Raw genomic sequence first — 115,343 nt, 5'->3', positions numbered from 1 at the left:
GAGGGCGGACGCCGCCATCTGCAGGGCGATGTGGGACAGCGTGTGGAGGAGCGCGGCCCCGTGCTTGCAGTTCGTCCCGACCGGGCACGTGCAGTGCGAGGAGGTCGGCCGGTAGTGGGTGATGCGACGATCGCGGTCGAGCACCTCGAGCCGGACGACGACTTCGTAGGGATGGTTCGCCGAGCCGTGCACGATGCCGACCACCGTGCCCTCCGACGGCCCCCAATCGCTGTCCTGCACCCGGTGCGCGAGCGCGTACTCCTTGCCGCGCCGGGAGGTGTCCTCGCCGAACAGACCCGCGATGAGCAGCGGGTGCACATGGGGCGGAACGGGCGACTGATTCACCGTGCCATCGTCGCACGAGGCGCGGACACGGCAGAGGCGGCGGAGTCAGCCCTGGTCAGGCCTGTGGACAGAGTGCTCATCCCGCGCGGGACCGACGGGGATCCCGGATTCGAACCGCGCGGTGATCTGGTCCCGGAGCTCGCGCGCTCGTCGCTGCTCCGCCTCCCGGGCGGCTTCGGCGGCTCCGGGGCGGCGGGGCGAATCCGCGGCGTCGACGCGGGCCGCGTGGAAGTCACGGAGGGCCTCGGTGGGGATCTCCGGGCCCGAGGCGAACGCCGGCCGCCCGCCGGCGGCCGCCTCGGCCCAGGGCGCCTCGGACTTCACGCGGGCCACGAGCGCGCTCGGTGTGAGCGCACCGTAGTGCGCGATGACCGCATCGATCTCCCGACGGCGGTCTCCGGCGTCCTCACCGCTGAGTACGAGCTTCCGCGGCAGGGTCGTGGAGAAGGCGGCGTGGGCGGCCGGCACCGCGGGTCCGTGCTCCCACGCCTCAATCGGCTCGGCGAACAGCGGCTCTCCGCGCCACGCGAGCGTCCAGGCCTGGGCGTAGTGGACGAGGAGGAGCGCCGTGGTCTTGTCGACCCCCTGCCGGACGTACTTGACGTGGCCGAGGACGGCCTGGGCGGTGATCATGGCTCCGGGACTCCCTGCTGGTCGTGGACGACGACGCGGACCGCCCCATCCTCTCAGAGGCGCGGACATCCCGGGGGAGCCGGCGTTCGCCCGGTGATCGTCCGAGATCCATGGAGATCCGCGCGCTCGCGGACATAGAGTGGTGGCAGACGATCCACCGCGACGACGTGAGGAGGCATCCGTGAACGGAGCCGAAAGCCTGCTGCAGACCCTCGAGCACAACGGGGTGGAGGTGTGCTTCGCCAATCCGGGGACCTCGGAGATGCACTTCGTCGCCGCGCTCGACCGCAATCCCGGGGTGCGGGGGATCCTCGGCCTGTTCGAAGGTGCTGTCACCGGGGCCGCCGACGGCTACGGCCGGATGCTCGACCGCCCCGCCGCCACCCTCCTCCACCTGGGTCCGGGTCTGGCCAACGGGCTGTCGAGCGTCCACAACGCGCGCCGCGCGCGCACCCCGATGGTCAACGTCATCGGCGACCACGCGACGTACCACCGGGAGCTCAACGCCCCGCTCACCTCGGACATCGAGGGCACTGCCCGTCCGTTCAGCGACTGGGTGCGCACCTCGCCGTCGCCGAACACCATCGCCCAGGACACCGCAGATGCGATCGGCGCGAGCCTGTCCGGTCGCATCGCGTCCCTCATCCTCCCCGCCGACACCGCGTGGAACGAGGCGGACGGCTACGAGACCCCGCCCACCGCCGTCCGCCTGCCCGAGGTCGAGCCGCAGCCCGGCGTCATCGATGCCGCCGCCCGGACGCTCAAGGAGAACGGGAAGCGCACCGCGTTCCTGTTCGGCGGCCGCGCCGCCCGGGCCGATCGCTTCGCCGTCGCCGCCCAGATCGCGGAGGCGACGGGCGCCACGCTGCTCGTCGACACCTTCTCCCCGCGCACCGAGCGCGGAGCCGGGCGTCATGCGGCGATCCGCATCCCCTACCCGGTCGAACCGGCCCAGCAGCTGCTGCGGGACTTCGACTCGATCATCCTCATCGACACGCAGCCGCCGGTCGCCTTCTTCGCCTACCCGGACAAGGCGAGTGTCCTCACCGCGCCGGGGACGACCTTCCACCAGGTCGCGAAGCCGGAATCCGATTCGCTCGCCGCGCTCGAGGCGCTCCGCTCGGCGGTCCTCGGCGACGCTCCGGCACCCGCCGCGGCCGTCGAGCTCGACCTGCCGGAGCTGCCCTCGGGCTCGATCACCCTCGACAAGCTCGCCGCGTGGCTGGGGCAGGCGATCCCGGAGAACGGCATCGTCCTCGACGAGTCGATCACCACCGGACGGGACTTCTACCGGCAGACCGCCGGATCCCGCCCGCACGACTACTTCTCGCCCACCGGCGGAGCGATCGGCTGGGCGCTGCCGGTGTCGATCGGCGCCGCGGTCGCCTGCCCGGACCGCAAGGTCATCGCGCTCGAGTCCGACGGGTCTGCGATGTACATGCCGCAGGCGCTGTGGACCCAGGCGCGCGAGGGCCTCGACATCGTCACCGTGGTGTTCGCGAACCGGAAGTACCAGATCCTCCGCGACGAGATGAACAACGTCGGCGTCCACGACTTCGGCGTCAAGGCGAGCTCGCTCCTCGACCTCCACGATCCCGTCATCGACTTCGTCTCGCTGGCGAAGAGCATGGGCGTGCCGGCCACCCGGGTGGAGACGATCGAGGATCTCGCCCGGACCTTCGACGGTGCGCTGGCCGCCGACGGACCGCATCTCATCGAGGTCGTCCTCTGAGCTGACCGCGGCGCATGACCGAGCCGCGCGGCACCTCCCGAGGTGCCGCGCGGGAGTGCCACCAGCCGTGCATCGTGGACTCGGATCAGCCGTGCGCCGTCCACGGCAGGGTGAGGCAGTCGACCTCCTCACCGGGGGCCACCTCCCGGGTGGGCAGGATGACGAGGCCGTCGGCCTGCGACAGCCCGCGGAGCATGTTCGACCCCGTCCGGTCGCACAGCTCCCACTCCTCACCCCCAGCGTGCGCGTTGCCGCTGCCCGTCCCGTCGGTGACCCGGCGGGCGGGGGTGAGCCGTTCGACCTTCGCCGCGGGTGCGCCTGCGGCCAGGCGCACCCGGGTCACGGGGGCCGGCGGCAGGCCGAGCGCAGCGCGGAGGAACGGCTCGACGACGACGCGCATCGCGACCATCGCGGCGAGCGGATTGCCCGGCAGTCCGACGTGCCAGGTCGCCGCGCCGGGCAGCCGGGTGCACATCGTCGGGTGGCCCGGACGCATGTCGAGCTCCCCGAACACCACCCCAGTCGCCATCGCCTCGACCTCGCGCCGCACATGATCCGCCGCGGAGTGACCGGTCCCGGCAGTGGTGAGCACGAGGTCGACGCCCGGCGCGGTCTCCCCGCCTTCGGCGGCGTCATCATCAATGCCGTCGCCGGATCCCGCGACGCGCCCGACCAGCACCGCCTCGAGGGCGCGCCGCGTCTCCACCGCGTCGTCGCCGATCCGCACCTGGGACACGAGCTCCGCGCCGAGCAGGTGGAGGTAGGCGGGCAGCTGGGGTCCGAAGGCATCGCGCACCTCGCCGACGTCCGGCCGCCCGGCGGTGCGCACCTCGTCCCCGGTCTGGATGAGCGCGACCCGAGGCCTGCGGCGCACCGGCAGGACATCGAGGCCGGCGACCGCCGCATAGGCGAGGTGGGCCGGCGAGAGCACGGTGCCGCCGGGCACGAGCACCTCCCCGGCCGCGGATTCCCGGCCCGCCCGGCGGATGTGCCGGCCGGGCTCGAGCTCGGAGACCGGGACGCCGGCCGCGAGGTCGAGGCGCGCACGTCCCGGCCCGGTCGCCGCCGCGTCGTCGCCGTTCACCTGGGCGTACTCTCGGCGGATTATGCCCGAGGCGCCCGCCGGCACCGGCGACCCGGTGAGCACGCGCCGTGCCCGGCCCGGCAGCAGCGCCGCACCGGTCGACCCAGCGGGTGAGGACGGTTCCTCGAGCTCCCACGGGGGAGGGCCCGCGACGGCGAAGCCGTCCATCGCCGAGGAGTCGAAGTGCGGGATCGGCATCGGGGCGTGGACGTCGCGGGCGAGCACGGCGCCTGCGCAGTCGGCGAGCGGCCGGTCGACGGCGGACATGAGGGGAGCGATCCCGGCGGCGAGGCACACCGCCTCTTCCCAGCGCGGAGCGGCGCTCATCGTCGATCCTCCCGGGCCGGTTCCCCGGCGGCGTCCTCGAGCTCTGCAGAGATTCGGTGCCCTGCGGGAGCACGGAGCCCGAGCCGCTGGGCATCGTCCCAGGTGTCGACGTCATCGGCGCTCCCGGCGGGCAGCTCGACGTGCACCACCTCGAGCCCGGAGAGCAGCCGGCGGACCGACATGCCGGCGGTGTCCCGGGCGCGCAGTGCCGCGCGGAGCGGTGGCAGCCGATGGAGGGCGAGGAGGTGCTGCACCTGGTCGCCGCCGTCGTCCGCGGCGCCGCGGCTGATCCCCACCCAGGCGTCGGGCGGGTGGGGGTGAGTCGCGGCGCCGCCCGTCGAAGAACGGACACCGGCTGTCGAGGACCGGGCGCCCACGTCCGAGGACCGGCCGCCGTCTCGTGCGGGCTGGTCGCCGTCCCGTGTGGACCGGCCGGGGCCTTGCAGCGGGGTTCCGTGACCGCCGACCGCACGAAGAGACCGGCCGACCGCACGGAGCGACCTTTCGCCCCCCGCGTCCGCCGCGTCCATGAGCGCGCGGATGCCCGCTCCCACGCCCGGCATGTCGCAGGCGAGGGTGAGCACGAGGCCGGCGGGCGCGGCATCCGCGGCGAGCGCCTCGACGCCTGCGGCGATCCCGGCGACCGGCCCCGCGAACGGCGGGTTCTCGCGGACGATCCGGATCCCCCGCGCCTCGTACCCGGAGCCGGCGAGCACGTCTGCGGGGCCCACGACGACGATCCGCCCGGCACCCACCCCGGCATCGAGCAGGGCCGCGAGGGTCGCGCCGAGCAGGGTCGTCCCTGCAGGCAGCGTCGTCCCTCCGGGCGGAGCAGCCTCCCCGTGCCCCGCCGTCCCCTCGGACTGATCGGCCTCTGCGCGCGATGTCATCGTCCGAGTGTCCCGGCGCGGGGCGCTCTCCCCGCCCCGCGCCGGGACACTCGGACCCTCCATGCGCAGCTGCGGCTTGGGCACCCCGCCCAGGCGGCTCGACCGACCCCCGGCGAGCACCACGGCACCGAGGCCATCGGGGGAGCGGAGCGCAGCTGCCGGCTCCTCGTGGGCCACCTCGGGTGCGGCGGCGTCCGCCCGCGCCCGGTCCGCACCTTCGTTCACGCCGGCCTCACCCGCCGGAGAACGGCGGGAGCACATCCACGGTGTCGCCGGCGCTCACGGTGTGGCCCGGGCGCATCGCGACCCCGCTGACGAGCAGGCTGCTCTGGGCGAGGACATCGCCGAGCGCCGGCTCACCGTCCGGCGGGGTGGGATGGCGCTCGGCGAGCACGCGGACGAACGCGTCCCGGTCGAGCGGCACGGCAGCGGGTAGCTCCTCGAGAGCGAGCTCCTCCTGCGTGCAGGCGGCGGCCGCGCGGGCCGCGGCGAAGTAGCGGACGGTGATCGTCTCAGCGGTCATCTCAGCCCCCGATCTCGCTCATCGAGCGCTCGGGCTGGACGTAGTCCTCGCTGTCGAGGCCGGCGTGGTCCATGCCGTGGGCGCGGGGCTTGAGCCACATCGCCTGCCGCCAGGCGCGGCCGATCTCCGCATCCGTCCGGCCCGCGCGCAGCAGCGAGCGCAGGTCGAACTCCTCGTGCGAGAACAGGCAGGAGCGGATGGTGCCCTCCGCGGTGATCCGGGTGCGGGTGCACGCCCCGCAGAACGGTTCCGTGACCGAGGCGATGATCCCCACCCGGCCCAGCCGCTCGCCGTCCGGTGCGCGCACGACGAACCGTTCGGCCGGAGCACCGCCGCGCGGCTCCTCGTCGGGTTCGAGTCGGTACCGGGCGGCCAGGGCGGCGCGCACCTCGGCGGCGGTGACCATCGCCTCCCGCGTCCACCCGTGGTCGCCGTCGAGCGGCATCTGCTCGATGAAGCGGAGCTCGAGGTCGTGGGCGAGCGCGAAGTCGAGGAGGTCGGCGGCCTGGTCGTCGTTGACGCCGCGCATGAGGACGGCGTTGATCTTCACCGGGGCCAGCCCCGCGGCCACGGCGGCGGAGATCCCGTCGAGCACCTGCTGCAGGCGGTCGCGGCGGGCGAGCCGCCGGTAGGTCTCCGCGTCGATCGTGTCGAGCGAGACGTTGATGCGCCTCAGGCCCGCGGCGGCAAGGCCGGCGGCCCGTTCGGCCAGACCGATGCCGTTCGTCGTGATCGACACCGGGAGCTCGGGATGGCGGGCGTGGACGAGCCCGATGATCTCCTCGAGGTCGCGGCGGATGAGCGGCTCCCCGCCGGTGAGACGCAGCTCGCGCACCCCGAGGTCGCGGACGCCGATCGTCACGAGGCGGAGGATCTCCTCGGGGGAGAGGAGCGCGGACTGCGGCATCCACTGCATGCCCTCGGCCGGCATGCAGTACGTGCAACGCAGATTGCACTTGTCGGTGAGCGAGATCCGCAGATCCTCGCCCGAACGCCCGAAGCTGTCGCGCAGCGGACCGGTCTCCGGGGCATCGCCGGCGCGCTGCGCGAGCTCCGCGCTGACCGCGCGCGCGGCCTGCTCGGGGAGGTTGGCCTGCTCACGCAGGCGCGGGGTTCCCAGTCGTACCGACATGCCAGCAAGTCTACAGAGCGGAGGACGGAAGTACAGGGGGCGAGATTTCCCGGCGCCGGGCGATCATGCTCCTGAGGCGTGCCCGCGGACTAGGATGAGGGCATGGGACAGACGCACCCGAGGGACGTGCCGGATCCGGCCGCCGTCCGCGAAACCCGGCCGGCCCGGCGGTCCGCCCGAGGCTCCCTGCAGCCACCGCTCCAGCCGTCGCGCCGATACGAGCCGCCCTCCTGGGACGCCCCGCGCAGCCTGGACACCCACCGCGCGGCGATCCACACGGCACTCGTCGTCCGCACCCCGCGCACCGAGACCGTGCCGCTCACCGTCGCACTGCACCGCTCCCTCGCGGAGGACGCCATCGCCGACATCGCGCTGCCGCCCTTCGACAACTCCCAGATGGACGGGTTCGCCGCCGCCTCCGCCCACACCCCGGGCCGCCTCCCGGTCGCCGCGACCATCGCCGCAGGCCACGTCCCCGCGCCGCTGGCCGCCGGCACTGCCGTGCCGATCATGACCGGCGCCCCGGTGCCATCCGGGGCGGACACCGTCGTACCCGTCGAGGACACCGACGACGCCCGCTTCGACGTCACGGAGGTCGGACTGCCCGCCTCGGCTCCCGGCCGGTTCGTCCGCCCGGCCGGCAGCGACGTCGCCGCCGGGGACACCGTGCTCACCGCCGGCACCCGGCTGGGCGCTGCCGCGCTCGGCGTGCTCGCCGCTCTGGGCCGCACCGAGGTCGCTGTCCGCGCCCGGCCGCGGGTCCTCGTGTGCACCGGCGGTGACGAGGTCGTCCCGCCCGGGCAGCCGCTGCCCGCCGGTCGGATCTACGACGCGAACACCGCACTCCTCCATGTCGCCCTCACCGGGCTCGGTGCCGAGGTGTGCGCCACCCGTCTCGTCGCCGACGCTCCGCACGCCTTCCTCAGCGGACTGCGCGCGGACCTCGCTGCCCACGACCCCGACCTCGTCGTCACCTCCGGCGGGATCAGTGCCGGCCGGTTCGAGGTCGTGCGCTCCGCGCTCGCCGCGGAGCCGGACGTGGGGTTCGGATCCGTCGCGATGCAGCCGGGCGGACCGCAGGGCCTGGGCGTCCTCCGCGGAGGCACCCCGATCGTGTGCCTGCCCGGCAACCCGGTGAGCACCTGGGTTAGCGCCGTGCTGCTCCTCGCACCCGCCCTCGCCGAGGTATGGGGCACCTCTGCACCGCACGCCCGGCAGGCCCAGCTGGAGGACGCGGTGACCCCGCTGGTCGACAGGACGCAGGTCCGCCGCGGCACCCGCGTGCCCGAGGCGCCGGGCCGCGTGGCCGTGCTGCCCGGCACGAGCTCCCACCTCCTCGCCGAGGCGGCCCGCGCCGAGGTGCTCGTTCTCGTCCCGGCCGGCCCCGAACCGCGGCCCGCCGGAACCGCGGTCGAGGTCGTGGATCTGTGATGACCCCTACGATGGGGAGCATGACCCCGGGGACAGGAGCACGCGTGCGCACTTCGACTGATCCGCAGTTCGGCGCCGGGCGGACCGCCGCCGTCGTCGTCGCCTCGACGTCCGCCGCGGCGGGCGAGGCGGAGGACCGGTCCGGTCCCCTCCTCGTGGACTGGCTCACCGGGCGCGGCTACGACTGCCCGGCACCGATCGTCGTCGCCGACGGCGAACCCGTGGCCCAAGCGCTCCGCGCCCTCCTCGAAGAGTGCCCGCCGACAGAGCGGCCGCGCATCGTCATCACCAGCGGCGGCACCGGACTCAACCCCGACGACCGGACACCGCAGCTCACCGAACCGTTCTTCGACTACCCCGTGCCGGGCATCATGCACGCCCTGTGGGGTGCGGGGCTCGCTCACACGCCCACAGCCGTCGTCAGTCGCGGAGTCGCAGGTGTACGGGATCGGACATTCATCGTCACCCTGCCCGGGTCCTCCGGCGGCGTGCGCGACGGGATCGCGGTGCTCGACCCGCTCCTGCCCCACATCCAGGCCCAGATCGAGGACATCCGCGATCACGGGAACCGGGCATGACCGAGCATCCGACCCAGCCATGTGCGCACCCTGCCGACCCGTCGGCGTCCGACCCGGCCCCGCCCGAGGCGACCGCGAGGCCCGGTGAGAACACCCCGGCACCGTACGTCGCCGCCCGCATCACCACCGATCCCCTCGACCTGCGTGCGGCGCAGGCCGCGGTGACGACCGCGGAGACGGGTGCCGCCGTCGTGTTCTCCGGTGTCATCCGCAACCACGACGAGGGCCGCACCGACGTCGTCGCCCTCGACTACACAGCCCATCCGGACGCCGCAGCGATCATCGCCGAGGTCGTCGCCCGGGTCGCTACGGAGCATCCCGGGGTGCGCGTCGACGCCGCACACCGGATCGGTCCGCTGCACGTCGGCGAGGACGCGCTCGTCGTCGCCGTGGCCTCGGCGCACCGGGCGGAGGCCTTCGCGTGCTGCGCCGCCCTCGTCGACGCGATCAAGGCCGAGGTGCCGATCTGGAAGCGCCAGGACTACGCCGGCGGCGACCACTCGTGGGTCGGCCTCGCATGACCGGCCCCGGGTCAGCGGCCGGTCCGCACGAGCACCCGGGCCCCGGCCCAGCAACCGGCCCCGGGCGCTACGACCGGCAGATCTCCGTCCCCGGCGTCGGGCCCGAGGGCCAGGAGCGCCTGAGGGTCGCCCGCGTCCTGTGCATCGGGGCGGGCGGCCTCGGTGCCCCGGCGGCCCTCTACCTCGCCGGCGCCGGGATCGGCACGCTCGGCATCGTCGACGACGACACCGTCGACCTGAGCAACCTCCACCGGCAGATCATCCACCGGACCGCCGACATCGGCCGGCCCAAGGTCGACTCCGCCGCCCGTGCGCTCACCGCTCTCAACCCCGAGATCACCGTCGCCACCCACCGTGAGCGCCTGAGCCGGGACACCGTGCTCGACGTGCTGGACGGCTACGACATCGTGCTCGACGGCTCCGACAACTTCGAGACCCGCTACCTCGTATCCGACGCCTGCACCGTCCTCGGGATCCCGCATGTGTGGGGCGCGGTGCTCGGCGCGGGCGGGCAGCTCAGCGTGTTCGACGCCCGACGCGGCCCCGTCTACCGGGACCTCTACCCCGACGTCCCCGCGCCGGGCAGCGTGCCGTCCTGCGCGGAGGGCGGCGTGCTCGGCGTGGTGCCCGGCGTCCTCGGCGTCGCGATGGCCGCCGAGGTGATCAAGCTCGTCCTCGGGTACGGCACACCGCTCATCGGCACCGTCCTCGTCCACGACATGCGCACCGGAACCTGGGAGCCCGTGCCGCTCGCCGCGAACCCCGACGTCCACCGGCCTGCCGCCGCGGCCGAGGTCGGCGCCGGGATCCGCTCCCTCGTGACCGTCGAGCAGCTCGCCGCAGCACTCGGGGAGCGGGATGCCGGGGCCCGCGACTTCGCGCTCCTCGACGTGCGCGAACCGGGCGAGCACGCGGCGGCCGCGATCCCCGGCGCGCGCCTCGTGCCGCTCGACCGGATCCTCGCCGGGGAGGACCTGCCGACGCCCAGCGGGGCCGAGGTGTTCGTCCACTGCCGCTCCGGTGCCCGGTCCGCGCGCGCGGCCGCCGCGCTCAGTGCCCGCGGGTACGTCGTTCACGACGTCGCCGGCGGCATCGAGGCCTGGGCGCGACGAATCGAACCCGGGATGCGCATCGACCTCTGAGGTCCGAGACCCCACCGGGCCGTTCCGGGGTGCGGTCGCCGAACGGGGCGGGTGACTTAGAACACAGAGATGTGAGGAATCCCGGTTCCGAGAGCGATCGGCACCGAAAGCGCCCACCCGTCCGCCGATCTCCCGAATGCCCACCATCCGCGAGTTCCCGGGTGAGAACGATGACCTGGACGGATGCGGAGGATACTGTTCACCTTCCGCACGCCCCTGCACCCTTGTGGCCGCCCCCCGGCTGTGGTTCAGTGCGGGGTATCTGGGAAGACCATGTGAATCCATGCACGGTTGCACCCACTCTCCGTGAGGACTAGGAGATCGGAATGTCGCAGACGGCCCCATCGATCGTCACCAGCGGACAGCGCACCACCGCGCTCATCCTCGCCACGCTGGGCTTCGCCGTGAACTTCTGGGCCTGGTCGCTCATCAGCCCCCTCGGCCCGATCTTCGTCGATCGCGGCCTGGCCGATGACGCGGCCCTCATCGTCGCGATCCCGGTGCTCGTCGGTTCGCTCGGCCGGATCCTCGTCGGTGCGCTGACCGACCGGTTCGGCGGCCGGCTGATGATGCCGCTCGTCTCGCTCATCACCATCGTCCCGGTGCTGTTCATCGGCTTTGTCGGCCAGTACACCTACGTCACGCTCATCGTCGGCGGATTCTTCCTCGGCGTCGCCGGCACCTCGTTCGCGATCGGCGTCCCCTACGTCAACTCGTGGTTCCCCAAGGAGAGCCGCGGCTCCGCAATCGGCATCTACGGCATGGGCATGGGCGGCACCGCGATCGCCGCGTTCACCACAGTGCCGCTCTACACCGTGGGGGAGAGGCTGCCGTTCATCATCGCCGCAGCGGTCCTGCTCGTCTACGCGATCGTCGCCTACCTCCTCATGCGCAACTCCCCCGACTGGTCGCCCTCGCGCAAGAACCTCGTCGCGCAGCTCGCGGACACCGCACGGATCAAGCTCACCTGGCAGGCCTGCTACCTCTACGCCCTATCGTTCGGCGGCTACGTCGCGTTCTCCGTCTACCTGCCCACGTACCTCATCAACGCCTACGGCCTCGAGGCGAGCGATGCCTCGCTGCGGATGGCCGGATTCGTCATCGCCGCGGTGGTCATGCGGCCGGTCGGCGGCATCCTGTCCGACCGGATCGGTGCGGTCACCACGCTCGTGATCGCTTACGGCCTCGTCATCCTGTGCGCGGTGATTCTCGTGTTCGACCCGCCGCTCATGCCCATCGGCACCGGCTGCTTCCTCGTCATGGCGATCGGCCTGGGACTCGGATCCGGCGCGACCTTCGCGCTCATCGCGCAGACGAGCGACCCCGCCAAGGTGGGGTCGATCACCGGCTTCGTCGGTGCCGCCGGCGGGCTCGGCGGCTTCGTCCCACCGCTCCTCCTCGGCTCCCTGTGGGCGGCTCAGGGGACCTACAGCTTCGGGCTCGTGCTTCTTGCGCTGTGCACCGTCATCGCTCTGCTCATCAGCCTGTGGGTAAGCCGCGACGCGCGACGCAGGACCGCCGCCGAAACGGTGGAACCATGACCGGGACACGATCCGCTCGACCGCAGACCGATCCGCAGGAGGTACAGGCATGACCATCGACGACCGCACATCCGCACCGCGCACCGGCGGGATCGACAACCCGCTCATGGACGCGCTCATCGGGACTCGGAAATTCTTCAGCCGTCGTGCCGACGTCTCCGAGGACAATCGCGAGATCCACCATGCCGGCGGGCGGCACGGCGACTCGTTCTATCGCAACCGCTGGGCGCACGACAAGGTCGTGCGCTCTACCCACGGCGTCAACTGCACCGGCTCCTGCTCCTGGCAGGTCTACGTCAAGGATGGGCTCATCACCTGGGAGTCCCAGGCCACGGACTACCCGAGCGCCGGGCCGGACATGCCCGAGTACGAGCCGCGCGGCTGCCCCCGCGGCGCATCCTTCTCCTGGTACACGTATTCGCCCACCCGGGTGCGCTACCCCTATGTGCGCGGCGCGCTCATGCGGATGTTCCGCGAGGCCAAGCGCGAGCACGGCGGGGACCCGGTGCTCGCCTGGAAGTCGATCGTCGAGGACCCGGAGAAGTCGCGCCGCTACAAGTCGGTGCGCGGCAAGGGCGGGCTCGTGCGCGCCACCTGGGACGAAGCCGTCGAGATCGCCGCCGCCGCCTACGTCTACACCGTCAAGTACGTCGGACCGGACCGGGCCACCGGCTTCTCCCCGATCCCAGCGATGAGCCCGGTGTCGTTCTCCTCCGGAGCCCGCTTCCACCAGCTCATCGGAGGCTCGATGCTCTCCTTCTACGACTGGTACGCCGACCTCCCGCCGGCCTCCCCGCAGGTGTTCGGGGACCAGACCGACGTCCCGGAGTCCGGTGACTGGTGGAACTCGAGTTACCTCATGATGTGGGGCTCGAACGTGCCGCTGACCCGCACCCCGGACGCCCACTGGATGGCCGAGGCCCGCTACCGCGGTCAGAAGGTCATCTCGATCGCCCCGGACTATGCGGAGAACGTCAAGTTCGCCGACGAATGGCTGGCACCGGCCACCGGCACCGACGGGGCGCTCGCGATGTCAATGGGCCACGTCATCCTCAAGGAGTTCTTCGTCGACTCGACGACGGAGTACTTCGACGACTACGTCCGCCGTTACACCGATCTGCCATTCGTCGTCGAGCTAGACGCGTGCGAGGACGGCACCTACCGGCCCGGCAAGTTCGTCGTCGCTTCCGACCTCGGCCCGGCTGCGACCCCGGAGGCGGACACCGAGCACGCCGACTTCAAGCCCGCCCTCTGGGACTCCGCCACCGATGGCCCCATGATCCCCAACGGCACCCTCGGCCACCGCTACGCCGAGGACGGGGTGGGCCGCTGGAACCTCGATCTCGGGGACATCCGGCCCGCACTCAGCCTCATCGATACCGCCGACGACACGGTGACGATCAGCCTGCCGCGCTTCGACACCTCCGCGCAGGGCGAGATCGATACCGTGCAGCGCGGGGTTCCCGTCCGGCGCGTCGGCGACCGGCTCGTCACCACAGTGTTCGACCTCCTTCTCGCCGAGTACGGGGTGGGTCGTCCCGGTCTGCCGGGGCACTGGCCCACCGGTTACGACGATGCCTCCAGCCCCAACACCCCGGCCTGGCAGGAGCGCATCACCGGTGTGCCCGGACAGGCCGCCGCTCGGATCGCCCGCGAGTTCGCACAGAACGCGCGGGACTCGAAGGGCCGTTCGATGATCATCATGGGCGCCGGCACCAATCACTGGTTCCACTCGGATCAGACCTATCGGACCTTCCTCACCCTCACCACTCTGTGCGGCACGCAGGGCGTCAACGGCGGCGGCTGGGCGCACTACGTCGGGCAGGAGAAGATCCGTCCCTTCACCGGCTGGCTCCACCTCGCCAACGCGCTCGACTGGGCGCGCCCGCCGCGCCAGATGACGCAGACGACCTACTGGTATATGCACTCCAACCAGTGGCGTTACGATCAGTTCGGCGCGGACAAGCTCAGTGCCCGTGCCGGCCAGGGCCGCTTCGCCGGGATGGCGACGGCCGACGCGGTGGCCCAGGCCACCCGCCTGGGCTGGCAGCCGTACTTCCCGACCTTCGACCGGAACCCTCTCGACATCACCGACGAGGCAGCGGCGACCGGGCAGGGCAGCGCGGACTACCTCGTGGACCGCCTCAAGGACGGGGCGATCAACTTCGCCGTCGAGGACCCGGACGCGTCGAACAACTACCCGCGAATATGGTCGATGTGGCGGGCGAACACGCTGGGCTCCTCGGCCAAGGGCGACCAGTACTTCCTCAAGCATCTCCTTGGGGTCGACAACACCGTGTCCGCCGAGGAGACCCCACCGGCGGCCCGGCCGCGCGATGTGAGATGGCGCGAGGAGGCGCCGATCGGCAAGATCGACCTGCTCCTCACCCTCGACTTCCGGATGACGACGACGACGCTCCACAGCGACGTCGTACTCCCGGCGGCCACGTGGTACGAGAAGCACGACCTGTCGACGACGGATATGCACCCCTTCGTCAACACCTTCAACCCCGCGATCGCAACACCGTGGCAGTCGCGCACCGACTGGGACACCTGGGCGGCGATCGCGAAGAAGTTCTCCGAGCTCTCCCGCACCCATCTCGGCACCCGGAAGGACATCGTCGCCGTCCCGCTCCAGCACGACTCGCCGGACGAGGTCAACACTCCGCACGGCCGGGTGCTCGACTGGAAGTTCGGGGAGTGCGAGCCGATCCCAGGGAAGACGATGCCCAAGCTCGTCGAGGTCGAGCGCGACTACACGACGATCCACGACAAGTACACCTCGATCGGCCCGCTGCTCGAGTCCCAGGGCATGAACGCCCGCGGGATCAAGTTCGACGTCGACCACCACGTCGAACGGCTGCGGCGGCTCAACGGGGTCGTCAGCCGCGGAGTCGCGAAGGGCCAGCCCAAGCTCGACACCGACCGGAAGGCCGCAGACTACATCCTCGGACTGTCGGGCACGACGAACGGGCTGATGGCCACCGAGGGATTCCACACGCTCGAGAAGCGCACTGGACAGAAACTCGCCGACCTGTCCTCGGAGCACGAGGGCAAGCAGGTGTCCTTCGCCGATGCCAAGGCCGCCCCGGTACCGGTGATCACCTCGCCGGAGTGGTCCGGCTCGGAGACCGGTGGACGGCGCTACTCGCCATTCACCATCAACGTCGAACGGCTCAAGCCGTGGCACACCCTGACCGGGCGTTACCACTTCTATATCGACCACGACTGGTTCCAGGAGATGGGCGACAGCCTGCCGGTGTTCCGGCCCCCGCTCGACATGAATGCGCTGTTCGGCGAGCCCATGATCGGCGACACTGACGGCACTTCGATCACGGTGCGATACCTCACCCCGCACAACAAGTGGGCGATCCACTCGATGTACCAGGAGAACTTCTTCATGATGTCCCTGGGCCGCGGCGGCCAGACCATCTGGATGAGCGTCGAGGACGCCGAGGCGGTGGGGATCGCCGACAACGACTGGATCGAGGCGGTCAACCGCAACGGGGCCGTGGCGGCGCGCGCGATCGTGTCGCATCGGATGCCCAAGGGCACGGCATTCATGCATCACGCACAGGAGCGCACGGTGAATGTGCCGCTGTCGGAGACCACCGGCCAGCGCGGCGGCATCCACAACTCGCTCACCCGGATCATGATCAAACCCACCCACCTCGTGGGCGGGTACGGCCAGCTGTCGTTCGCGTTCAACTACTACGGACCGACCGGCAACCAGCGCGACGAGGTCACTGTGATCCGCCGGCGCACCGACCAGAACGTCGAGTACTGACAGGAGGCATGGCAGTGAGAATCATGGCGCAGATGGCGATGGTGATGAACCTCGACAAGTGCATCGGTTGCCACACGTGTTCGGTCACCTGCAAGCAGGCGTGGACGAACCGCAAGGGCACCGAGTACATCTGGTTCAACAACGTCGAGACGCGGCCCGGTCAGGGCTACCCGCGCGGTTACGAGGACCAGGATAAGTGGAAGGGCGGCTGGGCGCTCAGCAGTTCGGGCAAGCTCAAGCTCAAGGGCGGCGGCAAGTTCAGCAAGCTCGCGAGCATCTTCTCCAATCCGAAGATGCCGGGCATCGAGGACTACTACGAGCCGTGGAGCTACGAGTACGACAACCTCCTCAACGCCCCCGAGCAACAGCACATCCCGACCGCCCCGCCCAAGTCCCTGCTCACCGGCAAACGGATGGACATCCAGTGGTCGGGCAACTGGGACGACGACCTCGGCGGCACCTATGCGAACAAGGACAAGGACCCGATGCTCAAGGGCATCGAGGAGAAGGTCAAGCTCGAGTTCGAGGACACCTTCATGTTCTACCTCCCGCGCATCTGCGAGCACTGCCTCAACCCGTCCTGCGTCGCCTCCTGCCCCTCCGGTGCGATCTACAAGCGCGAGGAGGACGGCATCGTGCTCGTCGACCAGGAGCGCTGCCGGGGCTGGCGGATGTGCGTGTCCGGCTGCCCGTACAAGAAGATCTACTTCAACCACAAGACCGGCAAAGCCGAGAAATGCACGTTCTGCTACCCGCGGATCGAGAACGGCGAACCGACCGTGTGCGCGGAGACCTGCGTGGGGCGCCTGCGCTACATCGGCCTCGTCCTTTATGACGCGGATCAGGTGACGGCCGCGGCCTCGGTGCCCGACGACAAGGACCTCTACGCCGCGCAGCGCGATCTCATCCTCGACCCGTTCGACCCCGAGGTGATGGAGGCTGCCGAGCACGCCGGGATCCCCTACGACTGGATCATGGGGGCCCAGCGCTCGCCGATCTACAAGCTCATCAAGGAGTACCAGGTCGCGCTCCCGCTGCACCCGGAGTACCGGACAATGCCGATGGTCTGGTACATCCCGCCGCTGTCGCCGGTGGTCGACGTGGTCAAGGGCACGGGCTACGACGCGGAGGACTCGATCAACCTGTTCGCCGCGATCGAGGAGCTGCGGATCCCGATCGAGTACCTCGCGAACCTCTTCACCGCCGGCGACGTCGACATCGTGTCGGATGTGCTCCGGCGGATGGCGGCGATGCGCTCGTACATGCGCGACATCAACCTCGGCTCCGAGGGGAACGAAGCGATCCCGCACTCCGTGGGGATGGACGGCGAGACGATGGAGGAGATGTACCGGCTCCTCGCGCTCGCCAAGTACGACGAGCGCTACGTCATCCCGGCGGGGCACTCCGAGCAGGCGCACAGCCTCGAGGGGATCGGCTCCGACTGCCCGCTCAACTTCGACGGTGGGCCCGGCATGGAGGACATCCCCGGACTGCAGGGCGACGGCATCAAGTACGACGACCCGGGCCGTTCGCGGCTCAAGGGCCGGATCAACCTCCTCAACTGGAACGGTTCGGGCAGGCCCGAGGGCCTGTTCCCGCGCCCGCAGGGAGCCTGACATGTGGGTGCCCCTGAAGTTCGGGAAGAAATGGCGGGAGAAATCGCAGCGTGCGGCCGCGGGTTCGCTCGAGACCCAGGTGCCGCTCACCGACGACGAGGTGCGTGCGGTCTGGATGTGCGCCTCATGGCTCATCGGGTACCCCGGTGCCGAGGTGCACGAGCGCCTCGACGTCATCGCGGAGGTCGCCGCCGGTCTGCCGGAGGGGGTCGCCACCGACCTTCTGGCAGTCGTCGAGCGGTTGCGGTCGGGCGATCCGGTGGAGATCTGCGCCGAGTACGTCGAGACCTTCGACACGCGCCGCCGCGGCTGCCTCTACCTCACGTACTTCGCCAACGGCGACACCCGCAAGCGGGGAATGGCGCTGCTCGACATCAAGAACGCCTACCGGGAAGCCGCGCTCGAGGTGTCCGAGGACGAGCTCCCCGACCACCTCGCCTACGTCCTCGAGTTCGGGGCGGCGCACGACGTGCACCGCGGCGCATCGATCCTCCTGGCCAACCGGGCCGGCATCGAGCTCCTGCGGCTCCACCTCATCGACATCGATTCCCCATGGGCCGGGGTGCTGCGCGCAGTCTGCGCCACCCTGCCGGCCCTCGACGGCGATGACATCCACGCCGTTCAGCGGCTCGCGGCCGAAGGACCCGAGGAGGAACTCGTCGGGCTCGCCGGCTACGGGGACGGCTCGGCCGATATGCCCCCGGCGGACATGACCCCGTACGCCACGGCGGCGGCCTCGTCCGGGGCGCCGGAGCCCTACAGCTCGGCCCCCGAGGCTCCGGGGCAGGGGTCGTGCGGCCCGGTGGCGGGGGGCTTCTCCGCTGCCCCGGGATCCGGTGCCCAACCCGCATTCATCCCGCTCAGTGACGTGAAAGGCCTGCAGCCATGAGTTCGCCATCCGCTCTCGACACCCTGCTGTGGATCATCATCCCGTACCTGGCCCTCGCGGTCTTCATCCTCGGTCACATCTGGCGCTACCGCTACGACCGGTTCGGCTGGACCACGCGCTCGAGCCAGATCTACGAGTCGAAGCTCCTGCGGATCGCCTCCCCGATGTTCCACTACGGGATCATCGCGGTGTTCTTCGGGCACGCGGTGGGCCTGGGGATCCCCAAGTCTTGGACCGAAGCGGTAGGCATCACCGACGCCCGCTACCACTTCATGGCGATCACCATCGGCCTGGGCGCCGCGATCGCGACGGTGGGCGGACTCGCGATTCTGATCTTCCGCCGGCGCACGAATAAGCGGGTGTTCGGGGCGACGACCAAGCTCGACAAGCTCATGTACTTCATGCTCGCCCTCGTCATCCTCGCCGGCACGTACTCGACGATCGTCGAGTCCGCGCTCGGCCACTACGACTACCGCGAGGGGATCTCAGTGTGGTTCCGGCAGTTCTGGGCCTTCCAGCCCGACGCCGGCCTCATGGCGGCAGCCCCTCCCGGATTCCAGGTGCACGTCATGGCGGCGATCCTGCTGTTCGCGCTGTGGCCCTTCACCCGGCTGGTCCACGTGTTCACCGTGCCGCTGGGTTACGTCACCCGACCGTACATCGTGTACCGGTCGAAGGACGAGATCCGGCAGCCGCAGCGCCGGGGCTGGGAGAAGATCGATTTCTGAGCACGGCGGCCGACTGCCCGATACGACTCAGGACGGCACGGACCCGCGTGCTGTCACGGATGCGTTGCGCCGGGGTGGGGTGCGCGTCGCACGTGCAGCGAACGGCATGTCCGTGCTGCTCCGGCACACCGATGTGGTGGCGGCAGCATGCGATCCACAGGTCTTCTCTTCAGCAGTATCAGCCCACCTGCAGCTCCCGAACGGTCTCGACGGCAGCGCGCATACCGCGGTCCGTCGGCTCGTCGACCGGTATCTCACCCCGGAGCGGGTGGCGGACCTCGAGCCCCACGTCCGCGCCACAGCACGCGAACTGTGCGCGGGGCTGGCAGCCGGCGTACAGAAACGCCCGGCCGTCCTCCGGTGCGATGCGGTCGGGGACATCGGCGCGGTGTTCGCCGTCCGTGCCCAGATCCGCTGGCTCGGGTGGTCGGAGACGCAGGAGGAGCGCCTGCTCGCCTGGATGGAGGAGAACCGACGCGCGACCCAGTCGGGCAGTCCCGAGGAGACCGCAGCGGTGGCGGCCGACTTCGATTCGATCATCCTCACGGAGATCCGCCCGCGGCGGGCCGCGGGCGCGGGCGCACCGGCCGACGTCACCACGGAGCTCATCCATGACACGGAACTCGGCCGTCCGCTGCGCGACGAGGAGATCGTGTCCGTGCTGCGCAACTGGACCGGCGGCGACCTCGGCTCTCTTGCCCTGAGCACCGGTGTCGTCGTCGAATTCCTCGCCGCGCACCCGGAGATCCAGACACAGCTGCGCGGCGGGGTGCCGGAGGCGGAGTTCGACGCCATCCTCGACGAGATCCTCCGCATCGATGACCCCTTCGTGTCCAACCGGCGGGTGACCACGTGCCCGGTGAAGCTCGGCGATGCTGACCTGCCGGTCGGGGCGCGGGTCGTGCTCGACTGGACATCAGCGAACCGGGACGAGGAGCTGTTCGCTGACCCAGACGCCTTCGATCCGGCCGGGAACTCCTCGGCCAACCTCGTCTACGGGACCGGGCCGCACGTGTGCCCGGGCCGCGCGCTCGCGACGATGGAACTGCGGGTGATTGTCTCCGAGCTTCTAGCACATTTCTCGGAGATCGCTCTCGATCACGAGGCCGCCCCGGTCCGGTCGCAGGCACCGACCGGCGGGTACTCCGCGGTGCCGGTCGTCCTCACTCCGACCGCACCGGGGACCGGTCTCCCGTAGGCTGAGGATCAGCGATCCCCGCACCCCACCCGATCCCCCGAAAGGGAAGTCATGGCCGACCTCACCGCACTCACCGCCGCCCATCTCGACACCGCGCGCACCGATGAACGCGGTCGGAGTGCCGAACTTATCGCCCACGACGGGGAGCTGCGTCAGACGATCCTCGCGCTGACCGCAGGAACTCGGCTGCCCGCCCACAACTCACCGCCGGCAGCGAGTATCCAGGTGCTCACGGGTCGGATCCGCGTCGAGCTCGAGGCCGATGTCCAGGGCGAGTTCGGCTCGGGTGAGCTGTGGATCCTCACCCACGAGCGCCATTCGGTGCTCGCGCTGGAGGACTCCGTATTCCTCCTCACCACCGTCACCGGGGTGCAGAAGCCTTCCTACAGCTGAGCCCGATACCGTGTCCGGCCTCCACCCCACGGGCCCCGGCGCCTGGATCCGGCGCCGCCCACCGGGCATAGACTCGATCATGCAGCATCACACCCGACACCGCACCGCCCGGCGGTCAGCCGCCTCCGCGGTGCACGGAAGGATCGCGTCATGGCCACCGTGTCCGAGAACATCGTCGAAACCCTGTCCGAGAGCGGCGTGGAACGCGTCTACGGCCTCCCCGGGGACTCCCTCAACGCCTTCACCGATGCCCTAAGCCCCCCCCCCCGCCTCGGCTGGGTCCACGTCAGGCACGAGGAGGCGGCCGCCTTCGCCGCCTCGGCCGAGGCGGCGATGACCGGCGGGCTCGCGGTATGCGCGGGCAGCTGCGGGCCGGGCAACCTCCACCTCATCAACGGCCTGTTCGACGCCCAGCGCTCGCGCGTGCCGGTCCTCGCGATCGCCGCGCACATCCCGAGCTCCGAGATCGGCACCGGGTACTTCCAGGAGACCCACCCGCAGGACCTGTTCCGCGAGTGCAGCGTCTACGTCGAGCACGTCACCCGGGCCGACCAGATGCCCCGGCTGCTCCGCATCGCCATGCGCGAGGCGCTCGAGAAGCGCGGTGTCGCCGTGCTCGTGGTCTCCGGGGACGTCCTGCAGGCGCAGCTCGACGCCGAACCCGAGGTGATCACCGCCCACCCCTCCCGCGTCATCCCTGCCGAGTCGCAGCTCGACTTCGCCGCCGAGGCGCTCAACACGTGCTCGCGCGTGACGATCCTCGCCGGAGCCGGCACCGCCGGTGCCCATGCGGAGCTGCTGGCGATCGCGGAGACCCTGCAGGCGCCGATCGTCCACGCCCTGCGCGGCAAGGAGCACGTCGAGTACGACAACCACTTCGACGTCGGGATGACCGGGCTGCTCGGCTTCGCCTCGGGCTACCGCGCGATGATGGAGGCGGAGACGCTGCTGGTCCTCGGCTCCGACCTGCCCTACCCGCAGTTCTATCCGGGCGACGCCACGGTCGTGCAGGTCGACATCCGCGGGGAGCAGATCGGGCGGCGCACCCCGGTCGACATCCCGCTCGTCGGCGGGGTCTCCGAGACCATCGAGGCCCTGCTGCCCCGGCTCACGGCCAAGACGAGCAGCAAGCACCTCGACACGATGACCAAGCACTACGCGAAGACCCGGAAGAAGCTCGACGAGCTCGCCGGGCCGACCAAGCGCACCATCCACCCGCAGTACCTCACCCGGCTCATCGACGAGGCGGCCGCGGACGATGCGGTGTTCCTCCCCGACGTCGGCTCCCCGGTGATGTGGGCGGCCCGCTATCTCACGATGAACGGGCGCCGCCGGCTCATCGGGTCGTTCACCCACGGGTCGATGGCGAACGCGGTGTCGCAGGCCGTCGGCGTCCAGGCCACCGACCGGGACCGGCAGGTCATCGCGCTCGCCGGCGACGGGGGACTCGCGATGCTCCTCGGCGAGCTTATCACCCTGACCCAGAACGAGCTGCCGGTGAAGACCGTGGTGTACAACAACTCCTCGCTCAACTTCGTCGAGCTCGAGATGAAGGCCGCCGGCTACGTCAACTTCGGCACGGACCTGAAGAACCCGGACTTCGCCCGCGTCGCCGAGGCGGTCGGGATCCGCGGGATCCGCGTCGAATCGGCGCAGGACCTGCCGGCAGCCGTGGAAGAGTTCCTCGCCCACGACGGACCCGCCCTGCTCGACGTCGTCACCGAGCAGCAGGAGCTGTCGATGCCGCCGAGAGTGACGGCGGAGCAGGCCAAGGGCTTCGCGCTCTACGCGATCCGCACCGTGATGAGCGGCCGCGGCGACGAGCTCATCGACCTCGCCAAGGCGAACCTCCGCCAGCTGTTCTGAGGGCGCGTGCCCGGCTCTCTGCCGCTGGGGTACGGGAAGCCGGCGCTCCCGGTGCACCCCAGCGCGGTCTGCTGGTTCCCGGGGCGATCCTGTGCGGTCTGCCGGTTCCCGGTGCACCTCAGTGCGGATACTCGTCCGTAACCGCACTGGGGTGACTGCGGAACGGTGCTGTCGCACGGAATCGTCCTCGGAAGCACCGGCGCCCGAACCGGCCCCGGACCGGCCCCCGGAAGGACCGGCTGCGTTGCCGCGTGCGTCCTCAGCCGTGGATGCGGCGCCAGGCGCGGCCGAGGCGGGCGGCGCCCTCCTCGAGCGTCGGGATTTCGAGCTCGGCGAAGGTCAGGCGCACGGCCCCGCGGGTGCGCGCCGGATCCCCGCCGATGCCGTGATCCGCCGCGCCAGCCACACCGCCCGCGCCAGCGACACCGTCCGCGTCAGCCGCACCGCCCGCGCCCGCATCGGCACCGCGCGCCCCGGCCGTCGGGGTCACCCCGAACCATTCACCGCGCTGGTAGACGAGTCCCTCGTCCTGCGCGGCGTCGAACAGGGCCGCGAAGTCGGCCTCCTGGTCGCGGAACCGGCCCCACAGGAAGAAGCCGCCCTGCGGCTCGATGATGTCGAGCGCACCCGGCAGCTCGCGGTGCAGCGCGTCGAGCAGCGCCCGGGCCTTCTGCGCGTACACCGCGCCCGCGGCGGCGTTGGCCTGTGCGTACTCCGGCCGGCCGACGATCCGCTCGACGATGTCCTGGAGCACCCCGCTCGCCTGCCCGTCGAGCCGGTTGCGGAGCTTGACGTACTGCTCCGCGAGCGCCGACGGGACGACGGTGTACCCCAGCCGCAGCGCCGGCCCCAGGGTCTTGGAGAAGGTGTTCACCCCGATCACGTGTTCGCTGTCGCGGATCCACGAGGCGGCGGGCACCTCGGCCCCAGGGAAGGCGAGCTCCCGGTAGGGGTCGTCGGCGAACACCATGAACCCCCAGCGCTCGGCGAGCGCGGCGAGGCGCTGCGCCTTCTGGGCGGACAGCACCGCGCCGTTGGGGTTGTGGAAGGTCGGCACGGTGAAGACCGCCTGCGGGCGCACCCCGGCGGCGAGGTGCGCCTCGAGCGCGTCGACGTCGAGACCGTCGGCCTCCACCCCGACGGGCACGACCCGCACGCCCGGCACGAGGTCGAGGACGCGGAGGAACAGCGGGAAGATCGGATCGTCGACGACGATCGTGTCCCCTGGATCCAGGGTGCCGAGCACCGCGAGTGCGAGGCCGTTGATGCCGCCGCTGGTGACGATGATCCGGTCCGGGGACACACCCTCGCGTTCGGCGAGGAGCGCCCGGAACGACGGCGTGCCCGCCGCCGGCACGTAGCCCAGCCGCTCGCCGTACCCGGGGGAATCCATGAGGGCGTGGACGGCCTCGCGGTAGAGGTCGACCGGGAGGAGGGACCTGTCCGGGTTGCCGCCGCCGAGGTTGATGCTGCCCTCGCCCACCCGGATCAGGCTGGCGTCCCCGAACCCCTGCCGGCCCGGCAGGCCGGAGAGCAGGGAGCTGCCGCCGGGCAGCCGGGTGCGTGCGGGCGAGGTGCCGGTGGATGCGGTGCTGTCGGGGTGGGACATGGGTCTCCTAGTCGATGAATCTCTTCGCGATCCAGTTCCCGAAGAACTGGACGCACTGCACCAGCACGATGAGCACGATGATGATGAGCGCCATCACCGCCCAGTCGAACCGCTGGTAGCCGTAGGTCAGCGCGAGGTTGCCCAGACCGCCGCCGCCCACCGCCCCGGCGACCGCCGTGGCGTCGATGAGCGCGATCGAGATGAAGGTCAGCGACAGGAGCAGCGGGCCGAACGCCTCGCGCACGACGAACCCGAAGAGGATGTGGAGCGGTCGGGCGCCCATCGCCTCGGCGGCCTCGACGACACCGGGATCGACGGCGACGAGGTTGGACTCCGCGACCCGCGCGATGCCCATCGCACCGGCGATCGCGAGCGGCGGGATCGCCGCGCTCGGGCCGATGCTCGTGCCGATGATCGCCCGCGTCACCGGGGTGAGCGCGACGAGCAGGATGATGAACGGGATCGGGCGGAAGATGTTGACGACGAAGTTGAGGACGAAGTGGACCGCCCGGTTGCCGAGGATCTGGCCCGGCCGGGTGGCGAACAGGAAGATGCCGAGCGAGAGCCCGACGACGGCGGCGATGAGGAACGCCGCAGTGACCATGTAGAGCGTCTCGAAGAGCGCATCGGCGACCTTGGGGACGACGGTTCCGAAGTCGATCACCAGCGGATCACCTCCGCCTGCGCACCGAGCTCGGCGACGAACGCCTCGACCGCCCAGTCCTCGCCGTAGAGGGCGAGGCTGAGCTGGCCGTAGGGGTGGTTCTTCACGCGCGCCACCCCGCCCTGGATGATCGAGAAGTCCACCGCGTGCTCGCGCGCGAGCCGGGACAGCACCGGGGTGCCGACGACGGTGTCGTCGACCGTCACCGAGATCCGGTGGTCGGTGAACTCGCCGCGCAGCTGCGTCTTCTCCGCCTCGGTGAGCGCGGTCCGCGTGTAGGACTCGACGAGCCCCGCGGTCACCGGGTGCGCGGGCCGGGACAGGATCTGCTGGATCTCCCCGGTCTCCACGACCCGCCCGGCCGACAGGATCGCCACCCGGTCCGCGAGCCGGCTCACGACGTCCATCTCGTGCGTGACGACGACGATGGTGATGCCGAACTCCTCGTTGACCGAGCGCAGCAGGTCGACGATGTCGCCGGTGGTCTGCGGGTCGAGCGCGCTCGTCGCCTCGTCGGACAGGAGGATCGAGGGCCGGTTGGCGATCGCCCGCGCGATGCCCACCCGCTGCTTCTGCCCGCCGGACAGCTGCCGCGGCTTGACGAAGGCCTTGTCTCCGAGCCCCACGAAGTCGAGCAGCTCGCTCACGCGGGCGGAGATCTGCGCCTCCTTCATCCCCGCGAGCTGCAGGGGCACGGCGATGTTGCCGTACACCGTGCGCGAGTTCATGAGGTTGAACTGCTGGAACACCATCCCGATGCCGTGGCGCAGGCGCCGCAGCCGCTCCCCGGTGACCCCGGCGAGGTCGACGCCGTCGACCTCGACCGTGCCCGAGGTGGGTCGCTCGAGCGCGTTGATCATCCGCAGCAGCGTCGACTTGCCGGCCCCGGAGCGCCCGATGAGTCCGAAGATCTCCCCGGCGGCGATGCTCAGGCTCACCCCGTCGAGGGCCGCGGTCTCCCCGCCCTGCGGACCGGCGAACGTCTTGGCGACGTCGGTGAGCACGATCCGATCGGTCACGATGCGCGGGCCCCGTCGAGCTCCTCGAGCGCGTCGAGCAGGTCCTCGCGCGGCCGCTCGACGTAGGACGCCTGTCCGCGCTTCTCCTCGTTGAACGCATCGATGACCCGCTGATCGCGGTACGTCGCCTCGAGCTGCTCCCACACGGGCTCCTCGGCGCGGTCGGGCATCGTGGCGACGATGATCGTGTACGGGACCGAGGAGGCCGCTTCGGGGTCCTCGGCCTGGAGCGCATCGTCGACGGTGATGCCGAGCGCGGGGTCGAAGTCATCGGTGCCGACGACGACGCCGTCCACGGACGGGTCCTCGTACGCGGTCTGCACGGATTCGTGGGCGAGCCGGGTGAACTCGATGTTCTTGGGGTTCGCGGTGATCTGCTCCTCGGTGGGGTAGAAGCCCTCCTCGTCGCTGATCTCGAGCAGTCCGGCGCTCTGCAGGATGAAGAGCGCGCGCGAAAAGTTCGACGGGTCGTCCGGCATCGCGATCCGCGCCCCGTCCGGGAGCTCCTCGACGTCGTCGACGGTGGAGGAGTACAGACCCCACTGGGAGATGTTCGTCGAGAACAGCGGCGTGATGTCGGAGTCGTTCTCGCTGTTGAACGAGCTGAGCCACGCGATGTGCTGGAACGCGTTCGCGTCGACCTCGCCCTCGAGCAGAGCGGTGTTCGGCAGGTAGGGGTCGTCGAAGTTGATGAACTCGAGGTCGAGGCCGTTCTCCCGCCCGACCTCGACGATGGCGTCCTGGTAGTCGCTCTGCGCGGTGTCCCCGATCCGCAGCCTGGTGAGCTCGCCTGCCCCACCGGCACCCGCGGAGTCGCCCGAGCGCTGGGTGAGGACGAAGACGCCGACGGCCACGAGGGCGAGCACCGCGATGATCGCGGCGATGATCATGCCGCGGCGGCGTCCGGCGCGCTGCTGCGCGATCCGATCCTGGATGGCCGACTGCGTCGAGCTCGGGGAGCCGGCGGTGTCCGTCGAACGGGGGGAGGAGGAGTTCATGGGAGTCCTTGGTGGCTGGAGCACCGGGTGTGCACCTCGGGGCTGGTCGGGGGTGACCGGCGGACAGGGTGCGCTCGCGGTGGCGGGAGGAGGGCGGTCGGTGACACCGGGGCCGTGGGCCGGGGTGTGCGGATGCGCCAGGGGTTCCGGTCGTCCGAACATGCTCGAACACGGTCCGGACCCGGCCGGGGCGGGAGCGGTGAGGCACCGCAGGCGCCCATGGGAGCGTCGATGCTCCGGGGCGCTCAGTCCGTCAACAGATGACGGTGGTGACGCGCATGAGGTCGATGTGGAGGCGCCGCCAGCACAGCGGGTCCAGAAGTCGCGTGGTCACCAGATGATTGAAGCCTGCCGGCGGAGCGGTGGTCAACTTCCGTCTCGCGATGCGGCTGGGCTGCCGCCTCGGCTGCGGGGGCACGGCACTTCTGGCCGGGCTGCTCATCCACCCGACTGCGCGGTATCCGCCCATCCGCGCACAACAGCGCGCAGCTCGGCAGATACCGCGCAGTACGGCGTGCGGTCATCACCCCTCGCCGCGCGGACCCCGATCGTCCCGCGGACCCTGATCGCCCCGATCATCGCGATCGTTGCGTTTTCGGCGGCTGGGCGGATCCTCGTCATCGGCGAGGCTGCCGGGGATCCATCCGGGACGGGCGGGATCCGAGGGGTCGGTTGTGAACCCGCCTGGGCGGGCGGCGGGCGAGCCCGGGCCGCCGAAGGCCAGGGTCGGGCCGAACCTCCGCTCGCCGTCGGCGACCGGGCCGAGCGCGCGTCCCACGCGGATGCCGAGGACGATCGAGGCGATCCCCATGAGGATGAGGAATGCGGCGACGAGCCAGAGCACCGACACGATCCCTGCCGCCGGATCGAACAGCAGGACGAGTCCGACGACGACCCCGAGGCCGCCGACGAGCAGGAGCCCCCACCACAGCGGTCCGCCCAGGCGGCGCAGCGTGAGAGCGCCGAACACCGTGAGCGTCCCGAGGGCCAGCGCCCACAGCCCGGCGATGACCGCGATGACCCCGGCGGACTCGCGCGGCAGGAGGAGCACGATGACGCCGATGAGGAGCGCGAGGCCGCCGCGGAGGAGCGGCCAGGAGGACGTCGACCGGCCTCGGGCCCCGATCCACCGGGCGATCGCGATGAGTCCGTCGGCGATGAGCCACGCGGCGAGGAGGAGCACGAGCACGAGCAGCGCGACGTCCGGCCACACGGCCATGACGAGCCCGGCGAGCACCGAGAGCACGCCCTGGATGACGATCGTCGTGCGCATCCGGCGCAGTGCGGCGGCCGGGTCGAACGGTGCGGACGGCGGGAGGGGAGTCATCCGATCACCTCGATCCGGCGCAGCCGCAGTCCGGCGGGGTAGGCGTCGAGGGTGTCAGGCAGCGCGGCCCGCCGGCCGGACATGTACGTCGCGAGGACCCGTCCCTCGGTGCCCCGTCCGAGCCCCGCGGCGAGCGCGGGATCATCCGGATCGAGCCCCAGCCGCCGTGCGGTCTGGCGCGCGACGGCGTTCGGTGAGTCGTAGAGCGCACGGGTGTGCGGGCGCCGGGCGCGGATCCGGTCCTCGACGAGGCCGTAGTGGGTGCAGCCGAGCACGATCGACTCGACATGATCCGGGGTGGCGGCGATCGCGGCATCGATCGCGGCGTCGACGGCGGCGAGCTCGGCGGAGTCGATGGCCTCGGCGAGGCCGGCGCACGCGACCGGATGCACCTCGGCGTCGGCGGCGAACTCCGCGATGAGACCGCGCTGGTACTCGCTCGCAGTGGTGGCCTTGGTGGCCCAGACCGCGAACGGCTCCCCGGCGTCCGCGGCGGACTTGATCGCCGGCACGGTGCCGATCACCGGGGTGCCGGGCTCGAGCGTCCGGCGGAGCGGAGCGAGCCCGTGGACAGACCCGGTGTTGCACGCGATGACGACGGCATCGGGCTCCCACGGGCTGAACACCTGGGCCGACTCGACGATCCGCTCCGCGACCACGGCGGCATCGAGCGCCCCGTAGGGCATCCAGTCGGGGTCCATGGAGAGGAGGAGGTCGGCGTGCGGCACGAGACGGTGGAAGGCGTCGGCGAAATCGACGAGGCCGAGGCCCGAGTCGATGAAACCGACGAGCGGGGTGCTGGGGCGTGTCATGACTCGTCCTTTCCGTGGACCCGGCGGCCGATGCCCTCGGGTGCGACGACAGCGGAACCGGAGCGGCCGGTGCGCGCGGCGGAGGATGCCGGCTCGGGTCTCACGCCGGTGCCGGGGGCAGGGGTGCGGCGGGTGCTCAGCAGCCGGGTGCTGCCCGGCCCGGACCTCGGCCGCGGATACGTGAAGGCGAGGATCCGCCGGAGATGTTCGGAGGTCAGTCCCCGCCGGAACTCCGGGGCGATGAGGAGGAGGCGGTCCGGATAGGTCTCGGTGAAGTAGGCGTAGGTCACCGGGGCTGCGAGGTCGTCGTCGACCCACACGGCGCGCTCGTCCGGGTGCTCGGCGAGCCAGGCCTCGACGGCGTGCGCCTTCCACCAGCTCGCGGGATCCCCGGCGAAGCGGTTGTACGAGTCGTCGGGCATCGGGATGACCGGGTACGTGCCGCGGAATCCGAGGGTCGGTTCGAGCTCGGTGGTGCATCGGTCGGACCAGGTCGAGAGCCACACGAGGTCGAGCAGACGGGTCTCGACGAGGCGCTCGAGGCGCCGGATGACGGACGGACGGTAGTGGAGCTCGTAGTTCCAGGCATGGGCCTTCCGGCGCCGTTCGCGGTAGAAGCGCGCTCCGGTGACGGGGAAGGAGTTGAGGACCCCGTCGACGTCGAGGAACAGGGTCGCCCGGCGCGCACGTCGGCGTGCGGAGTCCTCGTGTGTCATGGTGTGCGCTGTCAGGCCGGTGTTCGTGTCTCGTCCGTCCCCCGGCGGGTCCGACCGCCGGTGCGGCACCGCGCCGCCTCCCTCGTCCCCCCAGGATATCGGGTCGGACTGAGAGGCCCGTGGCAGACTGGTCGCATGAGTGAACTGCACCACATGAGCCTGCTCGACGTGCTCGCCGCCTTCCGGTCCCGGGAGCTCTCCCCGGTGGAGTACCTCGACCACCACATCGCCCGGATCGGTGCCCACGACGGATCGATCAACGCCGTGATGGACGTCATGGAGGTGTCGGCCGGACCCGCGGCGCGCCGGGCCGCCGAGGTCTATGCCGGGGCTGCGGACGGCGAGCCCCTCCCCGCTCTGCTCGGGGTGCCGCTGCTCGTCAAGGAGCAGCACGACGTCGAGGGCTGCTCGGCGACCCGCGGTTCACGTGCGCGTGCCGGCCAGGTCGCTCAGGCCGACAATCCGATCGTCGGGCGACTCCGCGGTGCCGGTGCGATCCCGTTCGCGCGTACCACCACGCCTGAGCTCTCGTGCGCGACCTTCACGCAGACCGCGGAATGGGGCGTCACTCGCAACCCGTTCAATCCCGCGTACACCCCCGGTGGGTCCTCGGGCGGTTCCGGGGCCGCGATCGCGGCCGGCTACGGTCCGCTCGCCACCGCCTCGGACATCGCCGGGTCGACACGCATCCCGGCCGCCTTCGGCGGGCTGCCGGGCTTCAAGTCCCCGTACGGCCGCACCCCCGGGCTCGCGCCGCTGAGCACCGACTGGTACCGCGGGGATCACGTGCTCGCCCGCTCGGTCGCCGACACCGCGCATGCGACGAACGTCATCGTCGGGCCCCATGCGGGCGACCACGCCACGATCGCCCCGGCCCACGTCCTGCCGACCGCCTTCGCCGGTGCGGCCGGCGTCGCGGGCATGCGGATCGCGGTGTCGCCCGACCTCGGCTGCTACGACGTCGATCCCGAGGTCCTCGACGGCTTCGGCGCTGTCGTCCGGGCGCTCGCGGATGCCGGGGCCGAGGTCGTCGAGGTGGATCCCGGACTCTCGCTCGACGACATCACCGATGCCTCGAGCGCGCACTACGGCCATCTCCTCGCTCTGCACATGACGCGCGTGTGCGGCGGTGACCTCGATCTGCTCGAGCCCTACTCCAAGAGGTTCGTCGAGTACACGCGGGACTTCGCGGAGCGGATCAGCCTGCTCGAGGCCGCCGACATCGAGACCCGGGTGCAGGCGCAGATCGCGCAGGCGATGGCCGGGTGCGATGCGCTCCTCACCCCCACCTCGGCGATCGCCGCGCTCGAGGCGGACAATGCGTACCTCGAGGCCGTCGAGCGCCCGGCCGGCCCGGTCGACTTCTACTGGCAGGCGCACATGACGATTCCGTTCAACATCGCCAACCGGTGCCCGGTTCTCGCGGTGCCCAGCGGCGTCGGCCCCACCGGCGTGCCGACGAGCGTGCAGATCGTCGGGCACCCCTTCGACGACGACACGGTGTTCACCATCGGTGCCGCAGTGGAGGAGCTGCTCCCGTTTCCGCGCAGCCCCCTCACGTGAGGGCGACCTCGGCTGCGCCCGGGAGGCGAGGAGACGCCCGCCTGTCGCACCGTCCGGCCGCGGGGCGGTGCGGCTCAGTCGTCCGCGTCGGCCATGTAGGTGCGGAGGTAGTCCTTGTCCTTCTCGCTGATCGGGGTGGGGCGCATGGTCTCCGGGTCGACGGTGACCATGACGTTGAGCGCCTCGAACACCACCGCGTCCTCCTGGATGCCCGTCGTGTGGATGGTGAAGGACGTGCTGCCCACGCGCGCGATGCGGAGCTCGAGTGTGAGCTCCGGGCCGTACATCACCGGCTTGCGGTAGTCGAGCTCCATCCGGACCGCGAGCTTCGGGGCGCTGATCGAGTCGCGTCCGCGCATCCCGACGAGCCAGTTGATCCGGCCCTCCTCGATGAGGGTGACGATCCGGCCGTTGTTGACGTGGCCGAGGATGTCCTGGTCGGACCAGCGGATCTCGGGACGGTGGATGAAGACTTCGGACACGGAGGTTCCTTTCGGTGATCGAGCACGCGGGCGGCATTCGCCCCGGGAGAATCATTGCCTCTCGAGCGCGGGACATCTAATCTTAAGCTAATCAATCATTCGGTAACCGCTTTGAATGCGGGACGTGCATCGTCGCGCGTCCCGCATCCGGACGGACCGGGCGAGCGTGATCCGCTCGCCGTGATCATCGTCGGAAGGACGAATCGTGACACCCTCAGATCCCACCTCGACCGCTCAGCAGGGCTCGCCGGCGGGCGCCGCGGCAACCGGAGCTCTCAAGCCCCTCGCCGGCTTCCGCGTCGTCGACTTCGGCGGCATCGGGCCCGGTCCGTTCGCCGCGCTCGTCCTCGCCGACCTCGGCGCGGAGGTCATCCGCCTCCAGCGGCCGAGCGAGCTCGGCACACCCAACAGCCCGGTGCTCGACCGCGGCAAGAAGTCGATCGTCGTCGACCTCAAGAACCCCGAGGGCGTGGCGCTCGTCAAGACGCTCGTCGCCTCCGCCGACGCCTGCCTCGAGGGCTTCCGACCCGGCGTCGCCGAGCGCCTCGGCCTGGGACCCGCCGAGCTCATGGCGCAGAACCCCGCACTCGTCTACGGCCGGATCACCGGCTACGGCCAGACCGGGCCGCGCTCGCAGGTCGCCGGCCACGACATGAACTACATCGCCTCGTCCGGCGTCCTCCACCAGCTCGGCCGCGAGAGCGAGGGACCGCAGTTCCCGGCGAACCTCATCGGCGACTTCGGCGGCGGCGGCATGGTGCTCGCCATCGGCATGCTCGCCGCCCTCGTGCGCGCGAAGACGAGCGGCGAGGGGGCGGTCATCGACGCCGCGATGATCGACGGCGCGAACCTCCTGTGGGCGATGATGCACGGCTTCGCCGCCCAGGGCGCCTGGACCGAGGGGCGCGGGACGAACATGCTCGACTCCGGGGCGCCGTTCTACGACCGCTACGAGACGAAGGACGGGCAGTGGGTGTCCGTCGGCTGCATCGAGCCGCAGTTCTTCAAGGTGTTCATCGACGGTCTCGGCATCGAGGACCGGATGCCCGGCAAGTTCGGCACCTTCGACTACCGCAAGAAGGAGACCTGGCCGCAGATCCGCACGGCCTTCACCGAGGCGATCGCCTCGCGCACCCGCGACGAGCTCGTCGAGATCTTCGACGGCACGGACGCCTGCGTGTTCCCGATCCTCAGCTTCGACGAGGCGGAGGCCGACGTCCACAACACCGCCCGCTCGGTGTTCTACCGCGACGAGGACGGCGTCCGGCAGCCGGGCGTGGCCCCGCGCTTCGCCTCCGTCGGCGGTGCGACCTGGGCCGGCGGGGATTCCGACGGCGAGCCGTTCGAGCGGCCCGCCGCCGCACCGGCCACCGGTGAGCACACCGCCGAGGTGCTCCGCGCCGCGGGCGTGGACGATGCGGAGATCGACCGGCTCGTCGAAGCAGGAGTGATCGCCCGCCGAAACTGAGCGCGCGGGCACTCACCGCGAGACACCATCGAGAACTGCTGTGGCGCGCGAAACCTGTACAGGTTTCGCGCGCCACAGCAGGAAACGCGTGCATCTCGGTAGCCCGGTCCGGCCAAGTGGCCGGGAACGGGCCGCCGGTGGGCCGGTCGGCCGGTGACCCGATGGGCGCACCGGGACCGCGGTGCGGCGGTATGCTCGGTCCGCGGACCGACCCCGGCGCCGCTCGACCGTCTGACCCCACGGAATGGGCTGTGACCCGATGACTCCTGCCGCCCCGCGCGCCGCCTCGGCCGCGACCGCGTCCCCCCGCGCCTCCCGCTGGCCGGCGATCCTGTGCTGGATCGTCGTCATGCTCGAGGGGTTCGACCTCGTCGTGCTCGGCGCGGTCATCCCGACGCTGCTCGCCACCGGCCACGTGGGCTTCACGGCTGAGTCTGCGACCGCGGTCGCCACGCTCAGCCTCGTCGGCGTGGGTGTGGGTGCGGCCGGGGTGGGCTTCCTCGCCGACCGGCTGGGGCGCCGGGTCGCGATCCTCACCTGCGTGGTCGTCTTCAGCATCTTCACCGTGCTCGTGCCGTTCGCACCGAACGTGCTGTGGTTCGCGGTGTTCCGGCTGCTTGCCGGGGTGGGGCTCGGTGCGGTCCTGCCGACCGCGCTGACCTACGTGGGCGAGTACTCCGGGTCCGGGAGCACCGCGCGGGCGACGACCCTGACGATGACCGGGTACCACACGGGAGCGGTGCTCGCGGCGCTGCTCGCCGTGCTCGCCGGCGCGGACTGGCAGCTGCTGTTCCTCGGCGGCGGGATCGTCGGCTTCCTCCTCCTGCCGGTGCTGTGGCTCAGGCTGCCGGAGTCCCCGGCCTTCCTCGCCGCCCGCGGGACCGGTGCCGCCGCATCGCGTGCAGCGGCTGAGCCCGCTGCTGCACACCCGGCGGGGCGTTCCGCTGCTTCCGGACCCGCGGCTGCGCACCCGGCGGGGGACCCTGCAGCTTCCGCCCCTGCGGCTGCCGCCCCTGCGGTTGCGCGCGGCTCACTGTTCTCCGGCGGGTTCGCGCGCGTGACGATCGGGGTGTGGGTGGCGAGCTTCATGGGCCTGCTCCTCGTCTACGGGCTCAACACCTGGCTGCCGACGATCATGGAGGAAGCCGGATACCGCCTCTCCGCTTCTCTCGTCATGCTCCTCGTCCTCAACCTCGGCGCGGTCGTGGGACTCGTGGTCGCCGGGCGGGCGGCGGACCGGCACGGCACCCGACCCATGGTCCTCCTGTGGTTCGGTGCGGCCGCGGTGCTCCTCGCGCTGCTCAGCGTGCGGATGGAGAACCCGGTGGTGCTCCACCTCGCGATCTTCGCCACGGGGGCGTTCGTGTTCTCCGCGCAGGTCCTCGTCTACGCCTACGTGTCATCGGTGTACCCGGCCGAGGTGCGCGGAACGGCGCTCGGGCTGGCCGCCGGCGTGGGTCGGCTCGGCGCGATCGTCGGGCCGTTCCTCACCGGAGCGCTCGTCGCAGCGGGGATCGCCTACCCGTGGGGCTTCTACCTGTTCGCCGCGGTCGCCGTACTCGGGGTGCTCGCCATGGCGGCCGTCCCACGCGCGGCCCGGACGTGACCTCCTGCGCGGTCCGCAGGTGACCTCCTTCGCCTGCGGAACTGAGGCGGCGAGGGTGGTGACCCCGCGCGCCGTCCGGATGTGACCCGCCACCGCAGTTTCCGTCGCAGGCCAGCAGTTTGCGCTGTCAACTGCAGTTTCCGTCGCACTTACCTGGGCTCTGCCGGTGCATCTTCGTAGGCCGCGCCGACCAACTGCAGTTTCCGTCGCATCCCGGGGGCGGTTTCAGCCTGGAAGCCGGCGCGTGCATTCGCGGAGACCAGCCCGTGCATTCGCGGAGACCAGCCCGTGCATCCGCGGGGCGGCGTGCGGGTCCCGGAGGCTGAGCGCTCGATTCACGCTCCGCGACCCGTCGACCCGCCGACTTCTGAACTGCCGATCCGCGAGACTCCGAACTGCTGACCCACGAACCGTCGACGTGCGAACCTCCGAACCGCGAACCTCCGAACCGCAGGTCCTCGAACCGGCCATACCCCCAAACGTCAGTCGTTGACGGATTCCACGCGGACGACGACCTCGGACAGGGGAGCTCTTTCGGTCCGGTAGGAGTTCCCCGGGGCGGTGTGGTCGGGATGCCCGATAGCCATGCCGGCGACCACATCGACGTCGTCGGCGAGGCCGAGGTAGCGATGGATGAGGTCCGCATGCATGCCGATCGACCCGAGCGCGCACGCGCCCAGGCCGGCCTCCCACGCCGCGTACTGGAGCGTGGCGATGTACGAACCGGTGTCGACCCACCCGTAGGCGCCGACCTCCCGGGTCGAGGTGATGACGAGGCCGATCGGGGCGCCGAAGAACTCGTAGTTCGCGAGCGAGACCTCGAACCGACCGACCATGTCCTTCCGGTCGATGCCGAGCGCCTCGTAGCGGCCGTACCCGGTCACGCGCTTGCGCTGCATCTGGTCGTCGGTGAAGCGGCCGGGCAGCGGCAGATCCGCCGAGGTCTCCTTCCGCTGAGCGCGGGCGGTCACCTCGGCCCGCAGTCGCGAACCGATCTCCCGGAGCACCTCGCCGGTGAGGACGTGGACCTGCCACGACTGCGTGTTCGACCACGAGGGCGTGCGCTGGGCGGTCTCGAGCACCGCGGTGAGCTGCTCCTCGGTGACCGGTTCCCCGGTGAAGTGTCGGACGCTGTAGCGCTCGGCGAGGAGCTCCGAGAGGCCGCTGCTCCCGAGGCCGCTCGTGCCGCCACCGCCGCTGCCGCTGTTGGCACTCGCACCAGCACTGCCGCCGGTGCCACCGCCGCTGCTCACTCCGAGGCCGCTCTCGGCAGCACCGTCCGTGTCATTCCCGTCCGTGTCCGTCCAGTCCGTGCTCATCCCGCGCGTGGTCCTCGCCTCCGTGCTCATCGACGGCGCTGACGCTTGGCGTCGAGCTTCGCCAACAGCTCGTGCTCGGCGTCCGGCCCCGGCTTGATGCCGCTGGGCAGCCGGAACATCAGCATGACTCCGGCGATCATCCACAGGCCGAACATCAGGTAGGACTGCCAGGCGAGCGTCACCGAGATGGGCGTGAGTGCCGGGATGTACATGACGAAGAGGATCGCGCAGAGCACCGCGGCGATGATGCCGATGACGACTCCGCCGCCGCCCTTGCCGCCGATCCGCAACGGCCGGTCCATCGCGGGCTCCTTCTTGCGCAGGATGACGAACGCGATGGCGACGAGGCCGTACGCGAAGACGATCATCGGCGAGCCGGAGTCGACGACCCAGCCGAGCATCGCGGTGCCGGCGAACGGCGCGAGCGCCGAGAGGATGCCGATGAACAGGAGAGCGTTGACCGGGGTGCGATACTTCGGGTGGAGCTTGCCGAACCAAGCCGGGATCATCCCGGAGTTCGCCATCGCCCACATGAGGCGCGAGGCACCCATGAGGAAGGCGATCCACGAGGTGATGATGCCGGCGAGGCCGCCGGCGATGACGATGTCGCCCCAGATCGGGTGGCCCATGAGATCGGCGAGGGCATCGGCGGTGACGAGGTCGAACGAGGCGAGCTGGGAAGCCGGCAGCGCGAGCGAGGTCGAGAAGATGATGATGAGGTAGAACAGCACCGCCATGACCACCGACATGACGACGAGCTTGCCGATCTGCTTCGGCGGGACCTTGATCTCCTCCGCCGACTGCGGGATGACGTCGAAGCCGACGAAGAGGAACGGCACCGCGCCGAGCACCGCGACGAAGCCGATCGCCCCGCCGTTGAACAGCGGCTGGGTGTTCGACAGCTCGCCGCCGACGACTCCGCCTGCGAGCAGGAGGAACGCCATGATGACGAGGAAGCTCACGACGAAGGTCTGGACGAGACCGGCGACCTTGACCCCCCGGATGTTGATCCACATGACGATGAGCGAACCGATCGTCCCGGCGAGCGCCCAGGTCAGGTGCACGTCGAAGTCGGCGATCGTCCACAGGTGGATCTGCTGGAAGTTCGGGAAGAGGTATTCGATCGTCCGCGGGAACGCCACCGCCTCGAACATCACCACGCTGATGTACCCGCCGGTGATCGCCCACGAGCCGAGCAGCGACAGACGCGGGCCCATGCCGCGGATGAGGTAGTTGTGCTCACCGCCGGCGTGGGGCATCGCGGCGACGAGCTCGGAGTAGACGACGCCGACGAAGCCCATGATGATGCCGCCGACGACGAAGGCGAGGAGCGCGCCGAGGGTGCCGGCGCTCTCGAGCCAGCCGCCGGTGAGAGTGATCCAGCCGAAGCCGATCATCGCGCCGAAGCCGATGAAGAGCGCATCGACGTTGCCGAGGACCCGGACGAAGCCGTGACCGCGATCGACGTGGCCGAGCTCGTCCACGGACGCGCTGGAGGTGGATCGGGCCCCGCTGGAATCGGGCGTCGGCGGATGAGTGCTCATAGCAGCCCCTTCAGCAGATCTGTGAGGATGGTCACACTATAGGAGATCGCGGGACCCGTGATGCGCACGACATCGACCGCAGTCGAATCGTGATCCGATCTTTTTCGTTACCTGGGCCTCGCAGGCTTGCGAGGCCCGATGAGCCGCCCCCGATTACACTCGGGGCCATGACCGACCTCAAGGACGCACTCGACGTGCAGACCGCTCCGATCGTCGCCCTCGGCCTCCTCGGCGGCTATGTCACCGCCCGCGAATCCGGCATCCGGCCGCTCGGCGGGGCCGTGCTCGCCGCCGCCGGCGTGTACGCCGGCCGCACCTGGCTCGCCAAGGGGGGTGCGGCGACGACCGCCGGCCTCGCCGCCGCCTACGTGCTGGGATTCGGTCTGTCCCACCCGCTGGCCAAGAAGATCGGGGCATGGCCCTCGGTGCTCGCCGTCACCGCCGCCGTCGCCGGCGCCTCCGCGGTCGCGGTCGACCTCCGTCACTGACGACGCCCGTGCCGCGCCCGTCCTCCCGCCGGGACCCCGCCGGCCTCACCCGGTACGCTCCGGCGTTCGCCTCCCTCGTCGCGCTCGTCCTCTACGCAACCCTGTCGATCCTCATGTGGAGGATCCATTACTCGCCGTCGTGGGACCTCGGGATCTTCACGCAGCTCCTCACCCGGTACGCCGCGTTCGAGGTGCCGATCGTCGAGATCAAGGGCCCGGGCTTCAACCTGTGGGGCGATCATTTCCACCCCATCCTCATCCTCCTCACCCCGCTGTTCGCGCTCTTCCCCTCCGGGCTCACGCTCATGCTCGCCCAGGCCGTCCTGTTCGCCGCCTCGGTGTGGCCGGTGGTCTCACTCGCCCTCGAGCGCCTCACCCGGAAGGGGGCGTGGCTGCTCGCGATCTCCTACGTCATGTCCTGGGGACTCGTCAACGCGGTGATCGCCCAGTTCCACGAGATCGCCTTCGCCGTCCCGCTCCTCGCCTTCGGCCTCGTCGGCTGGATCCGCGGCAAGCGCCTCGGCCCCGCGGTCGCGATCGCCCTCCTCGTCTTCGTCAAGGAGGACCTCGGCCTGACCGTCGCGATGTTCGGCGCGGCGATCTGGCTCCGTGACCGGTCCGACCTGCGGTACGCGCTGTACCTCGCCGGGTGGGGCGTCGCCTGGACCGCCTACGCGGTGCTGATCTTCATCCCCGCATTCAACGTCGAGGGCGGATACGACTACACCGACAACGTCACGCTCATGGAGACCCTCACCGCGGGCCTGACGACCAAGATCGGCACCCTGGGATTCCTCGCGCTCGCCGCCGGGGTGATCGGTCTGCGCTCGCCCTTCATGCTCCTCATGCTCCCGACCCTCGGCTGGCGCTTCCTCGGCAACGTCGAGGGGTACTGGGACACGAGCTTCCACTATTCTGCGGTCCTCATCCCGATCGCCGCGGTGAGCCTCATCGACGGCGCCGGACGCCCGCACCGCACTCTCGCACCGGCGGTCGCCGCGGTCTCCGCGCTCGCCCTGCTGAGCCAGACGAGCATCCACCTCCTGTGGGAGGCGGACCGCTACCGGGTCGACGGAGCCGGCGCGGTCGCCGCGGCGCGGGAGTACGGCTCGGTCGTCACCGACGTCAGGCTGCTCGCCTATCTGGCACCGCACACCGGCACGTACTGGTACGGCAGCTCGGAGGAGTTCGTCCCCGAGGCGGTGGCGCTGCGCCCCGACGACCTCGAGCAGCCGGTCGAGCAGTGGGCCGAGGCGCGCTACGGCGGCGACTGGCATCTCACCTACGAGGGAGGGGGCTACCAGGTCGTCACCGGCGGCGGCTAGGATCCCACCAGGCACCACGCCCCTGTTCTCGACGATGAGAAGGCTGATCGACCGTGGACATCGCCCCTGATACGAATCTCGACGAGTTCCGTGCCGAGGTCGCGGAGTTCCTCGATTCCGCTCCCACCCCGGAGATCCGGGAGGCCGGCCGGAAGACGACGAGCGCCTTCGCCCCGTTCGGCCCGGTCATGGAGTGGCACCGCATCCTCCACTCGCGCGGCTGGGCGGCACCGGACTGGCCCGAGGAGCACGGCGGCCCCGGCTGGTCGGTCGAGCAGCGCTGCGTGTTCGCCGAGGAGTACCAGAAGCGCGGACTCCCTCCGCTGCTGCCCAACGGGCTCAAGATGGTCGGCCCGCTCCTCATGGAGCTCGGCACGCCGGAGCAGCAGCAGCGCCACCTCCCCGGCATCCTCGCCGGAGAGGACTACTGGACGCAGGGCTACTCCGAGCCCGGCGCCGGGTCCGACCTCGCCTCGCTCGGCTGCACCGCGGTCGCCGACGGTGACGACTACGTCATCAACGGCAGCAAGATCTGGACCACCTACGCCCACCATGCGAATCGGATGTTCATGCTCGTGCGGACGAGCCGCGAGGGGCGCAAGCAGCAGGGCATCACCTTCCTCCTCCTCGATCGCACGGACTACCCCGGCATGGAGATCCGGCCGATCATCGGCCTCGACGGCGTCCCCGAGCAGTGCGAGGTGTTCTTCACCGACGTCCGCGTGCCCCAGTCCGGCCGAGTGGGCGAGGAGAACGACGGCTGGACCGTCGCCAAGCACCTCCTCAAGCACGAGCGCGGCGGGGCGGCGCAGAGCCCGATGATGCGCCGCCGGCTTGAGATCATCCGGGAGACCGCCGCCGAGGTGCCGTCGCCGTTCGGCGGGACCCTCGCCGACGATGCCGACATCCAGCGCGAGCTCGGCGAGCTCGAGGCGGACGTCGCCTCCCAGGAGCACTTCGAGAAGCTCGCGATCAGCGGTCACCCGCTCGCCTCCGACCCGGCGTACCCCTCGCTCAACAAGGTGACGAGCTCCGAGCTCACCCAGCGGATCTCGGTGCTCATGACCCGGGTGTGCGGCCTCGACGCGCTACCCGACCAGCGGGAGGCGCTGCAGGTCGGATCCGGCATCGACCCGCTCGGCGACGATCTGTCGCTCATCGCGATGCCGTTCTACCTCAACAGCCGCGCCACGACCATCTACGCGGGAACCAACGAGGTCCAGCGCGACCTCATCGCCCGCTCCCTGCGATCCTGACCGGAGGCCGCCATGGATCTCACGTACACCGAGGAGCAGACCGAGCTCCGCAGCACGCTCACCCGCCTGTTCTCCCGTGACTACGACTTCGACACCCGCCAGGACATCGTCCGCTCCGACACGGGGTGGTCGACCGAGGTGTGGGAGAAGCTCGTCGGCCTGGGGCTCACCGCGATCCCGTTCCCCGAGGAGGTCGGGGGACTCGACGGCACCGTCGTCGACCTCGTCGCCGCGGCCGAGATCGTCGGGGCGCACCTCGTCGCCGAACCCTGGATCCCCACCGTCGCGCTCGCCGGCGGACTGCTCGCCGCAGTGCTCGAGACGGATCCGGCCGGCGGCAGCGACGGCCGCGCCTCAGGCGGTGACGATGCCGGTCGCGCTGCTACCGATGACGACGCTGGTTCCGCCGCGGCCCGTTCCGCACTCGAACGCATCGCCGCTGGTGAGACGACCGCTGCGCTCGCCCACGAGGAGGGCCGCGGCACCGCGGATCCCGGCCTCGTGCAGGCGCGCGCCGAGCGCTCGGGGGACAGATACGTCCTCACCGGGGAGAAGCGGATGGTCCTCCACGGCGCCGCGGCCGACCTCGTCGTCGTCACCGCCCGCCTCGACGGTGCACTCGCGCTGCTCCTCGTCGAGGGGCCGGTGCCCGGTGCGACGGCGTTCGCCGCGGTCGACGGCCGTCCGGCAGCCCACCTCCGCTTCGACGGCACCCCGGCGGTCCTTCTCGCCGCCGACGCCGAACCGCTCATCCGCGCCGGCCTCGACCGGGCGATCCTCGTCCTCGCGGCCGAGGCGGTCGGCGCTCTCGGAAGTCTCCTCGAGCGTACGGCGGAGTATGCCTTCACCCGCGAGCAGTTCGGGGTGCCGATCGGGACGTTCCAGTCGATCTCCCACCGGCTCGCCGACATGAAGATCGACTACGTCAAGACCCGCGCGACCCTCCTCTACGCGGCCGCGCTCGCCGAGGCCGGTCGCCTCACCGCGCGCGACGTCTCCGTGCTCAAGGCGCAGGTCGGACGGCTGGGGCGGCGGCTCGGCGAGTCCGCTATCCAGGCCCACGGCGGCGTCGGCATGACCGACGAGCTGCCGATCGGCCACCTCCACAAGCGCGTGCTCACCATCGACGGGCTGTTCGGCACCGCGGACTACCACCTCCGGGTGCTCGGCGCCCCGGCCTGAGCGGCGGCCGGTCGGTCGAACAAGCGGTGCCCCGGCCGGTCAGAGCACAACCCGCCGAACTGCGCGGTATCTGCCGATCTGCGCGCAATTGCGCGCAGATCGGCAGATACCGCGCAGTCGGACGTCGCCCGCCCCCTCAGTCCTCCACCGCCCCCTCAGACGGCGACCGCGTGCCCGGCCGGATTGCTGCAGGCCCGGACCGCGACCGCGGGTTCAGTCCGAAGTGTCAGCGATGCCGTGGACTCAGACCGGGGGCTGGGGCAGACGGATGTCGGCGAAATCGGTGTCGAGGTCCGGGTGCTCGGCGGACAGCGCGGCGCCCGCGCGGCGCAGGCGCTCGCGCATGAGGGCGCTGATCGTGTCGAGCGGCTCGCTCGGCTCCGTGCCGCGCGCCGCCTCGGCGGCACGTCCCGGACCCGAGGCGTCACGCGCTGATGCGCCCGCTGCCGCCTCGGCGGATCCCACCTCGGCGGATCCTGTCCCAGCGGCCCCGGCCTCCGCTCCGAGCCGCGCCCCGGCCCCGGCCTCCGCTCCGAGCCGCGCCCCGGCGACCGGCCGGAGCGCCTCGGGCTGCTGGACGAGGACGTACCGGCGCGCACCGCTGTCGGCGGCATTGAGCTCGAGGACCGCCTGTCCGGTGGTCCCGGAGCCGGCGAAGAAGTCGAGGACGATCGCCTCGCGGTCGAAGAACGTCTGCGAGCGCACGAGCGTGCGGATGAGCTCGAGGGGCTTCGGGTAGCCGAACAGCCCCCCGAGCCCGAGCGCCTCGAGGTCCGTGCGCCCCTCCTCGTTGAGCGCCTTGATGATCGAGTACATCTTCGAGCTCGCCTCGTCAGCCGGGGTGAGCCGCAGCACCGCGTGCCTGCGGACGCCGTCCGCATCCGGTTCGCCCCACGGGCGCAGCAGCAGGCGTCCCGCCGCGAGGCCGGCGTCGACCTCGGCCTTCTTCGCCTCCCCGCGCACCCGGGCGATGTCCTCGTACATGAGGCGGCGCTCGGTGCCGCGGGTGTACTTGCCGAAGCTCACCCGCAGCCAGTCGTCGTCGACGAGGTACCGGCGGCCGTCGATCGTCTCGTAGCGGGCGGGCGGGCGCTTCTCGGTGAGGAACGGCCCCACTCGGCGGGCGTCCTTGGCCCAGACGAGGACGAAGTCGTGGCCGCGGACGAACGAGCGGGCATTGCCGCCGCCCTTCGCGCGCTGCTGGATGAAGGAGCCCAGATAGTTCTCCTCGCCGAACACCTCGTGTCCGAGGAGCTGGAGGTGCGCGTTCTCCCGGTCGTCGATCGACACGAACACCACGCCGTCCTCGCGCAGCAGCTCGCGGGTGAGGAGAAGGCGGGGGAACATCATCGTGAGCCAGCCGGCGTGCCCGGCCGCGCCGAAGGTGTCCCGGTACGGCAGGGCGTTGCCGGTGTTGTACGGCGGATCGATGTAGACGACCTTGACCGCACCGGCATGGGTGCGGCGGAGCAGCCGGAGCGCGGTGAGGTTCTCGCCCTCGATCGCGAGGTGCCGGTCGCTCGGCAGGGGGTCGGTCGGGAGGTCTGCGGGGGATTCGGCGGCGAGAGCGGCGGCCGCTGCCTTCCCGGGCCAGTCGAGGGACCACGACGACTCCACAGACCCTCCTCTCTCGTGCGCTCCGGCGTGCCCGGGCGCGGCGCCCCCGGGCGGCGGTACCCCCAAAGCGGCGGGTCCGGGTGTCCCACCCCGAGCGACCCGAGGGGCCGGTGCGGCAGCGTGCCCGGCCTGCGGTGAGCCGGTTGCCCGGTGTGCGGGCCCGGCGAGCGGGGCCCGGTCCGGTTCCGGTCGCGGAGCCGCGGGGCGCCTCGGGCACAGCTGCGCCCCTGTCGGCGGGAGGGGCGATTCTGCCAAGATAGCACCATGACAATCTCACGCATCGCCGTCGTCGGCGGAGGCATCATCGGGACGGCCGTAGCGCGCGAGCTCGCGCTGCGCCAGCCCGATGCCACCGTCACCGTGTTCGAGAAGGAGCCCCGTCTCGCCGCCCACCAGACCGGGCACAACTCCGGGGTCGTCCACGCCGGGCTGTACTACGAGCCCGGCAGCCTCAAGGCCCGGCTGTGCCGGAGGGGCGTGGAGAAGCTCGTCGAGTACTCGGCGGTCAACGGGATCCCCTACGACGAGTGCGGCAAGCTCGTCGTCGCCCACACCACGCTCGAGGTCGACCGCCTCGAGAAGATCCACGAGCGGGCCACCGCCAACGGCGTGCCGCACGTCGCGCTGCTCGACCGCCATGAGATGCGCGAGATCGAGCCGAACGTCCGCGGCGTCCTCGCGCTCCACTCGCCGCACACCGCGATCATCGACTTCGTCGCGCTCACCGAGGCCTTCGCCGCCGACGTCGTCGCCGCCGGCGGGCGCATCGAGTACAACGCCGAGGTCGCCCGCCTCGACACCATGGGCAACGAGGTGCGCGTCGCGCTCGCGATGCCGGGGGTGGAGTCGAAGATGACCGAGGACGCCGGGTCCTTCGACCTCGTCGTCACGTGCGCGGGGCTCCAGTCCGACCGTCTGGCGCGGGCCTCGGGGCTCGAGCTTGAACCGCGGATCGTGCCGTTCTCCGGCGACTACTTCCTCATCGAGCAGCCCGCGGCGGACGTGGTCAAGGGCCTGATCTACCCGGTGCCGGACCCCGCGTATCCGTTCCTCGGCGTCCACCTCACGCGGCGGATCGACGGTGCCCTCATGCTCGGGCCCAACGCCTTCCTGTCCATGGGGCGGGAGAAGTACTCGCGCGGGTACTCCCGCGAGGGGTTCGACCTCGGCGACATCGGTTCCACGCTCGGCTTCAAGGGCTTCTGGAAGTTCGCCCGGCAGAACGTCAAGGCCGCCGCGCGCGAGGCCCGCACCGCGCTCTCGCCCCGGGCCTTCGTCGAAGAGGCCCAGAAGTTCGTTCCCGACCTCGATCCGGCGACGGTGAAGCCGGGACCGCGCGGTGTGCGCGCGCAGGCGATGAACGCCGACGGCTCGCTCGTCGACGACTTCGTCATCACCACCCGGGGCCGGCTCACGCAGGTCCGCAACGCCCCGTCGCCGGGTGCCACGAGCTCGATGGCGATCGCCGAGCACATCGTCGACAAGGCGCTCGCCTCGCTGCGCTGACGTCCACGGGACAGCCGAGGTGCCCGCTTCCCGGATGGGGAAGCGGGCACCTCGGCTGTGGTGGGACCGGTGCCGGTCGGGCTGGTTCTCGCCGGATCAGTGGCTGTCGGGCCGGTGCCGGTCGAGCTGCGGGGCGCACTCAGAAGTGGACGCCGGGGAACTCGAGCTCGTACTCGACGTAGGTGCCGTTGATCGAGGTGACCTTGACGAGCGGGAAGTACTTGTCGCCCGACGGCATCTCCATGTCGCAGGTGGTCGAGGAGCCGACGCTGTAGGCCCGGAGGTCGCGGCAGTTGACGTCGATGCCGGTGACCCCGGATTCCTCCTCGGCGGCCTCCTTGACCGACTGGGCGAGCTCGGTGCCCGGGATGGTGACGACGTCGGATTCGCCTCCGGTGTCCGTCGTCGAGGTGTCCGTGCCGGTGCCGGGGTCAGCCGTGTTCTGCTCGGGGTCCTGATCGGGGATCTCCCGGTCGTCGCCGGTGTCCGTGCCGCCGGTGTCGGTGCCGCCCTCGTCGGTGCGGGTCCCCCCCCCCCCGCCGTTCCGGTTCGCCTCCTCGCCGGTGGTCTCCTCGCCCTCGTCGCCGCCCGGGCCCACGGAGAACTCGAAGCTGCAGGCGGACAGGGTGAGGGCGGTAGCGAGCCCGGCGATGACCGTCGCCGACCGGGTGATGAGTGCTCGGTTGATGAGTGCGCGTCGCATGGTGCGTCTCCTGGAAATCACGGTTCGCGCCGCTGCGGCGAACCTCCTGATCCCAACCTAGGAACGGTGCGTGTGGCACCTGTTGCGCGCTGCGTGGCCTTCCGAGCACGCGTGTTCCCGCCTCGACACATGGCGGCGGGTTCGCCCCGCTCGGCGGTCGCGCGGGCCGGGCGAGGCCATGCACGCCGAGCGTTGGCCTGCTGCGCCGGGGTGGGGCCGAGGTGCTCGGCGCCGGCGTACCCGGTGGCGCTGTCGTCGCGCCGGCGAGGGACGGCTGCCGAGGCGCTCAGCACCGGCGTACCCGGTGACGTCGCGCTGAGCCCGGGTAAGTGTGCGATCGCCGGCGGATGCGTTCTCAGGATCCTTCGTGATCCGCCGGTTCGCGGCTCACACGTGGAACATCGACATCCCGCCGTCGACGGGGATCGCGGTTCCGGTGACGTAGCTCGACGCGGGCAGACAGAGGTTGAGGGTCATCTGGGCGACCTCCTCGGGTCGGCCGTAGCGGCGCATCGGCACGCGGCGACGGGCGTAATTCGCCTTCCCCTCGGCCGGGTACTTGCTCGTCATGCCGGTCTCGATGGGCCCGGGGCACACCGCGTTGACGGTGATGCCGAACTCCGCGAGCTCGATCGCGAGGCTCCGGGTGATGCCGATGACGCCGGCTTTCGTCGCCGAATAGCTCAGCAGCCCGGCCTGGGAGACGAGCGCCTCGGTCGAGGCGATGTTGACGACCCGGCCGTGCGCGGACTCCCGGAGGTGGGGCAGGGCGCGGCGGACCAGGCGCACGTGCGCGGTGAGGTTGATGTCGAGCACCTCCTGCCACACCTGCTCGAACTCCGCGTCGTCCTGGGCCACGGAATTGCGGCGGGAGACCCCGGCGTTGTTGACGAGGATGTCGATGCCGCCGTACTCGGCGACCGCGGCGTCGACGAGCGCGCTGAGGTCATCGGGGCGGCTGACGTCGCAGGTCACCGCGATGGCCGAGGCGTCCGGCACCGTGGCGGCGATCTCCTCGCGCACTGCGGCGAGCTGCTCGGCGGAGCGGTCGGCGAGGACGACGCGGGCGCCTGCGCGGGCGAAGAGAATCGCGGTCGCGCGACCCATTCCGCTCGCGGCGCCGGTGACGATCGCGGTGGAGCCCGCGATCGAGCGGGAGGCGAACTCGAGCGACGAGGGGCGTGGGGTGGACGGGGGGCGTGACCGGTCCCGGAGGCTCGTCGAGCTTCGGGGCCGTCGGCCGGGGCCGTCGGTCGGGGGCCGTCGGTCGGGACTGCTGCCGCCGGCCCGACCCCTCGCCGCCGGCCGGGGGTGCGGTCGACGGCCCGACCTGTCGCCGCTGGAGTGCGCCCGGCGGCGGGCCGGTCGACATTGCGAATTCCTGCGGATCCGTTCTCAGGAACCTTCGGAAATTGCTGTTCGGGGGGATCAGCCGGAGTGGCGCTCGAGGAACTGGTAGACCTCGGTGGTGTCGACGCCGGGGAACACTCCGGGCGGCACCGCGGCGAGCAGCGAGGCGTGGGTGCGGGCGGCCGGCCACGAGGCATCGGCCCACTTCTCCTCGAGCTTCGCCGGCGCCTGGCGGCAGCACGTCGGATCGGGGCACCGCGACACCGAGCGCTTCGTCGTCTCCCGGCCGTCGAACCACTTGACGTGCGCGAACGGCACTCCGACGCTCACCGAGAAGTCCCCGGGCCCCGGCAGCACGCGGGCGGTGCACCAGTACGTCCCGTTCGGGGTGTCGGTGTACTGGAAGTACGGGCTGAAGCGGTCGGAGACCCGGTACACCGTGCGCGAGGTGAAGCGCTTGCACGCGTACTGGCCCTCGATCGCGCCGAGCGGGTCGGTGGGGAAGGGGAGGCCGTCGTTCGAGTACGCCTTGTGCACCGTGCCGGAGATATGGACCTTCATGAAGTGGACGGGCAGCCCGAAGTGCTCGGTCGCGAGGTTGGTGAAGCGGTGCGCAGCGGTCTCGTAGCTCACGCCGAAGAAATCGCGGAGCTCCTCGATGGAGATCCGGCGGTTCTTCTTCGCCTCGGAGAGGAACGGCACCGCCGCCTTCTCCGGGAGGAGGAGCGCGGCCGCGAGGTAGTTCGCCTCGACGCGCTGGGACAGGAAGTCGCCGTAGTCCGTGGGCGGGGTGTGGCCGAGCAGGTGCGAGGACAATGCGGTGAGCAGGTGGGAGCGGGGATCGTGGCCCGAGGCATCCTCGTTCGACAGGTAGAGGCGTCGGTTGCGGGTGTCGGAGACCGAGCGGGTCGACTTCGGCAGGTCGGACACGTAGTGGAGGGAGAAGCCGAGCTGCTCGGCGATCTGCGCCGCGTGGCGCTGGCTCAGCGGGCCGTCCTCGTAGCCGATCGCGCCGAGGATCTCCGCCGCCTGCACCTCGAGCTCGGCGAAATAGTTGTTCCGGGCGCGCATGTTCTCGCGCAGGTGCTTGTTGGCCCGGCGCGCCTCCTCGGGCGTCGCGGCACGGTTCCGCACCACCTGCGTGAGCTGGCGCTGGAGGCCGACGATGGCCTCGAGCGCATCCTGCGGCAGCGACTTCACCCGCACCTGCGGCAGGTCGAGCGAGGAGTAGAGCGCCGAGGACTGGGCGCGCTCGGCCTCGAGCTCGAGGGCCTGGCGGTCATCGATCGGGTGCGGGTCGAGGAGTGCGTCGGTCGTCGTGCCGAGCGCCTCGGCCAGTCCGGCGAGCATGGTGAGCGAGGGTTCGCGCTTCCCGTTCTCGATCGCGGAGATCTGGGAGGCCGCCCGGCCCACCGCCTCGCCGAGCCGCCCGAGGGTGAGGTCGCGCTGGGTGCGGAAGTGCCGGACCTTGCGCCCGATGCTCAGCGCATCGGTGACCGGCGCGTCCTCGGCGGGCGGGGGTGAGGTGAGTCGTTCGGAAGTGCGGGAACCGGTGACCATGTGCCCAAGTGTCCCACCGGACGGGAAAATTCGCCATAGAATCGCGAGAATTCTGCTGAGCAGAAGAATCGCGAGAGTTCTATCGAGAAACCCCTATCCAGGGCGGTTGCGGAGGCGCAGACTGAACTCATCACCGAAAAACCGGATCGGATTCGTCCGAACGGGCCGGAACGAACCGGATCGGCGATTCCGCCCGGGAGACCGGGACGGGCAGAGCACCACACCACCAAACCCTTGAAACAGGAGTGATCTTCATGTCGCAGCAGGATCTGCACAACGCCGACGCCATCCAGAAGGACTGGGACACCAACCCCCGCTGGGCCGGCATCACCCGCGACTACAGCGCGCAGGACGTCGTCAAGCTCCGCGGCTCGCTCATCGAGGAGCACACGCTCGCCCGCCACGGCGCCGAGACCCTGTGGAACCTCATCCACACCGAGGACTTCGTCAATGCCCTCGGCGCGCTCACCGGCAACCAGGCCGTGCAGCAGGTCAAGGCCGGACTCAAGGCGATCTACCTCTCCGGCTGGCAGGTCGCCGCCGACGCGAACCTCGCCTCGCAGACCTACCCGGACCAGTCGATCTACCCGGCGAACTCCGTGCCGGCCGTCGTCCGCCGCATCAACAACGCGCTCATGCGCGCCGACCAGATCGAGATGTCCGAGGGCCAGAAGCAGATCGAGAACTGGCTCGCCCCGATCGTGGCCGACGCCGAGGCCGGCTTCGGTGGCGTCCTCAACGTCTACGAGCTCATGCGCGGCATGATCAACGCCGGCGCCGCGGGCGTCCACTTCGAGGACCAGCTCGGCTCCGAGAAGAAGTGCGGCCACCTCGGCGGCAAGGTCCTCGTGCCCACCGCCCAGCACATCCGCACCCTGAGCGCCGCCCGTCTGGCCGCCGACGTCGAGAACGTCCCGACCCTCGTCATCGCCCGCACCGACGCCGAGGCCGCGACCCTCATGACCTCCGACATCGACGAGCGCGACCAGAAGTACGTCACCGGTGAGCGCACCGCCGAGGGCTACTACAAGATCACCAACGGCATCGAGCCCTGCATCGACCGCGGCCTCGCGTTCGCCCCGTACTCCGACCTCCTCTGGATGGAGACCTCGACCCCTGACCTCGAGGTCGCCAAGCGCTTCGCCGAGGCCATCAAGTCGGAGTACCCGGACCAGCTGCTGTCCTACAACTGCTCGCCGTCGTTCAACTGGAAGAAGCACCTCGACGATTCCACGATCGCGAAGTTCCAGCGCGAGCTCGGCGCGATGGGCTACAAGTTCCAGTTCATCACGCTCGCCGGCTTCCACGCCCTCAACTACTCGATGTTCGATCTCGCCCACGGCTACGCCCGCGAGCAGATGAAGGCGTACGTCGAGCTTCAGGAGCGCGAGTTCGGTTCCGAGGAGCGCGGCTACACCGCGACGAAGCACCAGCGCGAGGCCGGCACCGGCTACTTCGATCTGGTCTCGACCGCGATCAACCCCGAGTCGTCGACCACCGCTCTCGCCGACTCCACCGAGGCCGCCCAGTTCTGAGCGAACGGCGCGCCGCCCCCCGCGTGTCATCCGGGGCGGAGGACTTTTCAGGGGTTTAGTCCTCCGCCCCGGGTGGCAACGACCCGCGGTGCCCGGTACCGAGCCGGTACCGGGCACCGCATTGTTCTTCCCAGGAGATGAGAACCATGGCACACATGATCATCACCGGCCCGATGAAGACCGGCTACGAGCAGATCCTCACCGACGAGGCGCTCGACTTCCTCGCCGCCCTCCACGCGCAGTTCGCCGGCCGCCGCCGCGAGATCCTCTCCGCGCGCGAGGTGCGTCGGGCGAACATCGACCACGGTCGGTTCCCGACCTTCAAGGAGGAGACGCGCGCGATCCGCGAGGACGCGGACTGGCGCGTCGCCGGCAGCGCCGGGGCCCCCGGGCTCGAGGACCGCCGCGTCGAGATCACCGGCCCGGTCTCCGCCCGGATGGCGATCAACGCGCTCAACTCCGACGCCAAGGTCTGGCTCGCCGACCTCGAGGACGCCACCTCGCCCACCTGGGACAACATCGTGTCCGGCATCGGCAACCTCACCCGTGCGGTGCGTGGGGAGCTCGAGTTCACCGCTCCCGACACCGGCAAGCAGTACAGCATGACCAACCCGACCCCGCCGACGATGGTCGTCCGCCCGCGCGGCTGGCACCTGCCGGAGAAGCACCTCCGCTTCGTGGACGACAACGGCTCGGAGTTCGCCGCCTCGGGATCCCTCGTCGACTTCGGGCTCCACTTCTTCCACAACGCCGCCGAGCTCATCGCCCGCGGTCGCGGCCCGTACTTCTACATCGCCAAGCTCGAAGCGGCGCGCGAGGCGAAGCTGTGGAACGACGTCTTCGTCTTCGCGCAGGACCGGCTCGGCATCGACCGGGGCACGATCCGGGCGACCGTGCTCATCGAGACGATCACCGCGGCCTTCCAGATGGAGGAGATCCTCTGGGAGATGCGCGACCACATCGCCGGTCTCAACGCCGGTCGCTGGGACTACATCTTCTCGATCATCAAGAACTTCCGGAACCACCGCGACTTCGTGCTGCCGGACCGGTCCGAGGTCACCATGACCGTGCCGTTCATGCGCGCCTACACCGAGCTGCTCGTGCAGACCTGCCACAAGCGCGGCGCCCACGCGATCGGCGGGATGAGCGCCTTCATCCCGAACCGGCGCGAGCCGGAGATCACCGGTAATGCGTTAGCCCAGGTGAGGGCCGACAAGGAGCGTGAGGCCCGCGACGGCTTCGACGGCTCGTGGGTCGCGCACCCCGACCTCATCCCGATCGCGCAGGAGGCCTTCGACGCGGTGCTCGGCGACCGCCCGAACCAGGTCGACCGGCTGCGCGACGACGTGTCGGTGGCCGCGGAGGACCTCATCGACCTGTCCGGCATCGATCACACCCCCACCGAGGAGGGCGTGCGCGCGAACATCCGGGTGGGACTGGGCTACCTCAATGCGTGGCTCGGCGGCACCGGGGCGGCGGCGCTCAACAACCTCATGGAGGACGCGGCGACCGCGGAGATCTCGCGCGGGCAGATCTGGCAGTGGATCCAGCACGGCGCGCAGCTCGACGACGGCCGGCCGGTCACCCGCTCGATGGTCGATCGGTTCCTCGCCGAGGAGCTCGCGACGATCAGGCGCCATCCGGCCGACCACTACTGCGATGCCGTGGAGATCTTCCGGCAGACCGCGCTGCGCGAGGAGTTCCCGGACTTCCTCACCACCCCGGCGTACACGCAGTTCCTCGTCGACCGGCGGGCCCGCGACCGCGCCTTCTCCTGACCCCCAGAGCGCAATTTCCGAAGGTTCCTGAGAACGAAACCTTCGGAAATTGCATTCTCACCGACCGTCGCCCCGCCCCTCCCGCTGCATGCGGTGAGGGGCGGGGCGAATCCGTTCCCGAGGCGCGGGGTCATTGACGCTGACGGGCGCGGGGCCACCGCCGCTGGCAGGTGCGCACCCACTGCTGCCGGCGGGCGCGCGGCCGGTGACGGTCCGAGCCCGCCCGTCCGCCACCTCGACCCCGCCCGTCCCCCACCTCGGGCTCGCGGGTCACGCGCCGAGGTGCTCGCGCACGCGTCCCGACCGGCGCCGCGCGTGCCCGCGAAGGATCACTCGAGGCCCCAGGCCTCCGCCTGCTCGGCCCACTCCTCCTCCGTCCCGCCATCGGCGAGGAAGTTGAGCTCGTATCCGGTCTTCCCGTCGATCGCCTCGCGGATGATGTCCGCGTGCCCCGCATGCCGAGCGACCTCGCTGATGAGGTGATGCCATACCCAGCGGCCGGTGATGACGATGTCCCCGGGGATCCAGGGCCCGTGCGGGCCCGGATGCGGGGCGTCGAGATCGATCCGGGCGCCGACCTCGTCGATGGAGCTGACCGCGCGGTCGAAGATCGCGAGGATCTCCGTCAGGGCCATCCCTTCCGGCACCTCGGACCCGGAATGCATGTCCGTGAGTCCGATCTGGCCGCTGATCTCCGGGTACATCTCGAAGGGAGTGGGCTCCGGGGCTCGGGCCGCCGAGGTCAGCCAGCCATGGACGGTCTGCGCGGCGTGGAGGAGCAGCCCGCTGATCGACAGAGCGCTCGGCGTCGGGGTGAGTGCGGCCTGCTCGGTGGTGAGGCCGTGCGCCGTCGTGCGCAGCTGCGCGCACTGCTGGCGGAGGAACGTCGTGAGGGCATCGGACTCGGATCCGACGCCGGGGGTGAAGAACGGCATGATGGCTCCTGTGCTCGAGGGGTGCCCGGCCGGTGCTGCCGGACACCTGCGATTCTCCCCTCCATTGCGGCCACGATCTGTCCGCGATGGAGAGAAAATCGGATCATGGACTCCCACCTCCTCGACCTCCTCGCACTCCTCGCCGACGGGACGCCGCTGCGGGGAGCGGACCTCGCCGCTCGCCTCGGGACGTCTGAGCGGACGGTCCGGCGGGACATCGCCAGGCTCCGCGACCGGGGCTACCGGATCGATTCCGCGCCCGGCGTCGGAGGAGGGTACGTCGCGCCGCGCGGCATGGTCCTCCCTCCGCTCCAACTGTCCCAGGACGAGGCCTTCACCCTCGCGCTCGCCGTCCGCACCGTGACCGGGCAGGGAGTGCGCGAGGAGCCCGCCCCGGACACCGGGCCGCCGGAGCACGGAGCTCCGGTGCACACCGCTCTGCTCAAGCTCCGGTCGATCCTCCCGCCGACGACCGCCCGCGCCCTCGTCGAGGCGGAGGGAGCGATCGTCGCCGCTCCCGGGAACGAACCCGCGGTGCCGCTCGCCACCATCGCCGCGCTCGCCTCGGCCGTGGCCGCGCGGGTGCTCGTCGACCTCGACCACCGATCCGACCGCGACGGCGGCAGAAGTGCTGGTGACCGCCGGGTCGAACCGACGCGGCTCGTCGTCCTCGGTGCGCACTGGTACCTGCTCGCCTGGGATCTCGGGCGCGCGGACTGGCGGACCTTCCGCCTCGATCGGATCGCCGGGGTGCGCACGACGACCTTCGGCTTCCGTGAGCGCCCCGGCCCCGACCCGGTGGAGTACGTGCGCGAGCAGGTGACGCGGCGGGTCTACCCGTGCCGCGCCCGGGTGCGGGTCCACGCCGCCGCGGCCGAGGTGTCCGCGCTCATCCCCGCCCGCGCCGGGACCGTGGTGGCCGGGGGAGAGCGGACGTGCGAGGTCGAGCTCGGTGCCCACGGAATGGACCTCATCGCGACGCACCTGCTCACGCTGCCGTTCGCGTTCGAGGTCATCGAGCCGGCGGAGCTCGAGGAGGAGTTCGCGCAGATCCGGCGGCGCGTCGACGGGAGCGGCCTCGTCGGACCCCGCCAGGACCCGAGCGCGATCCCGTGACCGGCCGATCGCGTCGCGACGGGGTGCGCATCCGACGCCGCAACGGGGTCTCGCCGTCCCCTCGGCGGATTCCTATACTGAGGCCATGACGGTTCTCATCGGATATCTGCCCGCCCCGGAGGGCGAAGCCGCGCTCGAACTCGGATTCGCCGAGGCGAAGCTACGGGGGACCCGGGCCGTGGTGGTGAATTCCCCGCGCAAGGGCGCGGTGGACAGCGTGACGACGATCCAGCAGGAGGACACCGCACGGATCGTCGAGCTCGGTGCCGCCGACGGGGTCGAGGTCGAGGTCGTCCAGCCGACTCACGAGGACGATCTCGTCGGCACGTTCAACGACCTCGCGAAGCTCCACGAGGCGCAGATCATCGTCATCGGCCTGCGCAAGCGGAGCGCGATCGGGAAGTTCATCCTCGGCTCGCAGGCGCAGCGGATCCTCCTCGACGCCGCGGTCCCGGTCCTCACTGCCAAGGCCTGACGCCTCGGTGTCGGTGAGCCGGCTGCTCGTCGGCCGGCCCACCGCTCGACTGCGCGGTATCTGCTGATCTGCACGCCATTGCGCGCAGATCAGTGGATACCGCGCAGTTCGCCGGGTCGGTCCGCCGGGTCGAGTCGCCGGGGCAACCCGCCGGGTCGAGTCAGTCCGTCATCGTCCGCCCGCAGACCGCGCACGTGCACACGTGCTGGGCCGATGCGCTCGCCGCGGTCGAGGAAACTCCCGCCGGCGGTGCGCTCGCCACTGGAGTGCTCTCCGCCGGTGCGCTCGCAACACCGGCGTCGCGTTCCGTGCCTCGTTCGGTGTCCTGCCCGCCGGCCGCCTCCTCCGCCGCGGCGCGCCGGTTCCGATCCTGCTCGACGGCGGATACGAGCCAGGCCGCCATGCTCGCGGTCACCGCGCCGAGGAGCGCGATGCCGAGGAGCATGAGTCCCACGGCGACCACCCGCCCGGCCGCCGTCACCGGGTAGAGGTCGCCGTACCCCACGGTCGTCGACGTCACGAAGGCCCACCACAGGGCCTCGCCGAACGTCGCGATCTGGGCGTCCGGGGCCTCCTGCTCGACATCGAGCACCGCGAGGCTGCCGAAGAAGATGCAGAACACCGAGGCGACGGCGACGTACGCACCGGTGCGTCCGATGAGGCGCTGCTGGAACACGCGGTTGAGGATGCGCAGGGTGCCGAGGATGCGGAGCAGGCGCAGCGCGCGGAACATCGGCAGCGCGACGAGGAGCACGTCGTACCAGTGCCGGAGGATGTAGCGGCCGCGGTGCTCGGCGAGCACGATCCGGATCGCGAAATCGAGGGCGAAGGCGAACCACGTGGTCCATGACACCGCGAGGAGGAACCGCTCGAGGGTCGGGGACAGGTGCGGGTCGATGACCGTCCACGCGTAGGCACCGACGAACGCGAAGGACAGGAGGAGCAGCGGCACCTCGGCCCGCCGCTCCCAGCGCTCCACCCGGGTGGGCGCCGCGGTCGACCCGGTGCGGACGGTGCCCGTCATGCCCGGACGGAGGCGTCGAGGGCGGGCAGCCGCCAGGCGAGGAGCTCCGCGAGGTGGACGCCCCTCCGGTCGCTGAGGTCGGCGATCTGAGTGCGGCACGAGTAGCCGTCGGCGAGCACGATCGCATCGTCGGGTGCGTTCCGCATCGCAGGCAGCAGCGCGAGCTCGCCGACCGCCTCGGAGGTCTCGTAGTGACCCTCGACGACGCCGAAGTTGCCCGCGAGCCCGCAGCACCCGCCGAGCACCGTGGTGCCGATCCCGGTGCGGGCGAGGAGCTCGCGGTCGGCGGCGTATCCCATGACCGCGGAGTGGTGGCAGTGGGGCTGGACGACGGCGGTGAGATCGGAGAGATCGGGGACCGCGTAGCCGATGTCGAGGAGGAACTCGGCGAGCGTGCGCGTGCGCGCGGCCACCCGGGCGGCGGCTTCCGTCCCGAGGAGCTTGCCGGTCTCGTCGCGCAGGGTCGCGGTGCACGAGGGCTCGACACCGATGATCGGCACGTCGCCGGTCGCGTCGAGGGCCTCGATCGCCTGCCCCATGACCCGTTTCGCGAGGTCGAGCTGACCGGTGGAGATCCACGTCAGGCCGCAGCACTCGGTGCTCGGGATGACGCGCACGTCGACCCCGGCGTCGAGGAGGACGCGGACGGCGTCGCGGAGCACCCGGGGGGCGAAGAAGTTCGACCAGGTGTCGGCGAACAGCACGACCTCACGGGTCCGCGCTCGTCCCGCAGTGCCCGAGGTGCCCGAGGTGCTCCGCTCCTCGCCGGCGCCCGAGGCCCCGGCGAGGGTACCCCCGGCCCGCTCGCCGGCCGAGAGCACCCCCGCGGCGTCCGCACGCCGCTCGAACCACCGGCCGAACGTTGTGCGGGTCAACGCGGGGATCCGACGGCGGACATCGATGCGCGCGGCGCGCTTGGCGAGCCCGCCGAGCACCGGCAGTCGCTCCGCGAGGTTCGCGAGCGGGGCGAGCGGCGCAGCGGCGCGCGACAGCCACGGCAGCCAGCCGAGCACGTAGTGGTCCATCGGCCGGAGCCGGCCCCGGTAGGACTGGTGGAGGACCTCGGCCTTGTAGGCGGCCATGTCGGTGCCTGTCGGGCACTCGGAGTCGCAGGCTTTGCAGCTCAGGCACAGGTCGAGCGCCTCGTGGACCTCGGGGGCGCGCCAGTCGGCGTCGACGAGGTCCCCGGACACCATCTCCTGGAGCACCCGGGCGCGGCCCCGGGTGGAGTGGAGCTCGTCGCGGGTGGCCTGGTAGGACGGGCACATGACCCCACCGGTCGCCGCGGAGTCGGCGCGGCACTTGCCCACCCCGGTGCAGCGGTGGACGGCGGTGCCGAAGTCGCCGCCGTCGTCGGCGAACCCGTATCCGAAACCGGCCGGCCGGATCGGCAGCAGGTCGCCGGGTCGGGTGAGGGCGATGCGGATGCCGGCGTCGAGCGGATCCGGATCGACCATGATCCCGGGGTTGAGGAGGTTCTGCGGGTCGAACAGGTGCTTGACCCGCGCGAACAGCGCGATCGCGGCGGGGGGGTACATGCGCGGCAGGAGCTCGCTCCGGGCGCGGCCGTCCCCGTGCTCGCCGGAGACCGAGCCGCCGTACCGGGCGACGAGGTCGGCGGCGGCGACCATGAAGTCGCGCATGACCTGCCGTCCGCCGTCGGCATCGAGCGGGAAGTCGACCCGCATGTGCAGGCAGCCGTCGCCGAAGTGCCCGTAGGGCAGTGCCCACAGCCCGTGCTCCTCGAGCAGGGCCATGAGATCCCGGAGGTAGTCGCCCAGCTTCTCCGGCGGGACCGCCGAATCCTCCCAGCCGGCGTGGGCATCGCGGCCGTCCGGGGTGCGCGAGACGAGGCCGGCGCCGTCGGCGCGGATCTTCCAGATCGGTTCGGAATCGCCGAGCCCGAGAATCATCGAGTCCCCGGCCGCCGAGGCGGCGACGAGTGCGCGCGCCTGCTCGGCGAGGGTGTCGGCGTCGTCGGCGGCCAGCTCGATGATCATCCAGCCGTCGCCCTCGGGCATCGGCGGGACCGCTCCGGGCCCCTTGGTCTCGATGAGGCGGTCGACCATCCGCCGGTCCATGCCCTCGCACGCGGTGACGGGGAAGCTGCGGAGCACGGGGACGTCGTCGGCGGCCGCGGGCATGTCCGGGTAGCCGAGGACCACGGTGGTGACGTGCTCGGGGTCGGCCACGAGGCGGACCTTCGCCGCGAGGACGACTCCCCACGTGCCCTCCGAGCCGACGAAGGCCCGGCGCAGATCGAAGCCGTGCTCCGGCAGCAGGTTCTCGAGCGCATAGCCGGACACCTGGCGGGAGAAGTGGCCGAGCTCGGTGCGGATCGTGCCGAGGTGCTCGCCGACGAGCGCGTGCAGACGGGGGAAGTGCGCGGCGTCGTCCTCGCCGTCGAGGTCGACGATCGTGCCGTCGACGAGCATGACCCGCAGCGCGAGCACGTTGTCGACCGTGCGGCCGTACCCCATGGCGCGCGGTCCGCAGGCGTTGTTGCCGATCATCCCGCCGACCGTGCACCGGGTGTGCGTCGAGGGGTCGGGGCCGAACCGCAGGCCGTGGGCCCGCGCCCGAGCCTGGAGCGCGGCATGGACGACCCCGGGCTCCACCCAGGCCGCGCGCTCCTCCGGCAGCACCTCGCGCACGGCGTTCATGTGCCGGGAGAAGTCGAGGACGATGCCGGGACCGATCGCGTTGCCGGCGAGCGTCGTCCCGGCCCCGCGCGAGGTCACGGGCACCGCGAGCGCGCGGGCGACGGCGAGGACCGCGGCGACCTCGGCCTCGTCGCGGGGGAATGCGACGGCCGTCGGCACCACCCTGAACAGCGAGCCGTCCGACGAGTACGCGGCGAGCTGGGCGGGGTCGACGGTGACGTCGCGCACCCCCGCCCGGTCGAGCGCCGCGGCGACCTCCGCGACGCGGTCGGGCTGCGGGGCGGGGAAGTCGGGGGCGGGGCGATGACCGGTTCCATGGACCCATTGTGAACCGTGGCTCGGCGGTCCGCCATCGGCGGAGGGGTCCGAGTGCTCGCACATGACCGGCGGTGCGGCGGTCGTCGCCCGGACCCGTCGCCGGGCACGATCCCACTTTTCGGGACCTCCCTGGCAACCTGCTCACAGCTGCGCAAGGAGCCTTGTCGGCCGAGTGGCCGTATGATAGCGTAAAAATTGCCAGGTCGACTTGACAAGATGAAAAATGCGCCGAGTCGCGATACAGTTGGCATGCTCGCGACGGCGGTGAATCCCGTCACGTGTGCTCATCTCCGGCGTAGAGCGGTGCTGTCCATCGATCCAGCTGTGCCGTCCCGACGGAACGTCGCCGCAGCGGAACGTCCTGTAAGTGGTGTGACTCGACGACCACACACCGAATCGAGTGGGTCTGAGGTAGAAGTACATGTCACGTCGCGCACGTCAGCTGTCCGCCGAGCAGAAGGTGCTCGTCAGCGCCGTCCGCAGGGTCGCGCGCCAGCGCAGCCGCGTGAACGCGAACTACGTCGCCGCCATCCTCCGTGCGCGTGAAGAGGGCGTCACCTATTCGGCGATCGCCGAGGCCGCCGGCACCTCCTCCCAGGCCGTCCAGGAGATCGTCCGTCGTCATCGCGAATCCGACGCGAATCGCTCCGGCAGCTTCGGAGTGGCCGGGGACATCGCCGCGATCAGCTCGCAGGCCGCACCGTCCGCCTCCGCGCCCGAACAGGGCCCGTCGAGCCCCGTCACCTGAGACGCCCCGCCGGATCGCCGGCGCCGCGCACTGGCCCCGGGGCGCTGCGCTCCGGCCCCGGGCCCTCCCTGCGGTCACCGTGCTCCGCTAGGCTCGCAGGGTGAACTCCGAGACGTTCCTCTCCGACCCGCTCCTCGTCACCGCGCGCGACGCCGCCCTCATCGCCACGACCCGCATGACCTCCTGGCGCGGGCGCCTCGATGCTGCGGCGGTCGACGCCAAGGACGATCCCAACGATCTCGTCACGGTCGCCGATGCGGAGATCGAGTCGCTCGTCGCCGGCTATCTGCGCACCGCCCGTCCCCACGACATCATGATCGGGGAGGAGGGATCGAGCGCCCGGGCACTCGGCGAGCTGCCCGACGAGGGCGATGAGATCGCTGCGCTGCTCCTCGCAGGCGGCTCCGGCGCGCATGCGACGCACCCGATCGAGTGGCACGTCGACCCCATCGACGGCACCGTGAACTACGTCCGCGGCATCGAGCAGCACTGCTTCTCGATCGGCGGTCGCGATCCGGAGACCGGGGACTGGGTGGTCGGCCTCGTCGCTGCGCCCGCCCTGCGCGCGGTGTGGTTCGCACGCGCCGGCGGAGGCGCGTGGCGGACCTCCGCCCTTCCCGGCAGGGTTCCGGAGGGAACGAGCGTGCGCAACCCCCTCCTCGCGACCGAGGACGTCGAGTGCTCCCGGCTGTCGGGGACCCCGGAGGGCAGGCGCGGGCGCGTGCTCGCCACCGGCTTCAGCTACTCGCCGGAGCGGCGCGCGGTGCAGCTCGCGGCCCTCGGGCGGCTCATGGAGGGCTTCGACGACATCCGTCGCGCCGGCTCAGCCGCCGTCGACCTCTGCTATGCCGCGGAGGGCCGGGTCAACGCCTACTGCGAGTACGGCATCAACGTCTACGACTGGGCCGGGGGTGCCGTCGTCGCCGAGGAGGCGGGGCTCACCGTGCAGCGCCCGCACGGCGAGGAGAAGCTGTGCATCGCAGCCGACACCCCGGAGCGCTTCGCCTTCATCCGCGAGCGCTGGGGCGCCGACGAGGGGTCAGGGGTGCCCGGGGCCGATCAGTAGTACACGGCCAGGCGCCCGCGGGGCCCGTCGACGACCGTGACGTCGGTGTCGAACACGTGCGACAGCACCTCGTCGCGCATGATCTCCTCCGGGGTGCCCATCGTCACGACCTTGCCGTCCTTGACCGCGCAGATCCGGTCCGCGTAGTGACCGGCGAAGTTGATGTCGTGGAGGACGATGACGACCGTGCGCCCGAGCTCGACCGCCGCGCGCCGCAGGTGCTGCATCATCTGCACCGAATGGCGCATGTCGAGGTTGTTCAGCGGCTCGTCGAGGAGGACGTAGTCGGTGTCCTGGGCGAGGACCATCGCGACGTAGGCGCGCTGCCGCTGGCCGCCGGACAGCTCGTCGAGATAGCGCCCCTCGAGCTCGGTGAGGCCGAGGAAGTCGATCGACCGGCTGATGACGTCCTCGTCGTTGCGGTTGAGGCGCCCCTGCGAGTGCGGGAACCGGCCGAATCCGACGAGCTGGCGGACGGTGAGGCGGGTGACGAAGTGGTTCTCCTGCCGGAGGATCGAGACGATCTTCGCGAGGTCGCGCGACTTCGTGGTCGCGATGTCGTACCCGGCGATCTCGATCGTGCCCTCGTCCATCCCCATGAGGCGACCGATCATCGTGAGCAGGGTCGACTTGCCGGCGCCGTTCGGCCCGACGAGCGCGGTGACGCCGCTGTCGGGGATCTCGAGGTCGACCGGGCCGATCGCGACCTCGGAGGTGTAGTTCTTCGTCACCGATTCGAGGGAGATCACAGGCGGCCCTTTCTGAGGATGTAGACGAGGAAGAACGTGCCGCCGACGACCTCGATGATGATTCCGACCGAGCCCTGGGCGTAGAAGATGTTCTTGAGCACGAAATGGGAACCGGCGAGCACGACGAAGCCGACGAGCCACGACATCGGGAAGATGTAGCGGTGGTCGTGGGTGTCGGCGAGCTGGTAGGAGATCATCGCGACGAGGAAGCCGAGGAAGGTCATCGGCCCGACGAGCGCGGTCGACACCGCCATGAGGATCGACACGAGCAGGAGCACGACGAGCGTCTGCCGACGGTGGTCGACCCCGAGGTTGATCGCGGTCTCGCGGCCGAGCGCGAGCACGTTGAGGCGGGTCGACCCCCACCACAGCAGGCCTCCGGCCACCCCGGCGAGCGGAGCCGCGATCCAGAGGTAGGTGACGTCGGCGTTCGCGATCGAACCGATGAGGCGAGCGGTGAGGAGGTCGAACTCGCTCGGGGTGAGGAGCCGCTGCATGAACGTCGCGAGCGCTCCGAGTCCGCCGCCGAGGATGATGCCGATGAGCAGCATGATCTGGATGTTGCCGTAGCGGCCGGTGAGCAGCCAGCCGTAGAGCAGTGCGGAGAACACGATCATGAGCACGATCTGGAGGAGGAACTGCGCGGTCCCGGTGAGCATGACCACGCCGCCGGCGCCGAACAGGAACACGGCGCCGGTCTGCACGACGCGGTAGAGGGACTCGAACCCCATGATCGACGGGGTGATGATCCGGTTGTTCGTCACGGTCTGGAAGCTCACCGTGGCGATGGCCTGGCAGAACGTCACGATCGCGATGACCGCGAGGTTGACGGCGCGCAGCTCTGCGATGAGCCAGAAGCCCTCGGAGCCCACGGGCATGGGATTGTCCCAGGCGAGCGTTCCGAAGGCGGAGCCGAGTGCGAGGACGGCGAGGATCGCGAACACGATCCAGTAGCGCCGGCGGGCCAGGGTCGTGGGGAGCGGACCGGCATGGCGGCCCGGGGTGCCGCGGGACCGGCGGAAGCCGCCGAGGGGGCGGTGGATCGCCCGTCCGGCGAGCGAGTGGCCGTCGACGGGGTCGCGCAGGGCCGGTGTCGTGCGGCGCCGTGCCCGGCGCCCCGCCGCGCCCGTCGGGATGGCGGTGTCCGCGGGCTGCACCGCGGCCGTGCTGTCGTCGGTCGTCACCGTGCGACCGGGGTCGCCGGCGGGGGCCCCGCCGGTGCCGTGCGGTGCGGGGTCGTTCGCGGAGGTCTGCTGCGGGTCACGCACGGCGACGCTGCCTGAGGAGGAGGGCGATGAAGACGACCGCGCCGACGCCGGCGAGGATGAGCGACACGGGAACCTCGAACGGCATGATGATCGTCCGGCCGATGATGTCGCACACGGTGACGATGGAGATCCCGAGGAGGCACACCCACGGCAGGTTGGAGCGGAGGTCGTCCCCGCGGAACATCGACACGATGTTGGGGACGATGAGGCCGAGGAACGGCAGGTTGCCCACGACGACGGTGACGATCCCCGTCGCGGCGGCGATGAGCCCGGTGCCGAGCAGCACGACCTGGTTGTAGTTGAGGCCGACGTTGGCGGCGATCTCCTCGCCGAGGCCGGCGACGGTGAAGCGGTCGGCGACGATGAACACGATGACGACGACGATCGCGACGCCCCACAGCGGTTCGTACTGCCCGCGGAGCACCGAGGTGAAGGAGCCTGCGAACCACACGCCCATGCTCTGGAGCATGTTCGTCTGGAGGGCGATGAAGGTCGAGATCGCCCCGACCACCGCACCGAGCATCATGCCGACGATCGGCACGATGATCGAGGACTTGAGCGTCACCCGGCGGAGGAACGCGAAGAAGACCATGGTGCCGAGGAACGCGGTGATCACCGCGATGGTCATCTTCGTCAGCAGCGAGGACTCCGGGGCGACGATCATCACGAGGAGAAGCCCGAGTCCCGCCCATTCCGTGGTGCCGGTGGTCGTCGGCTCGACGAAGCGGTTCTGGGTGATGAGCTGCATGACGAGTCCGCACATCGCCATCGCCGCGCCCGCGAGCACGAGCGCGATGGTACGCGGCACCCGCGTGATGGCGAACATCTCCGCCCCGCCCTCGGCGCCGAAGATGTCGTAGACGCCGACGAACAGGGAGAGCGCGACGAGCGCGCCGGTCCCGATCACTCCCAGGAGGAGAGGCCAGGTGAACAGACGCCCCTTGGGCGATCGGCCGGTCGGCCGATCGCCCAAGGGACGCGTGCGGGGTGTGCGGATCGCGGGCACGGAGAGCCTCAGCCCTCCATCTGGTCGGCGATCGAGTTGAAGAACTCGGTGTAGGTCTGGATGCTCTCGTTGATGTAGGTGTCCTGCGGCATGTAGACGATGTTCTCATCCTGCACCGCGGCGACGCCGCCGAGGGCCTCGGATTCCTTGAGGAGCTCCTCCGCGGGAGTGTACTCCTCGCCGGTGTTCGCGCTCGTGGCCGCGTCGCGGTCCATGACGAGGATCCAGTCCGGGTTCGACTCCGCGATCGCCTCGACCGAGATGTCGTCGCCCTCGTGGTTGTCCGAGGAGTCCTCGGTGGTGAGCGCGGGGGTGAGGCCGAGGACCTCGTACACCGGACCGAGGGTGCGGCCGTTGACGGGAGCCGCGTAGTTGATCTCGCCGCCGGAGGTGATGACCGCCATCACCGTCTCCTCGCCGTCGTACGCGGCGGAGGCGCGCTCGATCGAGGCGTCGAAGTCGTCGATGAGCTGCTGGGCGTCCTCCTCGCGCTGGAAGATCACGCCGAGCGCCTCGGTCTGGCGCTTGAGCTCCTCGTCGAAGGGCTCCCCCTCGCGGGGCTCGAGCTCGAGGACCGTGGCCTCGGGGGCGAGCTTGGTGAAGTCCTCGTGGTACTGGGCGAACCGCTGGCCGTTGATGATGAGGTCGGGTTCGGCGGCGACGACGGCCTCGAGGTTCGGCTCGCGGTGGTTGCCGAGGTCGATGATGTCCTCGTTGTCCTTGTAGGCCGATTCGGCCGGCATGAGCGCGCGGGCGGCGGCGCTGAGCTCGATGTCCCACGACTCGAGGGTCTCGAAGGTCCGGTTGTCGGTCGCGACGACGCTGCTCGGCGGGACGGTGATCTCCTGGGTGCCGTTGTTGTCCTCGACCTGCACGGTGGTGGATCCGGCGGTGGTCTCGGAGTCGTACTCGGAGCCGCCGGTGGCGGAACCGCCGCAGGCGCTGAGGCCGAGGACGAGTGCGGTCGAGGCCGCGAGCACCGCCGGCAGGCGGCGGGAAGTGGTGCGCATGGGAGTGGTCTCCTCGTGTCATTCGGATCCCCACCGAGTGCGGATCCGAGAGCTGCTGGTGGTGCCCGCTGAGGGCGGGGCGCCGGTGGCGGCCGCGATCCGCCCGGTCGGGCGTGCGCGCGGCTGCTGTCGTCCTCGGCGTCCGGTCGGTTCCGACCCGATGTCTGCGCTTAGGTCAGGCTTGCCTCAGATGATTTGGCGAGATAAACGTTAGCTAATTCAGCGGATGTGGTCCAGTCGACGTTCTGTGACGTGAGACACAACAGTCTGCGGGCGCTCGCCGGGCCGTCGGGACCGGCGCGGCGTCCCCGAGGTCGTCGAGCCTGCGCCCACGCAGGAGCTGTGCACCGCGCTCGGCAGATGGTGGTCGATGGTCGCTGCGGGGCTGCGCTGCCGGAGGTCGGCACTGGGCCGCGAGGCCCCTGGACGGTGCTGCTGCAGGGTCGGCGAGGTGGAGACGTCGGCTCGGCCGCGTGCTGCGGGTGCTCCGGAGACCGTCTGCAGGCACTCGCGTGCCAGCGCTCAGGCGAGCGGTGCGCCGTGGGGCCGCACCGAGGCGCGCACCGCGACGACGAGGAGCGCCACGAGACCGACGATGAGGAGCCCGTCGGCGGCGATGTAGAGGTAGTGCCAGGACGAGCCGCCGTCGTCGATCCCGGCGAGGACCATGTCCGTGCGCCGGTTGAGGAGCGGCCGGACGCCTGCGACTTTGAGGAGCAGCACGGCGGTGAGCGCCCAGGTCAGACCGCGCTGCACGCTCCCGACGCCGGCGCGGAGGGTCGCCCACAGGAGGGTGAGGGCGAGGACGACCTCGACGATGTTCATCGCGGTGAACACGAGCCGGCCGATGCCGAGCCCGAGCGGGATGGTGATGCCCGGGGCCTGGAACTTCAGCGGCGCTTCGAGCAGGGAGATGCCGATGAGCAGGCCGAGCCAGATCGCCGGGAGGACGATGCGGAGACCGGCGCCGAGGCGGGTGTCGGACCGGGTGAGGATGCCGGTCCGCCGAGCGGGGGAAGAGTCCGGGGCGCGGGTGTCGGAGACCATCCCGGCAGTGTATGCGCGACCCTGCCCGGGGCAGGCCGGGCCTCCGTACACTGGGACCATGCGTCTCTTCACCCACGCCGAGGTCCGGACCTTCGATCCGGCGAACCCGATCGCGCGGGCGATCCTCGTCTCGCAGGGCACGGTGCTCGCCGTGGGCGAGGTGCGGGAGCTGCGCGACCTCGCCGGCGACACCGTGCCGGTCGAGGAGATCGACTGCCGCGGGACGACGGTCATCCCCGGACTCGTCGACGCCCACCTCCATGCGAGCATGTATGCCGACACCCTCGCCGACATCGATCTGCGCGCGGTCCGCTCCGAGGCCGAGGCCGTCGAAGCGATCCGCGCATACGCGCAGGACCTGCCCGCGGGCGTGTGGGTGACCGGCGGCCGGTGGGACTCGAACACGTGGGACCGCCCGGTGCAGCCCGACCGCGCGCTCCTCGACTCCGCGCTGCCGGACCGTCCCGTCGCCGTGTGGTCGATCGACTACCACACGCTGTGGTGCAACGCGGCCGCTCTGCGCGCCGCAGGGATCGAGGACGATTCCCCGAGCCCGCGCGGCGGCGAGATCGTGCGCGACGCGCACGGCCGGACCACCGGGATCCTCCGCGAGGACGCCGCGACCCTCGTCGAGCGGGTGATCCCCGTGCTCCCGCTCGAGGTCCGCACGGCCCGGATGAAGCGGGCGCAGGACGCCTGGCTCGCCGAGGGGCTCACCGGCCTCCACGACATCGACGGCGCGGCCTCCCGGGAGACCTGGGAGGCGCTGCGGGACGCCGGCGAGCAGCGGCTGCGCGTCGTCAAGTACCTCCGCCTCGAGGAGTTCGACTGGGCCAAGCGCACCGGGTGGCGCACCGGCGACGGCGACGACTGGTATCTCCAGGGCGGTCTCAAGCTCTTCTCCGACGGCGCGCTCGGCTCGCATACGAGCTACATGTCCTCCCCGTTCCCGCACGCGGAGGGCGAGGACCCGAACTTCGGGATCCAGATCGCCACCGAGGACGTGCTCCGGGAGCAGATCACCGAGGCGCTCGACCACGGGATCGCGCTCGCCGTCCACGCGATCGGCGACCGGGCCAACCAGCACGTCCTCTCCGCCTTCGCCGCCACCGCCGACAGGACGATCCAGGCGGAGCGGAGCTTCGGGCGCCCGCTCCGGCACCGGATCGAGCACGCCCAGTTCCTCCGGCCGGCCGACGTGGCGCGCTTCGCCGAACTCGGGATCGTCGCCTCGATGCAGCCGCGCCACTGCATCTCCGACCTCCACCTGCTCGACCGGCTGCGCCCGGACCCCGCGCTCGCGGCCTACGCGTGGGGAGACCTCGCCCGCGCCGGAGCGACGGTGGCGTTCGGCTCCGACGGGCCCGTCGAACCGTCGAACCCGTTCGCCGCGATCTACGCCGCGATGACCCGTGCGGACATCTCCGGCGACCCGTCGACGACGTTCCAGCCCGAGCGGCGGATCAGCGCCTACGCCGCGATCGAGGCGCACTCCGCGGGAGCGGCGTACGCGGCCGGCCGCGAGACGCGCACCGGGCGGATCGCCGCCGGCATGAACGCCGACTTCCTCGTCCTCGACCACGACCCGCTCTCCGGCGACGGCTACGACGGCACGACCGGCGAAGCCGCCTCCGAGCAGGCGCTGTTCGAGCACGCGATCCGCGTGCGCGACACCCGTCCGCTCATGACCGTCGTGGCGGGGCAGGTCGCCCACAGCCGCTGAGCCCGGGACGCGGCGAGCCACGGGGCTCCGCGGACTGCGGACCCTTCCGACGGGTCCGCGTCATGGGTATGATGGTCGCCACAGCTGAATATGCCGCGATGACACGTGTCGGGAGAGCCGCGCGCGGACCTGGTCCCCGCAACGGCGCCGTAGGTGCAATCCCTCCCCGGGAAACTCTCAGGCCCAGTACCGACACCTGCAGGCGACTCTGGAGGAGCCGTGCCCGGTCGACGAGACCGTGCGCTGCGTGCGCTGACAGAACGGGGAGGAGCACCGTGCCCGTCCACGTGCTCATCACCGCGATGCGCACGCCACCGTGAGGACTTCCATGACTGCAGGCCCCCTGGCTCCCACCTCCACCCTGGCCCACACCTCGGCCGCGACCGGGGACACCCCCCGCCCCTTCTCCGACCGGCACATCGGTCCGCGGGCCGCCCAGATCGAGGAGATGCTCGAGCGCATCGGCTACGACTCCCTCGAGGCGCTCGCCGCGGAGGCGGTGCCCGGCGACATCGCCGAGGACGGTCCCCTCGCTCTCGCGCCGGCCGTCACCGAGACCGAGGTGCTCACCCGCCTCAAGGAGCTCGCGGCGAAGAACGTGCGCCGCGTGCAGATGATCGGCCAGGGCTACTCCGATACCATCACCCCGGCGGTCATCCGCCGCAACGTCGTGGAGAATCCCGCCTGGTACACCGCGTACACCCCGTACCAGCCGGAGATCAGCCAGGGCCGCCTCGAGGCGCTGCTCAACTTCCAGAACGTCGTCCAGGACCTCACCGGGCTCGACATCGCCAACGCCTCGCTCCTCGACGAGGCGACCGCGGTCGCCGAGGCCGTCCTCCTCATGCGCCGCGCGAACCGCAAGGGCTCCGTCGTCGTCCTCGACTCCGAGCTCCATCCGCAGACCCTCGCAGTGGTCCGCGCCCGCGCCCGGGCGATGGACTTCGAGGTGCAGCTCGCCGACCTCTCCCAGGGCCTCGCCGGTGAGGACGTGTTCGGCATCGTCTGCGCCCAGCCGGGCACCTCGGGCGCGATCCGCTCCTTCGACGACGCGATCGCCGGTGCCAAGGAGCGCGGCGCGCTCGTCACCGTCGCCGCCGACCTCCTCGCCCTCACCCTGCTCCGCACCCCGGCCGACCAGGGCGCGGACATCGCCGTCGGCTCCGCCCAGCGCTTCGGGGTGCCGCTGTTCTTCGGCGGACCGCATGCCGGCTTCATGGCCGTCGCGGAGAAGCTCAAGCGCATGCTGCCCGGACGCCTCGTCGGGGTCTCCAAGGACGTCGACGGCAAGCCCGCCTACCGGCTGGCGCTGCAGACCCGCGAGCAGCACATCCGCCGGGAGAAGGCGACCTCGAACATCTGCACCGCCCAGGCGCTGCTCGCGGTGTGCGCCTCGATGTACGCCGTCTACCACGGCCCCACCGGGCTGGCCCGGATCGCCTCCCGCGTCCACCGCCTCGCCCACGCCTTCGCCGCCCGCGTCGCCGAGGCCCCGGACACCGCCGTCGTCACCGAGGCGTTCTTCGACACCCTCACCCTGTCCGTCGCCGACCCGGCGACCGCCGTCGCCGCCGCGGAGGAGCGCGGCATCAACATCCGCCGCTTCGATGCCGAGCACGTGAGCGTCTCGTTCGGCGAGCCGCACACCGTGGCCGACGCCAACGCGCTCCTCGCCGCCCTCGGGGCCCCGGGCCGGATCGATGCCGCGGAGTTCGACGCGGCGGGAGAGGGCACCTTCGGACCCGGGCACATCGCGGCCCCGGAGCTCCCCGCGGAGTTCGTGCGCACCTCGGAGTACCTCACCCACCCGGTGTTCAACACCTACGGGTCGGAGACGCTGATGATGCGCTACATGCGCACGCTCGCCGACCGCGACCTCGCGCTCGACCGGACGATGATCCCGCTCGGCTCGTGCACGATGAAGCTCAACGCCGCGGTGGAGATGGAGGCGATCACCTGGCCCGAGTTCGCCTCGATCCACCCCTTCGCGCCGGAGGAGCAGACCGCCGGCTGGCGCGAGCTCATCGCCGAGCTCGAGGACATGCTCGTCGAGGTCACCGGCTACGACCGGGTCTCCCTCCAGCCCAACGCCGGGTCCCAGGGTGAGCTCGCCGGCCTGCTCGCGATCCGCGGCTACCACCTCGCCAACGGGGAGCCGGCCCGCCGGGTCGTCATCGTCCCCGCCTCGGCGCACGGCACGAACGCCGCCTCCGCGGTGCTCGCCGGACTCGACGTCGTCGTCGTCAAGACCGCTGACGACGGCTCGATCGACCTCGCCGACCTCGACGCGAAGATCGAGAAGCACCGCGACTCCCTCGCCGGCATCATGATCACCTACCCGTCCACGCACGGGGTGTTCGAGGCCGATGTGCGCACCGTGTGCGAGAAGATCCACGACGCCGGCGGACAGGTGTACCTCGACGGTGCGAACCTCAACGCGCTGCTCGGACTCGCCAAGCCCGGGAAGTTCGGCGGCGACGTCTCCCACCTCAACCTCCACAAGACCTTCTGCATCCCGCACGGCGGCGGCGGGCCCGGGGTCGGGCCGGTCGCGGTGCGCGAGCACCTCGCGCCGTTCCTCCCCGGCGACCCGACCGACGCCGCGCTCGTCGTCGGCGACCCGGCGAACCCGCAGCTCCCGGTGAGCGCCTCGGTCCACGGCTCGGCCGGCGTGCTGCCGATCAGCTGGGCCTATCTCAAGCTCATGGGGCCCGACGGCCTCACCGAGGCGACGAAGGCCGCGCTGCTCGGCGCGAACTACCTCGCCCGGGAGCTCGGCGACTCCTTCCCCGTGCTCTACACGGGGTCGACCGGGCTCGTCGCCCACGAGTGCATCCTCGACCTGCGCGACATCACCGCGCGCACCGGGGTCACCGCCGAGGACGTCGCCAAGCGGCTCATCGACTACGGCTTCCACGCCCCCACCCTCGCCTTCCCGGTGGCCGGCACCCTCATGGTCGAGCCGACAGAGAGCGAGGACAAGGGCGAGCTCGACCGGTTCGTCACCGCGATGCGGGCCATCCGCGAGGAGATCGACGCGATCGGCGACGCCTACTCCTACGAGCAGTCGCCGCTGCGCAACGCCCCGCACACCGCCACGAGCGTGATGGACGACTGGGACGCCGAGTACTCGCGCCGGACCGCGGTGTTTCCGGTGCACGGCCTCGAGCTCACCAAGTACTTCCCGCCGGTCCGGCGGATCGACGGGGCGTACGGCGACCGCAACCTCGTGTGCTCGTGCCCGCCGCCGGAGGCCTTCGAGGCCGCCGAGCCGGCCGCCGATCCCGACACCGGGGGAGCGCCGGCCGAACCCGCAGTGAGCCCCGCCGACGTCGATTCCTCCGCCGACGCCACCGACGTGGCCGGCGGCGCCGCCGGCACCCCGACCGAAGGAGACGCCCGATGACCGCAGAGAATCTCCGTCGCACCCCGCTCCACTCCGTCCACGAGGCGCTCGGTGCGAGCTTCACCGACTTCGGCGGCTGGGACATGCCGCTCAAGTACGGCTCCGAGCTCGCCGAGCACCGCGCCGTGCGCGGCTTGGCCGGGATCTTCGACCTCTCCCACATGGGCGAGATGCGGATCCTCGGTGCGGATGCCGGCGCCTTCCTCGACTACGCGCTCCTCGCGAAGTACTCGGTGATGAAGGTCGGCAAGGCGAAGTACGGGGTCATCGTCGACGAGTCCGGCGGGATCCTCGACGACCTCATCACCTACCGGATGGGCGAGGAGGAGTTCCTCGTCGTGCCCAACGCGTCGAACGCCCCGACCGTCGCCGCGGCGCTCGCCGAGCGCGCCGACGCCTTCCGCGCCGGCGCCGCCGGTGAGGGTGCGGGGACCGACGTCACCGTCCGCGACGAGTCCGGTGACACCGCGCTCATCGCGGTCCAGGGCCCGGCGGCCGAGGCGATCCTGCTCGCCACGCAGGACGCCGAGGACGCCCGCACCGCGGTGCGGGAGCTCGCCTACTACGCGTGGGCGCCGCTCACCGTGTCGGGCATCGACGTCATGCTCGCCCGCACCGGCTACACCGGTGAGGACGGTTTCGAGCTCTACGTGCCCAACGCCCAGGCCGTGGCCCTGTGGGAGGCGCTCACCACGGCGGGCGCGGACCACGACCTCGTCCCGTGCGGACTCGCCGCGCGCGATTCGCTCCGCCTCGAGGCCGGGATGCCGCTCTACGGCAACGAGCTCAGCCGGGACACGACGCCTATCGACGCCGGCCTCGGCCGGATGGTCACTGCGGCGCTCAAGAACAAGGGCGCGTTCGTCGCCCGCGAGGCGCTCGAAGCCGTCGCCGGCACCGAGCCCGCCCGGGTGCTCGTCGGCCTGACCTCCGAGGGCCGCCGCGCCGCGCGCGCCGGCGCTGTCGTGAGCATCGACGGCGCCGAGGTCGGCGAGGTGACCTCCGGTCAGCCCTCGCCCACCCTCGGCCACCCGATCGCGCTCGCCTTCCTCGACGCCGCGGCCGCGCAGCCGGGCACCGCAGTGAGCGTCGACATCCGCGGCAAGGCGCACGACTTCGTCGTCGCCGAGCTGCCGTTCTACTCCCGCGACCAGGGCTGAGGCCCGCCGGGCGCCTCGGCGCCCGGCATCGCAGCCCATCACCACGAACCCGCCGAGGCCGCCTCGGCACCGATGAGAGGAACCACCATGGCCACCCTTCCCGAACTCCCCAGCGACTTCTCGTACTCCGCCGAGCACGAGTGGGTGAACGCGAGCGCCGACACGGTCGTCGGTTCGACGGTCAAGGTCGGCATCACCGCCGTCGCCGCCGACGAGCTCGGCGAGATCGTGTTCGTCGACCTGCCCGGTGTGGGCGACACCGTGACCGCCGGTGAGACGTGCGGCGAGGTCGAGTCGACGAAGTCGGTGTCCGACCTCTATTCGCCGGTGACCGGCGAGGTCGTCGCGGTCAACGAGGCCGCGGGCGACGACCCGGGTCTGCTCAACTCCGATCCCTACGGCGAGGGCTGGCTGTTCGAGGTCGCCGTCACCGCGGTGGGCGAGCTCATGGACGCCGCGGGCTACGCCGAGGCGAACTCCTGATCCGGAGCGCGGACCGATGACGATCAGCGTCTTCGACCTCTTCACCGTGGGCATTGGCCCGTCGAGCTCCCACACCGTGGGGCCGATGCGGGCGGCCGCGAGCTTCGTCGAGCTCCTCGGCGACCGCGTCGAGGAGGTGGCGTCCCTCGAGGTCGACGTGTTCGGCTCGCTCGCGGCCACCGGCCGGGGTCACGGCACCTTCGATGCGATCCTCCTCGGGCTCGAGGGGGTGCGGTCCGATCTCGTCGAGCCCGATGAGATCGGCGAGCGGACCGATCGGATGCGCTCGAGCGGGTGCATCCGGCTCGGCGACCGGGTCGAGATCGAGTTCGGCGTCGACGATCTGCGGCAGCGGCCGCTCACCATCCTCGAGCGCCATCCCAACGCCCTCGAGCTCCGGGCGCTCGACGCGGCGGGGGAGGAACTCGCCCACGAGACCTACTACTCGGTGGGCGGCGGCTTCGTCGTCTCCGCGACCGAGGACGCGGCGATCGGCGGCGGGGACGCATCCGCGGATGAGGCGGCCGACGCCTCGGCGGCCTCGGACCCCGCGGACATGGCGCAGCCGGTAGAGGACGGTCCCGGGGTGCCCTTCCACTTCGAGACCGCCGCCGAGCTGCTCGAGATCTGCCGCCGTGAGGACCTCCGGATCTGGCAGGTCATGCTCGCCAACGAGAAGGCGAGCCGCGACGAGGACGAGATCCGGCGCGGGCTCCTCCACATCTACTCGGTCATGGACCAGTGCACGATGAACTCGCTCGACCGCTCCGGGTACCTGCCCGGCGGTCTCAAGGTCCGGCGGCGCGCCCACGACTGGTACCTCCGGCTCAAGGAGGAGGATCCGAGCAGCGATCCGAAGTTCTACCAGGAGTGGGTCAACCTCATCGCGCTCGCCGTCAATGAGGAGAACGCCTCGGGCGGCCGCGTCGTCACCGCGCCGACGAACGGAGCCGCGGGCATCATCCCCGCGGTCCTCTACTACGCGCTCCACTACGTCCCCGCAGTGCTCGACGGGGGACAGGCCGCGCGGGCCGACGCGATCGTCCGCTTCCTCCTCACCGCCGGCGCGATCGGGGTGCTCTACAAGGAGCGCGCCTCGATCTCAGGGGCCGAGGTCGGATGCCAGGGCGAGGTCGGCTCGGCGTCGTCGATGGCGGCCGGTGGTCTCGCCGAGGTGCTCGGCTGCTCGATCGAGCAGGTCGAGAACGCCGCCGAGATCGCGATGGAGCACAACCTCGGGCTCACGTGCGACCCGATCGCCGGGCTCGTCCAGGTGCCGTGCATCGAGCGCAATGCGATCGCTGCGGGCAAGGCGATCAACGCCGCGAAGATGGCGCTGTGGGGCGACGGGGAGCACCGGGTGTCCCTCGACGAGGTCATCGCGACGATGCGGGCGACCGGCGCGGACATGAGCGACAAGTACAAGGAGACAGCGCAGGGCGGGCTCGCCGTCAATGTCGTCGAGTGCTGAGGCCGTTCGCGGTCCGGCCCGGAATCGCGCGATGGTGCCGGGAGGTCACGCGGTCGGTCGGCCGGCCTGCCAGTAGCCCTTGGCGAAGACCGACCTGCGGGTGAGCGCCGTCCGGGTGAGCAGGAGCCTGCGGATCCGGGCGACCGCTCCGCCCTCGCCGCACACCCACGCGCTCGTGAAGTCCGAGGCGTCAGCAGCTTCGCCGGCAGCGGCTGCGCCCTCCGTGCCTGATCCCGCTCCCATCGGGAGTGCTTCGGCGATGGCGTTCGCGAGGAGGTCGCCGGGACGCGCGGCCCCGCGCACCACCCAGGTGACGTCGATCGACTCGGGGCGATCGGCGACGGAGTCCATGCTGTCGACCTCGACGAAGGCGCGGATGCGTGCGGCGTCGGCGGTGCCGGCCACCTCCTCGGCGATGTGGGCGAGTGCCGGCAGCGCGGTCTCGTCCGCGGCGATGAGCTGCAGACCGCCGTCGGGCCTCCGGTATCCGGCCGAGCCCTCCTTGAGACCGACCACGTCCCCGGGCCGCGCTCGCAGCGCCCACGCCGACCCCGGGCCCGCATCCCCGTGGGTGACGACGTCGACGTCGATCTCCCCGCGCTCCGGCCGGTGGCGGCGCACGGTGTAGTAGCGGACGTCGGGGCGGATGGCGGCGGGGAAGTCGCGGACGGCGCGCGCGACCTGGAGGACCTCGGGCGCCGGGAGCGCGAGTGCGACGCCGGGGCGCGGCAGGATGAGCGCGAAGTACTCGTCGGGGCCGACGGGGACGAAGGTGCGCAGCGACTCCGCGGCCAGCGTGATCCGGCGGACGCGCGGGGCGACATCGGTGTTCGCCACAACGGTGAGCCGGTGGAGGAGGTACTCCTCGCGCGGCGGCGCGATCGCCATGAAGCGTCCGTAGACTGCAGTCGCTGCGGACAGCAGCGTCGAGCTCATAGTCTTCGACGGGGGTGTCATCGCGGGTCTCCTCAGCGGTCAGCGGTGCGGTGTCGGCGGTGCGTCTCGGGTGCGATCGGGAGCAGTTCACGGGGATCGGCTTTGGATCTCCGGGTCCCGACGCCGCCCGACACGGGTCCGGTCGCCCGTCTGGGCGGGGGGCGTTCGTCCGCCTGTGAAATTAGGCTACAGGAATATGACGAAATAAGGTTAGCCTATCCCTATGACCGCACACGCCGCTTCCGTCACGCCGACCCGTGTCGACGGATCCCACCTCCCGCCGCTGCGCACGAGCGTCCCTCTCCTCGGCGGCCTCTACACCGCGCAGTACGTCGGAGTCGGGTTCATCTACTTCGGCCTCGTCGCGATCCTCCGGCGGCAGGGAATCGAGCTCGAACAGCTCGCCGCGTTCCAGCTCATCGGCTCGGTGTGGGCGCTCAAGTTCCTCTGGGCGCCCATCGTCGACGCCGTCGGACGCACCCGCACGGGGCACTACCGGAACTGGATCCTCGTCGTCCAGCCGCTGCTCGCGCTCAGCGTCCTCGCCCTGCTCCTCATCCGTGAGCCCGCCACCCAGCTCGGTGCGCTCGGACTCATCATCGGCGCCTATGCGTTCCTCAGCGCCACCCAGGACATCGCTGCCGATGCACTCGCCGTGCGGATCGTCGACGCCCGCCACCGGGGAGTGGCGAACGGCCTCGCCGGGGCGGGGTCGTGGCTGGGGAACATCCTCGGCGGCGGTCTCGTCGTCGTGATGTACGACGCCATCGGCTGGACGGCCGCGGTCATCACCCTCACTGTGCTCACCCTCATTCCGCTCGTCCTCGTGGTGCGGTTCGCGGAACCCCTGCCGCGGGCGTCCGAGGTGTCGTCGCACGCTGCGAGCGGGTTCGCCGGTGCCGGGCGGGGCCTGTGCGCCTCGCTGCGGGCGATGCGCTCGATCTTCGCCCAGCCGGGCTGCCGGTTCTGGGTGCTCGCGGCGATGCCCGCGTTCCTCTGCGGGGTCACCGCCGCCTACGGGCTTCTCACCGTGGCGCTCGTCGACGCCGGGTGGTCGCTCACTGCGATCGGGGTGCTCATGGGGATCGTGCTCGGCTTCCCCGCGATCGCCGCCTCGCTCGGCAGCGGATGGCTCCTCGCCCGGTTCGGTCGCCGCACGATGATCGTCGCCACCGGCATCGCCGCCGCCGCTGCGACCCTCGGCCTGCTGCCGCTCATGGGCGGGGACGGGTCCCGGCCGGCCGTGGTCGCCGGGGTGTGCGTGTACGTCGCGGCGATGGCGGCCGCCTCGACCGTGGTGTACACGGTGAACATGGATTACTCGCGGGCCGAGTCCGCCGGCGTCGACTTCACCCTGCTCGCCTCGACGGCGATCATCTTCAGCTACGTGTCCGGAGCGCTCATGACCTGGCTCGCCGGCAGTCTCGGGTACGTCGTCGTCACCGTCATCGCCTGCGGTCTCGCGCTGCTGGGCACCGGGCTCGCAGCCCTCCACGCCCACCGGCACGGTGTGCGGACGTCCCCCGCCGAGGTGGGGGCCGGCTGAGTCGTCCGGTCCGGTCCGATGCCGGGTGCGACTCGCGGAGCTCTGCGGTCGTTGCAGCGCCGATTTCGGAGCTCGCGGGCCGCACCGACGTGGCCGGGAGCACTCCCCGCCACCCCGCTGCAGTGCTGTGCGTCCGACTGCCTCAGCGGAGGACGAAGCCGGGCACGAGCGGATCGTCCGGGCCGACGACGAAGGTGTGCTCCCCGGTGAGGTGGGCGGAGCCGGTGATCTCCGGGATGACCGCCGCGCAGCCGTGGACCTCGGTCTCCGCGAGGATGCGGCCGGTGAAGGTCGAGCCGATGATCGAATGGTGGATGAGCCGGTTGCCGGAGTGCAGGCGTCCCTCCGCGGCCAGTGTCGCCATCCTGGAGGCGGTGCCCGAGCCGCACGGCGAGCGATCGACCTGGCCGCCGGCGAAGACGGTGACGTTGCGCTGCACAGGGTTGTCGTCCGCATCCGTGCCGAGGTCCTCGGCGAAGATCACCCCGTAGATCCCGTTGATCCGCGGGTCCGTGGGATGCTTCGCGTACTCCGTGGTCTCAAGGGCGGCCTTGATCTGCCGGCCGAGGGCGATGAGCTCGGGGAGGTTCTCCGGGCGCACGCGGAGCCCGAGGTCGAGCGGCCTCACGCTCGCATAGAGCGCACCGCCGCAGCTGATGGACGCGCGCAGCGTCCCCGCGGGCGTGCTCACCGGGACCTCGGAATGGAGGTGGAAGCTCGGGACGTTGACGAACGCGGCCGAGGTGGCCCGGCCCTCCGCATCGGTGCGCACCCGGCAGCGCACCCGGCCGGACGGCACGTCGATGACGACCTCGGTGGTGCCGCTCGGGTCCACGGGGACCCGCCCGGTGTTCACCGCCCAGGTGCCGAGCGCGATGGTGCCGTGGCCGCACGCGGTGGAGAACCCATCGGAGTGCCAGAACAGCACGCCGAGGTCCGCGCCCTCGTCATCGGGCTCGACGACGAACCCGCCGTACATGTCTGCGTGCCCGCGCGGCTCAGAGCACAGGAGGCTGCGCAGCCCGTCGACCTCCGGGGAGCGCATCGCCTCGAGGCGCTTCTCCGCGACGGTGGCAGCGGTGAGTCGCGGTGCGTCGGCGACGATCCGGAACGGCTCTCCGGCGGTGTGGTAGTCCGTCGTGCGGACGGCGGTGGGGCGGTCGCTCCCGTTCATGGTCGGATCACTCCTCGAGGCGCAGGGTGGTGATGCAGGTGGCGCCGTCGGCCTCCGTCGAGAACGCCGTCGACCCGTTCCTGCCGTCATGGGCGACCTCGATCGTGCCGGCGATGCCGCGCGGCACCCACAGCCCGACGAAGCCGTTGTCCTCGGTGGTGAGCTCGGTATCGACGATGACGTCTCCGGTCGCGTCGTCTGCGATCGTGACGTCGACCGGGGCGCTGTCGAGCTCGCCGAGGCACGTGGTGAGGCTGTGGTAGAAGCAGTCGTGCGTGCGGTCGACGTAGGGGGCGATCGAGAGGTAGGTGCTGTCCTCGGGCATGTCGAGCGCGACCTCGTCGTCGAGGCCGGTGAGCACGAGGTGCTCCTGCTGCACGGAGGCCAGGAGATCCTGCGGACGCTCGTCGACGGGCATCGTCTCGAGATGCGTGATGACCTCCTCGGTGCTCATGCCGTCGAGGCCGAAGCTCGAGAGGAGGTCTCCGTCGGAGGCACTCCGTGTCTGCTGCGGCGCGGCGCAGCCGGCGATGGCAAGTGCGAGGACTGCGGCGAGGGCGATGAGGCGCATGAGATCCGTCCTGGTGGGTTCCGGGTCGTCTCGATTGTCGCAGACGGGGCTCCGTCGGCGAGCGCTGCTCGAAGGGGCGCGGGCCGAGCAAGACGGTTGATCCATACCCCTAGGGGGTATAGGATCGGGGCATCGGCACCACCGTCCATGACGATCGAGGAGTTCTCATGAGTTCTTCGCACGACCGCCGCCCGACCGCGGCGCACGCTCAGCACCAGCACACCCCCGTCGAAGAGTCGGCCCGCGCCGCCTCTGCTCCGGGGACGCACGATCACGCGGACCACGAGAAGCACGGCGACCACGAGGGCCATGGCGATCACCAGGACCATGCCGGTCACGAGGAGCATGCGGGCCGCGAGGGACATGGCGGTCACGCCGGCCACGGGGACCACTCCGGCCATGGTGACCACGGGGGTCATGGAGGCCATGGGGGCCATGCAGGCCACGGTGATCACGCCGCGATGTTCCGGACCCGGTTCTGGGTCAGCCTCGCGCTGTCGATCCCCGTGGTGATCTTCAGTCCGATGTTCGCCGGCTTCCTCGGCTACGCGGTGCCGGACTTCCCCGGTGCGCACTGGATCCCGCCCGTGCTCGGCACGGTGATCTACCTCTACGGCGGCATGCCGTTCCTGTCCGGCGGGGTCTCCGAGCTCCGGTCCCGCAGGCCGGGGATGATGCTCCTCATCGCGATGGCGATCACCGTCGCCTTCGTCGCCTCGTGGATCACGAGCCTGGGGATCGGCGGGTTCCACCTCGACTTCTGGTGGGAGCTCGCACTCCTCGTCGTCATCATGCTCCTGGGCCACTGGATGGAGATGCGGGCGCTCGGCGCCGCCTCGGGCGCTCTCGACGCGCTCGCCGAACTCCTGCCCGACGACGCCGAGACGATCGTCGACGGCGACGTCGTCACGGTGCCGATCGCCGAACTGCACGCCGGGGACACCGTCCTCGTCCGCTCCGGCGGGCGCGTACCGGCCGACGGTCGGATCATCGACGGCCGCGCCGAGTTCGACGAGTCGATGATCACCGGGGAGTCGAAGACCGTGTCGCGCGCTGACGGGGACAGCGTGGTCGCCGGCACCGTCGCGGTGGACAACTCTGTGCGGATCGAGGTCGAGGCGACCGGCGACGACACCGCGCTCGCCGGCATCCAGCGGCTCGTCTCCGAGGCCCAGGACTCCTCGTCCCGCGCCCAGGCGCTCGCCGACCGGGCCGCCGCCCTCCTCTTCTGGTTCGCGCTCGGCGCGGGCATCCTCACCTTCCTCGTCTGGCTGCTCCTCGGCTTCCCGGACGAAGCCGTGGTGCGGACGGTCACCGTGCTCGTCATCGCCTGCCCGCACGCGCTCGGGCTCGCCATCCCGCTCGTCATCGCGATCTCCACCGAACGGGCAGCGAAGGCCGGGGTCCTCATCAAGGATCGGATCGCCCTCGAGCGGATGCGGTCGATCGACACCGTCCTGTTCGACAAGACCGGAACGCTCACGCAGGGAGCCCATGCCGTCACCGATGTCGCCGCGGTGTCGGGGACGAGCACCGGCCGGGTCCTCGCGCTCGCCGCAGCCGCCGAGGCGCAGAGCGAGCATCCCGTGGCGCGCGCGATCACCGCGGCCGCGGCGGAGGACTCCGAGGCCGCGCGCGAGCGGCTCACCGGGAGCGACTTCTCGTCAGCCGCCGGGCGCGGGGTCCGGGCGCAGGTCGACGGGGCCGAGGTCGCCGTCGGCGGACCGAACATGCTCGGAGTGATGGGCATCGGGTCCCCGGCGGAGCTGTCCGACCGGATCGAGGACTGGACGGCGCGCGGAGCGAGCATCGTCCACGTCGTCGCCGACGGCGAGGTGATCGGCGCGGTGGCGCTCGAGGACGCGGTGCGCCCCGAATCGCGCGCTGCCGTCGCCGCGTTGCGGGAGCGCGGCGTCCACCTCGCGCTCATCACCGGCGACGCCCGACAGGTCGCCGAGGCCGTCGGCAGGGAGCTCGGCATCGACGAGGTGTTCGCCGATGTCCTGCCGCAGGACAAGGACTCCGCTGTCGCCGATCTCCAGGCGCGCGGACGGTCCGTCGCGATGGTCGGCGACGGGGTCAACGACGCGCCGGCCCTCGCTCGGGCCGACGTGGGGATCGCGATCGGGGCCGGGACGGACGTCGCGATGGAATCGGCGGGCGTGGTGCTCGCCGGCAACGATCCGCGCGCTGTGCTCTCGATGATCGACCTGTCGCGCGCGAGCTACCGGAAGATGATCCAGAACCTCGTGTGGGCGGCCGGCTACAACGTGCTCGCGGTGCCGCTCGCGGCCGGCGTGCTCGCACCCATCGGATTCGTGCTCTCCCCGGCGGTCGGCGCGGTGCTCATGTCGCTGTCGACGATCGTCGTCGCGCTCAACGCGCAGCTGCTCCGGCGGGTGGAGCTCGATCCGCAGGCCCTCGCGCCCACCTCCGCGGAGGACGACGCCCCGCGCCGGGAGGCACCGGCGGAGGCGGCGGACCGCGCGTGAGATCGGCGGGGCCCGAGCGGGTCCGCGGGCTGTAGAGCGCGGCCGACGAGGTGCGGGACCACGGGTCGCGACGTGCCGCCGGCGGGGCGCCGATCCGTGAACCGTGCCGCCGGCAGGGTGTCAGAAGGAGTGCTCCTCGGCGGGGAACTCGCCGGCTCGCACCGCGGTGTCGTAGTCGCGCGCGGCCTGGCGGAGCGCCTCGCCCACCTCGCCGAACCGGCGCACGAAGCGCGGCAGCCGGCCGGGAGTCATGCCGACCATGTCCTGCCACACGAGGACCTGCGCATCGCACCCGACGCCGGCGCCGATGCCGACCGTCGGGATCTCGAGCGCCGCGGTGACCTCGGCGGCGACGTTGGCCGGCACCATCTCGAGGACGACGGCGAAGGCTCCGGCCTCCTCCACCGCCCGAGCGTCCTCACGCAGGGTCGTCGCGGCCGCCTCGTCGCGCCCCTGGACCCGGTACCCGCCGAGCGCGTTGACGCTCTGCGGGGTGAAGCCGACGTGGGCCATGACCGGGATCCCGGCGTCGACGACCGCGCGGATCGCCGCGGCCCGCTCCGCTCCGCCCTCGAGCTTGACGGCGTGCGCCCCGGACTCCTTCATCACCCGGATCGCGGACTCGACCGCCTGGGAGGGGGAGACCTCGTAGGACCCGAACGGCAGGTCGACGACGACGAGGGTGTTCGGGGCGCCGCGCACCACCCCGGTGGCAAGGGCGATCATCTGGTCGAGAGTCGCGGGGATCGTCGTCGATTCGCCGTAGACGACGTTGGCCGCGGAATCGCCGACGAGGAGGACGGGAATCTCGGCGTCGTCGAACGCCGCAGCGGTCGAGTAGTCGTAGGCGGTGAGCATCGACCAGCGCCTGCCCTCCGCCTTCCACTGCGCGAGGTGCAGGGTGCGGACGGGGGCGCGGCGCTTCTCGGAGGGCTGGGAGTCGCGGTGATAGCTCATGCTCCGACCCTAGCGAGGGGCGCGGGCAGGGGAACAGGGCAGCGGCGGATTCGAGACGGGGCGCGGGCAACCGCGCCGTCGGGTGAGGATCGCCTCTCCTTCGTGGCGGCCCGCCGCGCGACGTGCCACGATCCGGGTATGAGCATGAACCCCGCGGATCCCCGTTCCGTCCCCGCCCACGCGGACGAGGCCCACACCGCTGCGACCTCCTCGAAGCTCAACTGGCTGCGGGCCGGCGTCCTCGGTGCCAACGACGGCATCGTGTCGGTCGCGGCGCTCCTCGTCGGCGTCGCCGCGGCGAGCAGCGAGCTCGGTCCCGTCGTCGTCGCCGGCGTGGCGGCCCTCGTCGCCGGTGCGATCTCCATGGCGCTCGGCGAGTACGTCTCGGTGTCGACGCAGCGCGACACCGAGAAGGCCCTCATCGCGCTCGAGAGTCACGAGCTGGCGACGATGCCGGAGGAGGAGCTCGAGGAGCTCACACGCATCTACGAGGGCAAGGGTCTCACCCGGGACACCGCAGAGAGGGTCGCCGCGGAGCTCACCGCCCATGACGCGCTCGGCGCTCACCTCGAGGCGGAGCTCCACATGGGGGAGGAGGATCTGACGAATCCCTGGCACGCCGCCGGCGCCTCGGCGCTCGCCTTCGTCATCGGCGGCATCCTGCCGCTGGTCGCGCTCCTCGCGGTGCCCACCGAGCTGCGGATCATCGCGGTGTTCGTCGTCGTCCTGCTCGCTCTCGTCCTCACCGGGTGGATCAGTGCACGGCTGGGCGGCAGCCCCCGGGTGCCGGCGATCCTCCGGATCGTCGTCGGCGGTGCGCTCGCACTCGCCGCGACCACCCTCATCGGCTCGCTGTTCGGCGTCGCCGGGGTCTGAGCCGCAGGACGAGCCGGTTCAGAAGGTCTTCGCGTCGATGACGAAGCGGTAGCGGACGTCGGAGTCGACGACGCGGTCGTAGGCCTCGTTGATCCCCTCGGCGTCGATGAGCTCGATCTCTGCGGTGATCCCGTGCTCGGCGCAGAAGTCGATCATCTCCTGGGTCTCCGGGATGCCGCCGATGATCGACCCGGCGACCGTCCGGCGGCCGCCGATGAGCAGGCCCGGCAGCACCGACAGCGAACCGGGCGGCAGTCCGAGGAGGACGTAGGCGCCCTCGGGTCGGAGCATCTTGAGATAGGTGTCGGTGTCGAGCGGGACGGACACGGTGTTGAGGATGAGGTCGAACTCGGCGCGGTGGGCGCGGTGGAAGCCGTCCTCGGCGGTCGACACGTACTCCGCGGCCCCGAACCGCAGGCCGTCGGCCTCCTTGGAGAGCGAGTGGGAGAACACGGTGACGCGCGCGCCCATCGCCGCGGCGAGCTTGACCGCGACGTGGCCGAGCCCGCCGAGGCCGACGACGGCGACGTGCGATCCCTCGCTGGCGCGCCACTTGCGGAGCGGGGAGTACGTGGTGATGCCGGCGCACAGGAGCGGGGTGGCAGCCGCCGGATCGAGGGATTCGGGGATACGGATGAGGAAGCGGCGGCTTACCGGGATGTGGGTGGCGTAGCCGCCCTGGGTCACCGAGCCGTCGACCCGGTCGGTGCTGTTGTAGGTGCCGACCGAACCGTTCTCGCAGTAGTGCTCGTTGCCCGCGCTGCACTGCGCGCACTCCCCGCACGAGTCGACGAGGCAGCCCACGCCCACCCGGTCGCCCACGGAGAAGTCGCTCACCTCGGCGCCGAGCTCGGAGATCCGCCCGATGATCTCGTGGCCCGGGGTCATGGGGTAGCGGCAGCCGCCCCATTCGTCGCGCACGGTGTGGATGTCGGAATGGCAGATCCCCGCGTACTCGATCTCGATCATCACGTCGTCGGCGCGGAGCGCGCGCCGGTCGAGGGTTCCCTTGGTCAGCGGTTCGCTCGCGGAGGTGGCCTGGTAGCACGCGACAGCAGTCATGCATCCGATCCTATATGTCGCAGGCCACAGGGGTCGCGGGGAGGCGGACGGCGAGGGCGGGTTGTGCCGCGGGTCACCCAAAGGTATGTTGAACATGCCTTTGAACGACGGGTCTGCCCGGGTGCCGCGCGGCGTCCGCGGACCCGCGACCCGCATCCGCGGGTCGTCCGATGCCCGAGGAGTGGATCCGCCCGTGCCCGAACTCAAGAGATCGCTGGGGGTGCTCCAGCTCCTCGCCTTCGGTGTCGCCGGCGTCGTCGGCTCGAGCTGGATCTACACGAACTCCACGCTGTTCGACTCCTACGGCGCCGGCGGGGTGGTGTTCGGCCTCGCGATCGGCGTGCTGCTCGCCACCTGCGTGGCGCTCGCGTACTCCGAGCTCACCACCGCGTTCCCGCGCGCCGGCGGCGAGGTGGTCTACTCCTACACTTCGATGGGCCGCGGGGCGGCCTTCTTCACCGGGTGGATGCTGCTCGGCGCCTATGTGTCGTCCCTCGCCTTCTATGTCACGGCGTTCGGGTACCTGCTTGGGAACTTCTTCCCCGTGTTCAACACGATCCCGCTCTACACGATCAACGGCGAGACGGTGTATCTCCCCGTCCTGCTCGTCGGCGTGGTCCTCACGCTCCTGTTCTTCGCCCTCAACTGGTTCGGGGTCGAGATCGGCGCACAGGTCCAGCTCGCGCTGTTCTTCGCGATCATCGTCATCGGGGCGGCGCTCGTCGTCGTCGGCTTCGCCACGGGCGGCCCGGAGAACTTCTTCCCGGCCTTCCACCCGGAGAGCTCAGCGCTCGCCGACACCCTGCGGTTCGTCATCCCGAGCATGACGTTCCTCGCCGGCTTCGGTCTCGTCGCCGTCCTCGCCGAGGACGCCAAGGTGTCGCCGCGGAAGATCGGCCGGACGGTCGTGCTCACCGTGCTCGCGGCCGGCGGCTTCTACTGCCTCGTCCTCGCAGCGACCGCCTGGGTCCACCCGTGGGAGGAGACCGCGGCGATGGACCTCGGGACCGTGTCGGCGTTCGACGCCGCGGGCTTCCCCCTCCTCGGGATCGGTGCGTACCTCATCGCCTTCCTCGGGCTCCTCACGAGCTTCCTCGGCCTCTTCGTCGCGAGCTCGCGTATCCTCGTCGCGATGGGTCGGGCGAACCTCCTCCCGGCCCGGCTCGCCGACATCCACCCCAAGAGGCGCACGCCCCACGTGGCCCTGATCTTCACCGCCGCGGTCACGCTCGGCCTGGGATGGCTCGGTCCCGGAGCGGTGGTGTGGTTCCTCGACACCGGCGGCGTGTACCTGGGAATCGTGTGGTGCATGGTCATCCTCGCGAAGTACCTCGTGCCCCGGAGGTACCCCGAGCTCGAGCGGCCGTACGTCTCCCGGCTGGGCTTCCTGCCCGCGATCGGTGCGGTGGGGGCGCTGCTCGTCATCGTCTGGGCGATCGTCCCCGGCACCGGCGCCTCGCTCATCTGGCCGGCGGAGTACATCATCCTCGGCATCTGGCTGGTGCTCGGCGCGATCCTCTTCGCCGTGTCCCGGGCCAAGCCGCGCACCGAAGCGCTCCATGCGCTGCTCGGCGACTCCTATGCGCACCTCCACCGCCACGAGGTCGAGGCACAGGAGCGGGAGGACAGGTGAGCGCAGGAGCAGGTGCGGAGGAGCGCGCGCGGTCCGCCGTCCGCGCTCACCTCGCCGAGGCGTTCGCCGTGCACCCCGCACCCGAGGTCGCCTGGGGGCTCGTCCTCGACGGGCGCCTGGTCGACGGGGAGAACCTCGACCGGGCGTTCCGCATCGCGTCGATGACGAAGTGCTTCACTGCGGCGGCCGTCCTCGGGATCCGGTACGGCGCGATCCCCTCCCGGCGGCGCCTCGACCTCGACGACGCGCTCGCGGAGTACGTGCGCGATGCCGCCCGGCCGTTCGACGAGATCACCGTCCGGGACGCCCTGACCATGGCCGGCGGCCTGCCCACCGACGACCCCTGGGCCGACCGGCTCGAAGCGATGACCGGCGCGGAGCTCGACGCGCTCATCGCCCGCTCGCCGCTGCAGCGGTTCGTCGCCGGCACCGGGTACGAGTACTCGAACCTCGGGTACGCGCTGCTCGGCCGGGTGGTCGAGGAGGCCACGGGGCGTCCGTACACTGCGGTCGTCGCCGAGGAGATCCTCGTGCCGCTCGGACTCGTCTCGACCGGATTCGACGTCGCGGATCTCGATCCGGAGCGCGTGGTCCCCGGATTCCGCCGAACGGCCGACGGCGGGCTCGAAGAGCTGGCGCCCACGCGGCCGGGTGCGTTCTCCGCGATCGGCGGCCTGTGGTCGACGGTGCCGGACATCGCCGCCTGGATCGCGCGGCTCCTCGACGCGAGGCCGGATCGGTGGGCGCGCGCCCTGCGCGACGTCCAGCAGCCGCAGCGCTTCATCGGGATCGACGCGTCCGCCGGCGGTCCGTCGGCGAACTCGTACGGCTACGGTCTCCATTCCTCGACCGATCCGGTGTTCGGCGAGTTCCTCCATCACTCCGGCGGGTACCCGGGCTTCGGCTCCCACATGCGCTGGCACCCTGCGACGCGCTCGGGCGTCATCGTGTTCGGCAATGTCACGTACTTCCCCGCCCGGACGATCGCCACCGGCGCCGCCGAGGCCTGCGTCACCGCGCTCGGATACGTGCGGGATCCGGACGGGCGGCGGCGGGGGACGGGTGCTCTCCGGGGTTCGGCGGCGCCTTCTGCGGTGCGGGCGACGGAACCGCCTTCTGCAGCTCGGGTCGGTGATCCGGCCGGAGTCTGCGCGTCGGCGCCGAGCACGTCCCGGGACGTGGGCGCGCCGTCGGGTGCGGCCGCCGCCGAACGCGCGACTGTGGTCGAGGCTGACGACACTGCCGGAACCGCGGCTCCCGGCACCACCGAGGCGGGGGCCGGGGCCGAGGCCGGCGCCGAGGTGGGGACGCCTGTTGAGGCGGAGGTGTCCGCCGAGGCGGAGGAACAGCGCGTGGAGGCGCCCGCCGGCGGACGACCGGTGCCGCCGAGCGAGCGGCTCGTCGAGCGCCTCGGCATCGAGCTGCCGGTATCAGCGGAGGCCCGCAGAATCGCAAAGCGGGTCGAGCAGCTCCTCCGGTCCTGGGACGACGCCGAGGCGGACGCCCTGTTCAGCCCGAACATGGACCTCGACGTTCCGCGAACGGAGCGGCGAGCGGTCCTCGACGCCGTGCTCGCCGCCACGGGTGAGTCCGAGTCGGGCGAGGCCGACTCCGGAGGCGCGGCCGGGTCAGGAGTTGACGACCCAGCCCCCTCGGCCTCGGCGCGGGTTTCGGACTCGGCGCCGGGCGCTGCGTCCCGGGAGCGGATCGGTACGGCCGCAGCCGCCTCGGCCGAGGTGCCGGACGTCGTGTGGACCAGTCCCACCCGAGCACGCTGGACGGTTCGCGGTCCGAACGGCACGCGCGCCGTCGCACTCGAGCTGACCCCCTTCCGCCAGGTGCAGAAGCTCACGGTGAGTGTCGAGGACGAGACCGCAGAGCAGCACTGAGCCCTCGAGCGGCCGCTCGTGCTCGCGCTCACCGTCGAGTCGCAGTTCGCGCTCGCGCCTACTGTCGAGCTGTCGCTCGTGCTCGCGCCCGTCGTCGAGCCGCCCCTTGCGCTCGATTCCACCGTTGAGCTGTCACTTCTGCTCGATCTCACCGACGATTCTCGAGCGTTCGTGGCAGGTCGATGGGCCGATGAAGCACAAGCGGCAGGTGGACGTACGGATCAGGCGCAAGCGGCAGGTCGGCGGGTCGATCGAGCACAGGTGGCAGGTGGGCGTGCGAATCCGGCGCAAGCGGCAGGTCGACCACCGAATCGAGCACGAACGGCAGGTCGCCGCTGCCGGGGTCGTACCTGCGGCGGTCAGTTCCGCGGGGTGCGGATCAGCCGCACCGCGTAGTCCACGCCGGCCGCGAGGTGGAGGAGCACCCCGGCCGACAGGAGGAACGTCGCCACCTGGTGGAGCGGGGTGTCCTGGAGCTGGGTCGCCGTCGACAGGAGCAGGAGCGGCAGCCCGGTCATGATGAGCGCGGTGCGCACCTTGCCCAGCCAGCTCACGTGCGAGGTCGACGTGGCATCGAGGCGGATCGCGCCGACGATCCCGAGGAAGAGGTCGGTGAGCACGATGACGAAGAGCATCCACATCGGGAGGATGTCGAACCATGCCATCGCAATGCAGATGATCGCGATGCCCAGTCGGTCGGCGACCGGATCGAGGATCTCTCCCACCCGGGTGACCTGCCCGAACCTCCGCGCCCAGAAGCCGTCGATCCAGTCGGTCGCGCCGAACACCGCGAGCATGACCGTCGCGGCGATCCGGTGCTCGGGCATGCTCATGAGCCAGATGACCACCGGCACGAGGACGATGAGCCGCACGATGCTGATGACGTTCGGCACGTTGAGCCACGAGGAGCCACCCCGGCGTTCGCCCGCATGTGCAGCGCTTCCCGCCTGCACAGTGTCTCCTGCCTGCGCAGCGTCTCCCGCCTGCACAGGCGCCCCGGGGTCGCGGTGGTGACCGGGTGCGCGCCCGGTCACCGGGTCGTCGGGGCCGGGCTGCTCGGCGGCCTCCCCGCGCTGGTCAGCCACGGCGGAAGACCGGGGCGAGGCGTTCGAGGCCCGTGCGGGTGACCTCCGGGGTGTTCGAGACGAAGGAGAACCGCAGGGTGCGCGGGTCCGGATCCGCGACGTAGAACGGCGCGCCCGGGACGAACATCGTGCCGGCCTCGATCGCGTCGTAGACGAGCTCGGAGGCGTCGTACCCCTCCGGCAGCCGCGCCCATACGAACATGCCGCCTGCGGGCTCGGTCATCGCCGACCCCGGGGGCAGGACCTCGCGGAGCCCGGTGAGCATCGCGTCCCTCCGCCGCGCGTACTCGGCGCGGATGGGATCGAGGGTGGCCTGGAGATCGGTGTGCGCGAGGTAGTGGGCGGCGGCGAGCTGATCGATCGTCGAGGTCTGGAGGGCGGTCGCCTGCTTGGCGACGCTCAACCGCTCGAGGATGTGCTCGGGCCCGCGCACCCAGCCCACCCGCAGACCGGGGGAGAGGACCTTCGAGAGGGTGTTGAGGAGGAAGGCGCGGTCGTCGAGGCGCGGATCGGCGCAGATCGGGATCTGCTGGTCCTCGGTGTACCGCAGCTCGGAGTACGGGTCGTCCTCGATGAGCCAGGTGTCGTGCGCGGCGAAGATGTCGGCCACCGCGCGACGGCGGGACTCCGGCATCGTCACCCCGGTGGGGTTCTGGAACGTCGGAATGAGATACACGGCCTTGGGCTTCCAGCGGCGGATCGCCGCGTCGAGCGCCTCGGGCACCACGCCGGCCTCGTCGGTGTCGACCGGCTTGAACTCGGCCCCCTGCAGCCCGAACGCCTGGAGCGCGGACACGAAGGACGGGTTCTCGACGAGGACGACGTCGCCGGGATTGACGAGCGTCTGGCTCAGCAGCCCGATGCCCTGTTGCGAGCCGGACGTGATGAACACCTGCGAGGCCGTGGTCGGCACGCCCATCCCGGTGGATCGTTGCGCGGCGGCGGCCCGCATCTCGGGCTCGCCGTCGGTCGAGGCGTACTGCATGGCCCGCGGACCGGCGATCTCCATGACATGGGCGAAGGACTTCGCCAGGCCGTCGACGTCGAACAGCTCGGAGGCGGGATTGCCGCCGGCGAAGCTGATGAGGTTGGGGTCGAACGAGAGCTCGAAGAGGGCCCTGATCGGCGACTTCCCCACTGTGGACACGTATTCGTTGAGGTGTGAGCGGACCGAATCCATGGACCTCATGCTAACCGTGAATCCGGCTGTTCCGAGCGGTCCGGCGCTGCGGGTTCCCCATGGCCCGCACGCTGGTGGCGGTCGGGGTCCCGGCGCGGTTCCTCCGCCGCGTTCTCGAGGTTCTCGTCGAGGGCCTGCGCGAACCGGGCGAGGAGTCGGCTGAAGTCGGCGACGTCGTCCGGCTCCCAGGCGCTGATGAGGCGGTCCATGGTGTCGGACATGCGGCGCGCATGGTCCTCCATGGCGGACCTGCCGTTGCGCGTGAGGCTCACCTGCACCGCACGACGGTCGGCGGGATCGGGGTCCCGGGCGATGAGCCCGTTGCCCTCGAGCCGCTTGACCTGAACGGTGATCGTCGACCGGTCGACCGATTGCCAGCCGGCGAGCTCGGACATCCGGGCGGAGCCGCATTCGGCGAGGCGCTCGAGCAGCCACACGTCGGTCCGGGTGAGTCCGACCGATTCCGCGCCCAGGCGCTCCCAGGTGGGCCGGCGACTGGCCCAGCGCTCGATCGAGGTCAGGGCGTGGCGGAGGGATGTGAGGACGTCGACCGGGTTCGGGGGACGGTGTCATGGTGCTCAGTCTACTCGAAGATTTGATTGGTAACATCAAACTAGATTGCGGATGTGAGACGACCCGAGACCTCGGCACGACCGTCCGCCACCACGATGAAAGGACACCATGACCGAGAACGCAGCAACCCCCGCCGGACAGCAGTTCGCCGACCGCACCCCGCTGGCGCAGCCCGTCCCGCGGGAGATCATCGCGCGCTTCCACGACTACCTGCCCGCCCAGGACGCGGTCGACCGGCTCGCCGATGCGGGCTTCGAGGTGAGTACCGTACGCATCGTCGGTCACGACCTCACCACCGTCGAACACGTCACCGGGAACATGACGTGGGGCAAGGCGGCCGGGTACGGAGCCCTGAGCGGCGCCTGGATCGGTCTGCTCCTCGGGCTCGTGTTCGCCCTCTTCGTCGCCGGGGTCGGGATCTTCTCCGTCCTCCTCTCGAGCGTCGCCCTCGGTGCGGTCTGGGGTCTGATCTTCGGACTCATCGGATTCGCCATCAACGGGAAGAACCGGAGCTTCAGGTCGATCCAGTCGCTCAAGGCCGCCGAGTACACGCTCGAGGTCGAGGCGCCCCGCGCCGCCGAGGCCATCCGGGTCCTCGGCACCACGCGCTGAGCAGCGAGCCGGGCGGGTCGCATCCCCGCCCGGACGGTCGGCGCCCATCCGCCCGGCAGTGCCCGCGCACCCGCACGCACTGCCGCCCGGGTGAGTGCACCTAGGCTGGTCCCATGCGCATGATCAACCTGCTGCAGCTCGCGGCCGCCCTGCTGTTCCTCGCTTCGGGCGTGATCCGGCTGGCGCTCGACCTGTCGAGCGTGCTCGGCTGGCTCTTCCTCGTGCTCGGCGTCCTCGCGTTCGCCCTCTTCCTCTTCGTCCTCACCCGCAGGCCGCACACGCCGTGGTCCGATGCCCTGCTCGCCCCGGGCCGGGCGGCGATCCTCTGGCAGGAGGGCGACGCGCGCAGCCGAGCGCTCATGCGGCGCTTCAACACCGACGGCCGCGTCGCCTTCGTCGACGTCGGACGGGACGCGGCAGGCGCCCAGCGGGTCCGCGACCTCATGGACGGGGAGCTCGCCACCCCGGTGCTCCTCACCCGCAACCGCCAGGTGCCGAACCCGAGCGCGAACGACGTCATGAGCGCCCTCAAGGACTCCCGCTGAACACAGCGGTTCCCACGGTGCCACCCGCCGTCAGCGGGTTCGGATCGGCCGCAGTTCAGCGGTGCCGAAGCGGCGTGCGCCCGTCATCCTGACCGGGCCGCCGACGCCGCGGACGGCCGGCCCGCGCGGGTCTGCCGGCGGCGACCTCGTCCGAAACCGACGACCAGACCCCTCAGTGGTCGCTGAGGAAGGCGTGCGCCACCCGGAAGAGATCGTGCACGTCGCTCACCGCGCACATCTCGCGCGCCGAGTGCATGCTCCACAGGGCGATCCCGACGTCGACGGTGGTCATGCCCAGCCGCGTCGCGGTGAGCGGTCCGATCGTCGATCCGCAGGGCATCGCATTGTTCGACACGAACTCCTGATAGGAGACCCCGGCCGCCGCGCACGCCCGTGCCCAGTGCGCGGTGCCCACTGCATCGGTGGCGTAGCGCTGCTGGGCATTGATCTTCAGCAGCGGGCCCCGGCCCAGCCGCGGGCGGGTGACCGGGTCGTGTCGCTCGGGATAGTTCGGGTGGACCGCGTGCCCCGTGTCGGAGGAGACGCACACCGAGCGCGCCATCGAACGGGCGAGCGCCTCGCCCGCACTGCCGCCCGCGTCGCCGGTGAGAGCGGCGACGATGCGAGCGGTGACATCGGAGAGGAACGGTCCGCTCGCGCCCGACCGCGTCGCGGAGCCGACCTCCTCGTGATCGAAGGCCGCGAGGAGCGGGATCGATCCGAGGCCGGCGGGCTCGACGAGCGCAAGCGCGCTGACCCCGGCGTGGACGGAGGACAGGTTGTCGAGCCGCGGCGAGGCGAGGAACTCCTCGTGGAGGCCGAATCGCGCCGGGTCCTGCGCGGCGATCGTCACGACGTCGAAGCCCACGACGTCGCTCGGATCGATTCCCGCCGAATCCGCGAGAGCGCGGATCACGTCTGCCCCACCGGGCTCCCCGCCGGTCAGGTGCTCGAGTCCGATGACCGGCTGCACGTGACGCTGACGGTCGAGTGCGAGCTTCTCGTTGACCTGCCGATCGAGGTGGATCGCGAGCTGCGGGATGCGGCCGATCGGCGGGGTCCGGGTGAGGACCTCCTGCCCGTCGAGCGTGACGAGGCGCCCGGCGAAGCAGAGCTCCCGGTCGAGCCAGGAGTTGAGGAGCGGGCCGCCGTAGATCTCCACCCCGACCTGCTGCGTGCCCTCGACCGTGAAGTCCGGATTCGGCTTGAGCTTGAACGCGGGGGAGTCGGTGTGGGTGCCGAACACGCGGAACCCGGGGCCATCCGGTCCCGTCGCCCCCGTGTCGGACGCTCCCGCGCGGCCGGTGCCCGCCGGCATCACCCACGCGAGGATCGCGCCGTCGCGCACGACGAGGTGCTTCCCGCCGGCCTGCAGATCCCAGTGCGCGCGCTCATCGAGCTCGACGAATCCGGCTGCGGTGAGCCGGCGGCGCGCCGCGTCCGCGGCGTGGTAGGACGACGGGGACTCCTGGACGAACGCCGCGAGATCGGCGGCGACGGCATCGGGCAGGGATTCTGTCGTGAGACTCATAGCCGGTAGCCTAGTCAATCGTGCTCATCACCCTCGGACGCATGGTCGGTTGGGGAATCCTCCCCCTGGGCGTCATCGCGAAGCTTCCCTTCGCGATGTCCGTCGTCGCCGTCATGACCGCCGTCTCCTCGACCCGGGAGAGCTTCACCCTGGCCGGGGCCACCGCCGCCCTCGTCGGGGTGGGCACCGCGATCTCCGGGCCGCTGCTCGGCGCCGGTGCGGACCGCTGGGGCCAGCGCGTCGTGCTCCTCGTCGCCGCGTCCGCCCACGGCCTCGCCCTGTTCGGCCTCGCGCTCGCCCTGCGCGCCGCCGCGCCCACCGCGCTCGTGCTGGGAGCCGGTCTGCTCATCGGGCTCACCGCGCCGCAGGCCTCCTCGATGGTGCGCACGCGCTGGCTCCACGCGATCCGCGCGCGACTGTCCGGCGCGGAGGCGCGGAAGGCCACCTCGGCGGTGCTGTCCTACGAATCCATGACCGACGAGCTCGTGTTCGTCTTCGGCCCCGTGCTCACCGGGTTCGTCGCGGTGCTCCTCGGGGTCGTCGTACCCCTCGAGTTCGCCGCCGTGCTCACACTCGTGGGCGTCACCGCCTTCGCCCTCCATCGCTCGTCCCGCTTCACCCGCGGTCATGCTCGCGACTCCCGGCATGCCATCGGCACGGCGGAGGACGCGGCGGTCCGACGGCTCGCGCCCGTGGCCGAGCTGCGGCGTCCCGCAGTGCTCCTGCCGGTCGCCGGAATGGTCGCGATCGGACTGTTCTTCGGCTCGTCGCTCACCTCGCTCACCGGATTCATGGAGGAGCTCGGCCAGGGGGACGCCACCGGGATCTACTACGGGATCATGGGGGTGAGCTCCGCGGCGTGCGCCCTCGGCGTCGTCCTCCTCCCCGAGCGCTTCACCTTCTCCGCCCGGTGGCTCGTGTTCGCCGCGCTCGCGGTCGCCGGCGGGATCCTCTATGTCCTCGCGGGCGGCATCGGCGCGATCGTGCCCGCTCTCCTCGTCATGGGCGCCGGCATCGGACCGAGCCTCGTCACGCTCTACTCGATCGCCTCGGAGGTCGCACCGCTCGGCCGGACGACGACCGTCATGGCGATGATGTCCACCGGGGTGGTCGTCGGCCAGTCGGCCTCGGCGGCGCTCACCGGGGTCGTCGTCGACGTCACCGGATACCGGCAGGGATTCGGGGTTGCGTGCGCCGCGCTCGTCCTGCTCCTGTGCCTCGGCGCGGTGCAGATGGCGGCCCTCCGGAGGGCGGGGAGCATTCCCGCCGAGCGCTGAGCGCGATCCCCTACTATGAATGCCAGGACGACGAACACCGCGGCGAACGTCGAGACGAGGACAGTGTGGAACAGTACATTGCAGAATGGCAGGAGTGGCACGACGCGCGCCTGTCCGCCCTCGCGACAGCGTTCGGATGGCTCAGCCTCACCGGTCTGACCTGGCTCGACGACGGCGCAGAGGTGTCCTGGGAGGACGGCCCCGGGACCTTCGTGCGCGACGGCGAGTGGGTGCACCTCACCCTCGCGCCGGGCACGAGCGCCGGACCCGGCAAGGACGCGCTCGAGATCATGGGGCGGCCCGGTCCGCTCGCCGAGGTCCGCACCGATCCCGAGGGACGGATGTCCGCCCGCGTGGCCCCCGGCGAATCGCTCGGCTGGGTCGTCGTCGGGCACGTCCTCTACGAGCTCCTCAACCGCGACGGTTCGGTGGGCCTGCGGCGGCACGACTCCAAGGCCCCGCTGCTCTCCCGCTTCATCGACGTCCCGACGTTCCCGGTGAGCCGGGACTGGGTGGTGAGCGCGGCGTTCACGCCCTATCCGGTCCCGGAGGAGCGGCGGATCGCCTCGGCCATGCCCGGGATCGAGCTCGACGAGCAGGTCACCGGCGAGGTCACCTTCGAGCTCGGCGGGCACACCCACCGGCTCAAGACGACCGGCGGACCCGACAGCGGTCTCACCGTGCGGTTCCACGACTACAGCAACGGCGTGACCACGGCGACCTGGCGCACCCTCAACATCGGGCTGCCCGGGTCCGGCGGCGCGGTCATCCTCGATTTCAACCGCACGCTCAACGACCCGTTCGCCTTCACGCCCTACGCCACCTGCCCCGCGCCGGTGCCGGAGAACATGCTCCCCCTCGCCGTCGAGGCCGGCGAGCGCAGGCCCACGCAGACGCTCGGCGAGGCGGGCATCAACACGCCCGTCCTTGTCATCGAGACGAGCGCTACGCCCGGCGTCGGGTCGATCCTCGAGCGCTTCGATGACAACGGCCTCGACATCACCCACGTGCGCGTGTCCGAAGGGGAGTCGCTGCCCCCGCTCGCCGGCTTCGCCGCCGTCGTGCTGTTCGGCGGGCCGGAGGGCGACGCGCTCACCGCTGAGCAGCGCGCGGAGATCACCGAGCTCCTCACCGATGTCATGGCCACCCGGCTGCCGGTGGTGGGCGGAGGATCGGCGGCGCAGTTCCTCACCCAGGCCGCCAGCCACGACACGCTCACCGCCGGACGGCTGACCTTCGAGGGGATGCCCGACGACGTCGGCCGGAGCCCGCTCGCGGTGAGCGCGGACATCGCCGACGACGCGCTGTTCCGCGCGAACATCTCCAAGCTCGGCTCCGACGGGATCGGCTACATCGAGCTCTCGAAGCTTGCCGACGCGGCCCCCGGCGACGACCGGTCCGAGGCGTACACCATCACCTGGCGCGATCTCGTCGAGCGGTTCGCCCGCCTCGTCCACACCAACGTCTGACCCGGCCCCGCGGTGACACGCGGGACTGTCGTCCCGGCCGGCCGTGCCGCGCCCTGCCCAGGCGCCGACGAACCCCGCACACGACGGCGGCCGGCGGCACCGCGATCGCGATGACGCCGGCCGCAGCTGCGTGCGCTCAGCCGCTCACCAGATGGTGACGCGCTTGTCCGGGGCGAGGTACATCCCGTCGCCCTCCTCGACGCCGAAGGCCGCGGCGAAGGCATCCATGTTCTTGACCACCTGGTTGCAGCGGAACTCCTCCGGCGAATGCGGGTCCACCGCGATCCGCCGGATCCGCTCCGCCGGGCGGAACTTCGAGCGCCAGGCCGAGGCCCAGGCGTAGAAGAACTCGCGCTCCTCCTCCTCGCTGAGCTCGCGCTGCTCGTCGCGGGCGAGGATCTGGAGGGCCTTCCATGCGATCGACATCCCGCCGAGGTCGCCGATGTTCTCGCCCACCGTGAGCGCACCGTTGACGTGGTGCTTGGGGTCGATCCCCTCGGGCACGAGCACGTCGTACTGGTCGACGAGGCTCGCGGTGCGCACCTCGAACCGCTCCCGGTCGTCGTCGGTCCACCAGTTGACGAGGTTCCCGTCGCCGTCGTAGCGCGAGCCCTGGTCATCGAAGCCGTGGCCGATCTCGTGCCCGATCACCGCGCCGATCGCGCCGTAGTTCGCCGCGTCGGAGCCGTCCGGGTCGAAGAACGGGGGCTGGAGGATCGCGGCGGGGAAGACGATCTCGTTCATCACCGGGTGGTAGTAGGCGTTGACCGTCTGCGGGGTCATGAGCCATTCGGTGCGGTCGATCTCCTGTCCGATCCGACCGATCTGCCGTTCGTGCTCGGCGATCGCGGCGCGGCGGACATTGCCGATGAGGTCGTCGGCGCGCATCTCCGCCGGGTACTCGCGCCACACCTCGGGGTAGCCGACCTTGGGGACGAACTTCGAGAGCTTGGTGAGCGCCCGCTTCCGGGTGTCCTCGCCCATCCAGTCGAGGTCGGTGATCGAGGCCTCGTAGGCGCGGGTGAGGCGCTCGACGAGAGCGGTGATCGCCTGCTTGCTCTCCGGCGGGAACTCGCGGTCGACGTAGAGCTTGCCGACGGCCTCGCCGAGCAGGCTCTCGACGAGTCCGACGCCGCGCTTCCAGCGCTCGCGCTGGGTGGGCGTGCCCGACAGGGTGCGGCCGTAGAAGTCGAAGTTCTCCTCCGACAGCTCCTCGGTGAGGAGTCCCGCGTAGGCCGCGACGATCCCGAACACCATCCAGGCCTTGAGGTCGTCGAGCGGGGTGCGCGCCCATTCCTGGGCCATCCCGACGAAGAACGACGGCTGGGACACGACGAGGTACTCGAGATCGCTGACTTCCGCGCCGGAGAACCAGGCCGGGAAGTCGAAGCCCTCGGCGAGCTCGAACAGCTCGGCGGCGGCGAACTTGTTGTACGTCTTCTCCGCATCGCGGCACGCGACCCGGTCCCAGTGATGCTCCGCGAGGCGGGTCTCGAAGTCGAGGACGAGAGCGCCGAGCTCGTCGTGCGGGCGGTCGGTGAAGCGGGGCAGGTCCGCGATCTCGGACACGCGCGCGATATGGGCGAGGAAGGCCTCGCGGATCTCCTCGTAGTCGTCCGAGGAGTAGTAGTTCTCGTCGGGGAGGTGGAGGCCGGCCTGCATCGCGTAGAGGACGTACGTCGAGGAGTCCTTCGCATCGGCGGACACGAAGCCGCCCACGACGTTCGGCACGCCGGAGCGCTCGAGGGCGCCGAGGACGCGGGCGAGCTCGGAGTGGTCGGCGGCGGCGAGGACCGCGTCGATCTCGCCCCGGATCGGGTCGAGCCCGTTCGCCTCGATGGTGTCGGTGTCCATGAAGGACGCGTAGAGGGCGCCGATCTTCTGCGCCTCGGAGCCGGGCTCCGCCTCGTGCTCGCCGAGGTGGGTGATGAGATCGCGGACCTTGGCCTCGGAGGCGTCGTACAGCGCGCGCATCGTGCCGTCGCCCGCGCGGTCCTCCGGGATCTCGAAGGAGTCGAGCCAGGCGCCGTTGACGTGACGGAAGAGGTCCTCGCGGGCGCTGATCGCGGGGTCGCCGTGGGGCAGTCGAGTATCGCTCATGCCTCAACGGTATCCCGACCGGGGCGGAGGCGGAATCTGCGACGATGGAGGGGACGAACGGCCTCGAGAAGGAGACAGCGCGATGGCGACAGCAGCGGAGGCGGGGACCTCCCCGTCGGTGGTGTTCGTGTGCACCGGGAACATCTGCCGCTCGGTGATGGCCGAGCGGGTCCTGCGGCACCGGCTGGCCGAGGACGGCATCGATGACGTCCTCGTCGATTCCGGGGGGGATCAGCGACGAGGAGGCGGGAAACCCCGTCGACCCCCGCGCGGTGCACGTCCTCACCGGGGCCGGGTACGACGCCGCGGATCATTCCGCGCGGCAGGTCACCGGCGAATGGCTCGCCGAGCGCGATCTCGCGATCGCGATGACGCAGCGGCACCGGGAGGCGCTCGAGCGGCTCGTCTCCCGGCTGCCCGAGGAGCGCCGACCGGAGATCCGGATGTTCCGCTCCTACGATCCCGCGGCCGACGGGCTCACCGGCACCGACCTCGACGTCGCGGACCCCTGGTACGGCGACCAGGACGGTTTCTTCACCACGCTCGACCAGGTCGAGGCGGCTGTCCCCGGCATCGTCGACGAAATGCGTTCGCGTCTGCGCGGCTGACGGAACCCGGCGGTCCTTGCGCGTCGGATGTGTACCCGCGCCGGGCTTCTGCGGGATAATGGGCGCGAGCAGTCAATCGATTGGAGCCTCCGTGACCGTCCGCAGCTCTCGCATGTCCCTCTTCGCCCTCGTGGCGGCATTCTTCGTCGGCCTCGGCCTCGTGTTCGCCCCGGCCGCCACCGCCCATGACCAGCTCGTGTCCTCGACCCCCGAGTCCGGAGCGGAGCTCGACTCGCAGCCCGAGTGGATCGAGCTCGAGTTCAGCGGCGAGGTCCAGGAGATGGGCTCCGAGGTCCAGGTGATGTACGAGGGCGAGAACGTCTCCGCCGGTGAGCTCACGGTCGACGGCACCACGGTGAGCTCCGCCCTGCCGGCGGATCTGTCCGCCGGCGAGTACACCGTCGTGTGGCGGGTCGTGTCCTCCGACGGCCACCCCATCAGCGGCGAGATCCCCTTCACCATCACCGACGGCAGCGGTGCCGGCGGCGAGGCCGCGACCGAGGGCGAGGCCTCCGAGGGTGCTGAGGGCGCTGAAGGGGACGGCCCGCAGCTCGGTGCCGGCGCGGTCGACGAGGAGCCCCAGCTCGGCGGCGAGCAGCGCGGATCCCTCGAGGAGGGCGACGCCGAGGCGACCTCGAGCGGCATGTCCACGCCGATGATCGTCCTGCTCGGCGTCGGCGCCCTCGCCGTCGTCGTCATGGTCGTGCTGCTCCTCGCCCGCAAGAACAAGGGTCTGCCCGGCACCGAGGGCGAACCCCGCCGCTGAGACTGGGTCTGAAGTGCGCGTCTCGCCGACCACTTCCCGGTCGAGCGCGTCCCCCGACCTTCACCTGCGACAGATGTCCCGTCGGCGCGCGACGGCGGCCTTCGCATGCGACAGATGTCCCGGATTCAGAGAGAATCCGGGACATCTGTCGCAGGTGAGCCGTGCTGCCGCCGCGAACTGCACGCGCAACGGCTCCTACCCGCGTCGCCGGCATCCGTACGCAGAACCCGCTCCCGCACGCGGGACCGACGCCGCTGCTCCGGGCGGGGTGATCAGCGCATGCCCTCGGCGAGGCGCGGAGCGAGGAGTTCGAGCACGCCGGCCGGTTCGGAGAGGCAGGAATCGAGGTCGGCGACATCGGTCATGCGATGGACGCCGGCGATCCCGAGGTCCGCGATCCGCTCCTCGGCGATCTCGCTCGATCCGCACACGACGTGGACGGGCAGGCTGCGATCGCGTGCCGCGGCGATCACCGCTCCCGGCCCCTTGCCGGACAGGGTCTGCTCGTCGAAGCGGCCCTCGCCGGTGACCACTGCGTCGGCCTCGTCGACCGCTCGGGTGAACCCCACGAGGTCGAGAACGTAGTCCGCCCCGGGCACCGAGGCGGCCCCGAGGAGCGCGAACGCGCCGAAGCCCATGCCGCCCGCGGCACCGGCTCCGGCGCGGCCGGCGTGGTGCTCGCCGTCGGGGACGAGGGAGGCGAAGTGCGCGAGCGCCCGGTCGAGGCGCTCGACCTCGGCGGGCCCGGCCCCCTTCTGCGGGCCGTAGACCGCTGCGGCCCCGTCCGGGCCGGTGAGCGGGTTCTCGACGTCCGAGGCGAGGATGATGTGCGCACCGCCGTCGCGGAGGACCGGATGGAGGCCCGCGGTGTCGACCTCGTCGAGCCTTTCGAGGCCCTGACCGCCGGGCGGGATCGGGTCACCGGCCGCGTCGAGGAACCGGATGCCGAGCGCGCTGAGCATCCCCGCGCCGCCGTCGCTCGTGGCCGAGCCGCCCACCCCGAGGACGATCTCCGTGCAGCCCGCGTCGAGGGCCGCGGCGATGAGCTCCCCGGTGCCGGATGAGGAGGCGGCCAGCGCGGACTCGGCGTCGGGGTCGATGAGGGCGAGGCCGCTCGCCTCGGCCATCTCGATGACCGCGGTGCCGGAGCGCTCGGCCCACCGTGCGGTCACCGGGGTGCCGAGCGGTCCGGAGACCTGCGCGGTGCGCTCGGTGAAGCCGGCGGATACGGCGGCGGCGACGGTGCCGTCCCCGCCGTCGGCGATCGGCACGGCGGTCACCGTATGGCCAGCAGCGGTGAGAGCAGGAGTGAGGGCGGCGTGGACCTCGGGGGCGGTGAGTGTGCCCTTGAACTTGTCGCAGGCGAGGAGGATGCGCATGCCCCCACCGTACTGGGCGCCGCGGCGGAGGTCACCGGTAGGCGCGGCGGCGGAGGTCACCGGTAGGCGCCGCGGCGAAGGTCAGCGAATCCGCACAGGGAAGCCGAATGCGGGGGTCGCCGGATCAGAATGCCGACGATGGGATCAGGGTGCGAACCCGGAATGTGAAAGCCGTGACAGCCCGACACTTTTCCAGCCTGACCGCCACGGTGAGAACAGCATAACCGACCGGTAATGCGTCGTCATCACGATCCCGGTCACGCGGATTCCTGCGTGTCGAGCAGGTTCGGCCGTCCGCGAAGCGCATGCGACGTCGGGGGACCTGAATGCGACGCGGAGACCCGATCGTTCGCCCCCACGGTCGGTGCTCCCCGGCTCCGGAGCGAGGAGGGTGCGACCCCCCTGAAGTCGGTCTGAGCACGGCCCGGCGGGGGAGGGGCATCCGCACCCCGACGGACTCCCGGGGGCCGGGGTCGTACAGGCGGGCAGCGGCCCACCGCCGTCCGGCTCAGTCCCCGGTGTCGAGCACGGTCCGGTCGGCCCGTGCCGCGTGACCGCGCACTGCCGGATCCATCGACCGGAAGCACAGCGCGACGACGACCGCGGCAATGGTCGCGCTCACTGCGGGCACGAGCACGGCGGTGCGGGCGCCGGCGGCGTCGATGATGATGCCCGCGAGCGCGGAGCCGATCGCGACCCCGAAGCCCAGCGAGGTGCTGATCCACGCGAGTGCCTCGGTCAGCCGCCGCGGCGGGGCGAGATCCTTGACCACGGAGGACGCGGCGATGAGGCTCGGAGCGATGGTGAGTCCGATGGCGAACATGATGACCCCGAAGCGGAGCATGTCGGTCGCGAGCATGAGGAGCCAGATGGCGGCTGCGAGGGCTGCGATCATCACCGCGAACCGCTGGTGCGCGGACGACTTCCAGGTCACCCCGCCGTAGATCACGCCGGCGAGGAGCGACCCGGCGGCGAAGGTGCTGAGCACGACGCCGGCGAGCGCCTTGTGGCCCTGCTCCTCGGCGAAGGCGACGGCGATGACGTCGATCGCCCCGAAGTTCACGCCGAGGAGCACCTGGGCGATGACGACGACGAAGATGCCGAGGTTGGTGAGGACCTTGCCGGTGTCGGCGCCGGTGCTCCGGATGATCGGCGGCTCGGTGGACTTCTGGGTGTAGAAGAGCAGCGAGCCGATGATCGTCGCGGCCATCGAGGCGAGGATGCCGGCCGGCGGGAGGACCGCGGTGGCGAGGGCGGTGACGAGGACGGGGCCGGTGACGAAGAGGATCTCGTCCGCGACGGCCTCCCAGCTGAAGGCGGTGTCGAGCTGACGGGGTGTGCGCACTGCGGCGTTCCAGCGCGCACGGACGAGGGAGCCGAGGGAGCCGACCGTGCCGCCGGAGAGGGCGGCGAACACGAAGATGAGTCCGGACCACCACCCGGAGTAGACGGTGACGAGGAGGCCGGTGAGCGCGAGGACATGGATGACGACGACGGGGGCCATGACCCTCGCCTGCCCGTGGCGATCCACCAGGCGGGCGATGAGCGGATTGGTGATCGCCTGGACGACCATGAAGGTCGCGGTGACGATCCCGGCGATCGCGTACGAGCCGCTCGTACCCTGGATGAAGAGAAGGATGCCCAGGCCGAGCACGGCGATGGGCAGCCTGGCGAGCAGCCCGGCGAGTGAGAACTTGAGCGCCCCGGGCAGAGCGAAGATCTCGCGGTAGTTGCGCAGCACCCGGTCAGTCTAGCCAGTGGGAGCGGGGACCGGGCAGGCGATGCGCCCGGGTGCGCACCGGGTCGTCAGGGGTGTGTGGGCCCGGTGCGCTCAGCGGGCGGATCAGCTGCCGATCACCGCGTCGACGACAGCCTTCGCCTCCTGCTGCACCTGGGCGAGATGGTCCTCGCCCCGGAACGACTCGGCGTAGATCTTGTACACGTCCTCGGTGCCGGACGGGCGGGCGGCGAACCAGGCGCTCTCGGTGGTGACCTTGAGGCCGCCGATCGCCGCCCCGTTGCCGGGCGCCTCGGTGAGCTTCGCGGTGATCGCCTCGCCGGCGAGGGTGTCGGCGGTGACCTGGGCCGGGCTGAGCTTCTTGAGCGCGGCCTTCTGCTCGCGGGTGGCGGGAGCGTCGATGCGGGCGTAGGCGCTGCTGCCGAACTCGGCGGTCAGCTCGTCGAACCGCTGCGAGGGGGTGCGACCGGTGACCGCGGCGATCTCCGCGGCGAGGAGGCACAGGAGGATGCCGTCCTTGTCCGTGGTCCACGTGGAGCCGTCGCGGGTGAGGAACGAGGCGCCGGCGGACTCCTCGCCGCCGAACCCGACGGTGCCGTCCATGAGGCCGGGGACGAACCACTTGAAGCCCACCGGCACCTCGAGCAGGCGGCGGCCGCGCGCGGCGGCGACCTTGTCGATGAGCGAGGACGAGACGAGCGTCTTGCCCACCGCGGTGTCCGGGCCCCACTGCTCGCGGTGGGAGAACAGGTAGTCGATGGCGACGGCGAGGTAGTGGTTGGGGTTCATCAGGCCCGCGTCGGGGGTGACGATGCCGTGGCGGTCGGCATCGGCGTCGTTGCCGGTGGCGATGTCGTAGCTGTCGCGGTTGGCGATGAGGGAGGCCATCGCGGACGGCGAGGAGCAGTCCATCCGGATCTTCTCGTCCCAGTCGAGGGTCATGAATGCCCAGGTGGGGTCGACGTCGGGGTTGACGACTTCGATGTTGAGGTCGAGCTGCTCGGCGATCGCGGCCCAGTAGTCGACGCTCGCCCCGCCCAGCGGGTCCGCTCCGATGTGGAGACCGCAGTCGCGGATCGCGGGGATGTCGATGACGAGGCCGAGGTCCTCGACGTAGCTCGCGGTGTAGTCGAAGTTCGTCGTGTTCTCGAGGTGGAACGCGCGCTGGAACGGGCGCCGGGCGATGGACTCCCAGCCGGCTTCGAGGAGCGCGTTCGCACGGTCCTCGATCCAGCCGGTGGCGTCGGAGTCCGCCGGTCCGCCGTGGGGCGGGTTGTACTTGAAGCCCCCGTCGGCGGGCGGGTTGTGGCTCGGGGTGATGACGATGCCGTCGGCCAGTCCCTGCGCGCTGCCGCGGTTCGCATTGTGCTTGATGATCGCCCGCGAGAGCACCGGGGTGGGGGTGTAGCCGTCGCGGTCGTCGATCATCGTCGGCACCTCGGCGGCGGCGAGCACTTCGAGGGTGGTGAGGAAGGCCGGCTCGCTCAGCGCATGGGTGTCCCGCGCGAGGTAGAGCGGGCCGGTGTAGCCCTGCTGCGCGCGGTACTCGATGATCGCGGCGGTGATCGCGGCTATGTGGGCCTCGTTGAACGACCCCTTGAGGCTCGATCCGCGGTGTCCCGAGGTGCCGAAGGTCACGCGCTGGTCGGGGTTCGCTGGGTCCGGCGCGACGTCGTGGTAGGCGTCGAGGAGCTCGGGGAGGTTGACGAGGTCGGATTCTTCGGCGGGGAGGCCTGCGCGTGAGGTCATGGTCCCACTATGCCGAAGTCATGCCGGGGTGGAGTAGTCGAGCCGGGAAAATCTCGCCATGCGGTCGGCGGTCATGGGACGGCCGGGATCCGCAGGCTCACTTGACCCAGGGCTCCTCGCCGGTCTCGGAGACGATGGGCATCCCGTTGTCGAGGTTCCACGCGCCCATCCCGCCGCCGACGTTGATCGCGTCGAAGCCGTTCTGGTTGAGCCAGGTGGTCGCGCGGACCGACCGGCCGCCGGAGCGGCAGATGACGTAGACGTCCTCGTCGAGGGGGACCTCGCCGTAGCGGACGGGCAGATCGCCGAGCGGGATGTGCTGGGCGCCGGCGATGTGCCCGGCGTTCCACTCGTCGTCCTCGCGCACGTCGAGGATGTTCGCGCCCTCGGGGATCTCGGTCACGGAGACTGTCGGTTCACTCATGCCACCAGTCTAGGGCGCATCGCGGACGCGGGGCGAGGGGCGGGCGCTCGGGCGGCAGGACCCGGGCCGCGTCGCACGGCGGCTCCGTGCTCAGCCGAGCTGTTCGCGGAGCTCCGTCTTGAGGATCTTCCCTGCGGCCGAGGTCGGCAGCTCGTCGACGATGTGGACTTCGCGGATCTTCTGGTAGGGCAGCACGCGTTCGGCGACCCAGGACATGAGCTCCTCGGGCGTGAGATCGGCGGAGGCGGGCTCGACGAAGGCGACGGGGATCTCCCCGGCCTCGTCGGCCGGGCGGCCGACCACGGCGATCCGGGCGACGCCGGGGTGTCCGGCGGCGATGTCCTCGAGCTCGCGCGGATAGACGTTGTAGCCCTTGTAGATGAGCATGTCCTTGGCGCGATCGTGGATCCGGATGAAGCCCTCGTCATCGCGCGAGGCGATGTCGCCGGTGCGCAGCCAGCCGTCGACGAACTGCGCGGCGGTCTGCTCGGGGGCGTTGCTGTAGCCGTCGGTGACCTGCGGGCCGCGGACCCAGAGCTCGCCCTCCCGCCCGTCGGGGAGGACCTCGGTGCCGGTGGTGCTGCGGATCTCCACCTCGGTGTCGCACACCGGGATCCCCACGGAGCCGATCTTCTGCGTGGTGCCCGGCTGCACCGGGGTCGAGGTCACCATGCACGTGCCCTCGGTGAGGCCGTAGCCCTCGCCGATGACCGCGTTGGGCATCGCCTCGGCGATCCGGCTCACCGCGGTCGAATCGAGCGGAGCGGCACCGGAGATCGCGAGCTTCATGCTCGGCATGGAGTCGCCGGTCGCGCGGCAGTGGGCGGCGAGCGCGAGGTACATCGGCGGGGTGCCCGAGGCGTAGGCCGCCTGCCAGCGGTTCGTCAGCTCGACGAAGGTCTGCGGCTTGAACNGAGGTACATCGGCGGTTTGCCCGAGGCGTAGGCCGCCTGCCAGCGGTTCGTCAGCTCGACGAAGGTCTGCGGCTTGAACCGCCCCGCCAGCACGATCGTCACGCCGCCGAGGATGAACATGCCCCCGCTCGTCAGGCCCTGGGCGTGGAACAGCGGCGGGACCTGGATGGTCGCGGCCTCTCCCGGCACGACGTACGGGGTGCCGAGGCTCTCGATGTGGGTGAGGCGCAGGATCCCGTCCTCGTCCCGGTCGATCGTCGAATGGAGGCGCCACGCCGCCATCTGCGTGATGTTGTCGAGCACGTTGCGGTGGAGGACGCGCACGCCCTTGGACTTGCCGGTGGTGCCGCCGGTGTAGGCGTAGTGCGCGACCGCGTCCCGGTCGGCGAGGACGGGCTCGAAGTCCGGCGCGGGCGCGGCGAGCACCTCGGCAAAGGAGGCGTACGGTCCCGTCCCGGTGACCTCGGCGGCGAGGGCGAGCTGCTTCTCGTCGGCATCGGCCGACCACGACGGTGCGGTGACGAGGACGCGGGCGAGTCCGAGCTCCTCGGCGACCTCGGTGACCGGACGCAGATGGGCCGGGTGGGTGATGAGGGCCTGCGCCCCGGCATCGGCGAGCTGCTTGGCCAGCGCCGGTGCGGGCTGGAGTGGGTTGACGAGGGTGACGGCCGCTCCGGTGAGCAGCGCCCCGTAATACGCGGTGAAGTAGTGGAGGATGTTCGGCATGTGGAGGCCGACGACGCTGCCGGGTCCGATCCCGTGGGCGGCGAGGTCGGCGGCGACGGAGCGGGCGCCGGCGAGCATAGCGTCGTAGCCCAGGGTCTCCTCCCCGTCGACGACGGCGGTGCGGTCCCCGTAGGTGTCCGCGGCGGCGATGAGCACTTCGGGGACGGCCGCAGTCGGGTAGTCGAGGTGGCGGGGCATTCCCGGCGGGAAATAGTGCGACATGGCGGTGTCCTTCTTCTGTGCTCAGGTCCGAGGCCCGCAGTGGCTGTCGCGGCCGGACTCCGGGGGAGGTGACCGCGGTCACGGGCGCTCAATCCCGATGGTAGCGGAGCGGAGGATCAGTGCTGCGGGTGGGGCTGAGCCGCGTGCGGTCCGACGGTCGTGGACGCCGGTCGAGACCCCGGAGATCAGGGCCTGAGACACCCTTGACGGGCTACTTATCGAACGTTCATACTGAACTCACGCCCGAGGTCGCGCTCCCTGCCGCGACGGCGCCGGATTCAACGGGGGTCCGGCACCGCTGACCGGGCACCGGTGGTGGCGGACGGAGCGGTCCGGCACCGGGACACCAGGAGATCGCATGACAGCACGCACGCAGCGTTCACGGATGATCGGACTCGTCGCCGGGGCCTCGGCCCTGGGAATCGCCCTCAGCGGCTGCGCCGGCTCGGCCGGCTCCGGAGGCGGAGGAGGCGAGGGCGGCTCGGGCGAAGGATACGAGTACGGCGCCTCGGACGAGGAGATCAAGGCCGCGTTCGCCGACGTCGAGCCGATCACCATCCAGTACCAGCCCTCCGCACAGTCCGGCGAGGGCCTCGACGCCCACCGCGCCCATGCCTTCATCGAGAACCTCGAGACGCTCTCCGACGGCAAGATCACCGTCGAGACGACCTATGGCCAGGGCATCGCCGGCTACACCGAGCTCGCCGACGCGCTCGTCGACGGTCGCGTGGACGTCGCCTACATGCTCCCGATCTACCAGCCCGACCAGTTCCCCGTCTTCCAGTCGTGGGTCACCGGCACCACCCTCACCGGCACCTCGCCGCTCGTCGACGAGATCGCCGCGAACGCTGCGATCGGTGAGCTCACCTGGCAGGACGAGAATCTCATCAGCGAGTTCCGCGATCAGGGGATCGAGCCGCTCAACATCTTCAACGCCGCCGGCGCCGTCGTGACGATGTGCGCGGACCCGCACACCACCGCCGAGGACTGGAACGGCAACCAGGTGCGCGCGTCCTCGGTCGCCCAGACCGCACAGCTCGAGGCGCTCAACGCCTCGCCCGTCTCCCTCCAGTACACCGAGACCTACGAGGCGCTGCAGCGCGGCACCGTCGACTGCACCCTGTCGACCACGCTGGCCGCCGACGCCGCGGGCTTCATGGAGGTCGCGCCGAATATGACCTACACCACCGACGTCACCTTCGCGCGGGGCCCGGGCGGCGTGTACGCGGGCAGCGCCTGGCAGGAGTGGCCGCTCGCGGTCCAGCAGCTCGTGTTCGACTCGATGGAGGACGAGTTCAACGAGTCCCGCCGCGGCGACCTCGAGGCGAACTACGTCGGTGCAGAGACCGTGCGCGAGGCCGGCGGCACCTTCGAGGAGATGGAGTCCGGTCTGCAGAACGAGCTGAAGAACTCCTCGCAGGGGCTCGTCGACGAGGCCATCGAGGCCGGCACCCTGCCCGAGGGCTCGACCGAGTCGATCCCGGAGGCCGTCGACCGCTGGCGCGGGGTCGCCGAGGAGCTCGGCTACGAGGACGAGGGCACCTTCTCCGACTACGACGAGTGGTACCCGATGGGCGATGAGGAGTTCCTCGTGCCGTTCGGCGAGCGCTACTTCGAAGAGGTCATGCTCCCGCACCGTCCGAGCTGATCCCTACCTCGCCCCACCCCTGAAACAGCAATTTCCTGCGGTTCCTGAGAACGGAACCGCAGGAATTTGCTGTTTCAGCGGGGTGCGCCGGGACGCCGGCTCCCGCGCGGTCGACCGCGCGGGAGCGGTCTCACATATGGCCCTCTTCGGCGAGGCGGATGTGCCAGCTCAGCGCCTCGGACAGGATGTGCGGGGTGTGCGCGGCCTGCGGCGAGGCGGCGATCGCCCGGTCGAGGTAGTCGTGCAGCCGGTCGCGGAAGTCCGGGTGGGCGCAGTTGTCGATGACTCGCTTGGCACGCGTGACCGGCGAGGTCCCGCGAAGGTCGGCGATGCCCTGCTCGGTGACGAGGACATGGACGTCGTGCTCGGTGTGATCGACGTGCGAGGCCATCGGCACGATCGAGGAGATCGTGCCGTCCTTCGCGGTCGAGGGGGACACGAAGAAGTTGAGGAAGGCGTTGCGGGCGAAGTCCCCGGAGCCGCCGATCCCGTTGATCATCTTCGAACCCGAGGCGTGGGTCGAGTTGACGTGCCCGTAGATGTCGGCCTCGACCATCCCGTTGATCGCGATGATGCCGAGCCGGCGCACGATCTCCGGATGGTTCGACATCTCCTGGGTGCGGAGCAGGATGCGGCCCTTGTAGGACTCGGCGTTCGCGTTGAAGTGCTCGGCCACGGGCCGTGACAGGCTGAACGCGGTGGCCGAGATCGAGTCGAGCTTGCCGGAGTCGAGCAGGCCGAGCAGATTGTCCTGGATGACCTCGGTGTACGAGTGCATGTGCTCGAACTCGGAATCGCGCAGGCCCTCGAGCACGGCGTTGGCGACATTGCCGATGCCCGACTGGAGCGGGAGCAGGTTCTTCGGCATGCGCCCGGCCTTGACCTCGTGGCGGAGGAAATCGATGAGGTACTCGGCCATCGCACGGGACTTGTCGTCGACGGGAGCGAAGGAGTTGTCGCGATCCGGGCCGTTCGTGCGGACGACCGCCACGACCTTGTCCGGGTCGACGACCAGGTAGGGATCTCCGATCCGCTGGGTGGGTTCGAGGATCTGGATCGGGTTCCGGTGCGGAGGCAGCTTGGTGCCGTAGTAGACGTCGTGGAAGCCCTCGTACTCGCGCGGGTGCCATTCGTTGACCTCGAGGATGACCTTGTCCGCCTGGTCGAGCCACGTCTTGTTGTTGCCCACCGAGGACCCGGGGACGAGCAGGCCGTTGGGGAGGATCGCCGCGACCTCGACGACGGCGACGTCGAGGTTGCCGTAGTAGCCGAACCACACCTGCTGGGCGAGGTGGCTCAGGTGGGTGTCGAGGTACTCGACCTCGCCGGAGTTGATCGCCGCGCGCATCGACGGGTCGGTGTTGAACGGGGTGCGGAGGTGCACGCCCTTCGCGTCGGCGAGCACGCCGTCGAGCTCCGCCGCGGTCGAGGCGCCGGTAAGCAGTCCGATCGTGAAGTCCTCGCCTGTTGCGTGAGCAGCCGTCATCCGTTCGGCGAGGGCTCCGGGCACGGCCTTGGGGTACCCGCAGCCGGTGAATCCGCTCATGCCCACGTTCATGCCGTGGCGGATGTGCTTCGCGGCCTCCTCGGCGGAGGTGACCTTGGTCGATAGGACGGGGCACGTGATTCGCGTCATGTCTGAATACTGCCAAGCCGGGGGTTGCGGGCCAAACGAGGGTGGCCGCGACCGAGCGCATTCGTGCGCAACATCACATTGCCGAGGCGCGGGTCGAGCGGGAGATGCGGGCACCTCGGCGGCGTCCGGTGCGGCGCCTCGACCCGGCGTCCCCGTGAAACAGCAATTTCCTGCGGATTCCTTCTCAGGAACCGCAGGAAATTGCCGTGTGCGGGGAGGGGCGAGGAGGGCTCGTGCCTCAGCGAGGGGTCACTTGCCGGTCCACTGCGGCGCGCGCTTCTCGGCGAAGGCCGTCGCCCCCTCCTTCGCGTCGGCGGAGGTGAAGACCGGGTTGACGATCTCGCCCTGCTTGGCGAACTTCTCCTCGGCGGACCAGTCGGCGGACTCGACGATGACCTGCTTCGAGGCCTTGACGGCGAGCGGACCGTTGGCCGCGATCGTCTGTGCGAGCTCGAGGGCGCCGTCGAGCGCCTCGCCGTCGCCGACGATCCGGTTGACGAAGCCGTTGGTCTTACCGAACTCCGCGGAGTAGATGTCGCCGGTGAGCGCCATCTCCATCGCGACCGCGCGGTGGGTGCGCTGCGGGAGGTTGACGAGTCCGCCGGCGGCCGCGGCGAGCCCGCGCTTGACCTCGGGGATGCCGAACTTCGCGGTGTCGGCGGCGACGACGAGGTCGCAGGCGAGCATGGTCTCGAACCCGCCCGCGAGCGCATAGCCCTCGACGGCGGCGATGAGCGGCTTCTGCGGGGGCGCCTCGGTGAGCGCGAGGAATCCGCGGCCCTCGACGGACGGGCGCTCGCCGCGCACGAAGCCCTTGAGGTCCATGCCGGAGCAGAAGGTCTTGCCGGCGCCGGTGATGACGGCGACGAACAGCTCGTCGTTGCTGTCGAAGTCGTCGAGGATCTGCGCCATCTGCGCGGCCATCGCGGCGGTCGCGGCGTTCTTCGCCTTCGGACGGTTGAGGGTGATGACGAGCACCTGGCCGCGGACCTCGGTGAGGACCTCGGCTTCGGTGGCGTCGGGTGCGGTGTTCTCGGTCATGTCGTATCTCCTTCGATCATCGACTGTTCCAGGGCGGGGTGCGGGACGGGAGGGCGGGCTCCGGAGCGCTTCGGCGGACCGGAGCCCGCCCGGGTGGTGCGGCCGGGCTCCGCTCAGCGCGGGGCCATGCGGATCGCGCCGTCCATGCGGATGGTCTCGCCGTTGAGCATCGCGTTCTCGATGATCGACAGGGCGAGGTGGGCGTACTCGTCCGGACGGGCGAGGCGGGACGGGGGCGGCACCATCGCGGCGAGCGAATCGCGGACCTCCTGGGAGGCCTTCGCGAGCAGCGGGGTGTCCACGGTTCCCGGTGCGATGGTGACGACGCGGATCTTCTTCGAGGCGTAGTCGCGCGCGGCGCACAGGGTGAGGCCGACGACCCCGCCCTTCGAGGCGGCGTAGGCGGCCTGGCCGATCTGGCCCTCCCAGGCCGCGACCGAGGCGGTGAAGATGATGACGCCGCGCTCGCCGTCGATCTCCTCGTTCTTCGCCATCCGCACGCCGGCCTGGCTGGCGACGATCATCGTGCCGATGAGGTTGACGTCGATGATCTTCCGGAAGTGGTCGAGGTTCCCGGCGGAGCCGTCCTTCTGGACGAGGCGCATGGGGCCGCCGATGCCGGCGCAGTGGACGACCGCGCGCAGGTCGCCGAGCTCGGCCGCGGCGTCCATCGCCGCCGACACCTGGGCCTCGTCGGAGACGTTCGTGGAGACGAAGCGCACGGCGTCGCCGAGCTCCGCTGCGACGTCCTCGGCCGGCGGGTTGAGGTCGGCGATGACGACCTTCGCGCCCTCGGCGACGAGCCGCTTGACGCTTGCCAGGCCGAGGCCGGAGGCGCCGCCGGTGACGAGGGCTGCGTGTCCTGAGATGTTCATGGGGTCTCTCCTTCGGTGGTGGCGCCGGACCGCCGTGGTCCGCACGCGAGCGGTGCAGGGGTTCCGGTGGCCGAGGTGCGGGCGGGCACCCAGCCGCCCGCACCTCGGGAGGCGTCAGGCGCGCTTCTCGGACAGGCCCATGTCCTTGGCGATGATCGTCTTCATCACCTCGGACGTGCCGCCGTAGATCCGGGTCACGCGGGCATCGGCGTAGAGGCGGGCGATGGGGTACTCGAGGATGTAGCCGTAGCCGCCGTGCACCTGGAGGCACTTGTCGACGACGCGGGCCTGCACCTCGGTGGTGAAGAGCTTGACGCGGGCGGCGTCGGCCGGGCTGAGCTCGTTCGCGTCGAGCGCCTCGATCGCGTGGTCGAGCATGATCTGCGCGGCCTCGACCTCGGTGGAGCATTCGGCAAGGACGAACTTCGTGTTCTGGAAGCTCTTGAGCGGGCTGCCGAACACCTTGCGCTCGTGCGCGTACTCGGAGGCGAACCGGATCGCGGCCTTCGCGCTCGCCACGGCGTTGACGGCGATCGTCATGCGCTCCTGCGCGAGATTGTGGGACAGGTACTCGAAGGCCTTCCCCTCCTCACCCAAGAGGTCCGTGACCGGCACCTCGACGTCGGTGAAGGACAGCTCCGCGGTGTCCTGGGTCTTGAGGCCGATCTTCTCGAGGTTGCGGCCCTTCTCGAAGCCAGGGGTCTCGGTGTCGACGACGAGGATCGAGAGACCGCCGCGGCGGTCGTTCTCGTCGAAGGCCGAGGTGCGGGCGACGACGAGCACGCGGTCGGCGTTGATGCCGCCGGAGATGAAGGTCTTGGCGCCGTTGAGGACGTAGTGGTCGCCCTTCTTCTCCGCCTTCGTGCGAATGCCGGTGAGATCGGATCCGGTGCCGGGCTCGGTCATCGCGATCGCGGTCATGATCGTGCCGGCGGCCATGCCCGGCAGCCATCGCTGCTTCTGCTCCTCGTTCGCGTACTCGAGGATGTAGGGGATGACGAGGTCCTGGTGCACCCGCAGGGTGCCGAGCGTCGTCGCCGCGTAGGCGGTCTCCTCGTTGAGGATGGTGTTGAACTTGAAGGTGTGGGTCTGTCCGCCGCCGCCGTACTCCTCGGGGACCTGGAGGCCGGTGAGGCCGAGCTCGCCCATCTTCGCGAAGAACTCCTTGGCCACCTTCCCGTCCTTCTCGAACTGCTCGTAGGCGGGGACGAGTTCCTTGGCCACGAAATCGCGGCACATTGAGCGGAACGCGTCGTGCTCGTCGGTGAAGATGGTGCGGCGCATGGGATTCCTCGATCGTCGAAGGGGTGATGCGAGTGCGCGATCATCTGCGATCGAACACTCGTTAAGTTACAGCCAGGGTAGTCCCTCCCGCGGCACCACGGCAAGACCTCCGGCACCGTGATCGGGCGGCGCCGGACCGAGGGGGTCAGTCGTCGAGGAAGCCGGAATGGCCCGATTCCTCGAGCGGCAGATCGAGGAGCCGGTCGAACTCCTCGCTGAGCTCCCGGTAGCCGAGGAGGCGCAGGCAGTAGGCGGTGTAGGAGCGCTCGAGCTGAGCGGAGTCGAGCGGGCCGTCGTCCTTGTACCAGAGCGGGATGGTGTTGCAGATCGAGAGGATCGCGCGTCCGGCGAGCTCCGGGTTCTCGATATGGAACTCGCCGCTGTCCATGCCGTCGCGGAGGACCGCCACGAGGAGCTCGCGGGACTGCCGCTGCAGGGAGCGGATCTCGGCGAAGCGCTCCTCGTCGAGGCGTTCGGTGTCGCGCAGGACGACCCGCCCGAGCAGGGTGTTCGCGCAGCGGTACCGGACGATGAAGCGCACGAGGAGCGCGACCCTCTCCGGGTTGCGCTCACCGGCGGACTCGAGGACGGCGTTCGCGTGCTCGACGTACCACTCGAACGCGAAGCGGATGAGCTCGAACAGCGCGTCCTGCTTGGAGGGGAAGTAGTAGTAGAGCGCGGACAGGCTCAGGCCGGCTTCCTGTGCGATGTCGCGGATCGAGGCTCCGTCATAGCCCTTGCGGGCGAAGGTGTTGCGGGCGGCACGCAGGATGTCTGCTCTGCCGTTCGTCGAGCGCATGGTCGTCTCCCGGTGTCGGTCGGGGAGCGGAGTGGCACGGACATCCTCGTTCGACTGCCTCGCTGCTCCCTAACGAACAATCAATAAGTCGTGACCCGACCATACCGCACCCCGGTCTCCCGTGGGGGGGGAATCGACATCTTCTCGTCCCGAGGGGTGGAGCGGGCACTGGGTGGCGCGCGGCCCCAGGCGGCGTGTGGCCCTGAGCGGCGAAACCGGACCCGGGCGGTGGAGCCAGTCCCATCGCCGGTTCACCTGCGGCAGAAGTCCCGGATTCCGAGGTTCTTCGGGACATCTGTCGCAGGTGAAGGGTACGCAGGTCGGGTGCGTGCTGGTCGAGGGTGCGCAGATCGGGAGCGTGCCGGGCGAGCGGGCGCAGATCAGGAGCGCGTCCCGGTCAGGTGCGCGTCCCGGACCAGGGTGCAGTCGGACCGTGAATGGGCGCGGCCCGGGTGAGCGGAAGCGTGATGGCTTCGGCTCACCCGGGCCGAGGCGCGGGAGCGGCGGGTGTCAGACGGCGCCGCCCGGGCGCGCGGGACCGCTGCCGTCCCGATCGTCGCCCGGCCTGCCGCCGTCGCGCTCTCCGCTGCCTGCGCCGGCAGCATCGCGGGTCCGGTCGGCACGCGCGCTGCTCGGGTCCGCGCCGTGGACGTGGCCCTGCCGGTCCGAGGCACCGGGGTGGATGTCGGCCCGGTCATCGTCGGGGAGCACGGTCGCCCCTCCGGCGTCGAGGTCGGTGGCGAGGCCGCGGGTCGCGGTCGGGCCCATGACTCCGTCGGAGGACTCCCCGCCCGCATGGGCGGCTGCGTACTCCTTGACCGCGGCGGCGTCCTCGGCCTCCTGCTGCTGAGCCTTCTCGCGTTCGATCGCCGCGGACTCCTCGGGTCCGCCGGCGTTCCAGAACCGGGTGATGACCATGACGAGGATGCCGACCGCGAGGCCGATGAGGCTCGAGACGAGCTCCGGGGCGAGGGTCGCCAGGCCGGCGGCGAACAGCACGATCCGCATGACCAGGGTGAGACGGCGGGCCACGCCGATCATCCAGCCCTCGAAGGCGCAGCCGAGGAAGAACACGCCGATGAGAGCGAACACGAAGGTGTAGATGATCTGGAACACCGTCGAATCCTGGGCGACGAGTGCGGGGTTGAGGACGAACGCGAACGGGATGATGTACTTCACCGAACCCAGGCGCATCGCAGTGAACGAGGTCGACATCGGTGGGGTGCCGGCGATGTTCGCCGCCGCGAAGGAGGCGAGCGCGACCGGCGGGGTGATGTAGGAGACAGTCGCCCAGTAGATGACGAACAGGTGCGCGGCGATCGGGTTGATCCCCATGCCGGTGAGCGCCGGGGCCATGACGATCGCGAGGAACACGTACACCGCGGACACGGTCATGCCCATGCCGAGGACGAACGAGGTGACCGCGCCGGCGATGAGGATGAGGAAGAGGTTGTCGCCGACGAGGGTGATGAGCTCGCGCGCCAGGGACAGGGACACCCCGGTCATCGACAGGCCGCCGACGATGAGGCCGACGCCGGCGATGATGCCGATGATCTCCGCGATGGTCTTTCCGCCGGCGAAGAGGAAGTCGAAGAACGACTTCGGGGTGAGCCGGTGATCCTTCATGAAGAGCGAGACCACGAGGAGGAAGCCGACGACCCAGTAGGGCGCCTGCGACTCGTTCTTCTGCACGGTGAGCAGGAGGATGAGTCCGATGAGCGCCACGATGTAGGGCCAGCCGAGCAGTGCGGTCCGTCCGGCCTTGGGCAGGAGGTGCTTGGCGACGCCCTGCAGGCCGGTCTTGGCGGAGTACGCGTCGACCTGGATGAAGATGCCGAAGTAGTACAGCACTGCCGGGATGGCTGCGGCGAGCGCGATCTCACCGTAGGGCACGCCGACGAAGGACACCATGAGGAAGGCCGCGGTGCCCATGATCGGCGGAGTGATGGTGCCGCCGGTCGAGGCGGTCGCCTCGACGCCTGCTGCATAGCGTCCGGGGAACCCGGACTTCTTCATCGCCGGGATCGTCATCGGGCCGGTGGTGAGGACGTTCGACACCGCGGAGCCGCTCATCATGCCCATGAATGCCGAGGAGATCGCCGACACCTTGGCCGAGCCTCCGCGATAGCGTCCGAAGACCGACTGGGCGAGATCGTAGAAGAAGGTCGCGCCGCCGGTGTGCTGGAGCGCGACGCCGAACAGGAGGAACCCGATGAGGATCGAGGCCGCGGTCTGGAGCGGCAGGCCGAGGATCGAGTCGACGCCCATGACGTGGATGCGGGCTGCGTCGTCGAGCTGGTACGGGATCCCCTGGAGGAAGGGCACGGGGACGGCGAGCGCGAACATCGGGTAGATCGAGAACACGAGCGCGATGAGCGTGACGACGAGGCCGGCAGAGCGCCGCAGCGCCTCGAGGACGATGAGCCAGAAGACGAACGAGAAGATGATGGTGATCGTCGGGTAGCTCAGGGACTTGTCCCAGCCGAGATTGACGATGTTCTCGCCGTTGAAGCCGAAGTAGAACGCGACGACGAAGGTCAGCGCCGCGAGCGCGACGTCGTAGAACGGCATCGGC

94 protein-coding genes, 1 pseudogene and 1 riboswitch (2 of these 96 only partly in view) are annotated in these 115,343 nt (G+C 70.9%); of the genes and pseudogenes, 45 read left to right on the top strand and 50 right to left on the bottom strand.

Annotation, left to right across the window (positions count from 1 at the left end; all coding sequences use genetic code 11):
* Together C1A17_RS09450 and C1A17_RS09445 are read right to left on the bottom strand one after the other, a co-directional pair.
* On the bottom strand, positions 1 to 345 hold the 5' portion of the coding sequence (locus C1A17_RS09450; RefSeq protein ID WP_245873629.1) for a DEAD/DEAH box helicase. 3,255 nt of this gene lie to the left of the window's left edge; the window shows 345 of its 3,600 coding nt (coding positions 1–345); it begins with the start codon at positions 343 to 345; its stop codon lies off the left edge, out of view.
* A 45-nt stretch (positions 346 to 390) separates the two neighbouring features.
* On the bottom strand, positions 391 to 978 hold the full coding sequence (locus C1A17_RS09445; protein ID WP_180953273.1) for a Panacea domain-containing protein: 588 nt from the start codon (positions 976 to 978) through the stop codon (positions 391 to 393).
* A gap of 181 nt (positions 979 to 1,159) precedes the next feature.
* On the opposite strand from C1A17_RS09445, the gene C1A17_RS09440 reads away from it, so the two are divergent.
* Positions 1,160 to 2,710, top strand: a complete 1,551-nt coding sequence (locus C1A17_RS09440; RefSeq protein WP_101652757.1) for an acetolactate synthase large subunit — start codon at positions 1,160 to 1,162, stop codon at positions 2,708 to 2,710.
* Positions 2,711 to 2,795: 85 nt separating this feature from the next.
* Here C1A17_RS09440 and C1A17_RS09435 read toward each other — a convergent pair whose 3' ends face one another.
* The 4 genes from C1A17_RS09435 to moaA form a co-directional block, all read right to left on the bottom strand.
* The gene (locus C1A17_RS09435) at positions 2,796 to 4,121 is read right to left on the bottom strand and encodes a molybdopterin molybdotransferase MoeA (RefSeq protein WP_101652756.1); all 1,326 of its coding nucleotides are present in this window, start codon (positions 4,119 to 4,121) and stop codon (positions 2,796 to 2,798) included.
* The gene (mobA, locus tag C1A17_RS14565) at positions 4,118 to 5,011 is read right to left on the bottom strand and encodes a molybdenum cofactor guanylyltransferase (RefSeq protein WP_245873627.1); all 894 of its coding nucleotides are present in this window, start codon (positions 5,009 to 5,011) and stop codon (positions 4,118 to 4,120) included. Before mobA ends, C1A17_RS09435 begins: the two co-directional genes overlap by 4 nt.
* A 232-nt stretch (positions 5,012 to 5,243) precedes the next feature.
* The gene (locus C1A17_RS09425) at positions 5,244 to 5,534 is read right to left on the bottom strand and encodes a MoaD/ThiS family protein (RefSeq protein WP_245873626.1); all 291 of its coding nucleotides are present in this window, start codon (positions 5,532 to 5,534) and stop codon (positions 5,244 to 5,246) included.
* A gap of 1 nt (position 5,535) precedes the next feature.
* Complete coding sequence (moaA, locus tag C1A17_RS09420) at positions 5,536 to 6,666, bottom strand: GTP 3',8-cyclase MoaA (protein ID WP_101652755.1); 1,131 nt, start codon at positions 6,664 to 6,666, stop codon at positions 5,536 to 5,538.
* A gap of 102 nt (positions 6,667 to 6,768) precedes the next feature.
* Here moaA and C1A17_RS09415 point away from each other — a divergent pair, with 102 nt between their 5' ends.
* The 12 genes from C1A17_RS09415 to poxB all read left to right on the top strand — a co-directional run bounded on the left by C1A17_RS09415 (position 6,769) and on the right by poxB (position 22,356).
* Entirely contained in the window at positions 6,769 to 8,097 is a 1,329-nt protein-coding gene (locus tag C1A17_RS09415; RefSeq protein ID WP_101652754.1) for a molybdopterin molybdotransferase MoeA, read from the top strand.
* Positions 8,098 to 8,141: 44 nt separating this feature from the next.
* Positions 8,142 to 8,675: a MogA/MoaB family molybdenum cofactor biosynthesis protein gene (locus C1A17_RS14385; RefSeq protein WP_245873625.1), complete on the top strand. Its 534-nt coding sequence runs from the start codon at positions 8,142 to 8,144 to the stop codon at positions 8,673 to 8,675.
* On the top strand, positions 8,672 to 9,196 hold the full coding sequence (locus tag C1A17_RS14380) for a molybdenum cofactor biosynthesis protein MoaE (protein WP_101652753.1): 525 nt from the start codon (positions 8,672 to 8,674) through the stop codon (positions 9,194 to 9,196). The genes C1A17_RS14385 and C1A17_RS14380 overlap by 4 nt, the downstream gene beginning before the upstream one ends.
* A complete protein-coding gene (locus C1A17_RS09400) occupies positions 9,193 to 10,338 on the top strand; it encodes a ThiF family adenylyltransferase (protein ID WP_101652752.1) in 1,146 nt (381 codons plus the stop codon). The genes C1A17_RS14380 and C1A17_RS09400 overlap by 4 nt, the downstream gene beginning before the upstream one ends.
* 326 nt (positions 10,339 to 10,664) lie before the next feature.
* A complete protein-coding gene (locus C1A17_RS09395; RefSeq protein WP_101652751.1) occupies positions 10,665 to 11,879 on the top strand; it encodes a nitrate/nitrite transporter in 1,215 nt (404 codons plus the stop codon).
* Positions 11,880 to 11,928: 49 nt separating this feature from the next.
* Positions 11,929 to 15,666 (top strand): nitrate reductase subunit alpha, encoded by a 3,738-nt coding sequence (locus C1A17_RS09390; protein ID WP_101652750.1) that lies wholly within the window; start codon positions 11,929 to 11,931, stop codon positions 15,664 to 15,666.
* Between the two features lie 14 nt (positions 15,667 to 15,680).
* On the top strand, positions 15,681 to 17,282 hold the full coding sequence (narH, locus tag C1A17_RS09385) for a nitrate reductase subunit beta (RefSeq protein ID WP_101653621.1): 1,602 nt from the start codon (positions 15,681 to 15,683) through the stop codon (positions 17,280 to 17,282).
* A gap of 1 nt (position 17,283) precedes the next feature.
* On the top strand, positions 17,284 to 18,171 hold the full coding sequence (gene narJ / locus C1A17_RS09380) for a nitrate reductase molybdenum cofactor assembly chaperone (RefSeq protein WP_101652749.1): 888 nt from the start codon (positions 17,284 to 17,286) through the stop codon (positions 18,169 to 18,171).
* Positions 18,168 to 18,899 (top strand): respiratory nitrate reductase subunit gamma, encoded by a 732-nt coding sequence (gene narI / locus C1A17_RS09375; RefSeq protein WP_101652748.1) that lies wholly within the window; start codon positions 18,168 to 18,170, stop codon positions 18,897 to 18,899. Before narJ ends, narI begins: the two co-directional genes overlap by 4 nt.
* A 136-nt stretch (positions 18,900 to 19,035) precedes the next feature.
* Positions 19,036 to 20,097: a cytochrome P450 gene (locus C1A17_RS09370; protein ID WP_245873624.1), complete on the top strand. Its 1,062-nt coding sequence runs from the start codon at positions 19,036 to 19,038 to the stop codon at positions 20,095 to 20,097.
* Positions 20,098 to 20,148: 51 nt separating this feature from the next.
* The gene (locus C1A17_RS09365; protein WP_101652747.1) at positions 20,149 to 20,490 is read left to right on the top strand and encodes a cupin domain-containing protein; all 342 of its coding nucleotides are present in this window, start codon (positions 20,149 to 20,151) and stop codon (positions 20,488 to 20,490) included.
* 150 nt (positions 20,491 to 20,640) lie between these two features.
* A complete protein-coding gene (poxB, locus tag C1A17_RS09360; RefSeq protein ID WP_101652746.1) occupies positions 20,641 to 22,356 on the top strand; it encodes a ubiquinone-dependent pyruvate dehydrogenase in 1,716 nt (571 codons plus the stop codon).
* 259 nt (positions 22,357 to 22,615) lie between these two features.
* On the opposite strand, the gene C1A17_RS09355 is transcribed toward poxB, so the two are convergent.
* The 7 genes from C1A17_RS09355 to C1A17_RS09325 all read right to left on the bottom strand — a co-directional run bounded on the left by C1A17_RS09355 (position 22,616) and on the right by C1A17_RS09325 (position 29,501).
* Complete coding sequence (locus tag C1A17_RS09355; protein WP_101652745.1) at positions 22,616 to 23,965, bottom strand: aminotransferase-like domain-containing protein; 1,350 nt, start codon at positions 23,963 to 23,965, stop codon at positions 22,616 to 22,618.
* A gap of 7 nt (positions 23,966 to 23,972) precedes the next feature.
* On the bottom strand, positions 23,973 to 24,629 hold the full coding sequence (locus C1A17_RS09350; protein WP_342750309.1) for a methionine ABC transporter permease: 657 nt from the start codon (positions 24,627 to 24,629) through the stop codon (positions 23,973 to 23,975).
* On the bottom strand, positions 24,626 to 25,648 hold the full coding sequence (locus C1A17_RS09345) for a methionine ABC transporter ATP-binding protein (protein ID WP_101652744.1): 1,023 nt from the start codon (positions 25,646 to 25,648) through the stop codon (positions 24,626 to 24,628). Before C1A17_RS09345 ends, C1A17_RS09350 begins: the two co-directional genes overlap by 4 nt.
* Positions 25,645 to 26,646 carry a MetQ/NlpA family ABC transporter substrate-binding protein gene (locus tag C1A17_RS09340; protein WP_180953272.1) on the bottom strand — a complete coding sequence of 334 codons (1,002 nt, stop codon included), beginning with the start codon at positions 26,644 to 26,646 and terminating at the stop codon, positions 25,645 to 25,647. Before C1A17_RS09340 ends, C1A17_RS09345 begins: the two co-directional genes overlap by 4 nt.
* A 523-nt stretch (positions 26,647 to 27,169) precedes the next feature.
* Positions 27,170 to 27,973: an HdeD family acid-resistance protein gene (locus C1A17_RS09335; protein WP_101652742.1), complete on the bottom strand. Its 804-nt coding sequence runs from the start codon at positions 27,971 to 27,973 to the stop codon at positions 27,170 to 27,172.
* Positions 27,970 to 28,785 carry a glutamate racemase gene (locus C1A17_RS09330; RefSeq protein WP_101652741.1) on the bottom strand — a complete coding sequence of 272 codons (816 nt, stop codon included), beginning with the start codon at positions 28,783 to 28,785 and terminating at the stop codon, positions 27,970 to 27,972. The genes C1A17_RS09335 and C1A17_RS09330 overlap by 4 nt, the downstream gene beginning before the upstream one ends.
* Positions 28,782 to 29,501 carry an HAD domain-containing protein gene (locus C1A17_RS09325; RefSeq protein WP_180953271.1) on the bottom strand — a complete coding sequence of 240 codons (720 nt, stop codon included), beginning with the start codon at positions 29,499 to 29,501 and terminating at the stop codon, positions 28,782 to 28,784. Before C1A17_RS09325 ends, C1A17_RS09330 begins: the two co-directional genes overlap by 4 nt.
* Before the next feature lie 135 nt (positions 29,502 to 29,636).
* Between C1A17_RS09325 and C1A17_RS09320 the strand changes: the two genes are divergently transcribed.
* Positions 29,637 to 31,064, top strand: a complete 1,428-nt coding sequence (locus C1A17_RS09320; protein ID WP_101652740.1) for an amidase — start codon at positions 29,637 to 29,639, stop codon at positions 31,062 to 31,064.
* Between the two features lie 74 nt (positions 31,065 to 31,138).
* On the opposite strand, the gene C1A17_RS09315 is transcribed toward C1A17_RS09320, so the two are convergent.
* Positions 31,139 to 31,546, bottom strand: a complete 408-nt coding sequence (locus C1A17_RS09315) for an acyl-CoA thioesterase (RefSeq protein ID WP_101652739.1) — start codon at positions 31,544 to 31,546, stop codon at positions 31,139 to 31,141.
* A gap of 205 nt (positions 31,547 to 31,751) precedes the next feature.
* On the opposite strand from C1A17_RS09315, the gene C1A17_RS09310 reads away from it, so the two are divergent.
* Entirely contained in the window at positions 31,752 to 33,014 is a 1,263-nt protein-coding gene (locus C1A17_RS09310) for a CaiB/BaiF CoA transferase family protein (RefSeq protein WP_180953270.1), read from the top strand.
* Between the two features lie 259 nt (positions 33,015 to 33,273).
* A complete protein-coding gene (locus C1A17_RS09305) occupies positions 33,274 to 34,620 on the top strand; it encodes an MFS transporter (RefSeq protein ID WP_101652737.1) in 1,347 nt (448 codons plus the stop codon).
* A 482-nt stretch (positions 34,621 to 35,102) separates the two neighbouring features.
* Here C1A17_RS09305 and C1A17_RS09300 read toward each other — a convergent pair whose 3' ends face one another.
* Together C1A17_RS09300 and C1A17_RS09295 are read right to left on the bottom strand one after the other, a co-directional pair.
* Positions 35,103 to 35,939: a nitroreductase gene (locus C1A17_RS09300; protein ID WP_180953269.1), complete on the bottom strand. Its 837-nt coding sequence runs from the start codon at positions 35,937 to 35,939 to the stop codon at positions 35,103 to 35,105.
* Between the two features lie 26 nt (positions 35,940 to 35,965).
* Positions 35,966 to 37,423, bottom strand: coding sequence for an APC family permease (locus C1A17_RS09295; RefSeq protein WP_281258695.1), 1,458 nt, complete (start codon positions 37,421 to 37,423; stop codon positions 35,966 to 35,968).
* A 227-nt stretch (positions 37,424 to 37,650) separates the two neighbouring features.
* On the opposite strand from C1A17_RS09295, the gene C1A17_RS09290 reads away from it, so the two are divergent.
* Genes C1A17_RS09290 through C1A17_RS09275 form a run of 4 tightly spaced genes read left to right on the top strand, consistent with a single transcriptional unit; the run spans position 37,651 to position 41,734 of the window.
* The gene (locus C1A17_RS09290) at positions 37,651 to 37,971 is read left to right on the top strand and encodes a hypothetical protein (protein ID WP_101652734.1); all 321 of its coding nucleotides are present in this window, start codon (positions 37,651 to 37,653) and stop codon (positions 37,969 to 37,971) included.
* Between the two features lie 8 nt (positions 37,972 to 37,979).
* Positions 37,980 to 39,296 (top strand): DUF2079 domain-containing protein, encoded by a 1,317-nt coding sequence (locus C1A17_RS09285; protein ID WP_245873623.1) that lies wholly within the window; start codon positions 37,980 to 37,982, stop codon positions 39,294 to 39,296.
* A 53-nt stretch (positions 39,297 to 39,349) separates the two neighbouring features.
* Entirely contained in the window at positions 39,350 to 40,552 is a 1,203-nt protein-coding gene (locus C1A17_RS09280) for an acyl-CoA dehydrogenase family protein (RefSeq protein WP_101652732.1), read from the top strand.
* A gap of 12 nt (positions 40,553 to 40,564) precedes the next feature.
* The gene (locus C1A17_RS09275) at positions 40,565 to 41,734 is read left to right on the top strand and encodes an acyl-CoA dehydrogenase family protein (RefSeq protein WP_101652731.1); all 1,170 of its coding nucleotides are present in this window, start codon (positions 40,565 to 40,567) and stop codon (positions 41,732 to 41,734) included.
* 243 nt (positions 41,735 to 41,977) lie between these two features.
* Here the strand turns inward: C1A17_RS09275 and C1A17_RS09270 are convergent, their stop codons facing one another.
* Positions 41,978 to 43,351: a site-specific DNA-methyltransferase gene (locus C1A17_RS09270; protein ID WP_101652730.1), complete on the bottom strand. Its 1,374-nt coding sequence runs from the start codon at positions 43,349 to 43,351 to the stop codon at positions 41,978 to 41,980.
* Between the two features lie 264 nt (positions 43,352 to 43,615).
* Here C1A17_RS09270 and lhgO point away from each other — a divergent pair, with 264 nt between their 5' ends.
* The gene (gene lhgO, locus C1A17_RS09265) at positions 43,616 to 44,857 is read left to right on the top strand and encodes an L-2-hydroxyglutarate oxidase (protein WP_101652729.1); all 1,242 of its coding nucleotides are present in this window, start codon (positions 43,616 to 43,618) and stop codon (positions 44,855 to 44,857) included.
* 139 nt (positions 44,858 to 44,996) lie between these two features.
* On the opposite strand, the gene C1A17_RS09260 is transcribed toward lhgO, so the two are convergent.
* From C1A17_RS09260 to C1A17_RS09250, 3 genes are all read right to left on the bottom strand, one after another.
* On the bottom strand, positions 44,997 to 45,560 hold the full coding sequence (locus C1A17_RS09260) for a hypothetical protein (protein WP_101652728.1): 564 nt from the start codon (positions 45,558 to 45,560) through the stop codon (positions 44,997 to 44,999).
* 387 nt (positions 45,561 to 45,947) lie between these two features.
* Complete coding sequence (locus C1A17_RS09255; protein WP_101652727.1) at positions 45,948 to 46,709, bottom strand: SDR family NAD(P)-dependent oxidoreductase; 762 nt, start codon at positions 46,707 to 46,709, stop codon at positions 45,948 to 45,950.
* A 279-nt stretch (positions 46,710 to 46,988) separates the two neighbouring features.
* On the bottom strand, positions 46,989 to 48,470 hold the full coding sequence (locus tag C1A17_RS09250; protein WP_101652726.1) for a helix-turn-helix transcriptional regulator: 1,482 nt from the start codon (positions 48,468 to 48,470) through the stop codon (positions 46,989 to 46,991).
* A 254-nt stretch (positions 48,471 to 48,724) separates the two neighbouring features.
* Between C1A17_RS09250 and aceA the strand changes: the two genes are divergently transcribed.
* Complete coding sequence (gene aceA / locus C1A17_RS09245) at positions 48,725 to 50,005, top strand: isocitrate lyase (protein ID WP_101653618.1); 1,281 nt, start codon at positions 48,725 to 48,727, stop codon at positions 50,003 to 50,005.
* A gap of 146 nt (positions 50,006 to 50,151) precedes the next feature.
* A complete protein-coding gene (gene aceB, locus C1A17_RS09240) occupies positions 50,152 to 51,783 on the top strand; it encodes a malate synthase A (protein ID WP_245873622.1) in 1,632 nt (543 codons plus the stop codon).
* Between the two features lie 329 nt (positions 51,784 to 52,112).
* Here the strand turns inward: aceB and C1A17_RS09235 are convergent, their stop codons facing one another.
* Positions 52,113 to 52,718 carry a DinB family protein gene (locus C1A17_RS09235; protein ID WP_101652724.1) on the bottom strand — a complete coding sequence of 202 codons (606 nt, stop codon included), beginning with the start codon at positions 52,716 to 52,718 and terminating at the stop codon, positions 52,113 to 52,115.
* A gap of 105 nt (positions 52,719 to 52,823) precedes the next feature.
* Here C1A17_RS09235 and C1A17_RS09230 point away from each other — a divergent pair, with 105 nt between their 5' ends.
* The gene (locus C1A17_RS09230) at positions 52,824 to 53,834 is read left to right on the top strand and encodes a helix-turn-helix transcriptional regulator (protein ID WP_101652723.1); all 1,011 of its coding nucleotides are present in this window, start codon (positions 52,824 to 52,826) and stop codon (positions 53,832 to 53,834) included.
* 85 nt (positions 53,835 to 53,919) lie between these two features.
* On the top strand, positions 53,920 to 54,309 hold the full coding sequence (locus tag C1A17_RS09225) for a universal stress protein (RefSeq protein ID WP_101652722.1): 390 nt from the start codon (positions 53,920 to 53,922) through the stop codon (positions 54,307 to 54,309).
* A gap of 160 nt (positions 54,310 to 54,469) precedes the next feature.
* On the opposite strand, the gene C1A17_RS09220 is transcribed toward C1A17_RS09225, so the two are convergent.
* Both C1A17_RS09220 and C1A17_RS09215 read right to left on the bottom strand, forming a co-directional pair.
* The gene (locus C1A17_RS09220) at positions 54,470 to 55,333 is read right to left on the bottom strand and encodes a potassium channel family protein (RefSeq protein ID WP_101652721.1); all 864 of its coding nucleotides are present in this window, start codon (positions 55,331 to 55,333) and stop codon (positions 54,470 to 54,472) included.
* Positions 55,330 to 58,377, bottom strand: a complete 3,048-nt coding sequence (locus tag C1A17_RS09215) for an FAD-binding and (Fe-S)-binding domain-containing protein (protein ID WP_101652720.1) — start codon at positions 58,375 to 58,377, stop codon at positions 55,330 to 55,332. Before C1A17_RS09215 ends, C1A17_RS09220 begins: the two co-directional genes overlap by 4 nt.
* Before the next feature lie 358 nt (positions 58,378 to 58,735).
* Between C1A17_RS09215 and C1A17_RS09210 the strand changes: the two genes are divergently transcribed.
* Positions 58,736 to 59,062, top strand: coding sequence for a hypothetical protein (locus C1A17_RS09210; protein WP_101652719.1), 327 nt, complete (start codon positions 58,736 to 58,738; stop codon positions 59,060 to 59,062).
* A gap of 100 nt (positions 59,063 to 59,162) precedes the next feature.
* Entirely contained in the window at positions 59,163 to 60,128 is a 966-nt protein-coding gene (locus C1A17_RS09205; RefSeq protein ID WP_101652718.1) for an inositol monophosphatase family protein, read from the top strand.
* Here the strand turns inward: C1A17_RS09205 and C1A17_RS09200 are convergent.
* From C1A17_RS09200 to C1A17_RS09180, 5 genes are all read right to left on the bottom strand, one after another.
* Positions 60,122 to 60,877, bottom strand: a complete 756-nt coding sequence (locus C1A17_RS09200) for an iron ABC transporter ATP-binding protein (protein ID WP_101652717.1) — start codon at positions 60,875 to 60,877, stop codon at positions 60,122 to 60,124. The genes C1A17_RS09205 and C1A17_RS09200 overlap by 7 nt on opposite strands.
* Complete coding sequence (locus C1A17_RS09195) at positions 60,874 to 61,920, bottom strand: iron chelate uptake ABC transporter family permease subunit (RefSeq protein ID WP_425427319.1); 1,047 nt, start codon at positions 61,918 to 61,920, stop codon at positions 60,874 to 60,876. Before C1A17_RS09195 ends, C1A17_RS09200 begins: the two co-directional genes overlap by 4 nt.
* A gap of 217 nt (positions 61,921 to 62,137) precedes the next feature.
* A complete protein-coding gene (locus C1A17_RS09190) occupies positions 62,138 to 63,118 on the bottom strand; it encodes an ABC transporter permease (protein WP_101653616.1) in 981 nt (326 codons plus the stop codon).
* A 41-nt stretch (positions 63,119 to 63,159) separates the two neighbouring features.
* Positions 63,160 to 64,161 (bottom strand): siderophore ABC transporter substrate-binding protein, encoded by a 1,002-nt coding sequence (locus C1A17_RS09185; protein ID WP_101652716.1) that lies wholly within the window; start codon positions 64,159 to 64,161, stop codon positions 63,160 to 63,162.
* A gap of 522 nt (positions 64,162 to 64,683) precedes the next feature.
* The gene (locus C1A17_RS09180) at positions 64,684 to 65,208 is read right to left on the bottom strand and encodes a hypothetical protein (RefSeq protein ID WP_245873620.1); all 525 of its coding nucleotides are present in this window, start codon (positions 65,206 to 65,208) and stop codon (positions 64,684 to 64,686) included.
* Positions 65,209 to 65,266: 58 nt separating this feature from the next.
* Between C1A17_RS09180 and C1A17_RS09175 the strand changes: the two genes are divergently transcribed.
* The 5 genes from C1A17_RS09175 (at position 65,267) to C1A17_RS09155 (ending at position 73,451) form a co-directional block, all read left to right on the top strand.
* A complete protein-coding gene (locus C1A17_RS09175; RefSeq protein WP_101652715.1) occupies positions 65,267 to 66,931 on the top strand; it encodes an amidohydrolase in 1,665 nt (554 codons plus the stop codon).
* 99 nt (positions 66,932 to 67,030) lie between these two features.
* Positions 67,031 to 67,133: riboswitch (glycine riboswitch) on the top strand.
* Between the two features lie 126 nt (positions 67,134 to 67,259).
* Positions 67,260 to 70,337, top strand: coding sequence for an aminomethyl-transferring glycine dehydrogenase (gene gcvP / locus C1A17_RS09170; protein WP_101652714.1), 3,078 nt, complete (start codon positions 67,260 to 67,262; stop codon positions 70,335 to 70,337).
* Complete coding sequence (gene gcvT, locus C1A17_RS09165) at positions 70,334 to 71,497, top strand: glycine cleavage system aminomethyltransferase GcvT (RefSeq protein WP_101652713.1); 1,164 nt, start codon at positions 70,334 to 70,336, stop codon at positions 71,495 to 71,497. Before gcvP ends, gcvT begins: the two co-directional genes overlap by 4 nt.
* Before the next feature lie 87 nt (positions 71,498 to 71,584).
* Complete coding sequence (gene gcvH, locus C1A17_RS09160; protein ID WP_101652712.1) at positions 71,585 to 71,980, top strand: glycine cleavage system protein GcvH; 396 nt, start codon at positions 71,585 to 71,587, stop codon at positions 71,978 to 71,980.
* Positions 71,981 to 71,996: 16 nt separating this feature from the next.
* Positions 71,997 to 73,451 carry an L-serine ammonia-lyase gene (locus C1A17_RS09155; RefSeq protein ID WP_101652711.1) on the top strand — a complete coding sequence of 485 codons (1,455 nt, stop codon included), beginning with the start codon at positions 71,997 to 71,999 and terminating at the stop codon, positions 73,449 to 73,451.
* Between the two features lie 45 nt (positions 73,452 to 73,496).
* Here the strand turns inward: C1A17_RS09155 and C1A17_RS09150 are convergent, their stop codons facing one another.
* Positions 73,497 to 74,387 (bottom strand): siderophore-interacting protein, encoded by an 891-nt coding sequence (locus C1A17_RS09150; RefSeq protein WP_180953268.1) that lies wholly within the window; start codon positions 74,385 to 74,387, stop codon positions 73,497 to 73,499.
* A 223-nt stretch (positions 74,388 to 74,610) separates the two neighbouring features.
* On the opposite strand from C1A17_RS09150, the gene C1A17_RS09145 reads away from it, so the two are divergent.
* A complete protein-coding gene (locus tag C1A17_RS09145) occupies positions 74,611 to 75,933 on the top strand; it encodes an MFS transporter (protein WP_101652709.1) in 1,323 nt (440 codons plus the stop codon).
* 142 nt (positions 75,934 to 76,075) lie between these two features.
* On the opposite strand, the gene C1A17_RS09140 is transcribed toward C1A17_RS09145, so the two are convergent.
* Together C1A17_RS09140 and C1A17_RS09135 are read right to left on the bottom strand one after the other, a co-directional pair.
* A complete protein-coding gene (locus tag C1A17_RS09140; RefSeq protein WP_101652708.1) occupies positions 76,076 to 77,107 on the bottom strand; it encodes a proline racemase family protein in 1,032 nt (343 codons plus the stop codon).
* Between the two features lie 7 nt (positions 77,108 to 77,114).
* The gene (locus C1A17_RS09135) at positions 77,115 to 77,678 is read right to left on the bottom strand and encodes a CueP family metal-binding protein (RefSeq protein WP_101652707.1); all 564 of its coding nucleotides are present in this window, start codon (positions 77,676 to 77,678) and stop codon (positions 77,115 to 77,117) included.
* A 461-nt stretch (positions 77,679 to 78,139) separates the two neighbouring features.
* Between C1A17_RS09135 and C1A17_RS09130 the strand changes: the two genes are divergently transcribed.
* Positions 78,140 to 80,170: a heavy metal translocating P-type ATPase gene (locus C1A17_RS09130; protein ID WP_219618269.1), complete on the top strand. Its 2,031-nt coding sequence runs from the start codon at positions 78,140 to 78,142 to the stop codon at positions 80,168 to 80,170.
* Positions 80,171 to 80,290: 120 nt separating this feature from the next.
* Here the strand turns inward: C1A17_RS09130 and panB are convergent, their stop codons facing one another.
* A complete protein-coding gene (gene panB, locus C1A17_RS09125; RefSeq protein WP_101652705.1) occupies positions 80,291 to 81,127 on the bottom strand; it encodes a 3-methyl-2-oxobutanoate hydroxymethyltransferase in 837 nt (278 codons plus the stop codon).
* A 138-nt stretch (positions 81,128 to 81,265) separates the two neighbouring features.
* Between panB and C1A17_RS09120 the strand changes: the two genes are divergently transcribed.
* On the top strand, positions 81,266 to 82,003 hold the full coding sequence (locus C1A17_RS09120) for a VIT1/CCC1 transporter family protein (RefSeq protein WP_101652704.1): 738 nt from the start codon (positions 81,266 to 81,268) through the stop codon (positions 82,001 to 82,003).
* 18 nt (positions 82,004 to 82,021) lie between these two features.
* Here C1A17_RS09120 and C1A17_RS09115 read toward each other — a convergent pair whose 3' ends face one another.
* The gene (locus C1A17_RS09115; RefSeq protein WP_101652703.1) at positions 82,022 to 83,065 is read right to left on the bottom strand and encodes an NAD(P)-dependent alcohol dehydrogenase; all 1,044 of its coding nucleotides are present in this window, start codon (positions 83,063 to 83,065) and stop codon (positions 82,022 to 82,024) included.
* A gap of 193 nt (positions 83,066 to 83,258) precedes the next feature.
* Between C1A17_RS09115 and C1A17_RS09110 the strand changes: the two genes are divergently transcribed.
* Complete coding sequence (locus C1A17_RS09110) at positions 83,259 to 84,698, top strand: APC family permease (protein ID WP_101653614.1); 1,440 nt, start codon at positions 83,259 to 83,261, stop codon at positions 84,696 to 84,698.
* Complete coding sequence (locus tag C1A17_RS09105; protein ID WP_101652702.1) at positions 84,695 to 86,587, top strand: serine hydrolase domain-containing protein; 1,893 nt, start codon at positions 84,695 to 84,697, stop codon at positions 86,585 to 86,587. The genes C1A17_RS09110 and C1A17_RS09105 overlap by 4 nt, the downstream gene beginning before the upstream one ends.
* A 359-nt stretch (positions 86,588 to 86,946) precedes the next feature.
* Here the strand turns inward: C1A17_RS09105 and pgsA are convergent, their stop codons facing one another.
* The 3 genes from pgsA to C1A17_RS09090 all read right to left on the bottom strand — a co-directional run bounded on the left by pgsA (position 86,947) and on the right by C1A17_RS09090 (position 89,289).
* The gene (pgsA, locus tag C1A17_RS09100) at positions 86,947 to 87,540 is read right to left on the bottom strand and encodes a CDP-diacylglycerol--glycerol-3-phosphate 3-phosphatidyltransferase (RefSeq protein WP_180953267.1); all 594 of its coding nucleotides are present in this window, start codon (positions 87,538 to 87,540) and stop codon (positions 86,947 to 86,949) included.
* A gap of 124 nt (positions 87,541 to 87,664) precedes the next feature.
* Positions 87,665 to 88,852 carry an aminotransferase-like domain-containing protein gene (locus tag C1A17_RS09095; protein ID WP_101652700.1) on the bottom strand — a complete coding sequence of 396 codons (1,188 nt, stop codon included), beginning with the start codon at positions 88,850 to 88,852 and terminating at the stop codon, positions 87,665 to 87,667.
* Between the two features lie 5 nt (positions 88,853 to 88,857).
* Entirely contained in the window at positions 88,858 to 89,289 is a 432-nt protein-coding gene (locus C1A17_RS09090; protein WP_180953266.1) for a MarR family winged helix-turn-helix transcriptional regulator, read from the bottom strand.
* A gap of 244 nt (positions 89,290 to 89,533) precedes the next feature.
* Between C1A17_RS09090 and C1A17_RS09085 the strand changes: the two genes are divergently transcribed.
* Positions 89,534 to 90,037 (top strand): YflT domain-containing protein, encoded by a 504-nt coding sequence (locus C1A17_RS09085; protein ID WP_245873619.1) that lies wholly within the window; start codon positions 89,534 to 89,536, stop codon positions 90,035 to 90,037.
* 113 nt (positions 90,038 to 90,150) lie between these two features.
* A complete protein-coding gene (locus C1A17_RS09080; protein WP_101652698.1) occupies positions 90,151 to 90,582 on the top strand; it encodes a hypothetical protein in 432 nt (143 codons plus the stop codon).
* Positions 90,583 to 90,754: 172 nt separating this feature from the next.
* Here the strand turns inward: C1A17_RS09080 and C1A17_RS09075 are convergent, their stop codons facing one another.
* Positions 90,755 to 92,113 carry a M18 family aminopeptidase gene (locus C1A17_RS09075; protein ID WP_101652697.1) on the bottom strand — a complete coding sequence of 453 codons (1,359 nt, stop codon included), beginning with the start codon at positions 92,111 to 92,113 and terminating at the stop codon, positions 90,755 to 90,757.
* 20 nt (positions 92,114 to 92,133) lie between these two features.
* Here C1A17_RS09075 and C1A17_RS09070 point away from each other — a divergent pair, with 20 nt between their 5' ends.
* Both C1A17_RS09070 and C1A17_RS09065 read left to right on the top strand, forming a co-directional pair.
* Complete coding sequence (locus C1A17_RS09070) at positions 92,134 to 93,390, top strand: MFS transporter (RefSeq protein ID WP_101652696.1); 1,257 nt, start codon at positions 92,134 to 92,136, stop codon at positions 93,388 to 93,390.
* A 65-nt stretch (positions 93,391 to 93,455) separates the two neighbouring features.
* Positions 93,456 to 94,859 (top strand): DUF1684 domain-containing protein, encoded by a 1,404-nt coding sequence (locus C1A17_RS09065; RefSeq protein ID WP_101652695.1) that lies wholly within the window; start codon positions 93,456 to 93,458, stop codon positions 94,857 to 94,859.
* Between the two features lie 144 nt (positions 94,860 to 95,003).
* Here C1A17_RS09065 and C1A17_RS09060 read toward each other — a convergent pair whose 3' ends face one another.
* The gene (locus C1A17_RS09060; RefSeq protein ID WP_101652694.1) at positions 95,004 to 96,959 is read right to left on the bottom strand and encodes a M13 family metallopeptidase; all 1,956 of its coding nucleotides are present in this window, start codon (positions 96,957 to 96,959) and stop codon (positions 95,004 to 95,006) included.
* On the opposite strand from C1A17_RS09060, the pseudogene C1A17_RS14760 reads away from it, so the two are divergent.
* From C1A17_RS14760 to C1A17_RS09050, 3 genes and pseudogenes are all read left to right on the top strand, one after another.
* Positions 96,958 to 97,140: pseudogene (locus C1A17_RS14760) on the top strand (arsenate reductase/protein-tyrosine-phosphatase family protein); the annotation flags it as partial. The gene C1A17_RS09060 and the pseudogene C1A17_RS14760 sit on opposite strands and share 2 nt — an antisense overlap.
* A gap of 22 nt (positions 97,141 to 97,162) precedes the next feature.
* Entirely contained in the window at positions 97,163 to 97,567 is a 405-nt protein-coding gene (locus C1A17_RS09055) for an arsenate reductase/protein-tyrosine-phosphatase family protein (RefSeq protein WP_342750308.1), read from the top strand.
* Positions 97,568 to 97,679: 112 nt separating this feature from the next.
* A complete protein-coding gene (locus C1A17_RS09050) occupies positions 97,680 to 98,333 on the top strand; it encodes a copper resistance CopC family protein (RefSeq protein ID WP_101652693.1) in 654 nt (217 codons plus the stop codon).
* A gap of 272 nt (positions 98,334 to 98,605) precedes the next feature.
* Here C1A17_RS09050 and C1A17_RS09045 read toward each other — a convergent pair whose 3' ends face one another.
* The 6 genes from C1A17_RS09045 to C1A17_RS14555 form a co-directional block, all read right to left on the bottom strand.
* On the bottom strand, positions 98,606 to 99,712 hold the full coding sequence (locus C1A17_RS09045) for a glycerate kinase (protein ID WP_101652692.1): 1,107 nt from the start codon (positions 99,710 to 99,712) through the stop codon (positions 98,606 to 98,608).
* A gap of 508 nt (positions 99,713 to 100,220) precedes the next feature.
* Positions 100,221 to 101,453 carry an MFS transporter gene (locus C1A17_RS09040; RefSeq protein ID WP_101652691.1) on the bottom strand — a complete coding sequence of 411 codons (1,233 nt, stop codon included), beginning with the start codon at positions 101,451 to 101,453 and terminating at the stop codon, positions 100,221 to 100,223.
* Positions 101,454 to 101,555: 102 nt separating this feature from the next.
* Positions 101,556 to 103,199: a phosphoglucomutase (alpha-D-glucose-1,6-bisphosphate-dependent) gene (gene pgm / locus C1A17_RS09035; protein WP_101652690.1), complete on the bottom strand. Its 1,644-nt coding sequence runs from the start codon at positions 103,197 to 103,199 to the stop codon at positions 101,556 to 101,558.
* 97 nt (positions 103,200 to 103,296) lie between these two features.
* Positions 103,297 to 103,623, bottom strand: coding sequence for a rhodanese-like domain-containing protein (locus C1A17_RS09030; protein WP_101652689.1), 327 nt, complete (start codon positions 103,621 to 103,623; stop codon positions 103,297 to 103,299).
* Positions 103,624 to 103,713: 90 nt separating this feature from the next.
* Entirely contained in the window at positions 103,714 to 104,580 is an 867-nt protein-coding gene (locus C1A17_RS14710; RefSeq protein WP_281258723.1) for a class I adenylate-forming enzyme family protein, read from the bottom strand.
* Entirely contained in the window at positions 104,508 to 105,461 is a 954-nt protein-coding gene (locus C1A17_RS14555; RefSeq protein WP_425427318.1) for an AMP-binding protein, read from the bottom strand. Before C1A17_RS14555 ends, C1A17_RS14710 begins: the two co-directional genes overlap by 73 nt.
* Positions 105,462 to 105,843: 382 nt before the next feature.
* Between C1A17_RS14555 and dctP the strand changes: the two genes are divergently transcribed.
* Positions 105,844 to 107,133, top strand: coding sequence for a TRAP transporter substrate-binding protein DctP (dctP, locus tag C1A17_RS09020; protein ID WP_101652688.1), 1,290 nt, complete (start codon positions 105,844 to 105,846; stop codon positions 107,131 to 107,133).
* 130 nt (positions 107,134 to 107,263) lie between these two features.
* Here dctP and scpC read toward each other — a convergent pair whose 3' ends face one another.
* From scpC to C1A17_RS08990, 6 genes are all read right to left on the bottom strand, one after another.
* Entirely contained in the window at positions 107,264 to 108,769 is a 1,506-nt protein-coding gene (gene scpC / locus C1A17_RS09015) for a succinyl-CoA:acetate CoA-transferase ScpC (RefSeq protein ID WP_101652687.1), read from the bottom strand.
* A 249-nt stretch (positions 108,770 to 109,018) separates the two neighbouring features.
* On the bottom strand, positions 109,019 to 109,810 hold the full coding sequence (locus tag C1A17_RS09010; protein WP_101652686.1) for a crotonase/enoyl-CoA hydratase family protein: 792 nt from the start codon (positions 109,808 to 109,810) through the stop codon (positions 109,019 to 109,021).
* A 113-nt stretch (positions 109,811 to 109,923) separates the two neighbouring features.
* On the bottom strand, positions 109,924 to 110,685 hold the full coding sequence (locus C1A17_RS09005) for an SDR family NAD(P)-dependent oxidoreductase (RefSeq protein WP_101652685.1): 762 nt from the start codon (positions 110,683 to 110,685) through the stop codon (positions 109,924 to 109,926).
* A 114-nt stretch (positions 110,686 to 110,799) separates the two neighbouring features.
* The gene (locus tag C1A17_RS09000; protein WP_101652684.1) at positions 110,800 to 111,969 is read right to left on the bottom strand and encodes an acyl-CoA dehydrogenase family protein; all 1,170 of its coding nucleotides are present in this window, start codon (positions 111,967 to 111,969) and stop codon (positions 110,800 to 110,802) included.
* Positions 111,970 to 112,114: 145 nt separating this feature from the next.
* Positions 112,115 to 112,768 carry a TetR-type transcription factor C-terminal domain-containing protein gene (locus C1A17_RS08995; RefSeq protein WP_101652683.1) on the bottom strand — a complete coding sequence of 218 codons (654 nt, stop codon included), beginning with the start codon at positions 112,766 to 112,768 and terminating at the stop codon, positions 112,115 to 112,117.
* A gap of 510 nt (positions 112,769 to 113,278) precedes the next feature.
* On the bottom strand, positions 113,279 to 115,343 hold the 3' portion of the coding sequence (locus tag C1A17_RS08990; RefSeq protein ID WP_101652682.1) for a TRAP transporter permease. Its footprint extends 203 nt past the window's final position; the window shows 2,065 of its 2,268 coding nt (coding positions 204–2,268); the start codon falls outside the window, past its right edge; its stop codon occupies positions 113,279 to 113,281.

The sequence above is a fragment of the Brevibacterium ihuae genome, from assembly GCF_900184225.1.
Lineage (GTDB): Bacteria > Actinomycetota > Actinomycetes > Actinomycetales > Brevibacteriaceae > Brevibacterium > Brevibacterium ihuae.
This window is presented reverse-complemented; position numbering and strand designations above follow the sequence as displayed.

Excerpts from the sequence above, each read along its gene's own strand:
- C1A17_RS09445 (WP_180953273.1), bottom strand. The coding sequence starts at position 978 with ATGATCACCGCCCAGGCCGTCCTCGGCCACGTCAAGTACGTCCGGCAG.
- C1A17_RS09435 (WP_101652756.1), bottom strand. The coding sequence starts at position 4,121 with ATGAGCGCCGCTCCGCGCTGGGAAGAGGCGGTGTGCCTCGCCGCCGGG.
- mobA (WP_245873627.1), bottom strand. The coding sequence starts at position 5,011 with ATGACATCGCGCGCAGAGGCCGATCAGTCCGAGGGGACGGCGGGGCAC.
- C1A17_RS09425 (WP_245873626.1), bottom strand. The coding sequence starts at position 5,534 with ATGACCGCTGAGACGATCACCGTCCGCTACTTCGCCGCGGCCCGCGCG.
- moaA (WP_101652755.1), bottom strand. The coding sequence starts at position 6,666 with ATGTCGGTACGACTGGGAACCCCGCGCCTGCGTGAGCAGGCCAACCTC.
- C1A17_RS09415 (WP_101652754.1), top strand. The coding sequence starts at position 6,769 with ATGGGACAGACGCACCCGAGGGACGTGCCGGATCCGGCCGCCGTCCGC.
- C1A17_RS14380 (WP_101652753.1), top strand. The coding sequence starts at position 8,672 with ATGACCGAGCATCCGACCCAGCCATGTGCGCACCCTGCCGACCCGTCG.
- C1A17_RS09400 (WP_101652752.1), top strand. The coding sequence starts at position 9,193 with ATGACCGGCCCCGGGTCAGCGGCCGGTCCGCACGAGCACCCGGGCCCC.
- C1A17_RS09395 (WP_101652751.1), top strand. The coding sequence starts at position 10,665 with ATGTCGCAGACGGCCCCATCGATCGTCACCAGCGGACAGCGCACCACC.
- C1A17_RS09390 (WP_101652750.1), top strand. The coding sequence starts at position 11,929 with ATGACCATCGACGACCGCACATCCGCACCGCGCACCGGCGGGATCGAC.
- narJ (WP_101652749.1), top strand. The coding sequence starts at position 17,284 with ATGTGGGTGCCCCTGAAGTTCGGGAAGAAATGGCGGGAGAAATCGCAG.
- narI (WP_101652748.1), top strand. The coding sequence starts at position 18,168 with ATGAGTTCGCCATCCGCTCTCGACACCCTGCTGTGGATCATCATCCCG.
- C1A17_RS09365 (WP_101652747.1), top strand. The coding sequence starts at position 20,149 with ATGGCCGACCTCACCGCACTCACCGCCGCCCATCTCGACACCGCGCGC.
- poxB (WP_101652746.1), top strand. The coding sequence starts at position 20,641 with ATGGCCACCGTGTCCGAGAACATCGTCGAAACCCTGTCCGAGAGCGGC.
- C1A17_RS09355 (WP_101652745.1), bottom strand. The coding sequence starts at position 23,965 with ATGTCCCACCCCGACAGCACCGCATCCACCGGCACCTCGCCCGCACGC.
- C1A17_RS09340 (WP_180953272.1), bottom strand. The coding sequence starts at position 26,646 with ATGAACTCCTCCTCCCCCCGTTCGACGGACACCGCCGGCTCCCCGAGC.
- C1A17_RS09335 (WP_101652742.1), bottom strand. The coding sequence starts at position 27,973 with ATGACTCCCCTCCCGCCGTCCGCACCGTTCGACCCGGCCGCCGCACTG.
- C1A17_RS09330 (WP_101652741.1), bottom strand. The coding sequence starts at position 28,785 with ATGACACGCCCCAGCACCCCGCTCGTCGGTTTCATCGACTCGGGCCTC.
- C1A17_RS09325 (WP_180953271.1), bottom strand. The coding sequence starts at position 29,501 with ATGACACACGAGGACTCCGCACGCCGACGTGCGCGCCGGGCGACCCTG.
- C1A17_RS09320 (WP_101652740.1), top strand. The coding sequence starts at position 29,637 with ATGAGTGAACTGCACCACATGAGCCTGCTCGACGTGCTCGCCGCCTTC.
- C1A17_RS09305 (WP_101652737.1), top strand. The coding sequence starts at position 33,274 with ATGACTCCTGCCGCCCCGCGCGCCGCCTCGGCCGCGACCGCGTCCCCC.
- C1A17_RS09300 (WP_180953269.1), bottom strand. The coding sequence starts at position 35,939 with ATGAGCACGGACTGGACGGACACGGACGGGAATGACACGGACGGTGCT.
- C1A17_RS09290 (WP_101652734.1), top strand. The coding sequence starts at position 37,651 with ATGACCGACCTCAAGGACGCACTCGACGTGCAGACCGCTCCGATCGTC.
- C1A17_RS09275 (WP_101652731.1), top strand. The coding sequence starts at position 40,565 with ATGGATCTCACGTACACCGAGGAGCAGACCGAGCTCCGCAGCACGCTC.
- lhgO (WP_101652729.1), top strand. The coding sequence starts at position 43,616 with ATGACAATCTCACGCATCGCCGTCGTCGGCGGAGGCATCATCGGGACG.
- C1A17_RS09260 (WP_101652728.1), bottom strand. The coding sequence starts at position 45,560 with ATGCGACGCGCACTCATCAACCGAGCACTCATCACCCGGTCGGCGACG.
- C1A17_RS09250 (WP_101652726.1), bottom strand. The coding sequence starts at position 48,470 with ATGGTCACCGGTTCCCGCACTTCCGAACGACTCACCTCACCCCCGCCC.
- aceA (WP_101653618.1), top strand. The coding sequence starts at position 48,725 with ATGTCGCAGCAGGATCTGCACAACGCCGACGCCATCCAGAAGGACTGG.
- aceB (WP_245873622.1), top strand. The coding sequence starts at position 50,152 with ATGGCACACATGATCATCACCGGCCCGATGAAGACCGGCTACGAGCAG.
- C1A17_RS09235 (WP_101652724.1), bottom strand. The coding sequence starts at position 52,718 with ATGCCGTTCTTCACCCCCGGCGTCGGATCCGAGTCCGATGCCCTCACG.
- C1A17_RS09230 (WP_101652723.1), top strand. The coding sequence starts at position 52,824 with ATGGACTCCCACCTCCTCGACCTCCTCGCACTCCTCGCCGACGGGACG.
- C1A17_RS09225 (WP_101652722.1), top strand. The coding sequence starts at position 53,920 with ATGACGGTTCTCATCGGATATCTGCCCGCCCCGGAGGGCGAAGCCGCG.
- C1A17_RS09220 (WP_101652721.1), bottom strand. The coding sequence starts at position 55,333 with ATGACGGGCACCGTCCGCACCGGGTCGACCGCGGCGCCCACCCGGGTG.
- C1A17_RS09215 (WP_101652720.1), bottom strand. The coding sequence starts at position 58,377 with ATGTGCGAGCACTCGGACCCCTCCGCCGATGGCGGACCGCCGAGCCAC.
- C1A17_RS09210 (WP_101652719.1), top strand. The coding sequence starts at position 58,736 with ATGTCACGTCGCGCACGTCAGCTGTCCGCCGAGCAGAAGGTGCTCGTC.
- C1A17_RS09185 (WP_101652716.1), bottom strand. The coding sequence starts at position 64,161 with ATGCGCACCACTTCCCGCCGCCTGCCGGCGGTGCTCGCGGCCTCGACC.
- C1A17_RS09180 (WP_245873620.1), bottom strand. The coding sequence starts at position 65,208 with ATGGTCTCCGACACCCGCGCCCCGGACTCTTCCCCCGCTCGGCGGACC.
- C1A17_RS09175 (WP_101652715.1), top strand. The coding sequence starts at position 65,267 with ATGCGTCTCTTCACCCACGCCGAGGTCCGGACCTTCGATCCGGCGAAC.
- gcvP (WP_101652714.1), top strand. The coding sequence starts at position 67,260 with ATGACTGCAGGCCCCCTGGCTCCCACCTCCACCCTGGCCCACACCTCG.
- gcvT (WP_101652713.1), top strand. The coding sequence starts at position 70,334 with ATGACCGCAGAGAATCTCCGTCGCACCCCGCTCCACTCCGTCCACGAG.
- gcvH (WP_101652712.1), top strand. The coding sequence starts at position 71,585 with ATGGCCACCCTTCCCGAACTCCCCAGCGACTTCTCGTACTCCGCCGAG.
- C1A17_RS09155 (WP_101652711.1), top strand. The coding sequence starts at position 71,997 with ATGACGATCAGCGTCTTCGACCTCTTCACCGTGGGCATTGGCCCGTCG.
- C1A17_RS09150 (WP_180953268.1), bottom strand. The coding sequence starts at position 74,387 with ATGAGCTCGACGCTGCTGTCCGCAGCGACTGCAGTCTACGGACGCTTC.
- C1A17_RS09145 (WP_101652709.1), top strand. The coding sequence starts at position 74,611 with ATGACCGCACACGCCGCTTCCGTCACGCCGACCCGTGTCGACGGATCC.
- C1A17_RS09140 (WP_101652708.1), bottom strand. The coding sequence starts at position 77,107 with ATGAACGGGAGCGACCGCCCCACCGCCGTCCGCACGACGGACTACCAC.
- C1A17_RS09135 (WP_101652707.1), bottom strand. The coding sequence starts at position 77,678 with ATGCGCCTCATCGCCCTCGCCGCAGTCCTCGCACTTGCCATCGCCGGC.
- C1A17_RS09130 (WP_219618269.1), top strand. The coding sequence starts at position 78,140 with ATGTTCCGGACCCGGTTCTGGGTCAGCCTCGCGCTGTCGATCCCCGTG.
- panB (WP_101652705.1), bottom strand. The coding sequence starts at position 81,127 with ATGAGCTATCACCGCGACTCCCAGCCCTCCGAGAAGCGCCGCGCCCCC.
- C1A17_RS09120 (WP_101652704.1), top strand. The coding sequence starts at position 81,266 with ATGAGCATGAACCCCGCGGATCCCCGTTCCGTCCCCGCCCACGCGGAC.
- C1A17_RS09115 (WP_101652703.1), bottom strand. The coding sequence starts at position 83,065 with ATGACTGCTGTCGCGTGCTACCAGGCCACCTCCGCGAGCGAACCGCTG.
- C1A17_RS09095 (WP_101652700.1), bottom strand. The coding sequence starts at position 88,852 with ATGGATTCGGTCCGCTCACACCTCAACGAATACGTGTCCACAGTGGGG.
- C1A17_RS09085 (WP_245873619.1), top strand. The coding sequence starts at position 89,534 with ATGACCGAGAACGCAGCAACCCCCGCCGGACAGCAGTTCGCCGACCGC.
- C1A17_RS09080 (WP_101652698.1), top strand. The coding sequence starts at position 90,151 with ATGCGCATGATCAACCTGCTGCAGCTCGCGGCCGCCCTGCTGTTCCTC.
- C1A17_RS09075 (WP_101652697.1), bottom strand. The coding sequence starts at position 92,113 with ATGAGTCTCACGACAGAATCCCTGCCCGATGCCGTCGCCGCCGATCTC.
- C1A17_RS09060 (WP_101652694.1), bottom strand. The coding sequence starts at position 96,959 with ATGAGCGATACTCGACTGCCCCACGGCGACCCCGCGATCAGCGCCCGC.
- C1A17_RS09055 (WP_342750308.1), top strand. The coding sequence starts at position 97,163 with ATGACGTCCTCGTCGATTCCGGGGGGGATCAGCGACGAGGAGGCGGGA.
- C1A17_RS09050 (WP_101652693.1), top strand. The coding sequence starts at position 97,680 with ATGTCCCTCTTCGCCCTCGTGGCGGCATTCTTCGTCGGCCTCGGCCTC.
- C1A17_RS09045 (WP_101652692.1), bottom strand. The coding sequence starts at position 99,712 with ATGCGCATCCTCCTCGCCTGCGACAAGTTCAAGGGCACACTCACCGCC.
- pgm (WP_101652690.1), bottom strand. The coding sequence starts at position 103,199 with ATGACCTCACGCGCAGGCCTCCCCGCCGAAGAATCCGACCTCGTCAAC.
- C1A17_RS09030 (WP_101652689.1), bottom strand. The coding sequence starts at position 103,623 with ATGAGTGAACCGACAGTCTCCGTGACCGAGATCCCCGAGGGCGCGAAC.
- dctP (WP_101652688.1), top strand. The coding sequence starts at position 105,844 with ATGACAGCACGCACGCAGCGTTCACGGATGATCGGACTCGTCGCCGGG.
- scpC (WP_101652687.1), bottom strand. The coding sequence starts at position 108,769 with ATGACGCGAATCACGTGCCCCGTCCTATCGACCAAGGTCACCTCCGCC.
- C1A17_RS09010 (WP_101652686.1), bottom strand. The coding sequence starts at position 109,810 with ATGACCGAGAACACCGCACCCGACGCCACCGAAGCCGAGGTCCTCACC.
- C1A17_RS09005 (WP_101652685.1), bottom strand. The coding sequence starts at position 110,685 with ATGAACATCTCAGGACACGCAGCCCTCGTCACCGGCGGCGCCTCCGGC.
- C1A17_RS09000 (WP_101652684.1), bottom strand. The coding sequence starts at position 111,969 with ATGCGCCGCACCATCTTCACCGACGAGCACGACGCGTTCCGCTCAATG.
- C1A17_RS08995 (WP_101652683.1), bottom strand. The coding sequence starts at position 112,768 with ATGCGCTCGACGAACGGCAGAGCAGACATCCTGCGTGCCGCCCGCAAC.